This window comes from Ralstonia sp. Ralssp135, from assembly GCF_047304345.1.
GTDB lineage: Bacteria > Pseudomonadota > Gammaproteobacteria > Burkholderiales > Burkholderiaceae > Ralstonia > Ralstonia chuxiongensis.
In genome coordinates, this window is the sequence record NZ_JBGLYZ010000018.1 from 1 (window position 1) to 102,844 (window position 102,844).

Consider the following 102,844-nt stretch of genomic DNA (forward strand, 5'->3'; position numbering starts at 1 on the left):
GAGGAGGCGGGGGGCATCGTCATTGAATCGTCATCGTCGACGTGACGAAGACGCACATCCGGCGCGGCTGAACGCCAGTTCCGCCGTCAGTTCAATACGCGTGATTGCGTAACGGAATCTGTTGCATCGCGACATACAATCCTTCGCTCTTAAAAAGAAAAGCATGCGAGGAGATTGTCGATGTCCGTCATCATCGTGCTGGCTGCGCTGGCATTTCTGATGTTCGCCGCGTATCGCGGCTACAGCGTCATCCTGTTTGCACCGTTGGCCGCCTTGGGCGCGGTGTTGCTGACTGATCCATCGGCTGTGGCGCCGGTGTTCTCCGGCATCTTCATGGAGAAGATGGTCGGCTTCGTCAAACTGTATTTCCCGGTGTTTTTGCTCGGTGCGGTGTTCGGCAAGGTCATCGAGCTGTCGGGCTTTTCGCGCTCGATCGTCGCGTCGGTCATCCGCGTGGTGGGGGCCAAGCGGGCGATGCTCTCCATCGTGCTGGTGTGCGCGCTGCTGACCTACGGCGGCGTGTCGCTCTTCGTGGTGGTGTTTGCGGTGTACCCGTTTGCAGCGGAGATGTTCCGCCAGGGCAATATCCCCAAGCGCCTGATTCCGGGCACGATCGCGCTGGGCGCGTTCTCGTTCACGATGGATTCGTTGCCGGGCACGCCGCAGATCCAGAACATCATTCCGACCACGTTCTTCCACACCACCTCGTGGGCTGCGCCGTGGCTTGGCACAATCGGCGCGCTGTTCATCATCGTGGTCGGCATGTCGTATCTGGAATGGCGCCGCCGCGCGGCCGTGCGCAATGGCCATGGCTACGACCACGGGCTTACCAAGCTGGTGAACGAGCCCGAGACCGCCGACACCGGCACGCTCGCGCATCCGCTCGTTGCGTTGTCGCCGCTGGTGCTGGTGGGCGTGATGAACCTGCTGTTCACGCGCTGGATTCCGACGTGGTACGGCAAGATCGTCACCGTTGCGTTGCCGGGCCTGCCCAAGCCGCTGACGGTTGAAGCCGACAAGCTGACCGCGATCTGGGCTGTGGAAGCGGCGCTGTTGATCGGCATCATCGTGGTGCTGGTGTTCGGCTTCCGCGCCGTGAAGGGCCGCTTTGCCGAAGGCAGCAAGGCGGCGGTGTCGGGCGCGCTGCTGGCCGCGATGAACACTGCTTCGGAATACGGTTTCGGTGGCGTGATTGCCGCGCTGCCGGGTTTCCTGGTGCTGGCCGATGGTCTGCGCGCGATTCCGAATCCGCTGGTCAATGAAGCGGTGACGGTGAGCACGCTTGCGGGCATCACCGGTTCCGCGTCGGGCGGCATGAGCATCGCGCTGGCGGCGATGGCCGATCAGTTTGTGCAGGCCGCGCAGGCGACGGGCATTCCGATGGAAGTTTTGCACCGTGTGGCAGCGATGGCGTCGGGCGGTATGGACACGCTGCCGCACAATGGCGCCGTCATCACGCTGCTCGCCGTGACGGGCCTCACGCACCGCGAGGCGTATCGCGATGTGTTCTGCGTGACGATCATCAAGACGCTGGCCGTGTTCTTCGTGATTGCCGTGTTCTACGCCACCGGCATCGTCTGACGCAGTTATCGCCGCAATGAAAAAGCCGACGCATAAACGTCGGCTTTTTTCATGGGAAGAGACGGTTATTGCATGCTGCCGGCAGCTTCAGACCGGCGTTCACGGCAGACGCGCTGGGCTTCACCCACCAGCGAATCGCACTGATTGGCGCGATGTGACCAGAATGCGCGGTCTGAGGACGATTCGGCGGTTGTCTTGCCCTTGCCATGGCGGTGCGTGACGTGCTTGTCGACCCACTTGTCGGTCTTCACATGCGCACGATGGACTTTCTGCTTGAGCGTGCCAGGCGTGGCTTCGGGTTGCGCGCCAGTGGCATTGTTGTGATAGCCGGGGTTGGCAGCGGCATCAGCGTTGCGCTGAACCTGGGTGCGTGGGCCCTCCATTTGGCTGTCGACGCCCGTCACTGCGCTGTGATCCTTCTGCTGGGCCTGCGCGGGCGCCGCGCCGATCCACGCGCAGGCGGCCACCGTGATCGCCGCGGCCAGACTCGACATCTTGCGTGCTTGCATGCTCGTTCTCCTTGTTGTGAAACGGGGCGGACTCCATGACACGCATGCGGCGTGCCATCTTGCGCGTCCCGAACGTCACAATAGGAACGCGGCAACCCGGCAGACAGTAGACATTCACTGAACCGTCTGTCGGACAAACGCTGTCAAGCCAACCTCAAATGCGGCACTCAGGCGCGCATGAACAGCCAAACCGTCAGGATGATCCCGACGATGACGACGAAGCCGCGCAGCACTTTTTCCGGCAACCGGTGCAGCAGCCACGCGCCCGCAAATCCGCCTGCGATGCCACCAATGCCCAGCGCCACCACGGCTGCCCAGTTGACCTGCGGCGAGAAAGCAAACACCGCCACGGCGGATGCATTCATCGTCATGGCGAGCACGTTCTTGGTCGCGCCCGCCATGCGCACCTGTTGGCCGGCCACAGTCAGCGCCGCGAGCATCAGGAAGCCGATCCCGCCGCCGAAGTAGCCGCCGTAAATGGCAATTGCAAACTGTGCGGTCGCCAGCGCGGTGGTCGACATGCCGGAGGCTGCGTGCAGCGGCTTGCGGCGGAAGCTGCCCCACGCAAACACGCTCGTTGCAAACAGCACGAGATACGGCACGAGCCTGGCAAAGAACGATGGCGGCGTTGCCAGCAGCAACAGCGCGCCAAGCACGCCGCCCACCAGGCTGATGACAATGAGCTGCTTGAGCGAGAGGTGATGTTCGCCAGCATCGACGCCGCCGGCCAGTTTGCGCCCGGCAATCGATGAGGTGATCTGGCTGGGGAACAGCGCGATCGTCGACGTCATGTTGGCGCCCAGCGGGTTGAGCCCCGCCAGCAGCAAGGCCGGAAACGTGATGAACGACCCGCCGCCCGCGAGGGCATTCTGGGCGCCGGCATAAACGCCGGCCGCGGCGACGAGCAGGGCAGTGGAAAACGGAAGCGTTGTCATAAGCGGGGCGTGCAAGGCGGCTGGAATGACCGCGATGGTAATGGAAGGCCCACGCGCGCGCTCGTCAGCGGAGCGGGGTGCTGCTGCCGCGTCGGCGCAGCCACCATTCAACCACCTCGAATGCGCCCTGCACGAGCAGCGCCAGCACCGCAGCGGGGATGGCGCCCGCGAGCAGCGTTGCGCTGTCGTTGAGTGCGAGGCCGGTGGCGATGCGCTCGCCATAGCCGCCGGCACCGATGAACGCCGCGATGGTCGCCGTGCCCACGCTGATGACCGCGGCGGTTTTGACGCCGGCCAGGATGACCGGCAGCGCCAGTGGCAGATCCACCACGTGCGTGCGCTGCGACGGCGTGAACCCCAGCGCCAATGCCGCATCGCGCAAGCCGTCGGGCACCTGCTCCAGCCCGACGATGGTGTTGCGCACAATGGGCAACAGCGCGTAGACCGCCAGCGCAATCAGCGCCGGCACCACGCCAATCGACCCGACGATGGGGATGAGCATCGCGAGCAAGGCCAGTGATGGAATCGTCTGCAGCACGCCCACGACGGCAAGGATCGGTTGCTTGATTCGGCGACGTGCGGCCACGAGACCCAGCGGCACGCCCAGCAGCACGGCAACGCCAGTGGAAATACCCACCAGCATGAGATGCCGTTGCGTGAGCCGCCCAAGGCCGTCCGTCAGCCGGGTGAAGAATGCATGAGCCGGCGTCGCGGCCGGCGTGCTGCCATGCCCAGTGAGAAACCGCCGCGCGGCTTGCGAGAACGACTGGCCTTCGAGTTCAACCGCCGCGTTCATCGCCACCATGTCGTCGCGCTGGATGCGCCCAGCGAGTGCGCTGATGGCCTGCCATTGGGCCGGGTGCCGTTGCGCAACGTCGGCGCGGTAGAGCAGCACGGCGTCGTAGCGCGGAAAGACGTGTGCGGGGTCTTCGAGCACACGCAGGTGTTCGCGGCGGATCTTGGCATCGGTGGAATAGATGTCGATCACGTCGACCTGGCTGGCGCGCAGCGCGTCGTAGGCGACGCCATGGTCGAGGCCGGTCGGGTGTTGCGGCAGCTTGTAATGCCGAGCAATGGCCGGCCAGCCGTCGGCGCGGCCGAGAAATTCGTGCGACAGGCCAAGCCGTAGCGCTGGGTGCGTCGCCAGATCAGCGAGCGTGCGGATGTGTTCGCGTTCGGCATCGGCGTTGCGCATGGCAAGCGCGTAGGTGTCTTCAAAGCCGAGTGGCACGCCTGCCGCCAGGCCCATCGGGGCGAGGCCACGGTTCACCTCGGCCAGCAGCGCGGCCTGATCGGGGTTGGCAGCCTGGTCCGCGGGCAGGTGCAGGATTTCAGCGGCGATGGTGCCGAGGTAGTCCGGGTAGACGTCGATGCTGCCGTTCTTGAGCGCGGCGAAGACGATGGCGGTGTTGCCCAGGCCCGGTACGTGTTCGGCGGGGCCGCGCGGGCTCGCGGTCTGCGTGAGGATTTCGCCCAGCACGTACGACTCGGTGAAGCGTTTGGAGCCGATCCGCAGTGATGGTTCAGCGAAGGCCGATGCGCTGCACGTCAGCCAACCCAGCGCAAGCCATGCCAGCAAGCGCCACAGAAAGGGACTACGGATCAGTCGCCGTGTATCCAAAGTTCGTTGAGGTCGGTCAGGCCCCAGTCGCGGGGTTCTTCTCGCGAGACGATCTGGTCGCCGGTCTGCGCCAGATCGATGAGTTCGGGCGCAATCCGCGTGCCCGACGATATCGAGAAGAATACCTTGACCGTGGGCGTGAGCAACGCACCCGGCACGTGATGCATGACCACCGCCAGCCGGCCCGAACGCAGCCGGACCAGCGAGCCCACCGGATAGATGCCCACGCTTTTGACGAAGGCGTTGAACACCATCGGGTCGAAATGGTTGCCGCGCCATTCGACCATGCGCTGCACAGCGTAGGCGGCTTCCCACGCTTTCTTGTACGGGCGGTCGGACGTGACCGCGTCGTACACGTCGCAGATGGCGCCCATGCGCGCAAATAGCGAGATGCCTTCGCCAGCCAGCTTGTGCGGATAGCCGGTGCCGTCCATGCGCTCGTGATGGTGCAGGCAGACGTCGAGCGCGATGTCGCGCATGCTGCTGTCGCCGGCGAGGATGTCGTGGCCCGCCTGCGGGTGGACGATCACGTGGCGGAATTCAGCATCGGTCAGGGCGCCGGGCTTGTTCAACACCTCGGGCGGAATCGCGATCTTGCCGATGTCATGCAGCAGGCCGGCCAGGCCGGCGTCGCGGACTTCGTCATCGGACAGTCCCAACTGGCGGCCCAGCGACACCATGAGCGCGCACACGGCCACGGAGTGCAGGAAGGTGTAGCGGTCTTTAGCTTTCAGGCGCACGAGGCTCGTTAGTGCGCTCGGGTGTCGGTCGACCGAGCCGGAAATGGCCTCCACCAACGGCAGTGCGTCGCGCGCTTCGATCGTGCGGCCCATGCGCGCGTCGGCAAACATGGCCTGCACGGCCACCTCGGCCTTGCTGATGAGACGGGCGGCGCGGCGCATTTCTTCCGCATATGTGATGGGGCGTGGCGCGATGTTGGCGTCGGCCGGGCAGGCGGGCGGTGCCGGGACTTCAGGCGCCGGAGGTGCCGCATTGACGGCGGCCACGTCGGTGCCCCGCGTGGTGTCGATCCACACCTCACGTACGCCGCTGGCACGCAGGCGCTGCAATTGGGCGGCGTCTTCCACGCGAAAGCGGGCCCGCCAGAACGGGTGCTCCAGCCACGAGCCGACAAATTCGTCGAGGTACATGCCCACCCGCAGGTGTTCGATGGCGATGCGCTTGCGCATGTTGATATTCAGAGATCAGTCCGTGGCGAGGCACGTTTTGCGCAACGGGTTCAAGGAAAGGCGGCCCGCCAATGGATGCATTCTCTTTTATCGGACGCGCGCCCGGAGCCTTGAGGGAGGAAAAATCCGTGCTCGCCATGTGAACTCTGCGGGTGTAGGCGAAAAAAAAGCGGCCACAAAGGCCGCTTCAGTAAGCCGGTGCCGGCGCCAACTGGGGCACCCGGCATCGGGGAGGGAGAGTGATACGGGTGATGCGCACAGCGGATGGACGACTTATTGGCCGTCGCTGAACGGGTCAGCCTTGCCGACCAGGGCGCCGTCGGTGTACGGATCGGCCTTGCGCAGAGCGCCATCGGTGTACGGGTCAGCCTTGCGCACGGCGCCGTCGGTGTAGACGTCAGCCTTGCGGGCACCATCGGTGTAAGGATCGGACTTCGTCACGGCTTGGCCGTTGGTGTACGGGTCTTGGCGTTGCACGCCGGCAGCAAAGGCGGGAACAGCGGCAACAGCGATCAGGGAGGCGAGAATCAGGTTCTTGGTTTTCATGGTGAACTCCACAACAGGGGGGTGAGCATTGCCGCAAGGCAGTTTCGCTGCGGTGCGGTAACGCGATGGCATAAGCTTAGTCGTTGCTCGGAGGGTAAAAAAGCAGTTCTATTAAACTCTTTGTTCAAAAAAGAAGAACAATTGTGGCCCTTCAAACACCGCAATCTGCACATAAGTCATTGAATTGACATGGAAATGTGAGATGCGGGATAACCCTTAATGCGAAGGTGTGACGGTTGGCGCGGCAAAAAATTCCTGCCTCGCAGTCCTCTGATTGTTGCGTCGCATTACAGGCATGGGGATTCCCCTCCCCTCAGCCCCCCATGTGGCGGCTAAACATTCGGCGTGGATGGTCGTTGATGCAGGTACGGGCGGCGTTTTCCGCCCCTTGCAGCAGGAAGGTCATCATGTCCATCACCACCGCTTCCATCGCCCGTTTCGAGATTGACGGCGTCGCTTATCAGGCGAGGCTGTTTGCCATGCCGTTCCACGTGCCGGAAAACGGTCGCGTGCGAGCGCATGCGATCGGGCGTCCGGACATGCCGTTCAGCGGTGTGCACGTCCTGGCCAACTGGCTGAAAGAGCGCGTGCTGCCTGAAGGTGTGGGTTTGGTGATGGCCGATCGCCTGTTCTCGCATGGCGCGGTAGACCAGTGGTCGGGCGCAGATGGTGCGCGTGCGGCCAAGGTGCTGTCGCAAGTGGCGCTTGGCAGCAAGAGCAGCCACCGCCTGTGGCGCAACACCGTGGCGGGTGGTTTCCGCGACGAGACCGCCTTTTTCCTGGGCGCCGCTTTCGTTCAGACGGACGCCGCGGTCGACGACATTCGCCTGCTCGGTGATCTGATTCCTGCAGCCGAATGGTCCGGCGTGGCCGATGCCGCCTCGACCATGATGGGCCTGCACCTGTATCGCCCTGACGAGCCCGAAACGCTGGTGAATTGCGCGCTGCTGGCGCCGTCCTGGACGGAAACCGCCGTGGAACGCGCTGACGGCTACCGCGCACTCACGCTGCTGCATTCCTTTACCGAAGACGACGAGGTCATCCACGTCGACATCGAACTGCTGCCGCCGGGACAGGTGGTGTTGCAGGTGGAGTCCTGCTCGACGCGTTTCTCCGCGCGCTTTGACCCGGCGCTCCTGGGTCGCGACATGACCGACGCACTGCTGCGTGACGCGCTGGCCCTGCAACACGGCGATCCGGCCAGCCTCCACTAAGCTTGCTGGCGGCTTTCGCCTGAGCACCGCGCGACGCTGCAAGCGCGCACTTCCACGGCATCATCTCGGCTTTCTGTTTTTCGAAGCGCCGCCGCCTGACGGTCTCGCGGCGCATTTCGGCTGGGACACGCGCGCCGCCGGCTTGTCATTGGCGGCTTATGGGCTGATGCATGCGCTGGCGCAGGCATTTCTGACAGGGCCGATTTCACGCGCGCTGGGCGAGCGCCGCGCCGTTGTGCTGAGCGTGATGATGGATGTGGCCGGCTTTGCGGCGATGGCCTGGATCAGCGCCGGCTGGATGGTCTACCCGACCATGGTGGTGCTGTGCATGGCCGAGATCGGCATGCCGGCGCTGCAGGCAATGCTCTCGCGGCAGGTCGGTGACCATGAGCAGGGGGAGTTGCAGGGCGCGCTGGCCAGCCTCGCCAGCGTGGCCGCCATGATCGGCCCGCTGGCGGCCACGGCGGTGTATGCGATGACCGCGCCGGTATGGTCCGGCACGGTCTGGCTGCTTGGCGCGCTGCTTAACGGCGTGTGCCTCGTGCTGCTAATGGGCGGCGCTGCCAGGCGCGCCGCACGGGCATAGCACCTTACTTAGCCGCCGTATTCCACGGATACGCCAGCCACGCATCAAAGCGCTTGGCGAATTCACCGCTCTCGGCGGTCTGCCGCAGCCACTGGTCGACGAAGTTCTTGAACACCACGTCGCGTGGCAGCAAGTAGGCCTTCTCAGAGAAATCGAACGGCGCTTCGGGGTGCACGGCGCACAGCTCCGGGTGCAGCTTCTGCTGCAGCTTGGTTTCCACCGCGTCGGTCATCATCAGGTCTGCACGGCCGGCGACGATCTCGTTGAAGATCGTGACGTTGTCCGGATACACGCGAATCTGCGCCTGCTTCAGATGCTCGCGCGCGAATTTCTCGTTGGTGCCGCCCGGGTTGACCACCGCGCGCACATTCGGCTGGTCGATCTGCGCAAGCGTCTGATATTTCGACTGGTTCTCGCAACGCGTGATCGGCGTCTTGCCATCGCGCTGATACGGGATCGAATAGAACGCCTTCTTTTGCCGCTCCAGCGTGACCGACACCCCGCTCATGGCGATGTCGTAGCGGTCAGCCGCAAAGTCCTGCATCAGCGTCGACCACGTGGTCGGCACGATTTCCAGCTTCACGCCGAGTGCCTTGGCCAGCCGCTCGCCCATCTCGACGTCCAGGCCGATAAAGTGGCCATCGGCGGGGTTCTTGTAGGTGAAGGGCTTGTAGTCGCCGGTGGTGCCGACGCGCAGCGTGCCGCGCGCGATGATCTCGTCGAGACGGTTGGTGGCCGGGTTGGCGGGCGTGGTTTGCGCCAGGGCGGGTGCCGCGGCGCAGGCGCACAGCAGCAGGGCGCTGGTGCGGATGAAACGGTTCAACATGGAATCCCCTCCGGAAAAATCAAAAGCGCGGCCGCTTCGGCAGCCAAGACGGGCCGCGCCCCCTATCAACGCCGGCTTACTGGCCCGACGCCTTGTTCCATTGCAGCGCATTGAGCACCGCCAGCGACATTGCCGTCACGCCCGTCTTGATGGACGGTTCCGGCACGGGCGCGAACAGCGGTGAATGATTGGTCGGCAGCGGCTTGGCGCCCGGCTTGAGCGAGGCAAAGAACGTCTGCGGATCGTTCACGCCGATGAAGAAGAACATTGACGGGATGCCCGCGTCAACAAACGCCGAGAAATCTTCGCTAGCCGTGATGGGCGGCACGCGCAGAACGCGGTCGTTGCCAAAGGCGGTCTTGAACATCGCCTCGGTGCGGGCGACCACCGTCGGGTCGTTGTTGACGGCCTTGCCGCCCTCGGTGATCTTGATGTCGGCGTCCGGCGCACCCGACATCTCGGTGACGGCCTTGGCCGTGCGGCGGATGCCGTCGAGCATCTTCTGGCGCACCGCCGGCTTGTATGAACGGATCGTGCCGCGCAGCAGCACGCTGTCCGGGATGATGTTCTCGGCGCTGCCACCCTGGATGGCGCCGATGCTCACCACGCCAAATTCCTGCGGATCTTTCTCTCGGCTGATCACGCTTTGCAGATCGACCACGAAGCGCGCCGCCATCATCACCGGGTCGATGGTCTTGTCGGGTGCAGAGCCATGGCCGCCGCGGCCTTTGAACGTAATCTCCAGCCCGTCGGAGTTGGACGTGATCGGACCGCTGTTGAAGACGATCGAACCGTACGGCCCCGGGCCCGTGTGCAGCGCAAACGCATAGTCGGGCTTGGGAAAGCGCTTGAAGAAGCCGTCGTCGATCATGCTTTGCGCGCCCGTCACGGTTTCCTCGGCAGGTTGCGCGACGAACACCAACGTGCCGTGCCAGCGGTCCTTGAGTGACACCAGCGTCTTGGCCGTGCCGACCCACGACGCCATGTGCACGTCGTGCCCGCAGCTATGCGCCACGCCCACGTCTTCGCCGCGCCATTTCGTGTGGACGTGGCTGGCGTAGGGCAGGCCGGTTTTCTCTTCCATCGGCAGCGCGTCGAGTTCGGTGCGCACCAGGATCGTCGGGCCTGCGCCATTGCGATAGACCGCGACCACGCCCGTCTTGCCCACGTGCTCGGTCACGTCAAAGCCGATCTTGCGCATCTGCTCGGCCAGCGTGGCTGCAGTGCGCGTTTCCTGAAACGCCAGTTCCGGATGCGCATGAATGTCTTTGTAGAGCAAGTCGAGCTGACCGTATTCAGCATTCACCGCCGCGTCCACCGCCGGCTTGATCTGCGCCACGTCGATCCCGCCGACCGTGGCCACCCCGGCTTGCGCAGCCGTGGATGACGCGCCGCCAGAGCTGAACGGAATCTGCGCGAACGTCGGCAAGGCTGCACTGGCCAGAAGCCAGGCGAGCGCAGTACGTTTCAGCCGGATGGGGGGCGTGATCATTGGATGTCTCCTGTCGTTATGGGGGCGCCAACAAAGTCGTTGCTTCGTCAATCGATTCGATTATGCAACGCGATTCACGGCATGTGCACCCGGGGGCATCCCGAGGTCGATCATTCGCGGTGGGTGGAACACGCTCAGGGGCGAGCGCCACGCTTGGCACTCGGTAGGCGCTTTCCTAGACTGGGTCAGGTGTGCTGTTCCAGTGAACCGAACATCGAAACGCGGATGAATCCGACGACGTCTTGTCTACAGCTAGCGTTTTGCGATGCCCCGCCCGGGGAGACGGCGATTCGTGCGGCGCTTGAGGCCGCGCAGCGCGTGCTTGAACGCAGTGGTGTGTCACCGCGCGAAGCGTTCGCGGCCTATCAGGCCTTCGTCAGCGGGGCAGGAAGCCCCGATACGCTCGCGCTGACATTTGCCCGCGCAGAAGCCGAGGCCATGGATACGCTGGCCGCGCACGGCTATGCGCGCTATGGCACGGTCAGCTTGGCCGCGCTCTAAGTTTGCTGGCGGCCCAAGCCTCGCGCTTGAGTTTCAGACTTCGGCGGTCTTGCCGCCCAGTCGCCGTGCTGTCTCTGACACATGCCGGTGAATGCGCGCGAGGAAATCGATCTCCGCCGCGCGTGTCGGCGAATGCCCGAGCGCCTGTGACAGATGCGTCGCCACGAATGAAGACTGCGGCGCCAGCATGCTGATCAGCCGCAGCAATTCGCGGCGCGCCTGGCTGGCGTCGTAGCCAAGATGATCGGCCAGGGCGAGAAGGGCGTCCTGGTCGATGGCCTCATAGCGTGCTTGCGCATCTGGCGACAGTTCATCGGCATTCCATTCGTTGGCGTAAACCGCCGCGCAGAAGAGGTGGTCGTGCGCCGCAAGGCGGACGCCGTCCGCACCGATGTGGAAGTGCAGTGTGCCGGCCGATGCATTGCGCCCGCCGATCAGCAGGCAGAACACCATCCAGCGGAACAGCGCGGCCGTGGCGGAAGCTGGGTCCGCGCACAGGCTCGCGCATTGCGCGACCTGCTCGACTGTAATCGGCAGGAAGCGGTGCTTGGGTGAAAGCCCCAGCAGTTGCACCGCCGAGACGACATAGCGTGCCTGCACCAGCGCCGTATCGTCGCTCTTGCAGCGCAGGGTGCGATCAAGGCGCTGCACAACGGCGGCCGTTTCGGGAAACTGGCGCAGACCGATGAACGGCGTGTCCAGCCCGATGCTGCGGCCCAATAGCGTCGCCCAGCAGTGGTTGATGGTGGCGTACGGCAAGTGCGCGCCTTCGCCCAGATCCAGCCGAACGAAGTGGCTCGATTGCGCGGCATTGGCCGGCGCGGAAAACCGCCCGAGCCACATCGACACCGGCAGGCCATTTGAGGCCAGGAAGGGCAGGCTGATTTCTTCGGACGTCGCAGCAGCGTCGGGGCCGTAGCGCGCGCGAGGTTCGGCCACATGCAGTGGTGTGCTGCGGGGCGGGCGTCCGATGGTTTGCTGGAACTGCAGCACGAGATCGCGTTCGGACAGCCCGTCGGCGCGCCCGCTGCATGGTTTAAGGCCGGCGGGCACCAGGGCCAGCGGGCCATCCAGATGCGGCGCCGCTTGCGCGAGATGCTCCAGCGCCGCGGCAGCAGCCTTGGGCGTGTTGCGTGCCGGTTCGGGCAGCAGGTATTCAAAGAAGTAGCGCACCGGCTGGGCTTTTGCCGTGTCGGCGATATTGCCGGCGGTGCGCGGCAGGTGCGGGCTCAGATCAAAGCCCTGCGACGAGGCCTGCCAGCGAGAATCGTATTCGAACGCCCAACCGCTGCGGCCGCACGATAGCTGACCGATCAGATGCTTATTCAGGTAGACGTCCAGCATGCGTGTATCCAACGTATTTGATGGAGCGTGCTTAGTCGGCTGTGCAGCGGAGAACCCGCCGGCAATTGGGAATTCGGCTGCTTTGCAGCAAATATGCCGTTCCCTTGCACGCCCCTCATCGACCGATGGCGAGCATAACAAAGAAAATCTGCGCAACGCGCACGGAAATCCGATTTCGATGATGCAAGTTTCTCAATTCGGATTATCGGATCGTTAAGATCGAGTGCGCGCTGGTCGATGTTTCAGCTGTCTACTTCAGTTTTGCAGATTTTTTAAATCGAGCTACAGAGCCAATGCTGGCGCCATTGAATAAATTGCATGGGCGTCAAAGCGGCAGGGTATTCATTACAAATCGGCTATTTATCGGGGCGACGCCAACGTTTTCTCGCGCTGCAAGAATCAGCGGAAAAATCCTTCGCAATGTGGGGCGAAGATGACATAACCAGCATTGCTCGCGGATTCAACTGCAGATTTAAGCGTCGACTTCAAGCGGGTTTTGACCGGCGCAGTGTGGTGCCCCAACCCTGCGGGGCACGATCAACGCGGCCATTCAGCGGCCGGAACGCAAAAGCGAATCCTTATCCTTTGCAGCGGTTGCCGCATTTGCAGGGGCCTTTTTGCGTGGTGCGAACACGCCGGTCGACAGCGACGTGCCGAGCAGGATCACCGCGCAGCCGATCACCATGTTGAGCGTCAGCTGCTCGCCCAGGAACAGGATGCCCCACAGCACGCCAAACACCGGGATCAGGAAGGTGACCGATACCGCGCGCGTCGGCCCCACGTGTGCGACAAGGCGGAAGAAAAGGATGTAGGCGACGCCCGTGCATGCGATACCCAAGGCGATGACATGCAGCCACACGCTGCCGGTGGGCGTGTGCGCGGGCCACAGCCAATAGGCCAGTGGTGCGAGCACGATGGCGGCGGCCAATTGGCTGCCGGTCGCCACGGCCAGGGGCGGCACGCCGGTCAGGAAGCGCTTGGTGTAGCTGCTGGCCACGCCGTACAGCACGGTGGCCGACAGCGCCGCGGCTACCGCCACGCCGCCTTGTTTTGCGTCGATGACAGACGACCCGCCCACCAGCACGATGACGCCCATGAAGCCGATCGCCAATCCGAGCACGCGCAGCGACGACATTCGCTCGCCCAGCCATGTGAACGCGACGATGGCCGCAAACAACGGGGCCGCCGCATTCAGCACCGAAGTGAAGCCTGCCGTGAGGGTGAGTTCGGCATAGGCGAACAGGCAGAACGGGATGGCCGAGTTCAGCACGCCCACGGCCAGCAGATGCGGCCAGTGCGTGCGCAGGGCGCCCATGCCGCCGCGCAAGGTCAGTATCGGGACGAGGAAGCACGAGGCAATCGCCACGCGCAGGGCAATGAGCGCAACGGGCCCGAACGACGGCGCTGCTACGCGCATGAACAGGAAGGAGCCGCCCCATAGGGCAGCCAGGGTGAGAAGTTCAAGCACATCGGAGCGGCGCATGAAGGGGCTCGTTATCGTTATGGGGCGGTGTGCGCGCATTGTCCGCGCGATTTGGGTTTTATGCAGACAGAAGTGCCAGCGTGCCTTGTCGGTCGTCGTCGGCCATGGGCAGGCGTTCGCCAACCCGCGCGGGGTGTCCTTCGAGCCGCAGTAGCGCGGCCTTGCGTGGCAAGCCGCCGGCATAGCCCGTGAGCGCGCCATCCGCGCCGACCACACGGTGGCACGGGATGGCGATCGAGATCGGGTTGCGGCCCACGGCCGTGCCCACCGCGCGCGCATGTTCGCGCGTGAGACCCAGGCGCGCGGTGATCTGGCCGTAGGTGGTTCGGCCGCCGAACGCGATGTCGCACAGCAGGCGCCAGACGTCTTGCTGAAACGGTGTGCCCTCAGGCGCCATCGGCAGATCAAAGTCGTGCAACTTCCCGGCAAAGTAGGCGGTGAACTGCGCCTGCGCCTCGCGGATGACTGGCACCTCCGCGCCCGGCGACATGCGCGCGGCGTTTGCGGGAATCGTCTTCTGGCCGGGAAAGAACGCGCCGGTCAGGTGGGTGTCGGTGGCGGTCAACAACAGATCGCCGAGTGGGCAGGCAAAGGTGTGGCGGTACATGGCGGTCGATTCGTCAGTTCGTCAACTCGATGCAGGCGGGGTGAGCGCATCCTCGCGGTGCCAGAGATGCATGGCGGCATACGCGCGCCAGGGCGCCCACGGTTCGGCGCGCTCGACCATGGCACGGCGGGTGGGAAGCGCGCCTTCGCCATCGGCGAGCCGTTTGCGCAGGACGTAATCGCCCAGCGGAAATGCGTTCGGCCAGCCCAATGCGCGCATGGCGACGTATTGCGCTGTCCATTCGCCGACACCGGGCAGCGCTTGCAAGGCAGCCAGCGTGGGGGCGAGCGGCACCAGCGGTTCGAGCCGTAGGCTCCCGCTATCGATGGCGCGGGCGAGTTCGACGACGGCGGCGGCGCGGCTGGCTTGCAGACCGGTCTGCGCGGACAGCGCTTGCGCATCAATTTTTGCCAGTGCGGCAGCGCCTGGAAACGCCATCGACAGCCCTTCGCGCGATTGCGGCAACGGCACGCCATATGCGGCAGTCATGCGCCCGAGAATGCGCCGCGCCTGCACCAGCGAAATGACCTGCCCGGTGATGGCACGCACGGCAATCTCGAAGCCGTCGACAGCGCCCGGCACCCGCAGGCCAGGCGTTTCGGCAGCAAGCGTGCCGAGGTGAGCGTCCACCAGATCGGGCCGGCAATCGAGGTCGAACAGCCGCCGCGCGCGGGCCAGCACGGGCGGCATGGCGTGCAGCAGGCTGGGCGACAGCGTGAGCGCCACCGCATGGCGTTGCGGCACATTGCGCGCGTGAAGCCAGCCGATGTGCCGCGCGCCGGCGTAGTCGACGGTGATCGTGCGTGCGTAGCTGTCGGCGTCGACCACTTCGACGCTATCGACCGCACGTGCCCGCAGAAACTCGAGCAACGCCTGCCACGCAAACGGTGGGCGATAGCCCAGCATGAGCGTGGGGCCGTCTTCGGCGCGCGGTGCCGTCGTGCGCGAGCGCAGGCGCGTGGGCGCAAAGCCGTAGTGCTCGGTAAAGCCGCTGTTCAGCCGGCGCACGCTCCCGAAGCCGGCCGCAAAGGCGACATCGCCGACGGGCATGGCGGTATCGGTCAGCAGCTGTTTGGCTAGCAGCAGGCGCTGCGTTTGCGCGTACTCGATCGGCGAGACGTCGAACTCGGCGCGGAAGATGCGGCGCAAGTGGCGGTCGGTCACGCCCACGGCTGCAGCCAGCGCGGCCAAGTCGTGCTCTTGCAGAAAGCCTTCGTCGATCATGCGGGCGGCGGCGCGCGCGAGGCTCGACGACATCTCGGCCAGGCTGTGCCCCGGCGCCAGTTCCGGCCGGCAGCGCAGGCACGGCCGAAAGCCCGCGCGCTCCGCTGCGGCTGCCGTGGTGAAGAAGCGGCAGTTCTTCTCCAGCGGCGTGCGGACGGCGCAAACGGGGCGGCAATATACGCCGGTGGATGTCACACCGACGAAGAACCAGCCGTCAAAGCGACGGTCGCGTGATTGCACGGCGTGGTAGCAGGCGTTGTGGTCGAGATGCATGGTGGTGATCGGGGAACCTGGCGGCTAGTCTAGCCCTGTCGGGTCGCATGGGTTCGCCGGATTCGGACACATCCCTCGATGCCAAAAACTCGGCATCTCGGCACAATTGCGAACACAACAACACATCGGGAGATCGGCATGTCCAAGACCATCGTCATTACCGGCGGGAGCCGGGGTATCGGTCGCGCCACGGCGGTGCTGTGTGCGCAACGCGGCTGGTCTGTCGCGCTGCAATATCGCGGCAACCGGCAGGCGGCGGAAGAGACGGTGGGGCTCATCGAACAGGCCGGCGGCCACGCGCTGGCGGTGCAGGGTGATGTGTCGAACGATGAAGATGTGATTGCGCTATTCGAGGCTGCGACGGGGCGCTTCGGCGCGCTGCATGGCGTGGTCAACAACGCCGGCATCGTGGCGGAGGCTCAGGACGTGGCCGACATGACCACGCACCGGCTGCGCACGATGTTCGAGACGAATGTGCTGGGTGCCTTTCTGGTAGCGCGCGAGGCGTCGCGGCGGCTGTCGACGTCGCGCGGTGGCGTGGGCGGTTCGGTGGTGAATGTGTCGTCGGCGGCGTCGCGCCTGGGGTCGCCGCACGAATATGTCGACTACGCCGCCTCAAAGGGTGCCGTCGACACCATGACGCTGGGGCTGGCGCGTGAACTCGGGCGCGATGGCGTGCGCGTCAATGCCGTGCGCCCCGGCTTGATCGAGACCGATATCCACGCCTCAGGCGGCCAGCCCGATCGCGCGCAGCGCCTGGGCAGCGCCACGCCGATCGGCCGGCCCGGCACGCCGCAGGAAGTGGCCGAGACCATCGTCTGGCTGCTCTCCGATGCGGCGTCTTACGTGACGGGCGCGCTGCTGGATTGCGCGGGTGGGCGCTGATCTGCGATCAGGCATTCGCTCCGGAGCGGAAGGTATCGCACTGGCGAAGGTCGCCGCCATCGAAGCCCTGGCGGAACCAGTGCATGCGCTGCTCTGACGTGCCGTGCGTGAAGGCGTCGGGCGTGACGCTGCGGCCGGCGTTGCGCTGCAGCGTGTCGTCGCCGATGGCATGCGCGGCGGTCAGCGCCTGCTCCAGGTCGCCGCGCTCAAGCAGGCCGCGTTGCTGCGCAAAGTGGCCCCACACGCCGGCAAGGCAATCGGCCTGCAGCTCCAGCTTGACCGACAGCGCATTCGCCCCAGCCTGCGATTTGCCGGCCTGGGCGCGACTGACCTTCTCCGACACGCCCAGCAGGTTTTGCACGTGGTGCCCAACCTCGTGCGCGACGACGTACGCGGCGGCAAAGTCGCCCGGGGCGCCGAATTTGCGGCGCAATTCATCGAAGAAGCCGAGGTCAAGGTAGACCTTGGTGTCGGCCGGGCAATAGAACGGGCCAACGGCCGAAGTGGCGTCGCCGCAGCCTGAGCGGATGCCCTGGCGGAACAGCACGAGCTTGGGCGGCTGGTATGCGCGGCCGGCTTGCTTGAACAGTTGCGTCCAGGTGTCTTCGGTGTCGCCCAGCACGTGCGAAACCAATTGCTTGCTGCGGTCGTTGTCGGTTTCTCCGCTGGGCCGGGCGGGGCTGTGTTGCGCGGATTGCGTTGGCGCGTTCTGCGACACCTGCATCACCATACTGAGGATTTCCAGCGGGTTCTTGCCCATCAGCAAGCCCACGACGGCCACGATCGCGATGCCGCCGATGCCCAGCCGCATGCCGCCGCCACCGAAGCCGCCGCCCGAAGACGCGCGCTCATCCTCGACGTTATTGCTTTCGCGCATGTCATCCCAACGCACGGTGTTCTCCTTGAGAGGCCTGTAAGGCTAGTAGGGCAGGGTCAGTCCGGGCGTCACACCCGGTAAACTTTGCAAAGTCTACCTGCTGTGCGTATGTACGGGCATGCCGCCGTGCTGCCGAATCGTCGGTGCGAAAAGCCGGGGCTAGGATTGACAAGGCTTGGCGGCAATTTGTGGCACCGCACCATCCCCGGCAGGAAACTTGCTAACCATGGCTGCTCATCCTCCGTCCGGCTGTCACACAGGTGACATGGGGCGGTTCCCGAATAACGTTCGGCAGAAGACGACGCTGCCGATCCATGATCTCGAGTTCTCACCATGCGCTTGCCCGCTTCGATCACTGCTCAACCGCCAGACGCGACGGAGCCGTCGCATCTGGCTGCCACCCATGTTGACCCGACCGAGGTGTCGGACGTGGAGCAGGCCGCTGCCGAGCGCAAGCCGTGGTGGGGGCGCGTGTCGAGTGCCGTAGTCGGCGGCGCATTCAGCAGCGTTGCAGCCGCGTTGATTGCTGTGACGGGGGCGATTTACGTTGGGATGTACCACGCGCCCTGGGTGAAGAGCCTCGCCAGCCGCACGCCTACGGCCGCGCAGGCCGGCGACGCGATGAGCGTTGCCATGGCCGCCGGGCCTGCCAACGCAGCGACACCGTCGCCGACCGCCGCATCTGCACCCACGGAAGCGGCTACGCAACCCGCATCGCCCGACCGCGTTGCGGCAGCGCGTGACCGGATGGAGCAGCGCGTGTACTCGCAAGTGCAGCCGCCGCGCGCCCGCACCGTGGCCGAACGCGAGACGCTGGAAGACAACGACGCGCCGGCACCCGCCAACGCACGTCGTCATCATCGCGGCGCGCGTTACATGCGCCATGGCGCGCCGTTCAACGCGGCTTGGTACAAGGGCGCCTGAACGGCCCTCTCGGTATCTAGGCCAGTCGCAGCGGGCAATCTGCATCGACGTTTTCCAGCGTGTGCATCGCTGTCATCAGGCGCCGGTGCAGCGATTCTGACACCGGCAGAATCGGCGCGCGCGTATCTGCGCCAATGCTTCCCTGCGCGGACAACAACGCTTTGACCGGCGCCGGGTTTGGCTCCGCAAACAGCAGCGCCGCCAACGGCGCGAGGGCGTCGGCCAACCGCCGGGCTTCGTCGATGCGACCCGCGCGATGGTGCGCAACAAGTGCCACGAATAGCTCAGGCCGCAGATGCGCACCGGCCAGGATGCCGCCCGTGCCGCCATGTGCCAGGCAATCGAGCAGCGCGCTGTCATCTCCGCTCAACACATCCAGCGGCCCGCCTTGCAACGCGCCGAAATGCTCGGCCACACATTCCTTGATGGCGACGATGTTGGGCTGCTCTGCCAGCACCAGCGCGGTCTGCGGCGCGATCGAGACGCCCGTGCGTTTGGGCACGTTGTAGAGCACCACCGGGCGGGCCGTGCTGGCGGCCACTTGCGCGTAATGCCAGCGCAATCCCGCCTGCGACGGGCAGACGTAGTAAGGCGGTGGCACCAGGTAGCCCGCGCTGTTCCAATGCTCGTAGTGTCGGATTTGCGCGCAGACCTCGCGCGTGTCGGCCGCGCCCACGCCTATCAGGAAGGGCGTGCGATCGCCGCAAGCGTCGGCGATGGCCTCCAGCACGGTATAGCGTTCGATTTGCGAGAGCAGCGCGGCTTCCCCCGTCGTGCCCAGTGCAACGAAACCCGACACACCCGCGCTTTGGTAATGGCGCACCAATCGGCGCAGCGCAGCGGTGTCGACGTGATCGCGGTGAAACGGTGTGACCAACGGAATCCAGATTCCCGAGAACATGGCGCGCCTCAGTGCAGCGACGCGAGCGCGCGTTTGTGCGACATGCACAGCGGCGTGATGCGGCCCAGCGTGGCACTGGGCAGGCCACGCAGCAGCGCGCCGATTACCGCATCCACGTCTGCATGGGCCAGTTCCAGATCCACCGTGATGGCCTTGCGGCGAGCGTCATGCCGGACGATGTACAGCCCAAGCGTGTCGCCGAGCACCGCGTGCAACTGCCGGCGAATCGCGTGCGGCGCATCGCCGGGCACCGTCACGCGCAGGCAGACGTATTGGCGTGCCGGCATGGAAACCGCGTGAGGCATCGTCGCCGGAGAGGGTGGCAGCAACTGCGGAACCAGCGAAGACAGGAGCATCGATCGCGCCATGATGAGGTGGCGACGGCCTGCGTCGCCATGTCGTTGAACATGACGACACCGTATCGATTCGCTCGTAAAAAGCGTGAAAAAGGGGCATGACGCGGCGTAAAGAAAGCGTAAATGCTCAGCCAGCGTGCGCTTGCCTGCGACGACGCAGCGCGATGACCGTCAGCGAGATGCCGCTCACCACGGCCGCCGTCAGCACGTAGTAGCTCGGTGCCAGCGTATCGCCCGTGGTGTGGATCAGCCACGTGACGATGAACGGCGCGAACCCACCGAACAGCGTCACGCCCAGGCTGTAGCCGAGCGACAGGCCGGTCGAGCGCACGCGCGTGGGAAAGATCTCCGACATCAGTGCCGGCATCGGGCCCGAATACGCCGCTTTGAAGATACCCGACACGGCTTGCAAGGCCAGCAGCGCGCCGATGGTCGGATACACGCGCAACAGCGCAAACATCGGATAAATCAGCAGCATCATCAGCACTGACGTGGTGAGCATGATGCGGATACGGCCAATGCGATCCGACAGCGCGCCCATCACCGGCGAGAGCAAGAACTGCAGCCCGCCGTTGAGCACGACCACCGCGAACGACTGAGCCGCCGGCAGGTGCAACTGCTTGACGGCGTACGTAGGCATGTAGAGCTGCAACACGTACACCGACACAGTCGATTGCGCCACCACGCCCACCGCAAGCAGCAGGTTGATCCACTGCGCTTTGAAGGAAGCTTGCGGGTCGATCGTCGTCTTCTTTTGCTCGGCGACGAACTCGGGCGTCTCATCCAGATGGCGGCGGATGTAGAAACCTACCGGGCCGACCAGCAGACCGAAGATGAACGGCAACCGCCAGCCCCAGCCCTCCAGATCCGCCGGCGTGAGCGATGCCGTGAGCAGCGCCCCCAGCCCTGCCGCAAGAATGGTGGCAATGCCCTGGCTGGCGAATTGCCAGCTTGCGTAGTACCCGCGCCCGCGCGTGCTGTGCTCCACCATGAAGGCCGTTGCGCTGCCGAATTCCCCACCCACCGCAAAGCCTTGGACCAGGCGTGCAAGCAGGATGGTGACGGGCGCCACGATGCCGATCTGCTGGTAGCTCGGCATCACGGCAATCACCAGCGTGCCGACAATCATCAGCAGGATCGACAGCGTGAGAGCTGCCTTGCGCCCCTTCTTGTCGGCATACATGCCAAGCACGATCGCGCCCACCGGCCGCGTGATGAACGACACGCCAAAGCTGCCCACCGCAAACAGCAGCGACACCCATTCGTCATCGGCCGGAAAGAACAGCTTGCCGATGATGGATGCGAAGAAGCCATAGACGAGAAAGTCGTACCACTCCAGCGCATTGCCAATCGACGACGAAATGACGATGCGGCGTGCATGTGCTGCACTCGTTGTTGCGGGCCGAGCGGGTGCAGCAGTGCCTGCCGCAGAGGGGGCGGTCATGATGAGGGTTCCTTTGGTGCCGGCCCGGGGTCGTTTTTATGGGAACTGCAGCGCGTTGCCCGCCCGGTCCGACGGGTCAGCGCGCTGGTGCGGGGGCTTTCTTTAGAAGCCCACCGCGTGGCCGTCTCGGCGGCTGTCGCTGGCGGCCACGTAACCGTGGTCGGCGTCGTCCGACAGGCGCCAGATGAACTGGCCGGAGCCGAAATCCATGTACGGATCGGCCACCGATTCAAGCTTGTGCCCGCGCGCTTCCAGGGCAGCGACGGTCTTGGCGTTCATCGTGCCTTCCACGTCGAGCGTGAAATCACGGTTGACCTTCCAGCGCGGTGCATCGCATGCGGCCTGCGGCTGCTGCTTGTAATCGAGCATGCGCACAAGCGTCTGCAGATGGCCTTGCGGCTGCATGTCGCCGCCCATCACGCCAAAGCTCATCTGCGGCTGGCCGTCCTTGGTCAGGAACGCCGGGATGATGGTGTGGAACGGCCGCTTGCCGCCTTCCACCACGTTGGCCGAACGCGCGTCCATCGAAAAACCGAAGCCGCGGTTCTGCAGGCTGATGCCGGTGCCGGGCACCACCACTCCCGAGCCGAAGCCCATGTAGTTGGACTGGATGAACGAGACCATCATGCCGTTCTCATCGGCGGCGGTCAGGTACACCGTGCCACCGGCGCGCGGCATGCCGAAGGTCGGCATCTGCGCGCGGCCCATGTCGATGAGCTTGGCGCGTGCATCGAGGTACGCGTCGTCGAGCATCTGCTCGGGCGTGACTTCCATCGAGCGCGGGTCGGCCACGTATTTGTACAGATCGGCAAACGCCAGCTTCATCGCTTCAATCTGCAGATGCTGCGAATCCGCCGAGTCGACGGGCAGGGCGCCGAGGTCGAAGCGGTCGAGAATGCCCAGCGCGATGAGCGCGGCGATGCCCTGGCCGTTCGGCGGAATCTCGTGCAGGTCGTAGCCGCGATAGCGCTTGGTGATGGGCTTGACCCACTCGGGGCGATAGTCGCGCAGGTCTTGCGCGGTCATGCCGCCGCCGCATTCGCGCGAGTACGCGGCAATGCGTTCAGCGAGTTCGCCTTCGTAGAAATCACGGCCGTTGGTCTGGCCAAGGCGGCGCAGCGTGGCAGCGGCATCGGGCAGCTTGAACTTCTCGCCTACTTCCGGCGCGCGGCCGTGCGGCATGAAGGCCTGCGCGTAGCCGGGCTGGTTGTGCAGCTCGGGAATGGCCGCTGCCCACTTGTGCGCAACGATGGGCGCGATGGTGTGGCCGCGCTCGGCAATCTCGGCGGCGGGTTCCAACACATCGGCAAACGGCAGCTTGCCGAAGCGCCCGTGCAATGCGGCCCAGGCGGAGATGGCGCCGGGCACGGTCACCGCATCCCAGCCGCGCATGGGGCGCTTGGGGTTGCCGTTGGCGTCTTCGCCGTACTTGTTGCGGAAGTAGTCGAGGTTCCAGGCCTGCGGCGCGGTACCGGAGGCGTTCAAGCCGTGCAGCGCCTTGCCGTCCCACAAGATGGCGAATGCATCGCTGCCGAGGCCGCACGAGACGGGCTCGACCACGGTCAGCATGGCCGCCGCCGCGATGGCCGCATCCACGGCACTGCCGCCCGCAAGCAGCATGCGCAGTCCGGCTTGCGCGGCCAGCGGGTGAGACGTGGAGACAACGTTGCGCGCAAACAGCGGAATGCGAACGGTGGGATACGGGTTTTGCCAATCGAAGCGGTGGGAGGACATGGGGCTTAAGCGCAAATAAGTGGGAATGTTTGACGAATGATTATTTGCGGTGCGCTGGATTTAATAAAGTTAAAATTCATTGGATACAGCTTAAGAAAAACTTGAGAATACGCCGCGCCTTGCCGTGAGTACCGTCCGCTTCCTTCGCACCTTTGTTGCTGTGGCACGCCATGGCTCGTTTGCCGCCGCCGCCGAGCGCGTTGCGCTGACGCAAGCCGCGGTGAGCCTGCAGATGCGTGCGCTGGAAACCGAACTGCGCCGCGATCTGTTCGACCGGTCGGGGCGCACGGTCACCCTGAACGCCCATGGCCGAGCGCTGCTGCCCCAAGCCGAACACCTGCTGGGCCTGTACGACGCCATGCGCATCGGCGACGAACCGCAGACGGAGTTGTCCGGCGCCGTGGCGATTGGCGCAGTGGTGTCGGTGATGGGATCGTTGGCACATGCGGTGGCGGGGCTCAAGCAGGTGCACAAGGGGCTGGACGTCAAGCTGATCACCGGCAAATCGGGTGAACTGGCGGAGCAGGTGGAAGCGGGCGAGCTGGATGGCGCGCTGGTGGTCGAACACCTGGAGCGCCTGCCTGCCAATCTTGCTTGGCATCCGCTCTATACCGAGCCGCTGGTGGTGGTGGCGGGCCGCCATACGCGCGGCCGCGCAGAGGAAGTCCTGCGCACCCATCCGTTTCTGCGCTTCGACCGCGCGGTGCGCACCGGCGCGCTGATTGACCGTGCCCTGCGCAAGACGCACATGGCGGTCAACGAGTTCATCGAGGTCAATTCAATCGAGGCGATTGTCGAGCTGGTGCGCCAGCAGGTGGGGGTGACGCTGGTGCCGCGCCTGCGCCGCGCGAGCTGGGAGAGCGATCCGGCCCTCCGCGTGCTGCCCATGCCGCCGCAGACGCCCGTGCGCGCCGTCGGCATGATCGAGCGGAAAGAGCATGTGCGGCACGGTGTGATTCAGGCGGTACTCGATGCGCTCGAGACCACACTTGGCAATTCCAGCGCCTAGACTGGAACCACCATAACTGGCTCCGGAGGCTGCGGTGGACGCATTCATTCAACGCTGGCGCGACGAACTGATCCTGCTCGCCCGCATCCTGATGATGGTGCTGTTCGTGATGTCCGGTTGGGGCAAGCTGACCGGCTTCCAGGGCACGGTCGGCTACATGACGAGCACGGGCGCGCCCATGCCGATGGTGGCCGCCGCAGTTGCCGTCATCATGGAGTTTGGGGTGGGCATCGCCTTGCTCATCGGCCTGTGGACGCGGCCGCTGGCCCTTCTGATGGCGCTGTTCGTGCTCGGCACGTCGTTCATCGCCCATTCCTACTGGGATATGCAAGGCGCCATGGAGGCCGCCAACAAAATCCAGTTCTACAAGAACCTGAGCATCATGGGCGGGCTGTTTCTGTTGGCTGCTGTAGGGCCGGGGAGGTACGCGGTGCAGAAGTCGTAGTGCGCGCTCAACGCAACGACCGCTGCACCAACACCAGCACGGCAAACACGCCGCACGCCACCGCAAACCAGCTGAAGAGCTGCGTGCCTGCCAGCAGCGTGGCTTGCCGATCAATTTCGGCGGACAAACTCGCCAGGCGCTCGGGCGTGAGCGGGTTGGCGGCCTGCAGGTCTGCCGTGAAGCGCGTGACGTGCGCCACGATCAGCGAGCGCGATTCCGCCTGTTGCGTCTGCAGCGACACGGCCGCCAGCCCCGTGCCCACCGCAGTCGCAAACTGGCGCGCGATGTTCTTCATCTGATAGCCGTGCGCGAAGTCTTCACGGTCAAGATCGAGGTAGGTCATCATCGCGATCTGGATCATCACCGCGCCCGGCGTGATGCCTTCCATGACCGATACGGGGAAGAACGCATAGTCCGGCGCGCCCGGCATCAGGCTTGTCGCCAGCAGCAGCGCCGCTGCCGCATACACGGCAAAGCCGATGGCAATGAAGCGGCGCTTGCGGAAGAAGAACGGCAACCAAATCGTCATGACGACGGCCACCACCGTTGACACTGCCCCGCTGATCATCAGGAAGAGCGTGGTCGTGCGGAATGTAAAGCCCAGGCCGCCCTGCGATACCGCCGGAAACAGGTACGACCAGTACCCGCTCATCAAGTAATAGATGCCGTAGAAGCCGATGCCCCACAGGTAGCGGCGACCGTTCAGGCGCGAGAGATCGAGCCATGGGTCGGGGTGCGTGCGCAGGCGGTGGATGGCCAGCAGCAGCGAAGCGGCACCGCCCAGCAACAACAGCGGAATCAAAGGCGAGGCCGTCAGCCGGCTGTAGCGCAGCTCCGACAGCCCCATCAGAACCGACAGCGCGCCGATGGCCATGGCACCCACGCCAACCCAATCCCACTGGCTGTCTTCTGGCGGCGCTTCATCGGGGCGGCGTGCGGCGCGTGTGCGCGGCTGATGGTGTTCGGGCGGGAGGAGGAACATCGCCACCCATGCCACGCCGGCCAGCGCCAGTTCGATCCAGAAAATCACGCGCCATTCGCTGTACTCCAGCACCTCGGCGCAGATCCACGGCGCAATGGTGGTCAGTCCGAACAGGCCGACGCTGAACATCAGCATTGGAGGAATGCGCTCATCGGGTTCGGTCGTGAGCTGCACCAGAATGCGCGACGCCGAAAACAAGCCGCCCGCGCCCAGGCCCTGGATGGTCCGCCCGATGACCAGTTCGCCGATGTTGTTGGATTGGGTGCACACCACGCAGCCGATGGCGAACAGCACGATGCCCACCAGCGAATACATCCGATAGCCCACGTGCGCTGCAATGCGGCCGATGGCGAGGTTGGCGACCACGGCCGCCCCGGCATACGCTGTGACGGCGTACAGATATGCCTCGGGGCTCGCATGCACACCGCCCTGGATGTGCTGGCCCGCCACGGCGAACATCTGCGAAGAGACAAAATCGAGGCCCGTGGAGAGGCCCAGCGCCAGCCCAAAAGCGTGGACGCGCGCCGAAGAAAAGTGGGGAAACGCCCGCAGAGACGCGGGTTTGAGGATTTGCAGCGACATGTGCCCGAGCATAAACTTGCCCGCCAGCCGGATAAACGGCCAACTCTAGGAACACTGTCCAGTCATGCGAACAATGGAGTGGAACGACTGGGAAACCTTCTGCCGCGTGGTGGAGGCCGGCAGCTTCACCGCCGCCGCCGAGGCGCTGGGCATCCCCAAATCGACCGCCAGCGCCGCCGTATCACGGCTGGAGGCCGGGCTGGGCGTGCGGCTCATGACGCGTACCACTCGCCAGTTGCGGCTGACCGAAGCGGGCTCGCAGTTCTACGACGACATCGCGCCGTTGTTCGAGCGCCTGCGCGAAGTGCACGCCGACACCACCGCAGCCAGCGAAACCGTGGCCGGCACGCTGCGCATCGCCGCGCCGTACGAAGTCGGTGCGCAGCACCTGACCGAACCCGTATGCCGCACGCTTGAGAAATACCCGCATCTGCAAATCCAGGTGCACATCTCGTGGGAGCAACCCGACCTGCTGGCCAGCGGCTACGACATCGTCTTCGTGATGGTCGACCAGATGCTGCCGGATTCGTCACTCGTTGCGCGCCGCGTGGTGCTGATCCCGCGCGGTTTGTATGCGTCGCCGGCTTTGCTGGCGGAACGTCCGCCGCTCAAGACGCCCGCTGACCTTGCCGGCTGGCCCTGCTTGTCCGGCCCCGACGATGCAAGCTGGGCCTTCCGCCCCGTCGGCGAGCCCGCGGTCGAGCCCATCGAAGTCCCGATCCAGCCGCGTCTGCAGACCTTGAATGCCGAAATGCGCGCCCGGGCCGCCGTGCGTGGCCTGGGTGTGGCGCGCATGGCCCGCTCGGTGGGCGATACGGAAGTCGCGGCCGGCCGGCTCGTGCGCGTGCTGCCGGATTTCGAGCTGACCGCGCTGCGCGTCTACGCGCTGATGCCCGCCCGCAAGCTGGTGCCGCGCAAGGTGCGCGTGTTTCTGGATGTGCTGGAAGCGGAGGGCGTTTCCGCCACACCCGCCCCCGCCTAGCCGAAGACCGGCGCTGGATGTCACAATCGGCGCTTCCCTATTCGGATTGTGAGGACCGGTGGCCATGCGTCTGCGCCAGATTGAAGTCTTCCGCGCCATGATGCTGGTCGGGACCGTCAGCGAGGCCGCGCGCATGCTGAACGTGTCGCAACCCGTGGTGACGCGCGTGCTTCAGCACACCGAGCTGCAACTCGGCTTCCGCCTGTTTGACCGCACCAAAGGGCGCCTGCAGCCCACCGCCGAGGCGTTCGAACTGTTCAGCGAAGTCGAGCGGCTTTATCAGGAGGTCGAGCGCGTGCGGCGCGTGTCGGCCAATTTGCGCCATAAGGGGGCGGGGCGCTTGCGCGTGGCCGCTACGCCCAGCCTGGCGCCCAGTATCCTGGCCCCCGCGGTGCGGCGTTTCTCGCAGCGGCATCCCGATACGCTGGTACGCGTGTTCACGCATCACACGGCTGAAATCGTCCAGGGCTTGCTCTCGCAGGACATCGACGTCGGGTTTGCCTTTGCACCGCCCGTGCATCCGGCCATCAGCACCACGCCGGTCGCGCAGGGCCGCATCCTGCTGGCCGCGCCGCGCGCCTGGGTGGGCGGCAAGACGGATGGCCGCGCGCTGCACAAGCTCGTTGCCGAAAAGCCCTTCATCGGATTGGAAGACCAGATATCGCTTGGCTCGCTGGTCGGACAGACGCTGGCGCGCGGCGGGCTGGCGCCGCAGTCGACGCTGGAAGTGCAGACGTATTCGTTGGCGCGTTCGTTGGTGGAGGAGTCGCTCGGCGTGACGATGCTCGATCAGTTCACGGCTGCCACCGGCAGCATGGAGCGTATCGCGCTGTTCGCGCTGGAGCCGGCGCAGACGTTTGACGTGCGCGCCATGCGTGCCGAGCATCACGCGCCGTCATCGCTGGCGGACAGCCTCGTGCAGTGCTTTGCCGAGGCCGCGCGTGCGCTGTCCGATGAGCTGCCACAGCGTGTCGAGCCGACTGCATTTGTGCTCAAGCCCACAGAACCTGACAGCGACGCGGCAGACTAACCGGCTTGCGCTGACCATTCCCAGGAGACGGATCCATGCGTCGATTTGCAACTGCACTGATGTTTGGGCTGGCGCTGGGCGCTGGCGTATTTAGCGGTATTGCCACCGCGCAGCAGTCGCCGGTGCCGGGCATGTCGTCCGACGATCTGAACACCGCGCTCGACTTTGCCAAGGCCGGTCTCAACAAGGCGATCGATCAGGCGCGTGCGTATTCTGCATTGCCGATCAAGGATCCGCACGACGTGCGCTACACGTGCGAAGGCGGCAAGACGCTCCTCGTGAAATACATGACGGTGGGGGATACGCCGCTGGCCGCCATGAAACTCAACGGCAAGACGCTCGTGTTTGCCAACGTGATGGCCGCTTCGGGTGCGCGCTATGCGTCGGGCCAGTATGTGTGGTGGACGAAAGGCCCCACCGGCTTCCTCGCCGACGAGACCCTGCCCGGCAGCCGCAATCAGCTCTACCGCGATTGCAGCGAAGCGACCAGCGGCCGCCCTTAAATTTCCTGCAGATCGTGCCCGACGATGATCTCGCCCTTGAAGTGCGGGCGCACGGCATCCAGCCAGACTGAATCTTCAAGGAACGGATAGCCGCCGGGCACGAAGTGCGACAGCACCAGCGTCTTCACTTTGGCCTCGGTGGCAATGCGGCCGACTTCTTCGGTGGATGTGTGGCTCGCCAGCAGATGCTCGCGCAGCGTCTTGGCATTGGGCTCGGTGGACAGCAGCTTGTCCAGCGACGGCAGGTGCATCACCTCATGGACGAGCACATCGGCGCCGTAAGCGAGCCGCACGAGGTTCTCACTCGGCGCCGTATCGCCGGAGATGACGATGGAGCGGTCTGCCGAATCGAAGCGAAACGCAAATGCCGGCGACACCGGCGGGTGCTTGACCAGCGCGCTCGTCACCTTCACGTTGGCGTCCTGCATGACCAGCCCGCCTTCGCTGATTTCGTGTGGATGGATCATCGGCGCAAGCGGCGGGCGGCCTTCGTCGGCAATGCGCGTGCGGATGTCGTAGTCGTACAGCTCAAGGAACTTGGTCGTCATCGCGGCCAGCGGGGGCGGGCCCCAGGCGTCGACGGGGCCGGTCAGGTCGGTGGCCCAGGCGAGCAGCATCAGCGTGCCGTAATCGGCGTTGTGATCGGAATGCTGATGCGTGATGAAGACGTGGCGGATGTCCTTGAGCTTGAGGCCCGCCGTCACGTATTGGCGTGCGACACCGTTGCCGCAATCGACCACGTACGACACGCCGTTGATGACGATCACCTGCGCCGGCGCCGAGCGATTCTTCTTCGGCGTCGGCCCGCCCGCCGTGCCCAGCAGGATCAACCGCGTGCCCTTCTTGGGTGCATCCGCGGCCAAAGCGCTCAACGGCAAACTTGCAGACGCCGCGCTCGCACCCACGGCCAGCGCGCCGGCCTGCCGCATCCAGCGGCGACGGTTGTTGTCGAAAGCGTGCATGCGGCGGTCTCCTCTCTGTTGTTGTATGCGTGCGTGCTTTAGCGGGGCAGTCCGCCCACCTTCATGCCAGGCTTGATGCCCTTGCGTGCGAACCAGCCTTTATTCATTTCCAGCGCGTAGCTGCCGGCCCGGGTGGGGCAGTGATTGTCTTCGGTCTGCGGCTTCATCTCGGCAATGTCGGAGATGGTGCCGTCGTCGGTGATGAAGGCGATGGACAGCGGCAGGTCGGTGTTCTTCATCCAGAAGCAGTGGCCGGCGGATTCATCAAACACGAAGAGCATGCCGGCGGTGTCGGGCATGGTCTTGCGGAACATCAGGCCGGTCTCGCGCGTTTGCGGGGTGGCCGCCACTTCGGCTTTGACCTTGTACATGCCGATGGTCAGGTCGGCCACGGGCAGGCCGGTATTGGGCGCGGTGGGTGTCTGGGCGAGCGCCCCGGTGGCGGCAACGGCCAGCGACAGAGCAGCAAAGATGCGGGACAGGATGGTCATGGCGCGAACGGGTCGGAAAAGAAACGCTCCATGATCGGCACTCGGCCAGCCGGCGTCAATGAGACGGCGGCCGGCCGGGCGACGAAGTTGTTACCGCGTGTTGGGGCTGGGGGCGGCTTGGTGCTCGACGGCAACCGTTTTGGCGGCTGTCTTGGGCGCATGCGCAGAGCGCGCCTTGTCCGCCGCCGGATCGGGCATCAGCGCTACATAGCGCGCATCGGTGAGCGTGCGCAGGAACGCAACGATGTCGTCGATCTCGTCTTCCGTCAGCGCAGGCGTGGTGCCGGGGCGGCGGTTCATCGGCACGGCATTTACGTTGATGTTGCCCTGGTATTTAGCTGGCACATCGTTGAAACGCTTGCCGCCGGGGTACCACTGCGCGGGATCGGTCGAGCGCGTGGCATAAAACGCCACCGTGTCGCGCAGCGTGCGGAACACGCCGTTGTGCATGAACGTCTGGCGCACCGCAACGTTGCGCAGGCCAGCCGTGCGGAAGTAGCCGCACCACTGATCGGGCTCCGGCCACTTGAGCTTGTGGGCGGTCTGGCACAGCCCAACGTCAAAGTGGCGCGGGTCCTTGTTGGCGGGCAGCAGCGGATTGCGGGGCACGGCGATGGCGTCGTAGCCGAAATCCGTGAACAGTGAGCGCTCCGGACGCGACGACGATTCCACCATCAGATGGCACGACGCGCAGTTGCCTTTGTCCGGATTGCGAAACAAGGCGAGGCCGCGCATCTCGGCGGCGGAAAGCGGCGTGCGCTTGCGCAGGAAATCGTCGAAGCGCGAGGTGAACGGCGCCAGCTCGTCGCTCTGGAAATAGGCTTCCAGTGCCTTTCCCAACACGCCGACAAGGCGTTCCGGTTCACGCACCGCATCGGCGCCGAACTGCTTCGCCAACGCTTGGCCCAGATCGGTGCCGGCCACCTTGCGCTGCAGGTCGCGCGTTGAACGGTTGCCCATTTCGTCCGGATTGAACAGCGGGCCGCGAATCTGTTCCGGGATGGAGTCTGCCCGGCCATCGGCAAAGAAGCCGCCGAACGGCGACGGGAAGCTCGCGTCGTCGTCCTGGAAGAAGTAGCGATGCGGGATGTAGCGCAGATACAGCAGCGACGGCGCATTGCGTGCCGCCACATGCCCGGGGCGGCTGCCGGCGGGCACGCCGATGCGCAGCGCCTCGCCCTTGAGCGTGGGCGCGAAGGCACGGCCCGGGTCATGGCACGCCGCGCACGAAGTGCCTTGCGGCTCCGACAGGCGCGGGTCGAAAAACGCCCGCTTGCCGAGCGCGACGAGGTTCGGGTCTGGCTTGAACGCGGTCGACTCGGCAGGCGGCGGCACGGCGTCCAACCTGGGCGTCATGCCGATCGATTCGGCCACCGCCGCACCCGAGAAGAGTGCGGCGGAAACCCACAGCGCGGTGCTCAGGCGCTTCAAGGTGCAACGAAGCCCGTCTTGTCGCACACCAGGCTCGTGCCGTTCTGCGTGCAGGTTGTCAGCAGCTTGCCGGCCACGGTGTAGGCCTTGAACAGCCAGCCCTTGGCGGGTGCGGCCTGGCGGTCCATCACCATGAAGCCGAACGAGTTGTTGTGCGAGATGCTGCCAACCGTCACACCCGAGGCCGGGCTGACGGCAGGGAACGGATCGGGCAGGGCCACGTCGAGCGAATCGCCCGCGTTGCCTGCAACGATGGTCGCGGGGTGGTTGCTGGTGAAGTTGATGGCCTGGAAGTCATGCACGTGGCCGTGCAGCGCGACCTGCACGCCCGGCGGGTAATAGGCCGTGGCGTTCAGGCTGTTCATGACCGACAGCAGCGCGGCATTGCCGCCCAGCGGCGTGCTGCCCGCGATGGGCACGAAGCCCAGGATTGGGTGGTGATTGGTGAAGATCGACATCACGCCCGGCTTGGCGGCCAGCGTGCCCACCGTGCTGAACTGCTTCTGGTAGGTCTGGAACCACGGGTCGGTCGTCGCCAATGCCGTCGTGCCCGCCTTGGCCGAGTCGAACACGATGACCTGCGTATCGCTGCCAAGGGCCACGGCGTACGGGTCTGAGGCGTTGGCAGCCGTGTCGTTGGCCGGGTTGTCGCACGAGCGGTCGGCCGAGTACGGGCGCGGATCCAGGAAGCGGTACCAGCCCTGGCCGGCGCGTGCGCATTCCTCGTGGTTGCCGCGCACCAGCACCCACGGGGCCGCGGCCATCAGGGGGGCGGCGGGCTGGAAGAGGTCAGCCTGCCACGTATCCCAGCCGTAGCCCCAGGGGCTGCCCTGGCAGCCAGCCACGTCGGGCGGGCAGGCGTTTTCGCGGTAGTGGTAGTCGCCCACGTGCAGGACGAGGTCCGGGTTCATCTTGGCGGCCGTGGCGGCAGCGCTCGCAAACGGCCACGACAGCGGGTCGTTACACGACTGGAACGTGTTGCTCGACTTCTTCATGCGGCAGCCGGTGTCCGCCAGGATCACCACGCGCTGCGGGTTCGCCTTGGGCAGGGGCAGCACGCGCGCGCCGATCGACGCGGCCTTGGCGGTGGATGCCACGGTGGCCTCGCAGGCGTTCACAGGGAAGGACGAGGCTTTCGAATCGCTGGCGGCGCTGGCCGTGGTGCGCTGTGCGGGGGTGCCGGCGGCCACACGCAGCGTCATGCGCGTGGAGGTGCCGTCCACCGTCAGGAGCGGGCAGACCGAACTGTCGACGGGCGAGGCGCTGTTCGTATAGCTGGTGACGGCGCGCACGACAGCCTGGTTGCTGTCGCCGATCTCAACCCACGCGGCCTGGATGTTGGCGTCGGCCGTGGCTGCGTCCGACGGCGCGGCCGTGGACACCGGCGTCGAATCGGACGACGACCCACCGCAGCCGGCAATCACGGCGGCAGCGGCCAGCGCGGCAAGAGAGAGCATCGTGAACACGGTGCGTTTTCGTCGCACCGGAGCGAACATCGATCGGAATTCCATTGCGCCATCCCTGTTTCTTGTTGTGAGGAACGGGCAAGGTACTCAAGCTTGATGGCGCTATTTTGACAGCCCTGCATGTGTGCCCGGGATTTCCGTTGGGCAGGCGAGGGCGAAAAAAAAAGCAGATGCATAAGCACCTGCTTTTTCTGTATCGGCCGAGCCGCGTGGGCCCGGCAGAAACACAAGCTTATTGCTTGGCGGCGTCAGCAGCCGGAGCCGAAGCGTCAGCAGCCTTCTTGGCAGCCTTCTTGTGGTGGTGCTTCTTGGCCTTCTTGGCCTTCGGAGCAGCCTTTTCGGCAGCAGCCGGAGCAGCAGCTGCGTCAGCAGCCGGAGCGGAGGCTTGAGCGAACACACCGGTGGCGAACAGGCCGGCGATCAGGGCAGCGATCAGCTTCTTCATGGTGAATCCTTTTATAGATCAGTGAGTTAACCAACGACCCGCTAAATGAGTCATCTGCAATAACGCAGGCCGTTACAGGCGCGTTGACACGTTGCACTGAATTTTTTGTTGGGGGCAGACAGAAGCATCCGTACTTCCTGATCCGCGATGTGGCGCATGTTGCGCTGCGCAAGAAAGATGCCTGCGGCCAAGCGTGCGGCGCCTGCGTTTCGGATCGATCTGATTGGATGGCAGCGCCCGCACCTAGAGAATGCGAGCCGATTTTGCTCAAGGCTTGCCGTGTCTCTCCCGCCGTCGTCTTCCCGCCCCACCAAGCCCGCCTCTCCCATTCCGCCGGCCCGGCTCCAGCGCCGCGATTTCGCCCTGGGTTGTGGCACGTTGATTGTGCTGGGCGCCTTACCCGGGTTCTGGCCCCCTTCCCACGGCGCTTCCGCCCTTGATGATTTCATGCTCGTGTCACAGACGATTTCCGGCGCGCCGCTGGATCGTCAGCTGGGGCTGTCTTGTTTCAGCCATCTGCACCGGGCTGACGATCGCTTTATCGAACACATCCAGGCGCTTGCGTGGTTGGTCCGCCGGAATCCGGGCGTGGATGCTGCCGGCCTGGTCCGCTTGCTTGATGCCGACAACGCGCGCGATCTGCGTGCCGCCTTGGTCCGGCTGGTGGATGTCTGGAGCGCCCGGCGGGACGCGGATCCTGCTCTGATCGATGTCCGCGGCCTGATTGCCTGCGCCTTTGACGCCGACCTGATTGGCCGTTGACAGCGCCCGGAATCAGGGGCCGAAATATGGCGGATGGTGAAATTTTCCGGCATAATGCGAAATTCACTCTTGTGTCTTATATAAGAGTTGCGGCTTGCGCCAAATGCGAGATTTTGTGCGGTGCATCGTGAGCGCGTCATCGTAGGCCGTTAGAATCGCCAGTTCATTGCAGCGCGCCACGCCGGCCAACCCGTGAGCGGCGCGCTGTGCTGTCAACCCCCACCGTCCACCCGCTACCTGCGGTCTGCACTGGAGTCGTCCATGTATCAACACATCAAGGTCCCGGCCGGCGAGAAGATCACTGTCAATCAAGACTTCTCCCTGAACGTTCCGAACAACCCGATCATTCCTTACATCGAAGGTGACGGCACCGGCTTCGACATCACCCCGGTGATGATCAAGGTGGTGGACGCAGCGGTTGAGAAGGCTTACAAGGGCGAGCGCAAGATTTCGTGGATGGAAATCTACGCCGGCGAGAAGTCGACCAAGGTGTATGGCCCGGACGTGTGGCTGCCGGAAGAAACCCTGCAAGTCCTGAAGGACTACGTGGTGTCGATCAAGGGCCCGCTGACGACGCCGGTGGGCGGCGGCATCCGTTCGCTGAACGTGGCGCTGCGCCAAGAACTGGACCTGTACGTCTGCCTGCGCCCGGTGCGCTACTTCAAGGGCGTGCCCTCGCCGGTCAAAGAGCCGGAGAAGACCGACATGGTCATCTTCCGCGAGAACTCGGAAGACATCTACGCCGGTATCGAATTCGAAGCCCAGAGCGACAAGGCCAAGAAGCTGATCAAGATTCTGCAGGACGAGTTCGGCGTCAAGAAGATCCGCTTCCCGGAAACCTCGGGTATCGGCGTCAAGCCGGTCTCGAAGGAAGGCACGGAGCGCCTGGTGCGCAAGGCCATCCAGTACGCGATCGACAACGACAAGCCGTCGGTCACGATCGTGCACAAGGGCAACATCATGAAGTTCACGGAAGGTGGTTTCCGTGACTGGGCCTACGCGCTGGCACAGAAGGAATTCGGCGCCGAACTGATCGACGGCGGCCCGTGGTGCAAGTTCAAGAACCCGAAGACGGGCAAGGAAATCGTCGTCAAGGACGCAATTGCCGACGCCTTCCTGCAGCAGATCCTGCTGCGTCCGGCCGAGTATTCGGTGGTGGCAACGCTGAACCTGAACGGCGACTACATCTCCGACGCCCTGGCTGCGCAAGTTGGCGGTATCGGTATCGCCCCGGGTGCCAACCTGTCGGATTCGGTGGCGATGTTCGAAGCCACCCACGGCACGGCTCCGAAGTACGCAGGCAAGGATTACGTGAACCCGGGTTCGGAAATCCTGTCGGCCGAAATGATGCTGCGTCACATGGGCTGGACGGAAGCTGCTGACCTGATCATCTCGTCGATCGAGAAGTCGATCCTGTCGAAGAAGGTCACGTATGACTTCGCCCGTCTGCTGGAAGGCGCGACCCAAGTGTCGTGCTCGGGCTTCGGTCAAGTGATGATTGACAATATGTAAGATCGTTTCGCCTGATTTCACGGCGAACCAGAAACCCCGGTAGATCAACGATCTCCGGGGTTTTTCTTTTCAGGTCGTACCAGGCGGCATCATGGCAAGCGTCACTTGGTGGGGACCATTCAGAGGGGTAAGGAGGAGCTTGAAAAACCCTCCTTAATCTCACTTCCGAGCGAGAATCCGGCACTGCGGCCGCGCGGCCTGCAACTTGTAGCGTCCTGTGTGTACGCGAACGGCCCTGGCGGCATGGGCGCTGTGACCGCTGGCAGAAGGGATGTCCGGGCCAAAATTTGCCTTGTGCGAATCGCCCACCACGTCATCACATCCCCTGTTTGCTACCTTTATTCACTCGTCCCAGTCTCCAGTCCGAGCTTTGCCAGCAACTCGTATGTAAGTCGGATGTGCACTTCAACCGCCAATGCCGCACGAGCTTCCTGCCGTGCCATGGCCGCTTCGAATATGGCCGTATGTTCCTCATGCACGTTGCGGCTGCTGGGTTGCGCGGTGCCCCGCCGAATAGCTACGCGCCGATAACGTTCGCCATGGCGGTAGAGCAGGTCCAGCAGGTACTTGCTCCATGGTGAACGGTGCGCGGCGATGAGTGCTTCATGAAACTGCCGGTTGGCACGTTCCCAGTGTTCGGGATTGGCCGATGGACCCAGCGATTCCGCGTCGCTCAGGGCGTCAAAGGTGGCGCGCAGGTGTGCTTCCCATTGCGCATCGCCGTGGCGGATGGACAGCCGCACAGCCTCCGTCTCCAGCATCACTCGCGTGTCGGTGAGGTCCTGCAGGTCGGCCAACGAAATTCCCGTCACGCGATAACCGCGCTGGCCCTCCACCGTGACGAGCGCGTCCGAGACGAGGAGCGCCAGCGCTTCGCGCAGCGTACCGGCCCCCACGTTATATCGATCCTTGAGGTGTTCAACGCGCAGGCGCTCGCCCGGAGCCAGACGGCCCTGAATGATGTCTTGCCGCAGATCGAGGTAAGCGCGCTCGCATAGGGTACGGGGCACTTCGGGTTCTGCATGCGCAACCGTGGTTGTGCTGGCCGCTTCTGCGCCAGACACGCCGGCTTGTATGGCGCGTTTCATTCTTCGCTACCTCTGTCTAGATGCCGCTTGAGGCGATAGGCCAATTGGGGGCGGGTGAGGCCCAGCTGGCGTGCGGCGCCGGAAAGATTGCCCTTGGCGCGTTCGACCGCAAGGTCAAGCAGCTGCGTTTCCAATGCTTCGAGACTCAGGCCGCTGTCCAGAATGCGCGCGCACAGGGTCTGTTCGCTTTCGAGCCGAACGGGTGCCAGGCGACCTTGGGGGCTCAGCTGCGATTGCATGCCTGAGGGCTGGTTCGGAAAGAGGTGTTCGATCTCGATGCTTTCGCCCTGTGGTGCGAGGATGACGCCGCGCTCCACGAGGTTCTCCAGTTCTCGGACGTTGCCGGGCCAGTCGTGATGCATGAGCGCTTGCATCGCGCGTTCCCCAAAACCAGCGAGGCGCTTCTGGTGCAAGGCTGTGAAACGGGCCAACAGGTGATTGGCCAGCGGCTCGATATCGGTCATGCGTTCGCGCAGCGGCGGGATGCAGATCGGATAGACGTTCAGCCGATACAGCAGATCGCGACGAAAGCGCCCCTGGGCCACCGCGGCTTCAAGATCGACGTTGGTGGCTGCCACGAGACGCACGTTCACCTTGCGTGTGCTTTCGGCGCCCAGTCGCTCGATTTCGCCTTCTTGCAGAACGCGAAGGAGCTTGGCTTGGGCTGGCAGCGGTAAGTCGCCCACTTCATCCAGGAACAACGTGCCGCCATCCGCCCGTTCGAAGCGGCCGGTGCGCGCCGCGTGGGCACCGGTATAGGCGCCGCGCTCCACGCCAAACAGCTCGGCCTCGATCAGATCGGCCGGCAGGGCGGCGCAATTGACGGCGACGAAGGGGCCCGTTGCTCGGGGCGAGCCTTCGTGAAGCGCCCGCGCAAAACGCTCCTTGCCCACACCAGTCTCGCCTGTGAGCAGCACCGTCACGTGGGTGGCAGCTGCACGGTTCAGCAGTTCGTGGGCGCGCTGGAACGCGGGCGAGCGGCCTACCAGCATGCCCGCTGCCACGAGCGGCTCACGTGTCGACTCGATCGTGGTTTTGAGGGCTTGCACTTGTTCGCTAAGCGCCGCAATCGTGTCGAGCAATGACTCGTCTTCAAAGTACTGGCGCTGCTCATCCCCGTCGGGCCATTCATCAATCGGTTTGCCCACGATCTCACAGTGATCGGCGCCACATGCGGCACAGGTGCTTTCCTTGAAGAGGATGAGGCGGCCCATGAACGCGCTGGTGTAGCCGCTGGCATAGCCGAGCTGGATCCAGCACGCCGGTTCGTCCACCACGCCGTAGGCTTGGCGGTGGGCGTGCGCCTCCCAGGAGTTGTCCCAGCGGAACTCGCCAAAGAACCGCCCGCTCGCGGGGTCGAAGTCGAGCTGGACCGGTGTGACGCGCACCGCCCCTTCGAGCATGTGCAACTGCGGGCCGACCATGAAGGCGGCATCGAGTGACAGCGCTCCACGCGTCTTGCGAGCAAATTCGGCATCGCGACGCCCGGAGGCATACCCCATGCGGGTCAACAGGCGGCGCGCATGAACTGGCCCTACCGAATTGATCAGGTCTTGCCGCAAACCGCTCAGCGCGGCGGTGTGCAGCAACAGCATGCGCCGCTCGCCCAGCCAGATGGTGCCGCTCTCGGGTTCGAAATGCAGCAGGCGCCGCAGGTCGGCGTCTGAGGGGTAATTGAACTTGGCTTGCACAGCGCGCGGCCTCCTGGGTGAGGGCGGAATTGGCCGGAATCTCGATATTCTCCTGGATAAGCAGGAAGACAGCAAGCACCGGAAACAGCGGGGTTTCCGGCAGGAGCGAGGGCTTTGATCAATTGATCAAGCGCCGATGCTGACCAATCCCACCAAATCGTCAAAAAGGAGAAGGAGGTGTCCGTGCCGGGAGCAGGCGACCCTACTTGGGGCCCGGAAGACGCGCGGGAAATCGAGCCGAAACGTCATGGTTTTCCCTTGAAATATCGAGATTATTTGGCGAGGCGGTCGCAACTGGCATGCCTTCTGCAAACCGACTCCCGCGACCGCGCAGCAGCGCTTTGCCGGTCGCGATTCCGGCGGTGTGTCCGCGGCGCATGTTCGTCGCGATCGGGCAGGGCCGCCGTCTTGTTATCTCGCATCAATCAATAGACAAGGAGACACCCGTGAAAGGCAACTACGTTCGCGCGGCCACGGCCATCTGTGTTGCGGTCTGTGGGACCCACGCCAGGGCGACAGACGTGTTCAATCTGGAGGGTTTTGGTCCGATCTCGCGCGCAATGGGCGGAACGGGCGCGGCCTTCGATATCGGGGCCGCCGCCATGATGGAAAATCCCGCGACGCTTAGCCTGATGGGCGAGGGCCGCCATTTCAGCCTGGGGCTCGATGTCGTGTCGACCGACATCAAGGCCACGAATACCGCAACCGGCGAGACAGCGAGTTCGGGCAACCACGGCAATAACAACGGCCCGTATTTTGCGCCGCAGACCGCGTTCGTTTATCGGCAGGGCAGGTACGCGTTTGGGGCGGGCATTTTCGCGGAGGGTGGCCTCGGGACGCAATACGGTGGCAGCAGCTTCCTTTCGCGCACCTCCAACGGAGTGGACACCGGGCTGGACCAGTTCTCACGTCTGCTGGTGTTGCGTGTGCCGTTTTCGGCGGCATACCAAGTCACCGACAAGCTGACCGTGGGCGCATCGCTGGATGCGGTCTGGACGTCGCTGAATCTCGGGACACTGTTGGATGTCTCCCAGATCGGCACGCTGGCCGGCCAGGGGCGCGTCTCGGGCACGCTTGTTCCCACCTTGATGGGCGTGCCAGGGCTTTCCGGCGGCTACATCAACTTCGCACGCAATGCCCCGGTCGGGGGCGGCGCTCAGGCCTGGGGCATTGGCGGGCGGCTGGGTCTGACCTATCAGGTCACGCCGGATACCCGCATCGGTGCCGCGTATAACGCGAAGACGCATGTTGGCGACCTCACGGGCCAAGCAACGCTTGCCGCCGTCAGTTCGGTCGCAGGCAACATCCCGCTCAAGGGCGACGTGACGGTTCGAAACTTCCAGATGCCCGCGCAACTGACCGTAGGCATCAGTCATCGGTTCAACGATCAGCTGCTGGTGTCAGCGGACTACCAGCGTGTGTTCTGGTCAAGCGTGATGAAGGACATGAACGTCGGGTTCGTGCAGTCAGGCACGGGTGCCAATCTGGATCTGTCGCTGCCGCAGAACTACCGCGATATCAGCGTGTTCGGGATCGGCGCCGAGTACCGTTACAACGCAAAGTGGACGTTCCGTGGCGGGTTCCATTACGCGCAGGAGGCCATTCCGGGCAACATGCTTTTGGCCGTGGTGCCCGCCACGCCCACGACGAGCCTGACCGGTGGCGTTTCCTATGCAATCGGCAAGAACGATGTGATCGACTTTGCGCTGTCGGTAGCGCTTCGCAAGACGCTGGCCAATTCGAGCCAGCCCAATACGGCGGTGCCGATCAGCGTGACGCACTCGCAAGTCAACGCCGTGATTGCGTATCAGAAGCGCTTCTAGGGCGCACGTGCCTGGGCGACGAAACCTTGTCGCCCAGGCTTGCACGGATCAGCTTCCGTCGACCGGAATGTGATACTTGCGAAGCCGGTAAGCCAGCGTCGGGCGACTGATGCCGAGCACCCGTGCCGCGCGCGACAGGTTGCCGTTGGCCTCGACCACGGCGGCGCGCAACATCGCCACCTCGGTTTCCTCCAGGCCTGGCCGGGGAATGGCGGTGCTGGACGGCGCGACGTCTTCAGCCGTCTCGCTGCTCTGCCCGATATTGCCGCTGCGTTTGAGGATGAACGAGGCGGTGTCGATCTCCTCACCGCTGGTGAAAAGATGGCACAAGTCCAGTGACCCGCCATCTTCGGCCAGGATCACGGCGCGTTCGATCATGTTCTCCAGCTCGCGGACATTGCCGGGCCAGTCGTAGGCGAACAGCGCATCGACGGCCCGTTCGCGAAAGCCCGTGATCTGCTTGTCGTGCTTCTTGGCCAAGCGCTGGAGGAACCAGTTCATCATCAGCGGGATGTCGTCCCGCCGTTCGCGCAGTGGCGGCACCTGGATCGGGAAAACGTTCAGCCGAAAGAACAGGTCTTCGCGAAACTGGCCCGCCTTGGCGGCTTCGCGCAGGTTCACGTTCGTGGCGGCAATCACCCGCACGTTGACCTTGCGTGTGCGCGTATCGCCCACGCGCTCGATTTCCCCCTGCTGCAACGCGCGCAACAGTTTGCCTTGTGCGGTCAGGCTGAGCATGCCGATTTCATCGAGGAAGAGCGTGCCGCCGTCGGCGCGTTCAAAGCGCCCCGGCCGCGATGTGGTCGCGCCCGTGAATCCGCCACGCTCCACGCCAAACAATTCCGATTCCATCAGATGCTCGGGGATCGACGCACAATTGACGGCGACGAATGGCCCGTCGGCGCGTTTGCTCAGGCGATGCAGATTGTTGGCGAAGACTTCCTTGCCGACACCGCTTTCGCCCAGGAACAGCACGGTGGCTTCGGTAGGGGCCACCTTGTTCACCATATGGCAGACGGTGTTGAAACCGGCCGAGATTCCAACCACGCCGAAGCTGTTTGCCGGTGCGGCGGCCAGACGCGCTGCAATGCGGCTTGTGGCGGGCAATGGCGCCTCGTGTTGGGGCGCCCACTTGACGAAATCGCCAATCTGCAGGAAACGCAGGTCGTCTTCGGCGTCTTCCCACTCTTCAACGGGTTTGCCAACCACGCGGCATTTCGCATGCCCCATGCCGCGACACTCGATCTCGCGCCAGAGGATGGGGCGGCCCATGAATGCGCTGGTGTATCCGCACGCATAGCCGATCAACATCCAGCACACCGGTTCGTTGCCGATGCCGTAGCTGGCGACGTGGGCCTCGGCCTCGGAGCTGTCGATCAGGTAGAAGTCGCCGAAATAGTGGCCACGCTGTACATCGATATCGAGTGCGACCGGCTCGCAATGCACCATGCCTTCCAGCGACACCAGTTGCGGGCCTGCCAGGAAGTCGTCGTAGCTGTTGAAGCCTGCGCGAACCTTGCGCGCCATGGCGGCATCGTGCGTACCGGCCTGATAGCCGATGCGGGTGATCAGCCCGCGCGCCGTTTCTTTGCCCAGGCTTTCGATGAGCTCTTGCCTCAGCGCGCCGAGCGAGCTGATGTGCATGAGCATCATGCGTTGGTCGTCCAACCAGATCCGGCCTTGCTGCGGAGCGAAGCGCAAGCGTTTGGCGAGGTCGTGGATGGCCGGCACGCGGATCTCGGTGGCGACCGGGTGTTTCGGGTCGCAATCGGGTCGCGCCGGTGCCGTTGCGTCGGATTTGGATTGTCGCGGATGCCGTTTTGCCATGGTCTCCTCGATCGCGGCCAGATGGGTTGCCGTCGCGACGGCGAGCGGCTGGCGCTCACGCGGTACCGTCCGGCTGTTGTTGTCGGACGGTCCGCGGACGTCATACAAGGTTCGATCGAATGAGCTTAACCTCAGCTTCCAGATATGGGGATTGGTGAAAATACGCGACATGGCCGATCTGCGAAATTGATCGTCAATGCTGTGCTGTGTTCGTCGCGTTGCTGGGCTCGCGATTCTTGATGGGTTGCAGGCTTAGACGAAGCGGTCGAAGTGCATCTGTTCGAACGGCACGTGATGCGCGTGCATCAGCAATGTTTGCACGGCTTCGATCATGGGCGGAGGGCCGGCGAAGTAGAACTCGAAATGGTCCAGCGGTGTTGCCAACACCCGCTCGACCTCGGCGTGTACGAAGCCGGTCGGCCCTTGCCACCCAAGCTCGGGCGCAGGCGCAGACAGCACGACCGAGAGTGCGAAGCGGCTGTCTGCCACGAGGTCTTCAAGTGCCGCCATGGCGCCGAGGTCGGGCTGTGAGCGCCCGCCGTAGAAGAAGTGCACGCGTCTCGCGCTGTTCTCGGAAAGCGCTCCACGGGCGACCGACAGCATGGGCGCAAGCCCCGAGCCTCCGGCAATGCACACAATGTCGCGTGCGTTGTCGTCACGCAGGTGGGCGTGGCCATAGGGGCCATCGAGCATGATGCTTTGCCCGATCTCAACGTGATCGAACAAAGCGTTGCTGCCAGCACCGCCGGGGACGCGCCGGATCACGAATTTCCAGATGCCGTCCCCGTTGGGGAGGTTCGACATGGAATAGGCGCGCGCACCCGGCGTGTGCGGCGGATACAGCAGCGCGTACTGGCCCGGACGGAACTCTGCCGGGGCCTGTATCTGAAATGTGAACTCGCTCATGTCGGGCGTCAGCTCGCGCCGGGCCAGCAGCACGGCCGGCCAGCGGCCCGGTGACACGACCGGGCGATATGCTTCGTCGCAGCGCACGCGGATCGTGCAATCGCCCAGCAGGCGCGACTGGCAGGCGAGATGTTTGCCGCGCTTGCGGTCGCGTTCGGACAGCCCGGGTGCTTCCGGCCAGATGGATTCCACGAGACCCGAGAGCAGGTCAAAGCGGCATGCACCGCAGCCCCCGACGCTGCACTCGTGGGGCAGGGCAATGCCGGCGCGTAACGCGCCCCGCAGCAAGGTGTCTTCTTCTGCAGCGACGGAAAAAGCGGCGCCGCCTTCGATGGTGATCTGGTGTGTCATCGCCAGTTCCGATGTGTCGTTGGCCATGGTTTGGATGGAGTGATGTCGCCCGGGCTGTCTGGTCTCACAGGCCGATGCTGTGCCGGAACTCGCGCACGGCAGCGGTTGCGCGCGCCTGCGCCGCTGGCGCGTCGGGCAGGGCTGCGCAGTAGGCCACGATCGCCTCATCCGCCAGGGGCTCCCATTTGGCGAGCCAGCCGGTGATGACCTCGCGGTTTCCGGGCTGTTCCAGGGCCATGCGCACAAGTGCGCCGGCCCAGCGGCGATGGCGTTGCGCATCGGCAAGTTGCGCGTCGGTCAGCAGCCCAAGCAGGGTGTCGCCGTTATGCCGGGCCGCTTCGCCGAGACTGCGCAATACGGCTTCCTCCACCGCCGGCCGTACCACCAGGCTCAGGGCAACGAAGCACTCGGCCCAGTCCCACGCCACCAGCGCGTGTTCGACCAGCTTGCGCCAGCCTTGCCATGCCGGGTCCTGCTCCCAGTAGCGGCGTTCATCGGTGCCGAAGCCGAGGTCGCTGAAGGTCTGCGACAGCTCCTTGGTGCGGTACGCGGTGTGTGTCAGCCAGCGCAGCGAATCGGCCGTCTGATACGCCGCGCAGTTCGAAATGGTCGAGGCGGGCGCCAGTTGCGTCAGATAGGCCGAGCCCATCTGCAGCGTGTGGAACAGGTAGCGCGCGGGCGTGTACAGGCGTGCCAGCGTGCCTGCCCAGGTGCGTTCGAGCATGGCGTCGTGCCCGCGCTCGGAAAATTGGTCGAGCAGCCCGAACACATAGGTCTCCTGCCCGTCCTGCAGCATGTTGTACGTGCGGTAGACCAGTTCATCCGGATCGCGGAACGCGTTCCAGTCGGGGTGGGTCAAGGGGGATGCGTTGCGGTTGCGCTTGAACCACTGCGCCATCTCGAAATTCGGGTCGAGTTCGAACGGCGCATCGGGGTTGTCGGTGGTGTAGTGCAGGTTGGTCGAGACGATTTCGTACTCGCTGGGCTTGCGTCGCCGCGCGGCCAGATGGCTCCAGGTCTTGAGCGGCTTGAGGACTTCAGCTTGCGTTGTCATGTGTGTCTCCGATTACAGCGTTTTTTCGTAGTAGAACCGGACGTAGTCATCCGTCGTTTCGATGCGACCGGCGAACGAGCTGAGGTTGACTTCGAGCTCGGACATCTTGAACGGTCGCCCCAGTGCCTCTTCGAGCGTGGCGCGGCGCAGGATCAGTTCGCCGTCGGTGTCGATGCGCACATAGGCGAGCTTGTCGTCGATGCGGATGCTCTTGCCCGGGTTGTCTTCCTGTGCGGCTTCGATGACGCCGGCAGTGATGCTGCTCGCGCGCAGTACGGGGCCGACGCGATTGTTGCGGTAGGCCTCGGCGGTGTTGGCGATACTCATGGTGGGTTCCTGGGCGATGTCAGCAATTGGCGAAGAGAGGCTCAACGCCCTCGACTGCGACGAAGATGTCGTCGCCTTCGACTTTCAAGGCGTACTCGGCAAGCCGGCAGCCGCCGGGGTTGATGCCTTTGCCGGTGTTGGCATCGAAGGTCCACTGATGTGCGCGGCACATCAGCACCCGACCGTCGAACTTGCCCTCGGCCAGCGGGATGTCCTGGTGCGGGCAGATTCCCTGGAACGCACGCGGTTCACCCCCTTCGGGGCGCACCAGCACGATCACATGGCCGGCGACTTCGACCTCGGTCATGTCGCCTTCCCAAAGCTCGTCGAGCGAGCACACTTTCTGGAAGTTCATCGCGGCCTCATGCATCGCAAAAAATGAATTCGAGCGCTTCCATCGGCTTGATGTCGGTGTCGGCCAGCTTGGCGTTGCGCGGATAGAACTGCTCGCCGCCCTGGCGCCGGACCCTGACGATCTTGCCGGGCTGCGGTGCCACGCGGCGCCCCACCGAGTGGTGTGCCGCTGCTGCGGCCACCTCGTCGATCGTGTTCTCGGTATCCACCGCGACGAGCTGCAGCACGAAGTCGTACTGAAAATTCGAAATCACAGGAAAAAGTGCCATGTCGTCCTCCGTTTGCGTGCCGCCTCACGCGGCTTTCTTCTGGTAGCGCTGATTGCGATACGCCTCGACCCACGCGTAGTGATGGGCGTCGTCACCGCACTCGCCAGGCGCCAGGTTCATGTACTGAAGTGCGCCCATCAGGTTGGGCGGCTGAATCTGCCCCGCGAGGAATCGGTCGACCAGCGTCAGGTGGTCGCGATAGCGCAGCGGGTCTTGCTGGAAGACCCAGCGGTCGATCTCGGAATTGAAGTGGTACGTGCGGCCCTTGTAGTCGAGCGGATAGTCCTTCACGTTCCAGCCGTTGCCCGGAATTGCGCAGATCGGCAACTGGCTCATGTTGCATACGATCGGCAGCGTCTCGGGCACGGTCAGCTCGGGCTTGCCGGCCAAGAGGTTGTCGATGATGACGTCCCAGGCTTTACCGAATGTGTCGTTCCAGCCGGGGTATTTTTCTTCGAGCCAGTCGCGGCAATCAGGTGTTATGCCGGCCGCGGGATTCCACCAGATCGTCGGGCGCCAGAACCAGATACCCATTTGGTAGGCGTGGTGCTGGTAGTCGAACTCGTTGATCATCTGATCCCAGTACCAGGGCAGGTCCAGGCCCAGGTCGATCAAGGTGCGTTCAAACTGCCCGACGATCCACTCCGTCATGAATTCCTTGAACGACTCCTTGCGATGGTGCAGCGGCGTTGCGTAATCCATCGAGGTGCCGGTGAGCAGCGAGAACAGCCGCCAGGCGCGCGCAATGGCAATGTCGACGAGTTTCTGCGCCTGCTCCTTGCGGCCGTTCGCGATCAGGATCTGCAGTGCCGGACCACCGATTTGCGCGTGCCGCGACTCATCGGTCTGGATGCTTGAGATGAGGCTGGCGAAGGTGAAATCACCCGCTTCTGCAGCGTCGGCGGCGAGGCCGAGGAACTGCATGTTCGTGAAGCCAGTTTCGAATGCGAACGTCAGCATGATCGCAATGTCGATCGCGCTGCGCGACATGAACAGATCATCGAACGTGCTGCGTGCCGCGATCGCACCCCATTCGTTGGTGTGATAAGCCTTATGGGCCCAATCGAACTGACGGTCCTTGGCGCAATAGTCGTGCGGGAAATACAACTGCAGCTGGCCGTGCCGATTCTCGTCGAGCATGCCGAAGGTGGCCATGTTGCGCATGCCCGGTGCGCGGCCGAAGCGGGCCATGCGTGCCTCCGCGCTCATCGCGGCGTATTCGCCGAGCGCGATGGCGCCGTAGTGCGCCTTCAGAATCGACAGCCAGCCCGGGTCGGCGTCTTCGAACATGCGGCTGCGTTCGAGCGCAGCCTTGACCGAGTACGCACCGGCATCTTTCTCACGCTGGATGCGGACGTATTCGGGATACGACGTCTTGTATGGCTCGTCGTAGGTTTCCCATGTCTGCATCGGTACGCCCTGCGCGCCGGTCATGATGTCGGGAAACAGCTCGGACTCGGTGACGTAGCTCGGGGTCCAGTTGGTCGTGCGTGCGATGTCGTACCACGCGGCGCGTTCCAGTAACGCCATGGTGATGTCTCCTTGGTGGGTCTGTAGTGCTTTTGCTTGGTGGTCTCAGCGCGGTCGCATTTGCGCTGGGCGGTCCTCCATTGCAAGGGCGGTGCCAACCGCAGCGCCTGCCGTGGGTTGGTGCAGCGCAAAAATCCCTGACGCCTGTATCGACGCGTGCCGTCGACGCGCCTGTGCGCCGGCTGTGTGCAGTGCAGAAGCGTCCCTCCCCATCGCGATTTCAGTTTTTGATCAGATTCGGTCGCCGTTGCCTCGCCGTCTGATTTGATCAATTGATAAGAATCTCGAGAATCTGGATTCTGCTTGGAGGTAGAGCACCCCGGACACCGGATATACGCCTATCCGTCGCCTGAGTGTTTTCTCGAAGTTGGAGCGCGCGGCTCGCAATGACCGTGTCGTTCGCCAGCTTTCCGGTTATTCCAAGCCTGTCAGGCTACGGCTGGGCTCGACGATTTGATGAAAGCCGCCCCGAGTGGCTCGATCAAATGATCAATTCGCCTGCCTGATCAAGCGAAATTCGCAGCCATTGCCCCCTGTTTTGCGTGCATGACACCGCATAAAGGCTGCCTCGTTGTTGGGGTTTTCCCTCGAAATATCGAGATTTTTGAAGAAAATCCGCCCGGCTGGCACAGCTTCTGCAAAAGAGGAGCCGTCACCGGCGACAGCTCAGCGTCGGTGGCAATCCCGACCTCAACAGCGGATATGCCCATGACCACGCAAATCAACCTGTCATCCGACGAGATGCCCATCGTCGATCTCACGCGCAAATACGTGAGTCGTATTGAGCGACGCGACGATGGGCTGGTGAGCTTCGAGTTCGCCATCGGCTGGCCCGAGCTGAGTGTCGACTTGCTGCTGCCGGAGCCGGCCTTCACCGCGTTCTGTCAGCGCCACCAGGTGACGAGGCTGGATTCCTGAGACGGCGTAGACCGTCCACCGCCACACCCCATAAAACACCCAGGAGACAACCCGCATGAACATCGACTTGCAGGCCCGCGAAATCACGCCGCTGCGGCAGACGTTCGCCCACGTTGCCCGCCTCATCGGCGAAGGCAAGGCAGCCACGCGCTACCAGGAAGCGACTTACGGCGCGCAGTCCATGGCGAACTTTCACTACCGTCCGACGTGGGACCCAGCGCACGAGTTGTACGACCCGAGCCGCAGCCGCATTCACTTGGCTGACTGGCAGGCGCTCAAAGATCCGCGCCAGTTCTATTACGCCACCTGGACCATGACCCGCGCGCGTCAACAGGAAGCGGTGGAAGCGAACTTCCAGTTTGTCGAATCGCGCGGGCTGGCATCTGCGATGGGTGATGCGCTGCGCGACCGCGCGCTGCAGGTGCTGCTGCCGCTGCGCCACGTGGCGTGGGGCGCCAACATGAATAACGCGTCGATCTGCGCGTATGGCTACGGCACGGCCTTCACCGCGCCCGCGATGTTCCACGCCATGGACGATCTCGGGATTGCACAGCTGATTACCCGTCTGGCCCTGGCACTGGACGAGCCTGCCGTGCTCGATGCCGGCAAGCGGGCCTGGCTGGAAGACCCCCGTTGGCAAGGCTTGCGCCGCTACGTGGAAGACAGCTTCGTGGTGCAGGACCCGGTCGAGCTGTTCATGGCCCAGAACCTTGCACTGGACGGCCTGTTGTATCCGCTCATCTATGGGCACTTTGTCGATGACCACCTCGCGCTGCAAGGCGGTACGGCCGTGGCCATCCTGACCAGCTTCATGCCCGAGTGGCACGACGAAACCGCGCGCTGGATCGACGCGGTCATCAAGACCATGGCGAGCGCACCGGAGCCCGAAGCCGCTGGCAACCGCGCTTTGCTCTCGCAATGGTTCGCGCAGTGGGCCGACCGTGCTCAGGCCGCTCTGGCACCCGTGGCCGAGATGGCGTTGGGAGAGCACGGCGCTGCGGCACTGGGCGAAGTGCGTGCCGCGCTTGACGCTCGTGCGGCCAAGCTTGGCCTGTCGCTCTGAACTCCACGTCTTCCGATTGCTTGCAGAGGAAACCCATGTCTCAAGTCTTTATTGCTTTCCAGGCCAACGAGGAGTCGCGCCCTGTGATCGAGGCCATCGTGACCGACAACCCGGAGGCCGTCGTCACCTACCCGACTGGCCTGGTCAAGATCGACGCCCCAGGGCGCCTGACCATCCGCCGCGAAACCATCGAAGAGCAGACAGGCCGGCCCTTCGACCTTCAGCAACTGCACGTCAACCTCGTCACGCTCTCGGGCCACATCGACGAAGACGACGATCAGTTGACGCTGAGCTGGCAGCACTGAACACGCAAGACCTCGCACACCTACACATACGAGAGGAGACACCCGATGGACACCCGTGTTGCCAAGAAGAAGCTTGGCCTGAAAGAGCGTTACGCCGCCATGACGCGCGGCCTCGGTTGGGAAACCACCTATCAGCCGATGGACAAGGTCTTTCCGTACGACACCTACGAAGGGATCAAGATCCACGACTGGGACAAGTGGCAAGACCCGTTCCGCCTGACCATGGATGCGTACTGGAAGTATCAGGGCGAGAAGGAGAAGAAGCTCTACGCCGTGATTGAGGCTTTTGCGCAGAACAACGGTCAGCTCGGCATCAGCGATGCGCGCTACGTCAATGCGCTCAAGCTGTTCATCCAGGGCGTCACGCCACTGGAATACAACGCGCACCGTGGGTTTGCCCACGTGGGCCGTCAGTTCACGGGCGAAGGTGCGCGCGTGGCTGCGCAGATGCAGTCCATCGACGAACTGCGCCACTACCAGACCGAGACGCATGCGATCTCGCACTACAACAAGTACTTCAACGGCATGCACAGCCCGAACCACTGGTTCGACCGTGTCTGGTACCTGTCGGTGCCGAAGTCGTTCTTCGAAGACGCATGCACGGCCGGTCCGTTCGAGTTCCTGACAGCGGTCAGCTTCTCATTCGAATACGTGCTGACCAACCTGTTGTTCGTGCCGTTCATGTCCGGCGCCGCGCACAACGGCGACATGAGCACCGTCACCTTCGGCTTCTCTGCGCAGTCCGATGAGTCGCGCCACATGACGCTGGGCATCGAATGCATCAAGTTCATGCTGGAGCAGGATCCCGACAACGTGCCCATCGTTCAGCGCTGGATCGACAAGTGGTTCTGGCGCGGCTACCGGCTGCTGACCATCGTCGCGATGATGCAGGACTACATGCTGCCCAAGCGCGTGATGAGCTGGAAGGAGGCCTGGGAGATGTACGCCGAGGGCAACGGCGGCGCGCTCTTCAAGGACCTGGCGCGCTATGGCATCCGCGAGCCGGCGGGCTGGAAGGACGCGTGCGAAGGCAAGGACCACATCAGCCACCAGGCGTGGGCCACGTTCTACAACTACGGCGCGGCCGCACCGTTCCACACGTGGATTCCGAACGAGGACGAGATGCAGTGGCTCGCGCAGAAGTATCCGGACTCCTTCGACAAGCTCTATCGCCCGCGCTTTGAATTCTGGCGCGAGCGGGCCGAGGAAGGACGGCGCTTCTACAACAAGACGCTGCCGATGCTGTGCACGACCTGCCAGGTGCCGATGTTCTTCACCGAGCCGGGCGACGCCACCAAGATCGCCTATCGCGAGAGCGACTACTTCGGCAACAAGTATCACTTCTGCTCGGACCACTGCAAACACATCTTCGACGACGAACCCGAGAAGTATGTGCAGAGCTGGCTGCCTGTGCACCAGGTCTACCAGGGTCATTGCTTCCCCGAGGGCACGGACCCGACCGCCGAAGGGTTCGACCCGTTGATGGCGGTGCTCAAGTACTACGAGATGAACGTCGGACGTGACAACTTCGACTTCGAAGGCTCGGAAGACCAGAAGAACTTCGCCGCCTGGACGGGAGAAACAGCATGAGCGTCGTGACCAATCCGAAAGCCGCGCCCTACAAGTTTCCGATGAAGGACGTGCGCGAGAACTTTCCTGCGCCGCTGCTCTACATCGGGTGGGAAGACCACCTGATGTTCAGCGCGCCGCTCTGCCTGCCGCTGCCGCCCGACATGCCGTTCGGTGCGCTGATGAGCCAGGTGCTGCCAGGCATCTACGCCGAGCATCCGGACTTTGCGCGCATCGACTGGAGCGCAGCCCAGTGGTTCAAGTCCGGCCAGCCCTGGACGCCCGATGCGGCCAAGTCGTTGGCCGAGAACGGTCTGGGCCACAAGGACGTGATCCGTTTTCGTACGCCGGGCCTCACCGGCATCAACGGTTCCTGCAGTTAAGCCATGTGTAATCAACTCACCATCGAGCCCATTGGCGCCACGCTGGACGTGGCCGAGGGCCAGACCCTGCTCGACGCCGCGTTGCGCTCGGGGGTGTACATCCCGCATGCGTGCGGCCACGGACTGTGCGGTACGTGCAAGGTGCAGGTCACGCACGGCGAGGTGGACCACGGCCCAGCCAATCCCTTCGCGCTCATGGACATCGAGCGTGAAGAAGGGAAGACGCTGGCGTGTTGCGCCACCGCGCTGAGCGACGTCTGCATCGAAGCCGATGTAGACGACGAGCCGGACGCGCGTGTCATTCCCGTGCGGGATTTTGTTGCGACGGTCACGCGCGTTGAAGCCCTCACGCCCACCATCAAGGGGCTGCGCCTGAAGCTCGACCAGCCGATCGACTTCCAGGCTGGCCAGTACGTGATGGTGGAGATTCCAGGGCTCGGTCAACGGCGTGCCTTCTCGATCGCCAATTCGCCCAGCAATGTGGCAAGCACGGGCGAGATCGAGTTGCAGGTGCGCCGCGTCCCAGGCGGCGCCGGAACCGGCGTGCTGCACGAGCAAGTTGGTGCGGGCGACACGCTGCACGTGACGGGCCCGTACGGCCGGTTCTTCGTGCGGCAGTCAGCGGCCAAGCCGATGCTGTTCGTCGCAGGTGGTTCGGGTCTGTCCAGCCCGCGGTCGATGATCCTTGATCTGCTGGAACAGGGCTGCACGTTGCCCATCACGCTGGTCAATGGACAACGCAGTCGTGAAGAGCTGTACGGCCACGAGGAGTTTGTTGCCCTGGCCAATCGCCACCCGAACTTCCACTACGTGCCGGTGCTGTCGAACGAAGCCGAGGGGAGCGCCTGGGACGGTGCGCGCGGCTTTGCCCACGACGCTGCCAAAGTGCATTTCAGCGGGCAGTTCTCGGGGCACAAGGCGTATCTGTGCGGGCCGCCGCCGATGGTGGAGGCTGCCATCGGCGCGCTCATGCAGGGCCGGCTTTTCGAGGATGACATCTACACCGAGAAGTTCCTCTCGGCTGCCGATGCCAACGCGCAGCGCAGCCCGCTGTTCAAGCGGGTTTGAAAGGAGGGCCACGCAATGCTGGATACCCGACCCAAGGTGGATGTGTGCGTGGAACAGACCCAGGAGCACTACCCATGCGCCACCACCGAGAGCTTGCTGACGGGCATGTTGCGCCTCGGGCGCAAGGGCATTCCCGTGGGCTGTGTCAATGGCGGCTGCGGGGTGTGCAAGGTGCGCGTGCTTGAAGGCAGCACCGTGCGCCTGGGGCCGCTCAGCCGTGCCCACGTCAGCGCAGACGAAGAAGCGCAGGGCGTGACGTTGGCGTGCCGTGAAGCACCGCTGACCGCCGTCCGGCTGGCTGTACTGGGCAGATTTGAAAAACCGTTTTCCAGAGGCTTCGCCGCATCTGCGGGGGCGCAGTCCGACAAAAAACCGCAGTGAGTTTGATCAACCAGGAGACAAGCATGGGTGTTCTACGAATCGGGCATGCCAGCCTAAAGGTGATGGACATGGCCGCCGCCGTTCGGCACTACGAAAACGTGCTCGGCCTGAAGGTGACGATGCAGGACAACGCCGGCAACGTCTACTTCAAGTGCTGGGACGAGTGGGACAAATACTCGCTCATCCTCACGCCGTCGGACCAGGCAGGCCTCAACCATCTCGCCTACAAGGTAGAGAAGGACGCCGACCTCGACGAACTGCAGGCGAAGATTGAAGCGTGGGGCCTCAAGACGGTGATGCTGCCAGAGGGCTCGCTGCCGGCCACCGGCCGCATGCTGCAGTTCAATCTGCCGAGCGGCCACGAGATGCGGCTCTATGCGATGAAGGAGGTGGTCGGCACCGAGGTGGGCAGTCTCAACCCCGACCCGTGGCCCGACAACCTCAAGGGCGCGGGCGTGCACTGGCTGGATCATGCCCTGCTGATGTGCGAGCTGAATCCGGAAGCTGGCATCAACACGGTTGCCGAAAACACGCGGTTTATGCAGGAGGTGCTGGGCTTCTTCCTGACGGAGCAGGTCGTCGTCGGCCCGGGCGGCGCCGTACAGGCTGCCGCATGGCTGGCCCGCAGCACCACGCCGCACGACATCGCGTTCGTCGGTGGTCCGCGCTGTGGCCTGCACCACATCGCCTTCTTCCTGGATTCATGGCACGACGTGCTCAAGGCTGCAGACGTCATGGCCAAGAACCAGACCAAGATCGACGTGGCACCTACGCGTCATGGCATCACGCGCGGGGAGACGATCTATTTCTTCGACCCCAGCGGCAACCGCAACGAGACGTTCGCTGGACTGGGCTACCTCGCGCAGCCAGACCGTCCCGTCACCACGTGGAGCGAAGACAAGCTGTGGACCGGCATCTTCTACCACACGGGTGAAGCGGTGCCGTCGTTCACCGATGTCTACACCTGATCTGTCCGAGCCTGTTTGCCGAGCCGCCTGAACCGCCATTTCCACGTCCCGTCTTGCCATGTCCACACGTACTGCACACGACGCCACCTTCCTCAGCGAGGTACGCAGCCAGATCACGCTCCCCGCGGCCCAGGCTGCCGTTGCGGCGGCGGTGGAGTCGGCGCAGGCGCAGGGCCTGCGCATCAACGTGGCCGTGGTCGATGGCGGCGGCACGCTCGTGGCTTTTGCGCGCATGTCGGGCGCGTTTCTGCACTCGATCGACATTGCCATCGACAAGGCCTATACGGCGGCCAGCTTTGGTTTTCCCACCGCGCAGTGGGGTGACTTGCTGGCCGGCGATGAAATGCTGCGCCTGGGGCTGGCCGAGCGCCCGCGCCTTGTGATCTTTGGCGGTGGCCTGCCGATCATCGAGGCGGGCGAGCGCATCGGTGGCATTGGCGTGTCTGGCGGCTCGGCTGAGCAGGATGAGGCGTGTGCCCGCGCAGGGCTGCACGCGATCGGCCTGTCATGAAGAGCTCTCCTCAACCAAAAGAAGAACCGTTTGTTTCGGGAATCCAACCGTGAAGCAATTCCTCAATTTCATCAATGGCGAATTTGTCGCCACCAGCAAGACGTTCGAGAACCGTGCGCCGGTGGACAACCGTGTGATCGGTCTGGTTCACGAGGCGGGGCAGGCCGAGGTGGATGCCGCCGTGGCCGCCGCACAGGCTGCCCTGCATGGCGACTGGGGCCGCATGACCGTGGTCAAGCGCGTCGAGTTGCTGCACGCGGTGGCGGACGAGATCAACCGGCGTTTCGACGATTTTCTTGAAGCCGAGCTGGCCGATACCGGCAAGCCACGCAGCCTGGCGGCACACATCGACATCCCGCGCGGCGCGGCCAACTTCAAGGTGTTTGCCGACATCGTGAAGAACGTGCCTACAGAGAGTTTCGAGATGGCCACGCCCGATGGCGGTACTGCCGTCAGCTACGCGCTGCGCTCGCCGCTGGGCGTCGTGGCGGTGGTGTGCCCGTGGAACCTGCCGTTGCTGCTGATGACGTGGAAGGTCGGCCCGGCGCTGGCCTGCGGCAACACCGTCATCGTCAAACCGTCGGAAGAGACACCGGCCACAGCCACGCTGCTGGGCGAGGTGATGTCGCATGTGGGCATTCCCAAGGGTGTCTACAACGTCGTGCATGGCTTCGGGCCGGGCTCTGCGGGCGAGTTCCTCACGCGACATCCCGGCGTCAACGGTATCACCTTCACAGGTGAGACGCGCACGGGCGAGGCCATCATGGCGGCAGCCGCCAAGGGAGTGCGGCCGGTGAGTTTCGAGCTGGGCGGCAAAAACGCGGGCATCGTGTTTGCCGATGCCGACTTCGACAAGGCCGTCGCTGGCATTACGCGCAGTGCGTTCGAGAACTGCGGGCAGGTCTGCCTGGGCACCGAGCGCGTCTATGTGCAACGGCCGATCTTCGACAAGTTTGTGCAAGCACTCAAGGAGAAGGCTGAGGCGTTGAAGATCGGGCCATCGGGAGAGCCGGGGGTGGGTCTGGGCCCGTTGATCTCTGCCGAGCACAAGGCAAAGGTCATGTCCTACTACGAGCTGGCCCGGGCCGAGGGCGCCACGGTGGTCACCGGCGGCGGTGCCCCCGACATGCCTGCCGCGCTGGCCGAGGGCCATTGGGTGCAGCCGACCATCTGGACCGGCTTGCCCGAGAGCGCCCGCGTCATTCGCGAAGAAATCTTCGGCCCCTGCTGCCACATTGCCCCGTTCGACACCGAGGAAGAAGCCATCGCGCTTGCGAACGCCACGGACTACGGCCTGGCCACCACGGTGTGGACGCAAAACCTGGGCACGGCGCACCGCATGGCGCGCGCCGTTGAGGTGGGGCTGTGCTGGATCAACAGCTGGTTCCTGCGCGACCTGCGCACGGCATTCGGCGGCGCGAAGGCATCCGGCATCGGCCGCGAAGGCGGCGTGCATTCGCTGGAGTTCTATACCGAGCTGCGCAACGTGATGGTGAAACTATGAGCACGATCAACCTTGAAGGCGCGGATGCCCGCTATGTCCTCACCGGTGCGGTACAGACCTACGTTCACGATGTCGGGCAGGGCGCACCGGTGCTGCTCATACACGGGTCAGGCCCGGGTGTGAGCGCATGGGTCAACTGGCGGCCGGTCATGCCTGCGCTGGCCCGGCAGCGCCGCGTGATTGCGCCCGACATGCTGGGCTTCGGCCTGAGCGACCGGCCCGCGGGGCAGGTCTACAACATGGACGTTTGGGTTCAGCAAGCCATCGACCTGCTGGATGCCCTTGGCTTGCCGCAGGTCGATCTGGTCGGCAATTCCTTTGGCGGCGGGCTGTCACTGGCGCTGGCGATCCGGGCGCCCGAGCGGGTGCGGCGGCTGGTGCTGATGGGCGCGGTCGGCGTGCCGTTTGCCATCACGCCGGCGCTGGATGCGGTGTGGGGCTACACACCGTCGCTGGCGGCCATGCGCGGTCTGCTCGACGTGTTTGCCTACGACCGCGGCCGTGTGACCGACGAACTGGCGCAACTGCGCTACGAGGCCACCATCGTGCCGGGTGTGCAGGAGTCCTATGCCGCCATGTTCCCCGCACCCAGGCAGCGCTGGGTGGATGCCATGGCGAGCGCCGAAGCCGACATCCGCGCGCTGCCGCACGAAACACTGGTGTTGCACGGGCGGGAGGATCAGGTGATCCCGGTATCGAACTCGCTCATGCTGGCTGACTGGATTCCCAATAGCCAGCTGCACGTCTTCGGCCACTGCGGGCATTGGACACAGATCGAACACAGCGCCCGTTTTGCCCAGCTCGTGAACAACTTCCTGGCCGAAGCCGATGCCGGCGCAGTCGCCTGAACCACTCTCTTACGCAGACCTTCATATGGACGCCCTCAAGATCCAACACTACGGCGACGCGCTCTACGAATCGCTGCGCTCGCGCACACCGGTGGAGCCGCTGACCGACCGCGAATCCGGCATCACCATCGACGACGCCTACCAGATCCAGCTGCGCATGATCAGCCGCCGCATCGAAGCCGGCGAAACCGTGATCGGCAAGAAGATCGGCGTAACAAGCCAGATCGTGATGGACATGCTTGGCGTGAACCAGCCCGACTTCGGCCATCTGCTCTCGGGCATGGTTTTCAACGAGGGCGAGCCGGTCGACACCGGCAAGATGATCGCGCCGAAGGCCGAGGCCGAAGTGGCCTTCGTGCTCTCGCGCGACCTGTGCGGCCCCGGCGTGACGGCGGCCGACGTGCTGCGCGCAACCGACTGCGTGATGCCATGTTTCGAGATTGTCGATTCGCGCATCCGCGACTGGAAGATCAAGATCCAGGACACCGTGGCCGACAACGCCTCGTGCGGTGTCTTCACGCTAGGCGGCACACGCCGCAGCCCGCGCGATCTTGATCTGGCGCTGGCCGGCATGGTGCTGGAGAAGAACGGCGAGATCGTAAGCACCTCGTGCGGCGCCTCTGTCCAGGGCTCGCCGGTGAACGCTGTGGCGTGGCTGGCGAATACGCTGGGGCGGCTTGGCATCGCGCTCAAGGCCGGCGATGTGATCCTGTCGGGTTCGCAATCGCCGCTCGTGCCGGTCAAGCCGGGTGACAGCCTTCACTGCAGCGTCGGCGGCCTCGGTAGCACCTCGGTGCGCTTCATCTGACACCCAACAGAGCATCGAGGAGAAACACACCATGGCATTGAATCGCCAAACCATTGAAGCGCTGGCTGCGCATGTGGAATCCGCGCAGCTGCACGTACGCGACATCACCAAGATCACCGACGAATACCCCGACATGGACTGGGCCGATGCCTACGACATCCAGGACGAGATCCGTCGGCGCAAGGAAGCGCGCGGGCTGAAGATCGTCGGCTTGAAGGCGGGGCTGACCTCCTTCGCGAAGATGAAGCAAATGGGCGTTGAAACGCCGGTCTTCGGCTTCGTGAGCGAGGACATGGCCCGTGCGGAGGGCAGTGAAATTCGCATGTCGGAGCTGATCCACCCCAAGGTGGAAGCCGAGATCTGCATCGTCACCAAGGCTGCGCTGCGTGGTCCGGGCTGCCATGTCGGCAATGTGCTGGCGGCCATTGATTTCGTGATCCCGGCGGTCGAGATCATTGACAGCCGCTACCGCGATTTCAAGTTCGACCTCAAGAGCGTGATTGCCGATAACACGTCGGCCGCGCGCTTCGTGGTCGGTGGCCGTTCCCGCAATCTGGAGGAGCTGGACCTGCGCACACTGGGCGTGGTGCTGGAAAAGAATGGCCGCGCTGTCGCTATGGCGGCGGGCGCTGCCGTGCTTGGCCACCCGGCGGCGGCCGTGGCCATGATGGCCAACCACCTCGGCGCACGAGGCCAGGAGATCCCGGCTGGCACCTTCATCATGACCGGCGGCGTGACCGAGGCGATTGCGGTGGCAGCAGGCGACAGCGTATGCGTGCGTTTCCAGGATCTGGGCAACGTGTCGATGCGCTTCGTGAATTGAATGCCAAGTTGAACATTGCGTATTGGAGACCGCGACCATGACTCAAAAGATCAAATGCGCCCTGATCGGCCCCGGCAACATCGGCACCGATCTGCTGGCCAAACTGCAACGCAGCCCCGTGCTGGAACCGGTGTGGATGGTGGGCATCGACCCGGAATCCGACGGGCTCAAGCGTGCCCGCGAGATGGGCATCAAGACCACGGCAGACGGTGTCGACGGCCTGCTTCCGCACGTGCTGGCCGACGGCGTGCAGATTGCCTTCGACGCCACCAGCGCCTATGTGCATGCGGAGAACTCCCGCAAGCTCAATGCGCTGGGCGTGTTGATGATTGACCTCACACCTGCGGCCATCGGCCCGTATTGCGTGCCGCCGGTCAACCTGAAAGAGCACCTCGGCCGCGCCGAGATGAACGTCAACATGGTGACCTGCGGCGGGCAGGCCACCATCCCGATGGTGGCGGCAGTCAGCCGCGTGCAACCCGTGGCGTATGGCGAGATCGTTGCCACGGTGTCGAGCCGGTCGGTGGGGCCGGGCACCCGCAAGAACATCGACGAATTCACGCGCACCACGGCCGGTGCGGTCGAGCGTGTGGGTGGAGCGAAGAAGGGCAAGGCCATCATCGTCATCAACCCCGCCGAGCCACCGCTGATCATGCGCGATACCGTGCATTGCCTGACGGAAACTGAGCCGGATCAGGCGGCCATCACCGCGTCGATCCACGCGATGATCAAAGAGGTGCAGAAGTACGTGCCCGGCTACAAGCTCGTCAACGGCCCGGTGTTCGACGGCAACCGCGTGAGCGTGTTCCTGGAGGTCGAGGGCCTGGGCGATTACCTGCCCAAGTACGCCGGCAACCTCGACATCATGACCGCCGCCGCCGCGCGCACTGCCGAGATGTTCGCCGAGGAAATCCTCAAGGGTGAACTGACCCTGCGCGCCACCTCGGCCGCCCCCGCCACTGAAACCGCCTGACGAGGAGCCTCACATGACTACGCTGCAAGGCAAGAGCATTACCGTTCACGACATGACGTTGCGCGACGGCATGCACCCCAAGCGCCACCTGATGACGCTTGAGCAGATGCGCTCCATTGCGCAGGGGCTGGACGCCGCCGGCGTTCCACTGATTGAAGTCACCCATGGCGACGGCCTGGGCGGCTCATCGCTCAACTACGGTTTTCCCGCGCACAGCGACGAGGAATACCTCGGTGCCGTCATCCCGCTCATGAAGCAAGCCAAGGTGTCGGCACTGCTGCTGCCCGGTATTGGCACGGTTGACCATCTCAAGATGGCGCGTGAGCTTGGCGTGCATACGATTCGCGTGGCCACGCACTGCACCGAGGCCGATGTCTCGGAGCAGCACATCAGCTACGCGCGCAAGCTCGACATGGACACCGTCGGTTTTCTGATGATGGCGCATATGAACAGCCCCGAAGGCTTGGTCAAGCAAGCCAAGCTGATGGAGAGCTACGGCGCCAACTGCATCTACATCACCGACTCAGCGGGCTACATGCTGCCCGATGACGTGAAGGCGCGCCTTGCTGCCGTGCGCGACGCGCTCAAGCCTGAGACCGAACTGGGTTTTCATGGCCACCACAACCTGGCCATGGGCATCGCCAACTCCATTACCGCGATCGAATGTGGTGCCACGCGCATCGATGCGGCTGCAGCGGGGCTGGGAGCCGGTGCGGGCAATACGCCAATGGAGGTGCTGGTGGCGGTGTGCGACCGCATGGGCATCAAGACCGGCGTGGATGTTTGGAAGATTCAGGACGTGGCTGAAGACCTTGTGGTGCCCATCATGGATTTCCCCATCCGCATCGACCGCGACGCGCTCACGCTGGGCTATGCCGGTGTGTACGGCAGCTTCCTGCTGTTCGCCAAACGTGCAGAAAAGAAGTACGGCGTACCGGCCCGTGATCTGCTGGTCGAACTGGGCCGGCGCGGCATGGTGGGCGGTCAGGAAGACATGATCGAGGACACGGCACTCACCATGGCTCGTCAGCGCGGCATCCTGGCAGCGCAGGCGGCCTGAGTATCGCCGGCCATTGCAAATACCAAGGAGGAAAGCTATGCCTTTTGCGCAGATCTACATGATCGAAGGTCGCACGACCGAACAGAAGCGCGCCGTGATCGACAAGGTCACGGCCGCCCTTGTCGAGGCGACCGGTGCTCCGAAGGAGAACGTCCGCGTATGGATTCACGATGTGCCAAAGGAGAACTGGGGCATTGCGGGCGTGTCGGCGAAGGATCTTGGGCGGTAGCTCAGCTGTCCTTGGCCCCCGGGATTGGGCAGCCGCATCAAAAAGAGCACGTCACGACGACTACGAGAACCGGAACTGATCTTTCTACCGTGACCATCGAGAGCCGAGTGAAGGTGATTGTGAGAGCGATTTCACTGGCGAAATTCTCGATGGTAGACAGGGCGGAGGTTGACGGGTGATTTAGCGAGAATGCCCCCCCCGCATGTCGCTCGCGGCTCCGGCCGCGATGGATATGAAAAACCCCCGGCAGCTTCGGCTGACCGGGGTTTTTTTTATTTCAAGCCGCAACCGGCCGTCTGCAGATGCTCGCAGACTTGACCGGTCCGTACTCTCAAAAGGGCGGGCGAGCCCCAACAAGCCCCAACGCCGATGCTGCAACAAGGGCGTCGCGGCCCATGCGCTGGGCCTCGCCCATCGATCAGCTGGGTTGTTCGGGATGTTCTGAGGAGTCGGTCGTGCTCGTTGCGGCATGTTTGATGCCTGCGGCGCGCGCGGACAGGGCACGCAAAAAATCACGCGCAGCGCCAACACCTTTCTGATATTCGGTGAGCGAATCGCCCGCCGGGGAATCGGCGGATTGGGAGATCGAGCGGGTCACGGCATTCCTCTTCATCTGATGAACGGAACCGCGCCCAACCCGTGGAGGAGGGGTGGGCGAGCACAGGCAAGGTGGAAAACCGAGGTATAGCGATCGGCACGGCCGAAGCCGTTCAAGCCTGGCTCGCCCCAGGAGGGAGACGAAGCCAAGCCATAGTGTTTGAGGACAAGCACCTATGCTCGGCGCTTGCCCGCTATACCCAAGGTTTCCACACCTCGATCGCTTTCTCCATGGCACTGAAAGCGACGGCGCAGAGTGTACTGATGGCCGCTTCGTCTGAGCAGGGGCGAAACTATAAATCAGAATTTGCTGACGACTGGCACCAAACCTTGTGGTGAGGCGGCTGCGCGGGGGTCCAGCCGAGCCGGGTCCACGAATCTTTACGGTTTTGGCTTGCCGGCGGCGCTTGATGACCGTCAAGAAACAACAGCAACGGTTTGTCACTTCTTCCATCCATGACTAGACTGGATCACATGTGACTTTCTTTGCCACTGGCGGAACCCCGCCGATGGCATCGACGCGCGCCAAGTCTCGTCCGCCCGTGAACCCCAACGACCGCCGACTCCTCCGCCATCTGCTCATCGTCGTCGCCATCAAGCTGGTGGCGCTGAGCGCGCTGTGGTGGGTGTTTGTGCGAGACCACCGGGTGCCGGTCGATGCCGAGCGGGCCGCTGATCGCCTGATCGTGACACCGTCAGCAGTGCAGGGAGGACAACCGTGATTTCCGAACATCTCGTCGATCTGTCCCGGCTGCAGTTCGCAGCCACGGCGATGTACCACTTCCTGTTCGTGCCGCTCACGCTGGGCATGGTCTGGCTGCTGGTCATCATGGAGAGCGTCTACGTGATGACCAACAAGGTCATCTGGAAAGACATGACGCGCTTCTGGGGCAAGCTGTTCGGCATCAACTTTGCGCTGGGCGTGACGACGGGCATCACGCTCGAGTTCCAGTTCGGCACCAACTGGGCGTACTACTCGCACTACGTGGGCGATGTCTTTGGCGCACCGCTGGCTATTGAAGGGCTGATGGCGTTCTTTCTGGAATCCACCTTTATCGGCCTGTTCTTCTTTGGGTGGGATCGCCTTTCCAAGACGCAGCACTTGTTGGTAACGACGCTGATGGCGATCGGCACCAATCTTTCCGCGCTCTGGATTCTCATCGCCAACGGCTGGATGCAGAACCCGGTCGGCGCCGAATTCAACTGGCAGACCATGCGCATGGAGATGCACGACTTCTGGGCCGTGGTCTTCAACCCCATCGCGCAGGCCAAGTTCGTGCATACCGTGTCGGCGGGTTACGTAACGGGCGCGATGTTCGTGCTGTCGATTTCGAGCTGGTACTTGCTGCGCGGCCGCGATGTGGAATTCGCGCGGCGCAGCTTTCGCGTGGCGGCTGCGTTCGGCCTGGCCAGCGTGTGCTCCGTGATCGTGCTGGGCGACGAGTCCGGCTACACCGTAGGCGAAGCGCAGCAAACCAAGATGGCCGCCATCGAGGCCATGTGGGAGACCGAGCCCGCGCCGGCCAGCTTCAACGTGATTGCGTCGATCAACCAGCGCGAGCAGAAGAACGACTGGGCGGTCGAGATTCCGTGGGTGATGGGGCTGATCGGCACGCGCTCGGTGTCCAAGCAGATTCCGGGCATCCATGAGATCAAGGCGCGCAATCGCGGCCGAATCATGAGCGGTATCGAGGCTGTGGCCGCGCTGGAAACGGTGCGCCAGCACCCCGGCGATGCGGCGGCGCTCCAGACCCTGCAGATCCATCAGCAAGACCTGGGTTTTGGCCTGCTGCTCAAGAAGTACGTGACCGACGTGCGGCAAGCCACGCCCGAGATGATCGACAAGGCTGTCGACGATACCGTGCCGCGCGTGTGGCCGATGTTCTGGGGTTTTCGCGTGATGGTCGGGCTGGGCTTCCTGATGTTGGCGCTGTTTGGCCTGTCGTTCTGGAGCACGTTGCGGCCGCAGCGCAAGGCACCGGCATGGCTGCTGCGCTGTGCGCTGTGGATGCTGCCCGCACCTTGGATCGCCATCGAGCTGGGTTGGGTGGTGGCGGAGTACGGCCGTCAGCCGTGGACCATCTATGGCGTGCTGCCGACGCATCTGAGTGTGTCGACGTTGGGTGAGGCCAGCCTGTATGGGTCGCTGGCGGGCTTCATCGGTTTCTACACGCTGCTGCTGATCGTTGAGATGTACCTGATGATCCGCTTCGCGCGTCAGGGGCCGGGCAGCCTCGGCACTGGCCGCTACGATTTCGAAGCCGCCCACGCTTGAGGAGAACGCCATGTTCGACTACCCAACCCTCAAGGTCATCTGGTGGCTGCTCATCGGCGTATTGCTGATCGGCTTTGCCATCATGGACGGACACGATATGGGCGTCGGCACGCTGCTGCCCTTTGTCGGCAAGACCGACGACGAGCGCCGCGTGATGATCAATACCATCGGCCCGCACTGGGACGGCAATCAGGTCTGGTTCATCACAGGCGGCGGCGCCATCTTTGCCGCGTGGCCGCTGGTGTATGCCACCGCGTTCAGCGGGTTCTACTGGGCGATGCTGGCCGTGCTGTGGGCGCTGTTTTTCCGGCCGGTCGGGTTTGACTACCGGAGCAAGATCCAGAACGCCACGTGGCGCAACGTGTGGGACGTGGGCCTCTTCATCGGGGGCGCGGTGCCGCCGCTCATCTTTGGCGTGGCGTTCGGCAACCTGCTGCAGGGCGTGCCGTTCCACTTCGACAACTTCATGGTGGTGACGTACACCGGCACGTTCTGGCAACTGCTGAATCCGTTTGCCATCCTGACGGGCGTGGTATCGAGCGCGATGATCACCATGCATGGCGGCATCTACCTAGCCCACCGGACGGAGGGCGCTGTCCAGGAGCGCGCCACCAATGCTGCCACTGGCGCGGCCATCGTCGCGGTGGTGGCGTTTATTGCGGCCGGTGTGTGGTTGCATGCGGGCAGCATCGAAGGCTACGTCATCACATCGGCCATCGACCCCGCCGGACTTGCCAACCCAATGGCCAAGTCCGTGGCACGTACGGCGGATGCATGGTGGCGCAATTATCAGGCGCAGCCGTTGCTGTGGGCGCTGCCGGCAATTGGCGTGATTGGCCCGCTACTGGCCGTGGTGCTGTCGCGGGCGGGGCGCACGCTTACCGCGTTCGTGCTGTCGTCGCTGGGGCTGGCGGGCATCATCACGACGGCCGGGGCTTCGATGTTCCCGTTCGTGCTGCCTTCGTCCAGCATGCCCGGCGCCAGCCTCACGGTGTGGGACAGCGTTTCCAGCCACTTCACGCTTGGCCTGATGTTCTGGGCGGCGATCATCTTCACGCCCATCATCATCGCCTACACAAGCTGGTGCTACCGCGTGATGCGCGGCAAGGTGACGGTCGAGCACATCCGCGCCAACGAACACTCGACTTACTAACCACGGCACAGGAGAGCAAATCCATGTGGTACTTCAGTTGGGTCCTGGGTGTCGGCTTTGCTGTGCTGCTGGCGGTGCTCAACGCAATGTGGGGTGAGGTGAGCGACGACCGCGCCGCCAACGCGAACAGTCCGAACCCAGAGCGCGAATGAGCACAGCAAACGTGAACGCCACCGACAAGCCGCGCATCCACGCCGCCAGCCTGGCAGCCGGGTTGCTCGTGATGGCGGTGGGCACGGTGTATCCGTACATCCTCGCCAATCGTGACGGGCATGCCGACCATGGTCTGGCCGTGCTGCTGTTCTGGGCGATGAGCGCGGGGCTGGTGAGGGGTGTGGGGTTTGTTCCGCGCAACAAGGTCTGGCGCGTGCTGTTTTCCGGGTGGGCCTGCGCGCTGGCCCTGACGCTGTTTGGGCTGCTGCGCGCCTTTGGGTAGCGCCTTAGCGCGGCAGCCGGGTGGTACCGGCCGGCGGCGGTTCAGACGAACGCCCGCGCAGGGCATTCCGCAGGCGCCGCACGCCGCGCCACAGCTTGGGCAGTAGCCACACCGATACCAACAGCAGCAGCCCCAGCACCACCAAGAACGCAACCGGCAGGAAAAATGCCATCAGCAAACCACCGCTGGCGGCCAAGTCTTCACTGAACGACGCCACCCAGTTCGAGAACGGTTCCGGCGACGTATTGATCAGCGCGCGCGTGCCGGCCTTGGTGGCATGTGCCGTGCCGGCCAGCGTCCCGCCAATCAGTCCTGCAGCCACCATCCATTGCGGATCGAGCTGCCCGAATGCGGCCGCAGCCAGAATCGCGCCCGCAGGCACGCGGATGAAGGTCTGGATGCCATCCCACACGGAATCGAAACCGGGAATCTTGTCGGCGAGGAATTCCGCAACGGCCAGCACGCCGGCCAAGCCGATTACCCACCACGATTCCAGCATCTGCAGGCCGGGCGGCAAATGCAGCCAACCCGTGCGACCGAGCACGCCGGCAGCAAATACGGCCAGGTAGAGGCGGAATCCGCTGGTCCAGGACAGCCCGGCGGCCAGCGCGGCGGTTTCCAGCATGAGGCTCCCTCGGGGCGTGGAAGACAGGCAAACGGTCAGTCGATATTGCAGTGTAGTGCGCGCTTGCCTGCGCCGCGGCTCAAAGCAGGGATTTGCCCTGCGATAGGATCTTGTCGCACGCCTGCCGGGTGATTTGCGACTTGATGCTGCTCAGGTCGAACTTGTTGCCATCCGAATTCGTCAGGATGCCCTTTGTGCCGTCGGTGTAACCCGGGGTGGACGCTGGCGCCCCGCCCAGCTTGCCGAGCAGCTTGTCTTTGACCGAGGCCGCGTCGGTGGCGCCGCCAAGGTAGTTGTTCTTTATGCAGAATTCCAGCACGCCAGCCACATTGCCGGTGCTGCCCGACGTCAACGACCCGAGCGACGGCACGCCGCCCAGGCCGCCGATGCTGCCAAGGCCGCCAGTGGCGCCCTGGCTGTTGCCCTGCGTGGCCCCCTTGATGAGGTCTCCGATCTGGGCGTGGGCGGCAGCCGGAAATAGCACGGCAATCAGCAGCGTGGCCGTGGCGGCGGTGCGAATCAGATGGGGTTTCATGCGCAGGGCTCCTTGAAATGGCACGGGGATCATCCTTACCGTAGTGCACAACGTACTGAAATGACGTGTTGCGCGAGGTGAGGTATCTCCGCCATTGTCTGGTGCCGCGGCAACAAAAAACCCGGCATGTCGCCGGGTTTTTTGCATTTGGACACCGTCGCCATCAGGCGTGGTGCCGCGCAACGCCAATCAGGCAGCCTGGATGTTGGTGGCCTGCTTGCCCTTCGGGCCTTGCGTCACTTCGAACGAGACGCGCTGATTTTCCTTGAGCGTCTTGAAGCCAGCCATTTGGATGGCCGAGAAATGCGCAAACAGCTCTTCGCCGCCTTCGTCAGGCGAGATGAAACCGAAACCCTTGGCGTCGTTAAACCATTTGACCGTACCGAGTGCCATGAAAACCCCTCCGTTAAAACACAAGTCCGAGCCGGGAGGTATGCCTGTCGGGGCAGTGCAGAGCGGTACCGCGCAGTCATCGCCAGGCCGCCGGCCTGCACGGCACGACGAATGGCGCGGGTGGAACCGCGCCGCAAGCGATCGGTCTTCTTGTGGCAAACGCCACAGCCTGAAGCGGTTGTCGATCTGTAGTCGACTGGTGTGAGGCCTCCCGGGCTCACCATTCATGCGGCTCGCTGCCAACGGTTTGCGGGGCAGTAGGGCGCACATGCTGAATTCGATTGTTCGAGGATTGTAAGAGACTGTCAAGGCCACAAAGGGTGGGTTTGTGGCGAAAAACGGTCAGTTTCTGAAGAGGTTTTGCTCGAAATCCAGCCGATCGCCTCCAAGTACGGAAAACGATTGGCATCTCAGGCGCGGAGCTTGCGCCGGTTCCAGCCAACGCAGGGGCGGTAAAACGCCTCGCGCCCGAGGGCTGACGGACGCACGCGGCACGGGCCAAACCGTTTGTAGACCTTGAAGTCGGTGTTATTTCCCCAAATTGCGAACTCGAAAGGAGTGGTTAGAATAAGACCATGGCAATCCGGCAAGCGACCACTCCACAACACGATGCAGGCACCGTCCTCGAGCGGAAAGAGCAAGCGCTCAAACCGCCCGCGATGTACAAGGTGCTGCTGCTCAACGACGACTACACCCCGATGGAATTCGTCGTGATGATTCTTCAGCAGTATTTCAGCAAAGACCGGGAGACCGCCACACAGATCATGCTGACTGTGCATCGGGAAGGTAGGGGCGTGTGCGGTATCTACACACGGGATATCGCCGCGACGAAAGTGGAATTAGTGTCAACCCATGCACGGCAAGCGGGGCATCCGCTGCAGTGCGTGATGGAGGAAGCATGATCGCGCAAGAACTGGAAGTCAGCCTGCACATGGCGTTTGTCGAAGCCCGGCAGGCTCGCCACGAATTCATTACGGTGGAGCATCTGCTGCTTGCGCTGCTGGACAATCCGACGGCCGCGGAGGTGCTGCGCGCCTGCGCCGCCAACATCGAAGACCTTCGCACGCATCTGAAGAACTTCATCGCCGACAACACGCCTGTGGTGCCCGGCACGGACGAGGTGGACACGCAACCCACGCTGGGTTTCCAGCGCGTGATCCAGCGCGCCATCATGCACGTGCAATCCACATCCAACGGTAAGAAGGAAGTGACGGGCGCGAACGTGCTGGTCGCCATCTTCGGCGAGAAGGATTCGCACGCGGTGTACTACCTCCAGCAACAGGGCGTGACCCGGCTGGACGTCGTGAACTTCATCAGCCACGGCATCCGCAAGGACCAGGCTGAGCCCGCCAAGCAGGGCGAAGGCAACCCCGAAGGCGAAGGCGGCGACGGCAAGGAAAGCCCGCTGGAGCAGTTCACCCAGAACCTGAACGCGCTGGCCAAGGCCGGCAAGATCGATCCGCTGATCGGTCGCGAGCAGGAAGTCGAACGCGTGGTGCAGGTGCTGTGCCGTCGGCGCAAGAACAACCCGTTGCTGGTGGGCGAGGCCGGTGTCGGCAAGACAGCCATCGCCGAAGGCCTGGCATGGCGCATCACCAAGGGCGAAGTGCCGGACATCCTCGCGAAGTCCGTCGTCTACTCGCTCGACATGGGCGCGCTGCTGGCCGGCACCAAATACCGCGGTGACTTTGAGCAACGCCTGAAGGGCGTGCTGAAGTCGCTCAAGGACAATCCGAACGCGATCCTGTTCATCGACGAAATCCATACGCTGATCGGCGCAGGCGCGGCTTCGGGCGGCACGCTGGACGCAAGCAACCTGCTCAAGCCGGCGCTGTCCTCAGGCGCACTCAAGTGCATCGGTGCGACGACGTTCACGGAATATCGCGGCATCTTTGAGAAAGACGCAGCGCTGTCGCGCCGCTTCCAGAAGATCGACGTGGTGGAGCCGACGGTTGATCAGACCGTGCAGATTTTGCGTGGCCTGAAGTCGCGCTTTGAAGAACACCATGGCGTGAAGTACGCATCGTCGGCATTGACTGCGGCGGCTGAGCTGTCGGCGCGCTTCATCACCGACCGCCACCTGCCGGACAAGGCAATCGACGTGATCGATGAAGCCGGTGCGGCGCAACGCATCCTGCCGAAGTCGAAGCAGAAGAAGACCATCGGCAAGGGCGAGATCGAAGACATCGTCTCGCGCATCGCCCGCGTCCCGCCGCAAAGCGTGTCGCAGGACGATCGTAGCAAGCTGCAGACGCTGGAGCGCGACCTGAAGTCGGTCGTGTTCGGACAAGACCCGGCGATCGACGCGCTGGCTTCGGCCATCAAAATGTCGCGCGCGGGGCTGGGCAAGACGGACAAGCCGATTGGCTCGTTCCTGTTCAGCGGCCCGACGGGCGTGGGCAAGACGGAAGTTGCCAAGCAGCTCGCATTCATCCTGGGCATCGAGCTGATCCGCTTTGACATGTCGGAGTACATGGAGCGCCATGCGGTGAGCCGCTTGATCGGCGCGCCTCCGGGCTACGTGGGCTTCGATCAGGGCGGTCTGCTGACGGAAGCCGTGACGAAGAAGCCGCACTGCGTGCTGCTGCTGGACGAGATCGAGAAGGCGCACCCGGACATCTTCAACATCCTGTTGCAGGTGATGGACCACGGCGCGCTGACGGACAACAACGGCCGCAAGGCGGATTTCCGCAACGTGATCATCATCATGACGACCAATGCGGGCGCCGAGACGATGAACAAGGCAACGATCGGTTTCACCACGACGCGCGAACAGGGCGACGAGATGGCCGACATCAAGCGCATGTTCACGCCGGAGTTCCGCAACCGTCTGGATGCGACCATCAGCTTCCGCTCGCTCGATGAGGAAATCATCATGCGCGTGGTCGACAAGTTCCTCATGCAGCTGGAAGAGCAACTGCACGAGAAGAAGGTGGATGCCATCTTCACCGAGAAGCTGCGTCGCTTCCTGGCCAAGAAGGGCTTCGACCCGCTGATGGGTGCACGTCCGATGCAACGGTTGATTCAAGACCTGATCCGCAAGGCGCTGGCCGACGAACTGCTGTTCGGCAAGTTGACCAATGGGGGCAAGGTGATCGTGGACCTGGACGATGCGGATGCGGTGAAGCTGGAATTCTCCGAGAACGAAGCGCCGCCGGCACCTGCCCAGGAAGAAGCGGAAGCTTGACGAGTTTGTCGCACCAAAGAAAAGGCCCGGAATCTCCGGGCCTTTTTGTTATGCGTGGGCGATGTTGTCAGTGGCGCCCGGTGCTGCCGAAACCACCCGCGCCACGCTCGCTCTCGGCAAAATCGTCGACGATGTTCAGCTCGGCTTGCACCACCGGCACGATCACGAGTTGCGCAAGGCGCTCCATCGGATTGAGCACGAATGCCGTGCTGCCGCGGTTCCACGTGCTGACCATGAGCTGGCCCTGGTAGTCCGAATCGATCAGGCCGACCAGGTTGCCGAGCACGATGCCGTGCTTGTGGCCCATGCCGGAACGCGGCAGGATCAGCGCGGCATAACCCGGGTCGGCCAGGTGGATGGCCATGCCGGTCGGGACCAGATGCGTGGTGCCGGGCTCGATGGTGAGCGGAGCGTCGATGCAGGCGCGCAGGTCTAGCCCGGCGCTGCCGGTGGTGGCGTACTGCGGGAGCTGTTCGTGCAGGCGGGCGTCGAGGATCTTGACGTCGAGTTTCATGCGGGGCGGGCCGAAGAGGTTGCAGAAGCCGGAGATGGTAGCGCAAACGCCTCGGCCAGCAGCTCGTATGAGCGCAGTCGCGCCTTGTAGCTGGGTGCGACGGTCAGCACGATCAGTTCGTCGGCGACAAAGCGTTCCTTGAGCGCATGCATTTGCTCGGCCACGGATTCCGGTGTGCCGATGATGCTGCGTGGCCGCTCGCGCATGACGATGGCCTGGTCGCGCTCGGTGTAGACGTGGGCCTCGCCTTGCTCGACGGTTGGGATCGGGCCGTTCACGCCCAGCGCCATCTGCACGCGGCGCAGGTCGACGGCGGCTTCATAGCGGCGCGCTTCGGCTTCAGTGTCGGCGGCGATCACGAAGACGGCGGTGGCGCTATACGGGCGCGCGTCGTAGCCGGGCTCGAAATCCGTGCGGTACTGCTGGGTGACGATATGCCCGACGTGCGGGTTGATGAAATGCGCGAACGCGAAACGGATGCCCAGACGCGCGGCCAGCGCGCCGCCAAAATCGCTCGAGCCGAGCATCCACAACTCGGGCTTGGTATCGATCTCGGGTTGCAGCAGAACGCCGGCCGCTGGGTGATCGGACGGCAGCGTGCCCGTCAGGTGCCAGATCAGTTCCTGCACCTGCTGCGGGAAGATGTCGCCGCGGTTGTAGTCGCCCATGGCCACAGCCTGCGCGGTGCGCATGTCGCCGCCGGGTGCTCGGCCGACACCCAGGTCGATGCGGTTGGGGAACAGCGCTTCCAGCAGGCGGAACTGCTCGGCCAGCTTGAAGGGGCTGTAGTACGGCAGCATCACGCCGCCGGAGCCCACGCGCAGGTGTTTCGTGGCGCTGGCTACGCGGGCAATCATCACTTCCGGCGCGGGGTTGCTCACGCCGCGCAGACCGTGGTGCTCGGCGCACCAGTAGCGCGTGTAGCCGAGCGAATCCGCGAGTTGCGCCAGGTCGACCGTCGCGGCGATGGCATCGCGTGCGCTGTGGCCGTAGATGACCGGACTTTGGTCCAGAACCGACAGGCGGATTGGCGCGGCACTCATGATCGTGCCCCATGCACGCGGTCGGCGATGGCGGCGACGATCTGGCGCGCGAGCGTCAGCTTGTCGGCGCGCGGCAGGCGCGTGATGCCCTTTGCATCGAAGAGTGCGACTTCGTTGTCGTCGCGGCCGAAGGTCTGCTGGCCAAGATTGCCGACCAGCAGCGGAATGCCCTTTTTCTTGCGCTTGGCCTCGCCGAACTCTTCCAACCGTTCGGTTTCGGCCGCAAAGCCGACGCAGAAAGGCGCATTCGCCCGGCGCGCCACACCGGCGAGGATGTCCGGGTTCTGTATGAACGTAAGTGCGGGTACGTCGGAGTCGTTCTGCTTCTTGAGTTTCTGTTCCGCTGCTTGTGCCACGCGCCAGTCGGCCACCGCCGCAACCGCGATGAAGATGTCGTTCTTGGCAACATCCAGCTCGTGCATGACGGCGTCGTGCATCTGCTGGGCGGTTTGCACATCGATGCGCTGTACGCCTGCCGGTGTGTCCTGATGGCACGGCCCGGCAACCAGCGTGACTTCTGCACCGGCCTGCGACGCGGCACGTGCCAGCGCAAAACCCATCTTGCCGCTGGACAGGTTCGTGATGCCGCGCACCGGGTCGATCGGCTCGAAGGTCGGGCCGGCCGTCAGCAGCACGCGGTGACCGCGCAGCAGCTTGGGCTGGAAGAAGCCGATGAGCTGCTCGACGATGTCTTCCGGCTCCAGCATGCGGCCGTCACCGACTTCGCCGCAGGCCTGGTCGCCGGCATCGGGGCCGAGCAGGGTGACGTCATCCGCGCGCAACTGCGCGGCGTTACGCTGCGTGGCGGGCGCGGCCCACATCTGGCGGTTCATCGCGGGCGCCACGAGCAGCGGGCAATCGCGCGCGATGCACAGCGTGGAGAGCAGATCGTCGGCCATGCCGTGTGCGAGCTTGGCCAAGAAGTCGGTGGACGCCGGCGCGATGACGATGGCATCCGCCTCGCGCGAGAGGTCGATATGCGGCATGTTGTTGCCGATGCGGCCGTCCCACTGTGACGTGAAGACCGGACGACCGGAAAGCGCTTGCATCGTCACCGGTGTGATGAAGTGCGTGGCGGCCTCGGTCATCACCACCTGCACGGTCGCGCCAGCCTTGGTCAACAGCCGTACCAGCTCGGCGGACTTGTAGCACGCGATGCCGCCCGTCAGGCCGAGGACGAAATGTTTGCCTTGCAGTTCCATAACAACCCGCTTGGGAATCCGATTGACGCAATATGCGCGGGCAGGATACAACCCGGTGCCCGGGCTTCCTGCTGAACAGTGGCGATGATACCGGCTTGCCCCGCGGCGCGTCTGGCGCCCCGGTTTTTCCTCAAATGCGCATTCCCCATATGGTTTTCGGTCGCTCAGCAGTTCGCAATGTCCTCGCCTTGATTGGCGGTTGCGCCATCGCTGCGGTGGTGGCCGCTGCCGTGCTCGTCTGCGGGGCGAAGGCATGGCTGCGCAAGGAGCCGAGGCTCGCGCACGCAGACGTGATCGTTGTGCTGGGCGGAGAGTCGGGCCAGCGCGTGATCGGCGCTGCCGAGCTGTACCACGCGGGTGTAGCGCCTCGCGTGTTCATCAGCGGCCAGGGCGATTGCCTGCTGATCGAGCGCCGCCTTGTGATGGCCGGCGTGCCGGCGGAGCGCATCGGCCACGAATGTGTGTCCGGCAGCACGATGGAAAATGCGCGGATGACGCGCGAGACGCTGGCGGGCCAGCAGGTGCAGAGCGCAATCCTGGTCACGAGCTGGTATCACACCGGCCGGGCGCTGGCGGTGTTCCGCAAGGTGTGGCCGGAAGTCACTTGGGGTGCGCAAGGCGTGTTCCCGGGCGACACGCTCGCCAAGTCGGTGCCTGTGTACGAAGCCGGGTCGATTCTTGCGGAGTACGTCAAGCGCGCGTGGTATGCCGTGCGCTACTGGGGCTGAGCCCTTATTCGGCAGGCATGGGCCGCGCATCGGCGGCCAGATCGTCGAGCGACGGCACGAAGCGGATCGTGTCGCGCTGGTTCGATTCACGGACCCAGTCGCGTAACGCACCGCTGGTGCGCAGGTGCGCAGAGATGTCGCCCACCACGGCGAGTTTCAGGCGGTAGTTGGTGATCTTTTGTGCGATGCCGCCAGCCAGGCCCGTGCGCAGCGCAAAGAACGCGGCATCGAGGCGGCTGACCGGCACGGCAACCATCGTTGCGCCATGCCCTAGCGCCTCGCCGATCAGATGGTCCAGTGCGTCCTGTTCGGTGGCGATGGGCGGGCCGGCCTCGTCGAGGCACAGCACCGCTTCACCATTCCACTGCTGGAGTTCTGGCACCGCAGGGTCAGCGCCGCACGCGCCGCAGTTCGTCGACGATCAGCAGCACTGCGCCGATGGTGATGCCGCAGTCCGCCACGTTGAACGCCGGCCAGTGGTAGTTGTGCAGGTAGAAGTCGAGGAAATCCACCACGTGACCGTAGATGACACGGTCGATCACGTTGCCCAGCGCGCCGCCCAGAATGAGCGCCAGGGCAAAGCAGAACAGCTTTTGCCCGCTGTGCCGCTTGAGCAGCCACACGATGAACAGCGCCGCTGCCACGCCCAGGCCCGTGAAGAACCAGCGCTGCCAGCCGCCCGCTGCGGCCAGGAACGAAAACGCCGCCCCCTTGTTATAGGCCAGCACGAGGTTGAAGAACCCGGTGACCGGGCGCGACTCGCCGTAGGTGAAGGTCTTGAGGATGGCGACCTTGGTCAACTGGTCCAGCAGGATCCAGATGACGGCCAGGCCGAGCCAAGGGCCCACGCCATGACCGCCGGCGCTCTTCTTCAATCCGATCGATTTGCTCTTACCGCCGTTACGGGCCGCCCGAGTTGTCGCCATTACGCAGCGCTCCGTTGTTCACCAGCGCCGAACAGGTTGTCGGTGCAGCGCTTGCAGAGGGTCGGATGGGTCGCGTCGTGGCCGACGTCGGCGCGGTAGTGCCAGCAGCGCTCGCACTTGGCGTGCGTGGACGGCACCACGGTGATGAGCAGATCGCCGCCTTCCGGCGCGCGCTCCAGCTTGGCCGCGGACGTGATCAGGACGAAGCGCAGGTCGTCGCCGAGGCTGGCCAGCGCGTCATGCACCGATTCACCCGCCGACACCGTCACTTCCGCCTGCAGCGACGATCCGATCTTGCCGTCGATGCGCAGCGCTTCCAGTTGCTTGGTCACTTCGCCGCGCACGTTGCGGATGGCGGCCCACTTCTCGAGCAGCGCGCTGGCGCCTTGGGGCACCGGAGCGTTGTAGTAGGTGCTGGTGAAGATGGTGTCGGTGTGTTCCGTGCCGTGCGCAAACACCTGCCAGGCCTCTTCGGCTGTGAACGACAGGAACGGCGCCATCCAGTGCAGCATGGCCTGGGTGATGTGATACAGCGCATTCTGTGCGGAGCGGCGCGCCACGGAATCGGGCGCAGTCGTGTACAGGCGATCCTTCAGCACGTCGAGGTAGAAGCCCCCCAGGTCTTCCGAGCAGAACGTCTGCAGCTTGGCGACCACCGGGTGGAATTCGTACACGTCGTAGTGCGACAGCACTTCTTTCTGCAGCGCATCCGTCAGCGCCACGGCGTAGCGGTCGATTTCGAGCCATTGCTCGGTCGGCAGCGCGTGTTTGGCGTGGTCGTAGTCCGTCAGGTTGGCGAGCAGGAAGCGCAGCGTGTTGCGGATGCGGCGATAACCTTCCACCACGCGCTTCAGGATTTCATCCGAGATGGCCAGTTCGCCCGAGTAGTCGGTCGAGGCCACCCACAGGCGGATGATCTCGGCGCCCATCTTGTTGGCGATTTCCTGCGGCGCGATCGTGTTGCCGATCGACTTGGACATCTTGCGGCCTTCGCCGTCCACCGTGAAGCCGTGTGTGAGCAGGCCCTTGTACGGCGGCTTGCCGTACAGCATCGAAGCCGTCAGCAGCGACGAGTGGAACCAGCCGCGGTGCTGGTCCGAACCTTCCAGATACAGATCAGCCAGGCGACCGTCCGGCAGGTCGGCCGAAGCGTCGTACAGATCCGCCGCGTGCGAGCCGCGGATGACGTGCCAGTGCGTCGTGCCCGAGTCGAACCACACGTCGAGCGTGTCGCGGTTCTTCTCATACATGTCGGCTTCATCGCCGAGCAGCTCGCGCGGGTCGAGCGTCTGCCAGGCTTCGATGCCGCTCTTTTCGATGCGCTGGGCGACCTGCTCCAGCAGCTCAGGCGTGCGCGGGTGCAGCGCGCCGGTTTCCTTGTGCACGAAGAAGGCCATCGGCACACCCCATTGGCGCTGGCGCGAGAGCGTCCAGTCCGGGCGGTTGGCGATCATGTTGTGCAGGCGCTGCTTGCCCCACGACGGGTAGAACGCCGTCGCGTCGATGCCCGCGAGCGCGGTCTCGCGCAGCGTGGCGTTGCCGTCGTTGGGCTGCACGTCCATCCCCGCGAACCACTGCGACGTGGCGCGGTAGATGATCGGCGTCTTGTGGCGCCAGCAGTGCATGTAGCTGTGCGGGTGCTTGTGCGCGTCGAACAGGTTGCCGGACTCGCGCAGCACTTCGACGATTTTCGGATTGGCATCCCAGATCATCTGGCCGCCAAACAGCGGCAGCGTTGATGCGTACACGCCGTTGCCCCTCACCGGGTTGATGATTTCCGAGTCGGGCATGCCGTGTGACTTGCAGGACTGGAAGTCTTCCACGCCATAGGCAGGCGCGGAGTGGACGATGCCGGTGCCGGTATCGATCGTCACGTAATCGCCCAGGTAGACCGGCGAAGTGCGGTCGTAACCGGCGTCCATCTTGGCGAGCGGGTGGTGGAAGCGCACGCCCGAGAGTGCGGCGCCTTCGCACGTGGCCAGCACCGTGCCTTCAAGCTTCCAGCTTTGGAGGCAAGCCTCGACGCGCTCCTTGGCAACGATCAGCAGGCCGCGCGACGTGTCGACCAGCGCGTATTCGATTTCCGGGTGCAGGTTCAGCGCCTGGTTGGAAGGGATCGTCCACGGCGTGGTGGTCCAGATCACGATCCAGCCTTGCTTGGCCTTGAGCACGTCAGCACCCACGTGGAAGGCGCTGGCCAGTGCGTCGATATCGGCAAATGGGAAGCCGACATCGATCGACAGATCGGTACGGTCCGCGTATTCCACTTCGGCTTCCGCCAGCGCCGAGCCGCAGTCGAAGCACCAGTTGACCGGCTTCAGGCCGCGAAAGACGTAGCCCTTCTCCAGGATCTTGCCCAGCGCACGCACCTCGTCCGCTTCGTTGCGGAAGTTCATGGTCAGGTACGGATCGGCCCAGTCGCCCAGCACGCCCAGGCGCTCGAAGTCTGCCTTCTGGCGCGCAATCTGGCCGGTGGCGTACGCACGCGCCTTCTCTTGCACTTCCTGGACGGGCAGGCCCTTGCCGAACTGCTTTTCGATCTGGATCTCGATCGGCATGCCGTGGCAATCCCAGCCCGGCACATAGACAGCGTCCAGGCCGGTGAGGCCGCGCGCCTTGATCACCATGTCCTTGAGGATCTTGTTGACCGCGTGGCCGATGTGCAGATCACCGTTGGCATACGGCGGGCCGTCATGCAGGATGAACTTCTTCGCGCCCTTGCGCGCAGCGCGGATCTTCTTGTAGAGCTGCTTGTCCTGCCATTGCTTTACCCATTGCGGCTCGCGCTTGGGCAGGTCGCCGCGCATGGGGAACGGGGTGTCCAGCAGGTTGACCGGGTACTTGCTCTTCTCCGGCGTGGGCTTCTTGGCGTCAGACATGATGTGATGTGGGGCAGATTCGGGCAGATCGGATCGGTGCAAGCGCGGCTGACAGTGCAGGGCGCGCGTGCGCAGTGTGTGGCTTCTGGGCGGCGAACGTGTCGGCCGCCTACTGAATTCGGTCGGTGGCGGAGGTGGCGAAGTCGCGCCGAAGCGTGGGCGACTCGCCGGCTGGCGGAATGGGCAGGCCGAAGAACTGCCGTGCATGAACGCAGTCCTGCGCGATCGCCTCCTTGAGGGCATCGAGCGAATCGTAACGAGCCTCGTCGCGCAGCTTCTTCATGAACTCCACGCGCACCAGCTTGCCGTAGACGCTGGCGTGGTAATCAAAGATATGCACTTCCAGCAGCACGCGGCCGGAGTCGTCCACCGTCGGTCGCACGCCAATGCTGGCGACGGCCGGCAGCGGTTTTTCGGCCAGCCCGTGCACCTGCACGACAAAGATGCCGGCCACTGCCGGCTTGCGATGCGAGATGCGCAAATTCAGCGTCGGAAAGCCCAGCGAGCGGCCGAGCTTTTGCCCGTGCACCACGTGTCCGCTGATGGCATAACTGTGCCCGAGCAGGCGGCGGGCGTGTTCCAGGTCACCGGCGGCCAGCGCCTCGCGCACGGCCGAGCTGGAAATGCGCACGCCGGACTCCGACACCGAGCCCATCTGCTCGACTTCGAAGCCAAACTGGGCACCGGCGGCCTGCAGATAGTTGAAATCGCCCGCCCGCTTGGCGCCAAAGCGGAAATCATCGCCCACCAGCAGCCAGCGCGTGTGCAGGCCATCGACCAGAACATTGCGCACGAACTCGTCCGGCGTCTGCCCAGCGAAATGCGCGTTGAAATGCTCCACGACCACGCGGTCGACGCCCTGGCGACGCAGGCTTTCCAGCTTGTCGCGCAGCAGCGCAATGCGGGTGGGCGCGCGGTCCGGCATGAAGAATTCGCGCGGATGCGGCTCGAACGTCATCACCGTAAGCGGCAATCCGCGTGCGTCGGCCGCCGCGCGTGCGCGGGCCAGCAAAGACTGGTGCCCGCGGTGCACGCCGTCGAAGTTGCCGATGGTCAACGCGCAGGGCGCGCGACTTTCGGCGTTGGGCAAGCCGCGAAAGACTTTCACGAGAAGCGTCGGTGGTCGAGGAAAGGAGAAGTGCGATTTCGTGCCGGATTGGCCTGACAGCCGCCAAAATCCAGCAAAACGCACATTATATAAGGGATTGCCCCATCCCCGGCGCGCACGCGGCTGGGTGTCGGGGTGTTGCACAATCGTCCGAACGGTGCGCCCGCGCGGCGCATGCTTGCGGCACAATCCGATATCCAGTTCCTACCCGATATCTCCTTGAACGCCTCGCTGCGCCTTTTCTTCGCCAAGTTCGGGCTTGCCAGCCGCGCGCCGCTCGAACTGGACGCCCGCGCCAAGCTGCTCGCCGCCGTGCATCGCGGGGCGCCCATGGGGATTGCTGCCTCGGTCGTGCTGCCCGCCTTGACGGTCGCCGCGTTCTGGGACGCCTCCAACCGCCCGGGGCTGCTGGGCTGGTGCCTGATCATGCTGTGCCTGACGGCGTCAGGTCTGCGCTTCTATTTTGGCTATCGCTACGACCTGACCCGCATGACGCTGGCCGCGCACACCCGCAAGTGGTGGACGGGCATGCACGTCATGTCGGCCGTGGGTGGGGTGGCGTGGGGCTGTTCGGCGGGGCTGTATCTGATGTCGCCGTCGCTCGAGTTCAGCAGCCTGCTGATGATCGTGATCATCGGCGTGGCGGCAGCAGCGGTGTTGTCGCAGGCGCCCGTGCCGTCCAGCCTGCTGATCCTCGGGACGGGCATCCTGGCGCCGCACTTTGTGCTGGCCGACCAGGCATTTCCGGGACACGGGCTGTATTTGCGCGGCGTGCTGCTGTTCTTTGCGGCCCTGCTGACCCGGCATGCCGTCAACATCCACAACACGCTAGTGCGCGAAATCCAGCTGGAGAACGAGAGCCGACAGCTTGCGCGCCGCTATCAGGACGAGAAGCAGCGCGCGTTGTCGGCATCGGAAGAAAAATCGCGCTTCCTGGCTGCCGCCAGCCACGACTTGCGTCAGCCGGTGCATGCGATCGTGCTCTTGGTGGAAGCGCTGCGGGCCCGCAACCAGTCGGAATCCTTGGCGCCGCTGGTGGAGCAATTGGCCTCGGGCGCCGCGACCATCGATCTGCTGTTCCGCTCGCTGCTGGACCTGTCCAAGCTGGAGAGCCGCAAGACCTCGCCGACGCTGGAGCCGGTGGATCTGGGCGAGGTCATCACCGAAGTGGTCCAGCAGTTCATGCCGGATGCGCGCGCCAAGGGTCTGGCGCTCACGGCGCGCATTCCTCCGCTGCCGGTGTTCGGGATGGCCGAGCCGGTGCTGCTGCGCCGGGCGCTGTTCAATCTGCTGCAGAACGCGCTGCGCTACACCGAGCGCGGCGGCGTGATGGTGGCGCTGCGCGTGCGCCAGAAGCATCTGCGGATCGAGGTCTGGGATACAGGCATCGGCATCGCGCCAGAGCACCAGAAAGACATCTTCTCGACGTACTACCAAGTCGAAAACCCCGAGCGCGATCCGAGCCAAGGTTTGGGTTTGGGCCTGTCGATCTACAAGGAATGTGTGCGTCTGCTGCGCGGGACGTTTGGCGTGCGCTCAGTGCCGGGGCGCGGCTCGATGTTCTGGATGGCGCTTCGACCGGTGCCCGCCGAGATCAAGGCACCGCTGGCCACGCAGCCACGCGCCGAGCAGAAGCGTGCAGTGCTCGATCAGCCGCGATTCTCGGGCGTGGTGCTGGTCGTGGACGACGACCAGCAAATCCGCAAGGCGTGGCACGCGCTGCTCGAAGCGTGGGGTGTGGAAGTCCACAGCGCCGCCGATGGCCGCTCCGCCGAGCAACTGCTGGCGCGCGGCATCCGCCCGCAGATCATCTTCTGCGACTTGCGCCTGCCCGGCGAGGAGGATGGCCTGCAGCTGCTCGAGCGCTGGCAAGTCAGCCATCCCGATGCCCACGCCGTGCTGCTGACCGGCGATCGCAACTCCGCCGCCCTCGCGCGCGCCGAAGAAGCCGGCTACCTGCTACTGGCCAAACCGATGGACCCGAACATGCTGCGCGTGCTGCTCAAGCGCTGGCTGCGCGGCCGCTCAGCCGAGCCGCAGGTCGCTTATTGACGGTAATGTGAAACGGCGCCGTGAAGGGCGCCGTCAGAATGCTCAGATGGGGCGGCTGGATCAGGCAGCGCCGGTCAGGCGAAAGCGTTCCATGCGCGAGATGATCTGGATGCGCGTGCGTACGCCCAGCCGCTGCAGAATCGCCGAGACGTGTTCTTTGACGGTGTTTTCCGTCAGGCCCAACTGGCGCGCGATCGACTTGTTGGGCAGGCCTTCGAGCAGCAGCGCCAGTACCGATCCCTGGCGCGGCGTCAGCCCCAGTTCTGCCGGCGTGATGGGAATGCCGTGCGAGGCACCGCCCTTGCCGTTGATGCCGCCCATATCGTCTTCGGACGGGAACGACGCATCGCCGCCGAAAATGCCGGCCACCGCCTTGGAGAAAGCATGGGCATCGGCGTGCTTGCCGATGAAGCCGATGGCGCCTAGCGCTTGAGCCTTGGCGACGATTTCCGGCGTGTTTTCCGCCGACATGAAGGCAAAGCGTGCTTCTGGCAGTTTGCCGCGCAGTTCGCGCATGGCGTCGAAGCCCGTGCAATCGGACAGCCACACGTCCAGCAGCACGACGTCCGGTCGGACGCCTTCCTCCACCAGCGCAAGCGCCTGGCGCCGGCCAATAGCCGCGTGCACCTGAACTTCAGGCAAGGCGTGTGCAAGAAACGTGGTCGTGCCAGATAAGGCGAGAGGGTGGTCGTCGACCACCAGCAGGCTACGCAGCGAGCTCGTCATTCTTATTCCCCGGTGAGGGCAATGCCCTCTTGTTGTTGTACGCGTGTCGACCCGGCGCGGGCGATGGTCGACGGGCCGGGTGTCTCACCCTGTGCCGATCGACTGTCACGGTATTGCCCGCACGATGTTGCAGCGCAGGATGAACAGGCGTTTGATACGCGTCGGATCATCGCTGGCAGCCCACCCGACCCCTCGGGAGCGCGGACAATTATGGCGCTGAGATTATCAGAGCGCGCCAAAGCGCGCCAACGGTTGCCCCTTCCTTTTGCTGGCATGACAGAGTTTTTGCCGGCATGCGTCGGCAAAATGCCACGGTGGCTGCAAAAGCGCCCGCGGCATGGCTGCGAAGGCGTCACACCGGATTTTCTCGGGGAACTCCGGCGCACTTGATAAAATGCCGCGATGAAAAACATCGTCATTCTCATTTCCGGACGCGGTTCCAATATGGAAGCCATTGTCCGCGCCTGTCAGGCCGAAGGTTGGTCGGGACGCATTGCCGCCATCATTTCTAATCGGCCCGATGCGGCAGGACTTAAATTTGCCGCGTCGCACGACATCGCCACCGCGGTGGTCGATCACAAGGCGTTCCCCGATCGCGACAGCTTTGACGCCGCCCTGGCGCAGGTGATCGACGGCTTTTCGCCTGATCTGGTGGTGCTGGCCGGCTTTATGCGCATCCTTACGCCGGGCTTTGTCAAGCGCTACGCCGGGCGCATGCTGAACATTCATCCGTCGCTGCTGCCGTGCTTCCCTGGCTTGCATACGCACGAGGCCGCGTTGGCCATGGGCGTGAAGGTGCATGGCGCGACGGTGCATTTCGTCACCGCTGACCTGGACCACGGCCCGATCGTGCTGCAGGCCATCATCGACGTGCGCCAAGACGACACGCCTGACTCGCTGGCCGGGCGGCTGCTGGCGCAGGAACACACGATTTATCCGCGTGCCGTACGCTGGTTCGTGGAAGGGCGGTTGTCGATCGAAGACGGTGTTGTGCGCGTCTCTCCGGATGAATCGCAGCTTGTTATTGGCGTCAACGCCCGGGAGGCAGCATGAGTCAGGATCGTCAGCGTTCGCGCGGCAATGGAAACGGCGGATCGGGCAACAAGCGCGCGGGTTCCGGTGGCGGTGGCTGGTATCGGGCACCGCAGGGCAAGCCCGCGCCGCGCAGCGCCCCGCGCCCGCGCACGGGCGTGCATGGCAGCCATCTGGAGCACCTGGATAAGGTGCTTGCGCGTCTGCTGCACTTTGCGGCGCCGGCCGACATGGTGGTCAGCCAGTACTTCCGTGAGCACCACGAACTTGGCCACCGCGAGCGCGGCATCATCGCCGAAGCGGCCTTTGCCGTGCTGCGCCGCAAGGTTGAATTCGGTCAGTTTGCCGAGAGCGGCACTGGCCCGGCGCGTCGTCGCCTAGTGCTGCTCGGCTTGCTGCAGACGGCCGGGCGTGAGGCTATCGCCCCGTTCCTGAACCCGGCGGAGGCCGAATGGCTGGATCGCTGGGAAAACCGCGACCGCGCCGCGCTGGCGGCCCGCGTGCGCGCCAATCTGCCCGACTGGCTCTTCGATGCGCTGGTTGCACAGCACGGTGCGGACTTCACCGAAGCACTGGCGCAAGCGTGGCTCACGCCCGCGCCGCTGGACTTGCGTGTGAATACGCTCAAGGGCGAGCGCGAAGCCGTGCTCGCAACACTGGCCGAAGCCGGTATCGAGGGGGCTGCAGCACCGCTGTCGCCGGTGGGCATTCGCCTAGCGGGCAAGCCGGCGTTGAACAAGCTCGATATCTTCACCAACGGCACGGTCGAGGTGCAGGACGAGGGCAGCCAACTGCTCTGCCAATTGCTGGCACCCAAGCGCGGCGAGATGGTGGTCGATTTCTGTGCCGGCGCTGGTGGCAAGACCCTGGCGATTGGCGCGGCGATGCGCTCGACGGGGCGCCTGTATGCCTTCGACGTATCGGAAAAACGCTTGTCGAACCTGGGCCCGCGCCTGGCGCGCAGCGGCCTGTCGAACGTGCATCCGGGCCGCATTGACAGCGAGCACGATGCCAAGGTCAAGCGGCTGGCGGGCAAGATCGATCGCGTGCTGGTCGACGCGCCTTGCAGCGGTTTGGGCACGTTGCGCCGCAATCCGGACCTAAAGTGGCGCCAATCTGCGCAGGCCGTGGAAGAAATGTCGGCCAAGCAGCTGTCGATCCTGACATCGGCGGCGCGGCTGCTGAAGCCGGGCGGCCGCCTCGTCTACGCGACCTGCAGCGTGCTGGCGCGCGAGAACCAGCAGGTGGTCGAGCAGTTCCTGGCCGCCCATGAAGACTTCGTGCTCGTGCCCGCCGGTGAGGTGCTCGCCGCGCAGAAGATCGCCCTGGAAATGGGGCCCTACCTGGAGCTGTATCCGCACACGCACCAGACCGACGGCTTCTTCGCGGCTGTGCTGGAGCGCCGCGCATGATGCTGCGCCGCTTGGGTTGGCTGCTGGCTGCGTGGCTGGTGTTTGCTGCAGGCGGCGTGGCGCTGGCCCGCAGCACACCGCCGGTGCAGCCGGCCAAGGGCACGGTGCAGGCTGCGTTCACGCCCGACGATGACATCGAAGGGTTGTTGGCAGACGCCATCGACCAGGCGCGCGAGCAGGTGCTGGTGCAGGCGTATCTGCTGTCGAACAAGGCGATTACGCGTGCGTTGCTGGCGGCGCATCAGCGCGGCGTGGATGTGCGGGTGCTGGCCGATCGCGAGCAGATGACGCGTTCTGGCGGCAGCCGCGTGCCCGAGGTCGCCAATGCGGGCATTCCCGTCTGGCTAGAGGTGCGCTACAAGAATGCGCACAACAAGGTCATCGTGATCGACCCGCGCGGCGCGCATCCAGTGCTGGTTACCGGCAGCTTCAACTTTACGCAGACCGCGCAGCGCGGCAATGCCGAAAACGTCCTGATCGTGCGCGGCGACGCCGATCTCGCCCAGCGCTATGCCGCCAATTGGCAGAAGCATGTGGGCGATGCGTTGCCCTATCGGACCCAATAAGGGTTTGTAATAACCGGTCACGCCAATGAACGGATTGCCGCTGAATCTCAACCATATCGCGCTGGGTCACATGATCGACGACATCGTCTCCGATCTGGGTGGGCCTCGCTTTATCTGGCAACTGGGCGTGCTGGTGCTGGTGCTCGCTGCCGCGTGGCTGATCGCGCGGCCGATTTCGCGGCGCTTGCATACGGCGCATGCGAACGACACGTTCGCCCTGCGTTTTGCCTGGTCGAGCCTGGAGCGGGCGATGTTCCCGTTGATTGGCTGGCTGCTGGTGCTTGGTGCGCGCTATGCCCTGATCGGCACCATGCCGATCAGCGTGTTCCGCCTGGCTGCGGTGCCGCTGTTTGGCTTGGCGATTCTTTATCTCGGCTTCTACGTGCTGCGCCGCGTGTTGTCGGCCAATGGCGAGCTGCACGGCATGCTTGTCGTCGCCGAGCGTGTGCTGACCACGCTGATGTGGATAGGCATGGTGCTCTACGTGCTGGGCGTGCTAGGCGATGTGGTGGATTATCTCGACGGCATTCGCTTTGCGCTTGGCGGCAAGCAGAAGGTGAGCCTCGCCGCCATGCTGATGGGCGTGGTGTGGATTCTCGTCACCGTGCTCGTGGCGATGTGGTTCGGCTCGTGGCTGGACAGCCGTATTACGCGTGCTTCAGCCATTGATGCCAACCTGAAGGTGGTGCTGTCGCGCGTGACCAAGGCAGCGCTGCTGCTGGTGTCGCTGCTGCTGAGCCTGTCGCTCGTGGGCATCGACCTGACGGTGCTGTCGGTGTTTGGCGGGGCGCTCGGCGTGGGCCTGGGCTTTGGCTTGCAGAAGATCGCCAGCAATTACGTCTCGGGCTTCATCATCCTGCTCGAGCGCTCGCTCAAGCTCGGCGATCAGATCACGGTCAGCACGTACACCGGCATCGTCACGCAGATCCGCACGCGCTACACCGTGGTGCGCAACGGCGATGGCGATACGCTGGTGCCGAACGAACTGATGGTCGCGCAGGCTGTGCAGAACCACAACGAGCGCGGCACCGTGCGCGTGGCAGTGCGCGTGCAGGCATCGTATGCCGCCGACCCGGAAGCGGTGCTGGCGCTGTTGCTGCAATGCGCCGAGGGCATTCCGCGCATTCTGCCCGAGCCCGCACCCGCCGCCTTCATGGCCCTGTTTGCCGACAGCAGCATCGAGTACGAACTTGGCGTGTGGATCGCGGATCCGCACAACGGCAAGCTGGGCGTGCAGTCTGACCTGAACCGCGCTATCTATCGCCGCTTCAAAGCGGCCGGCATCGACATTCCGTATCCGCAACGGGAAGTGCGCGTGCTCGGGCCGTTGGCGCTGCAGCAGGGCGCTTCGAGCACTTCGGGTGATGCGGCAGCCTCATCCGGTGCCACGCTGCAGGCCTAACACACCTGCGAGCGGAACGGTGCCCACTTGTCAGAGGTCAAATCAGCGGTTTTCCCCCATGGAATAGAGGGGGTATTCGGTTAAAATACTGAGTGCTCCCACAAAGGATCAGACGGGCCGTCGCAAAGGGCATAGCACTTGCGACAAAGCACCGCAAACACCTTGTATTGCGCTGGGGCGGAGGTCATATGGGTAGCAGCCACAAGCTCGCCGATGTGATGCGCAAGCCAGGTGCCAACACCTGAATCACCGCCAACACGACCCCATTGTCGTAACGCTGCGACAGCGGATGGCCTTAAGAGGCAGCCCGTCCGGATTGATTTGTCGGACCAAAGGCTGCTTTGATCACCCGAGTTGACCACGGAGAACACTTTGATCGACTCCCTTCTGACTTTCCTCGCCAACGGCACCCTGAATTGGGCCTGGTGGCAGATTCTGATTTTCACGCTGGTGATGACGCACATCACGATCGCCTGCGTCACGATTTTTCTGCACCGTTGCCAAGCACACCGTGCGCTGGACGTGCATCCTATCGCCGGACACTTTTTCCGTTTCTGGCTGTGGCTGACCACCGGCATGGTCACCAAGGAATGGACCGCCATCCACCGCAAGCATCACGCCAAGTGTGAAACCGAAGAGGATCCGCACAGCCCGCAGACCCGTGGCATCCGCAAGGTGCTGATGGAAGGTGCTGAGCTCTATCGCGCCGAGGCCAAGAACAAGGAAACGATCCAGAAATTCGGCCACGGTACGCCGGACGATTGGATCGAGAAGAACCTGTATTCGAAGTTCACATGGCAGGGCGTCGGTTTGATGCTGATCCTGGACGTGCTGATGTTCGGCGCGCTGGGCCTGACGGTGTGGGCGGTGCAGATGCTGTGGATCCCGATCCATGCTGCCGGCATCATCAACGGTCTGGGCCACTTCTGGGGTTACCGCAACTTCGACTGTGAAGACGCTTCGACCAACGTATCGCCGTGGGGCATCATCATCGGCGGCGAAGAGCTGCACAACAATCACCACACGTACGCCACGTCGGCCAAGTTTTCGGTCAAGTGGTACGAGTTCGATATCGGCTGGGGCTACATCCGCGCGCTGGAAATCGTGGGTTTGGCAAAGGTCAAGAAAGTGGCGCCCAAGGCTCGTTTTGGCGACGTGAAGCCGGTCGACCAGAACACGCTCGAAGCCATCATCGCCAACCGCTACGACGTGATGGCACGCTACGCCAAGACTGTTAAGACGGCTTACCGCCAAGAGCTGGCCAAGCTGAAGGACTCGCGCGCTGTTGAGTACCGTGCGCTGAAGCCGGCCCGCAAGTGGTTCCACCGCGACGAGACCAAGCTGGGCGCGCCCCAGCGTGAGCAGCTCTCGCAAATCGTGTCGGACCATTCGGCGTTGCACACCTTCGTTGAGATGCGCCGCGAGCTGGGTGCGCTGTGGGGCCGTTCGAACGCCACGCGCGAGCAGCTGCTGCATCAACTGCAAGAGTGGTGCAAGCGCGCTGAGGAAAGCGGCATCCACGCGCTGCAGGAGTTTGCCGTTCGCCTGCGCCGTTACGCCTGACTTTCTTGTTTCATAGGTGAAGCCCCGCTCCGCAGCGGGGCTTTTCTTTTGGGTAAACTGCCCCCAACTCACATTTTTAACGGGCCGCGACAATGTATCGCGGTGCCAGTCCTCCTCACACGCCGTCCGTTTCATTGCCGCGCCAGCTTCTCGGCGCCTTAACAGCGCGAATGGACGCGGAGACCACCATGGAAACCCACATCAAGACGGTTGAATTCGAGCGCCCGGATATGCTTTCCGAAGCGCAATCCGGCGCCAGTTGCGTGGCCCACGCCTGGGCCAAGGTGCCGCCGGTGCTGTCGCGCGAGGAACGCGACGAACTGAAGGCTCGCATCAAGCGTCTGCTCAAGGAACGTGAAGCCGTGCTGGTCGCGCACTACTACGTTGACGCTGACCTGCAGGACCTAGCCGAGGAGACCGGTGGCTGCGTGTCCGATTCGCTGGAGATGGCGCGCTTCGGCCGCGACCATTCGGCCAAGACACTGATCGTGGCGGGCGTGCGCTTCATGGGCGAGACTGCCAAGATCCTGAGCCCCGAAAAGACCGTGCTGATGCCGGATCTTGACGCGACCTGCTCGCTGGATCTGGGTTGCCCGCCGGATGAGTTCGCCGCCTTCTGCGATGCGCATCCGGATCGCACCGTGGTCGTCTATGCCAATACCAGCGCCGCCGTGAAGGCGCGTGCCGACTGGATGGTGACCTCATCGATCGGCCTGAAGATCGTGCAGCACTTGCATGCGCAGGGAAAGAAGATCCTGTGGGCCCCCGATCGTCATCTCGGCAGCTACATTCAGAAGCAGACCGGCGCCGACATGCTGATGTGGCAGGGCTCGTGCCTGGTGCACGACGAGTTCAAGGGCGTAGAGCTCGACCTTCTGCGCGCGGAGCACCCGAACGCCAAGATCCTTGTGCACCCGGAATCGCCTGAATCGGTGGTAGCGCAGGCCGATGTGGTCGGGTCGACTTCGCAGCTGATTGCAGCAGCGCAGTCGTTGCCGGCGCAGGAGTTCATCGTCGCGACCGACAACGGCATCCTGCACAAGATGCGCATGGCTGCCCCGGGCAAGCGCTTCATCGAGGCGCCGACCGCCGGCAACGCCGCCACCTGCAAGAGCTGCGCGCATTGCCCATGGATGGCGATGAATGCGCTGACCAATCTGGCCGAAGTGCTGGAAACCGGTCGCAACGAGATCCACGTCGATCCGGCCGTCGGCAAGCAGGCCGTGGTCTGCATCGATCGCATGCTGGATTTTGCCGCGCGGGAGAAAGCCATGGTTCGCCCGCAGGGGGAGCTGGCCGCCAACGCGCAACTCTTTCAAGGAATCGGCCCGGCATGACGGCAACCCATATGAACATGACGAGCTTTGCCACACCGGCTCAGGCAATTTTCGATAGCTTTGGCCCGGCACTGCGCGAGGCGCTGTCCGCCAACGTGTCTGCTGCCATTGCCGAGGACGTCGGCACGGGTGACCGCACCGGTTTGCTGATCCCCGCCGATCGCCATGCGCGCGCGCGGGTGATTGTGCGCGAGACCGCCGTGCTGTGCGGCACGCCTTGGTTCGATGCGTGCATGCGCGCCGTTGATCCGACGTTGCGCGTTACTTGGCGCCAGCACGAAGGCGACCGCATGGCGCCCGATTCGGTGGTGTGCGAGATCGAAGGCCCGGCGCGATCGCTGCTGACGGCCGAACGGCCATCATTGAACTTCCTGCAATTGCTTTCCGGCGTCGCGACGTCGACCTCGCGTTACGCCGCAGCCATCGACGGCACGCGCGCCCGCGTGCTCGATACGCGCAAGACGCTGCCGGGCCTGCGCCTGGCGCAGAAGTACGCCGTGCGTATCGGTGGTGGCGAGAACCAACGCCTGGCGTTGTATGACGGCATCCTGATCAAGGAAAACCACATCGCTGCGGCGGGTGGCGTGACGGAAGCCCTGCGTGCGGCGCAGGCACTGAACACCGGCGTGACGATCCAGATTGAGGTGGAAACGCTGACGCAGCTTGAAGAAGCGCTGGCGGCGGGTGCTACCTCCGTGCTGCTCGACAACTTTGAGCCGCCCGCGATGCGCGAGGCTGTGCGCATGACGGCGGGCAGGGCGCTACTGGAGGTGTCCGGCGGCGTGAACATCGAGACGATCCGCGCGTTTGCCGAAACGGGTGTGGATCGTATCTCCGTCGGCGCGCTGACGAAGGACGTGCGCGCGACCGACTTCTCTTTGCGGATCGTCGAATAAGCCTTAGCGTTTCCGGGCGATTTGCCGATGGGTCGGCTGCATGACCGTCGGCAGCGCCTTGGGCAGCGTCTCGGGGTAGTCGCGCGAGAAATGCAGGCCACGGCTCTCATGCCGTGACAGCGCACTGTCGACGATCAGCGAGGCGGCCTCGACGAGGTTGCGCAGCTCCAGCAGATCGTGGCTCACGCGGAAGTTGGCGTAGTACTCCGTAATTTCTTCGCGCAACAGGGCGATGCGGTGCTGCGCGCGTTCCAGCCGCTTGTTCGTGCGCACGATGCCGACGTAGTTCCACATCATGCGGCGCAGCTCATCCCAGTTGTGCGAGACGACGACTTCTTCATCGGCGTCGGTCACGCGGCTCTCATCCCACGCGGGAATCTGCACCGACGTTGGGTTCGAGGGTGGTTGCGCGAGGATGTCTTCCGCCGCGCCGCGCCCGATCACCATGCATTCCAGCAGCGAATTGCTTGCCAGCCGGTTGGCGCCGTGCAGGCCGGTGTAGGCTGTCTCGCCCACGGCGTAAAGGCCGGCGATATCCGTGCGCCCGAGGTGATCCGTCACCACGCCGCCGCACGTGTAGTGCGCCGCCGGCACCACCGGAATCGGTTGGCGCGTGATGTCGATGCCCAGCTCCAGGCAGCGCGCCATGATGGTCGGGAAATGTTCCTTGAGGAACTCCGGGCTCTGGTGGCTGATGTCCAGATAGACGCAGTCCAGGCCACGCTTCTTCATCTCGAAGTCGATGGCGCGGGCGACGATATCGCGCGGAGCCAACTCAGCGCGCTCATCATGCGCCGGCATGAAGCGTGTGCCGTCGGGCAGGATCAGCTTGCCGCCTTCACCGCGCACGGCTTCGGTAATCAGGAACGACTTTGCGAACGGGTGGTAGAGACACGTTGGGTGGAACTGGATGAACTCCATGTTCGCTACGCGGCAGCCTGCGCGCCAAGCCATGGCAATACCGTCGCCGCTGGCGGTGTCCGGATTCGTCGTATAGAGATAGACCTTGCCTGCGCCGCCCGTGGCCATCACGGTTTGGCTCGCGGTAATCGTCTTGACGTGGCCCGATGCGATGTCGAGCGCATATAGGCCATGGCAGCGCATACCCGGCTGGCCCAGCTTCGCGTCGGTAATCAGGTCGATTGCGAAATGATCTTCCAGCAGCGTGATGTTCGGGTGATTGCGCACCTTCTCAACCAGCGTCGTGACCACGGCATGGCCCGTGGCATCGGCGGCGTGGATGATGCGTCGATGGCGATGGCCGCCCTCGCGTGTCAGGTGGAAGCCGAGTTCGGCCTGCTCGTCGCGCGTGAAAGGTACGCCATGGCCGATCAGCCATTCAATGGCCGAGCGCCCGTTTTCTACGATGTAGCGAGTGGCGGCTTCATCGCATAGTCCTGCCCCGGCGATGAGTGTGTCGTCGACGTGCTCGTCATGGCTGTCGCCTGAGTCGAGCACTGCGGCAATGCCGCCCTGCGCCCAATCGCTGGCGCCTTCCGGCAGGCTGCGTTTGCTGATGACAACCACGCGACGGTGATCGGCTAGGTGCAGGGCGACGGTCAGACCCGCCAAGCCGCTGCCAACAACGGCAACATCGAAATTCATGGAAGACGCGGGACGCGGAGCAGGCGCGGCTGGTGAGTAACACAGTCGCGTGTCAATCGGAAAGAAGAGCAGTGTACACCCCAGCATGGGCCAAACAGCAGGCAACAAAAAACCCGCCTGAGAGCGGGTTTTTGCTGTCGGTCATGCCGACGGAAACAAGATGCGCAATCCGCGAGGATTACTTGATCTTGGTTTCCTTGTAAGCGACGTGCTTGCGGGCGACGGGATCGAACTTCATGATCTCCATCTTTTCCGGCTTGGTGCGCTTGTTCTTGGTGGTCGTGTAGAAATGACCCGTACCTGCGGTCGATTCCAGCTTGATCTTGTCGCGTCCGCCTTTGCTGGCCATGTTTAACTCCTAATTAGACTTCGCCGCGTGCGCGCAGATCCACGAGCACTTCGTCGATGCCTTTTTTATCGATCAGGCGCAGACCAGCGTTCGAGACGCGCAGGCTGACCCAGCGGTTTTCGGATTCGACCCAGAAGCGGCGATTCTGCAGGTTCGGCAGAAAACGGCGCTTGGTCTTGTTGTTTGCGTGGGAAACGTTATTGCCGACCATCGGCGCTTTCCCGGTCACTTGACAGACGCGTGCCATGGAGCACTCCTAACTAAATTCGTTGGCTACAGTTTGCGACCGGGCGCTGGGACCAATCCAAGCGCAGCGCCACTGTAGAGGTGGGACTTCAGCGAAACGCGGATTATACACACAAAAGCGCTGACAAATCAACGAGATCGACGGATTGCTGTTGGGCACCGTGCGATGCGGCATCGGCACTACATTTTGCCGTGTTCTAGGAAGCCGTAGACGTGGCTGCAACCAACGATCATGTGATCCAGGACGATCACGTCGAGCATGGCTAGCGCGCGGCACAACTCGCGGGTCAGGGTGATGTCGGATTCGCTGGGCTCCGTGTTGCCGGTGGGGTGGTTGTGGGCCAGGATTACCGCGGCCGCATTGTGATGTAGCGCGCGCTTGGCAATCTCGCGCGGATAGACGCGGGCTTCCGTTAGTGTGCCGCGGAAGAGTTCTTCCCAGGCAATGAGCCGGTGTCGCACATCTAGAAAGAAGCAGGCAAACACCTCATGCGGGCGGTGCCCCAATGTCAGGCGCAAGAAATCTTTCACGCTTTGTGGAGAGTCAAAGGTCCTGCCCTGGGTGAAGTCCTCTTTTAGTGCACGCCGCGCGACTTCCAGCAGCGCGTGCAGTTGTGCGTATTTTGCGGGGCCCATTCCGTTGATCGACGAGAACTCTTGTTGTGACGCATGGCACAGCCGTGCGAGCGATCCGAAGTGCGTGAGCAGTTCGCGGGCGAGGTCGACAGCGCTTTTGCCTGGCATGCCCACGCGCAGGAAGATGGCTAGCAATTCCGCGTCGGAGAGCGCGGCGGGGCCGTGAGCGAGCAGTTTTTCACGCGGCCGCTCGTGGGCGGGCCAGTCGACGATTGCCATAGGGTAGGGATGAGCAGAGGAAAGGCCCTGCCAGCGAGAGTGCGGTGGGCTTCGCGCCTGCGGCCGCGGGGAGGGCTGACGTACAATAACGGGTTACTTTTTGGTCAAGCAGGTTGAGCGTGCAAAATTTGGTGAACGAGGCGTCCGCGGCGACGCCAAGCAACGCAGGCAAGGTGGTTGGCCCGGATTCCTTTCTGACGCTGCACTACCGCATCGCGCTGGAAAACGACACGGACATCGTCACGACCTTCGATGACAAGCCGGCCACGCTGCTGCTGGGCCAAGGCCAGATGGCGCCGACGCTGGAGCAGGCGCTGCTCGGTATGCGCGAGGGCGAGCGCACGACGTTCCGCCTGGCGCCCGAGCAGGCGTTCGGTCCGCGTAATCCGGAGCTGCTGCAGCGCGTGTCGCTGGCCACGCTGCGCGAAAACTCTTCGTTTGAAGAGGATTACCAGCCGGGCGACCTGGTTGAGTTCAATGCGCCGAGCGGCGGTAAATATGCCGGTGTGCTCAAGGAAGTCGGCGAGACCTCCGCGCTGTTCGACTTCAACCACCCGCTGGCTGGCCAGACGATCGTGTTTGAAGTCCAGTTGATCGGCATTCTCTGATTGATATGAGCAACGCTGTGAACGCCCCGCTCGATTCCATTGATCCTGTCACCCAGGCCGACGCCGAGGTCTTGCTGGCGCAGCCGCGCGGCTTCTGCGCTGGCGTGGATCGCGCTATCGAGATCGTCGAGCGCGCGCTGGAGCTGTTTGGCGCGCCTATCTACGTGCGTCACGAGATCGTGCACAACGCCTATGTCGTTGGCGATCTGCGCAACAAGGGCGCGGTGTTCGTGCAGGAACTCGACGACGTGCCCGTGGGCGGCACGGTCATCTTCAGCGCGCATGGTGTGTCGCGTGCGGTGCGCGAGGCGGCGGAGGCGCGCGGCCTGCGCGTGTTCGACGCGACCTGCCCGCTGGTGACCAAGGTGCACGTGGAAGTCTCGAAGATGCGGGCGCAGGGTTTCGAGATCATCATGATTGGGCACAAGGGCCATCCCGAGGTGGAAGGCACCATGGGCCAGGCCAACGACGGCATGCTGCTGGTCGAGTCCGTCGACGATGTTGCGCATCTCGCGGTGAAAGACCCGACGCGCCTAGCTTACGTGACGCAGACCACGTTGTCGGTGGACGAGACCCAGGAGATCGTGGCCGCCATCAAGGCACGCTTTCCGGCTGTGCACGAGCCGAAGAAGCAGGACATCTGCTACGCGACGCAGAATCGCCAGGACGCCGTGAAGTTCATGGCGCCGCAAGTGGAGGTGGTGATCGTGGTCGGTAGCCCGAACAGCTCGAACTCGAATCGTCTGCGTGAGCTGGCTGAGAAGCTGGGCGTGCCTGCCTATATGGTGGATACGCCGGAACAGGTGCGGCCCGAATGGGTGGCCGGCAAGCGCCGCGTGGGGCTGACAGCGGGTGCTTCGGCGCCCGAAGAGCTGGCGCAGTCGATCGTCGACCGCCTCAAGGCACTGGGCGCGCGCACAGTGCGTCCGCTCGACGGTATCCAGGAAAACATGTCTTTCCCCCTTCCGAGGGGTCTTCAAATCAATTGAATGCCTTTATGTAAATACACACTTAAAAGCGCACAAAAACTGTGCGCCCTAATGCGGTGCATAAAGCGCTTTTGAGGAATCAGCGGCCACTTCTTCCCGGAGTGGCCGTTTTGTTTTGTGCGTTGCAAAACCTCTTCAATACCGGCGAAGCCTTGATTTACCGTGGCAATCGTCCGCCAAGCCGCATGAATACGGGGTTTCCCCTAGTCTGGCACGCTTCTTGATATGGCTATCCGCCGTTCGCGAATGCCTGCGCGAAATGACGCCTGTTTGGGCATTGGGGAAAGCCCGTAAAGCGGCGTAGTTACTGCAAAAATCGTTGTTGCGACGCGTATTGCATCCGCAATAAAAGGGGATACAATTCGCGCGTTTCAAATTGAAACAATCGGCGCAGGGGGAGCGGCCGGGAGGCAGGACGCTCTTCTTGCTCTTGCGAGATCTAGGAGATCACTCATGCAAATTAAGTTTGCCAAAGTTCTGCCGCTTGCGGCTGCCGTGGCACTCGTAGCAGCTTGCGGTAAGAACGAGGAAAAGCCCGCAGACCAAGCTGCTGCACCTGCAGCAACGTCGGCTCCGGCGGCGGCTGCCGGCGGCGAGACCGTTGTCAAGATCGGTCACGCGGCTCCGCTCACGGGCGGTATTGCTCACCTTGGCAAAGACAACGAAAACGGTGCACGCCTGGCCGTTGAAGAAGCCAACAAGGAAGGCCTGACCATCGACGGCAAGAAGATCAAGCTGGAGCTGGTCGGTGAAGACGATGCAGGCGACCCGAAGACCGGTACCGCCGTGGCGCAGAAGCTGGTTGACGAGCACGTTGTTGCTGTCGTCGGCCACCTGAACTCGGGCGTGTCGATCCCGGCCTCGAAGATCTACAGCGATGCAGGCATCGTGCAGATCTCGCCGTCGTCGACGAACCCCGACTACACGAAGCAGGGCTTCAAGACGACCTACCGCGTGGTTGCAACCGACGCGCAACAAGGTCCGGCACTGGCGAACTACGCCGCCAAGACCCTGGGCGCCAAGACCGTGGCAATTGTTGACGATGCCACCGCCTACGGTAAGGGCCTGGCCGACGAGTTCGAGAAGACCGCAAAGGCTGACGGCGTGAACGTCGTGGCGCGTGAGGCGACCAACGACAAGGCGACCGACTTCAAGGCCATTCTGACCAAGATCAAGGGCAAGAAGCCGGACGTGATCATGTACGGCGGTATGGACGCCACCGGCGGCCCGTTCGCCAAGCAAGCCAAGGAACTGGGCATCACGGCCAAGATCGTTGGCGGCGACGGTGTGTGTACCGACAAGGTGGCCGAACTGGCTGGCGACGCAATCGACAACATCGTCTGCTCGGAAGCAGGCCTGGCGCTGTCGAAGATGGAGAAGGGCGCGGACTTCGACAAGAAGTACCAAGACCGTTTCCATACGCCGGTGCAGATCTACGCTCCGTTCACGTATGACGCTGTCAACGTGATCATCGACGCGATGAAGCGTGCCAACTCGACCGATCCGGCCAAGATCCTGGCTGCCATGCCGGCAACCAACTACAACGGCGTGATCGGCAACATCTCGTTCGATGACAAGGGTGACCTGAAGCAAGGTTCCATCACCCTGTACAACTACAAGGACAAGAAGAAGACTGTTCTTGACGTTGTGAAGATGTAATCGAAGGGTTATCCGCCCTAAAAACGGCACCGCGACTACCCCTGCGGTGCCGTTTTTCATAGCCTCGCCAATGAAACAAGGCCCTCACCATGGGCGTGTCGGCAGGCCGCTTACCAGCAACCTCACCTTACCCATCCGATTGATCGCATACCTTGCGGGCACGTCATCCCGTCGCCTACAACAAAGCAAGGCATAGCAGGAGCTGTTCTCATGGATATCTTTATCCAGCAGATCGTGAACGGTCTGGTGCTCGGCAGCATTTACGCGCTGATCGCACTTGGCTACACCATGGTCTACGGTATTCTCGGCATCATCAACTTCGCCCACGGCGATGTTCTGATGGTCGGTGCAATGTCTGCCCTGACCGCCATCAACTTCCTCCAAAAATACTTCCCCAATCTGCCTAACTGGCTCACGCTGGTGTTTGCGTTGCTGTTTGCAATGCCGGTCTGCGCCATCGTGGCCTACACCATCGAACGTGTCGCTTACCGGCCGCTGCGCAATGCGCCGCGCCTGGCGCCGCTGATCACCGCCATCGGCGTGTCGATCGTGCTGCAGACACTCGCGATGATGATCTGGTCGCGCAACCCGCTGAGCTTCCCTGAGCTTTTGCCTTCGAGTCCGATCGACATCGGCTCGACCGGCGCGACCATCACTGGCAAGGAAATCGCGATCATCGCGGTGTCCATCCTGATGATGATTGGTCTGATCCTGCTGGTGAACCGCACGAAGCTGGGGCGCGCCATGCGTGCGACGGCAGAGAACCAGCGTGTGGCGGGCTTGATGGGCGTTAACCCCAATTTCGTGATCTCGGCCACCTTCATGATCGGCGCTGCCATGGCTGCGGTCGCCGGCGTGATGATGGCGACCAACTACGGCAATGCTCACTTCTACATGGGCTTCATCCCCGGCCTGAAGGCATTTACCGCCGCAGTGCTGGGCGGCATCGGCAACCTGGCAGGCGCCATGGTTGGCGGCATGCTGCTGGGCCTGATCGAAGCACTGGGTGCTGGTTATATCGGTGATCTGACTGGCGGTGTGTTCGGTTCGAACTACCAGGATGTGTTCGCATTCATCGTGCTGATTGGCGTGCTGCTGTTCCGCCCGTCCGGCATCATGGGCGAACGCGTTGCGGACCGCGCATAAGAAGGGGAGCGCCATGACAGAAAATTTCAAAGCGCCAATGAAGACGCGCGCCGCGCTGTACGGCTTCCTGATCCTTGCGATCTTCGCGCCGTTCATCGTAGGTGCCGCAGGTGGCAATTATTGGGTGCGCGTGCTGGACTTCGCGCTGCTGTACATCATGCTGGCCCTGGGCCTGAACATCGTGGTGGGCTTTGCCGGCCTGCTTGATCTGGGCTACATCGCGTTCTACGCGGTGGGCGCCTACATGATGGCCTTGCTGGGTTCGCCGCACCTGTCCAACCAATTCGAGTGGATTCACAACCTGTTCCCCAACGGGCTGCACCTTGTTGTCTGGTGGGTGATTCCGCTGGGTGCCGGGTTGGCGGCGTTGTTCGGCATTCTGCTGGGCACGCCGGTGCTGAAGCTGCGCGGTGACTACCTTGCCATCGTGACGCTGGGCTTTGGTGAAATCATCCGGATCTTCATGAACAACCTCGACCGCCCGGTGAACATCACCAACGGTCCGAAGGGCATCAACCTGATCGAGCCGGTCAAGATCTTTGGGTTCGACTTCTCGAAGCGCCATGATTTCTTCGGCATTCGCTTCGACTCGGTCTACATGTACTACTACCTGTTCGTGTTCCTGGCCGCGATCATCATCATCGTGTGCCTGCGGCTGCAGAACTCGCGTATTGGTCGTGCATGGGTGGCGCTGCGTGAAGATGAAATCGCTGCCAAGGCGATGGGCATCAACACCCGCAACATCAAGCTACTGGCCTTTGCGATGGGTGCGTCGTTCGGTGGTGTGTCGGGTGCGATGTTCGCGTCGTTCCAGGGCTTTGTGTCGCCGGAATCGTTCGTGCTGTGGGAGTCGATCTACATCCTGGCGATCGTCGTGCTGGGCGGCATGGGCCATATCCCGGGCGTGATTCTGGGCGGCATTCTGCTGGTGGGCTTCCAGGAACTGCTGCGCGCCCTGGCCGAGCCGGTGCAGAACAAGCTGTTCGGCCACGTGATTGTGGAAGCGGAAGTGCTTCGTCAGTTGCTGTTCGGCCTGGCGATGGTGGGGGTGATGCTGTATCGCCCTGCGGGCCTGTGGCCCTCGCCGCGCAAGGAAGACCGTCCGCAAAAGCAGCGGGCTGGTGGACTGTCCCGTATCTGATGGAGGCACGCACATGAGCAATAACAACGTCCTCCTCTCGATCCGAGGAGTCCAGAAGCGTTTCGGTGGCCTGCAAGCGCTGTCCGACGTGAACCTGGAAATTCGCGAAGGCGAAATCTACGGTTTGATCGGCCCGAACGGCGCCGGCAAGACCACGTTCTTCAACGTCATCACGGGCCTGTACACGCCTGACGCAGGCGAGTTCGTGCTGGCCGGCACGCCTTACCAGCCGACCGCCGTGCACGAAGTGGCCAAGGCTGGCATTGCGCGCACGTTCCAGAACATCCGTCTGTTCGGCGACATGACCGCGGCAGAAAACGTCATGGTCGGCCGCCACGTGCGCACCAAGGCCGGCTTGATCGGCGCGGTGTTCCGCACCAAGGCTGCACGCGAGGAAGAGCAGTCGATCGAAGACTGGGCGCACGACCTGCTGGACTACGTCGGCATCGGCAAGTACGCCAACTACACGGCGCGTAACCTGTCGTACGGCCACCAGCGTCGTCTGGAAATCGCGCGCGCCCTGGCCACGCAGCCCAAGCTGCTGGCCCTGGACGAACCGGCCGCCGGCATGAACGCCACCGAAAAGGTGGAACTTCGCGGTCTGCTCGACAAGATCCGTTCCGACGGCAAGACCATCCTGCTCATCGAGCACGATGTGAAGCTGGTGATGGGCCTGTGCAACCGCCTGACCGTGCTGGATTACGGCAAGGTGATCGCACAAGGCCTGCCGCATGAAGTGCAGAGCAACCCCGCCGTGATCGAGGCCTACCTCGGCGCGTCAGCGCACTGACGCAGAGGAACGGAATATGAAACCAGTAATGTTGAAGATCGACAGCCTGAAGGTCGCGTACGGCGGCATCCAGGCGGTCAAGGGCGTGGATCTGGAGATTCGCGAAGGTGAGCTGGTCACGCTGATCGGTGCCAACGGCGCCGGCAAGACGACCACCATGAAGGCCATCACCGGCCTGCAGGGTTGGGCCGGCGGTGACGTGCAGTATCTGGGCAAGTCCATCAAGGGCGTGCCGAGCTACAACCTGCTCAAGCAGGGCTTGGCGATGGTGCCGGAAGGCCGCGGCGTGTTCGCGCGCATGACCATCGTCGAGAACCTGCAGATGGGGGCCTTCACGCGCAACGACGAGGCCAACATCAAGGCCGATATCGACCGCATGTTCGGCATCTTCCCGCGTCTGAAGGAACGCGCAAACCAGCTGGCCGGCACAATGTCGGGCGGCGAGCAGCAGATGCTGGCCATGGCGCGTGCGCTGATGAGCCAACCGAAGCTGCTGCTGCTGGACGAGCCGTCGATGGGTCTCTCTCCGATCATGGTGGAGAAGATCTTCGAGGTCGTGCGCGACATCTCGGCCCAAGGCGTGACTGTGCTGCTCGTCGAGCAGAACGCGCGTCTGGCGCTGCAGGCAGCGCACCGCGGCTACGTGATGGACTCCGGTCTCATCACCATGAGCGGCGATGCCAAGCAGATGCTGGACGACCCGAAGGTGCGTGCCGCCTACCTGGGCGAGTAAGCACCCTCAAGCACCACGAGAAAGCCCCGCGATTGCGGGGCTTTTTCTTTGTGCGTGACCAACGTTTCAGGCAGATGCCGCCGTATAGATTTTTGGCCGATGCAATTGCATGAAACCGACACCCTCCGGCACATCGGTGAAGCCATGCTTGCGATAAAGCCAGTCGGCGCCCGTTGTCACCAACACTGTGCGGCGCAGCGTCTGCAGGTCAGGGTGCTCGCGCAGGAAATCCATCAACGCGTGCGAGATGCCTTTTCCGCGCCAATCCGGTAGCACGAACACATCGCACAGGTAAGCGAACGTCGCACGATCGGTGATGACGCGCGCAAAACCCACAAGGTCATCATGCGAGCCATCGTCGTCTTGGCGATACGCGCCCAAGCACAGCGAATTTGCGATCGATCGGTCGAACACGTCGCGCGGCAGGCCGCGCGCCCAATACGTTTCCTGCGAGAGGAAGTTGTAGATGTCGTCCAGCGGGAGCCACGCGGAATCATCAGACAACACGATCCCCGTGGCCGGAACTTCTCGCGTCACGGCCATGGCAAACCTCAGAGGGGGAGCAGCGATGGGGCGATGAAGGGCGACGCATTGCGCGCCGCCCCGGGGTCATGCGATGCGCTTTAGGCGTGTGCTTTCAGCAGCGTGCGCAGCATGCCGATCATCGTGTCGATCTCTTCGGTCGTCACGTTCAGCGCAGGCATGAAGCGCAAGATGTTCGGGCGCGGGGCGTTCAGCAGCAGGCCCGTCGGGTTCATCTCGCGTGCAGCTTCCACCAGTTGGCCGCCAATGTCCTTGCCGAGCAGCAGCGCGCGCAGCAGGCCATTACCGCGTTCGCCGGCCAGGCCGAACTCATCGCTCAGCTTGAGCAGTTGCGTGCGCAGATAGGCGCCGCGTTCTTGCACGCCGTCCAGGAAGCCCGGGGCCAGGAGTTGCTCGATCACCGAGCAGCCGACGGCCGTCATCAGCGGGTTGCCGTTGTAAGTGCCGCCTTGGTCGCCGGCCTCGAAGCTGGCAACTTCATCCGTGCACAGCAGAGCCGAGAGCGGCACGCCGCCCCCGATGCCCTTGCCCAGCGTCATGATGTCCGGCTCGATGTTCGAGAGCTGATAGGCGAAGAGGGTGCCGCAGCGGCCGCAACCTGCCTGCACTTCATCAACGATCAACAGGATCTTGTGCTTCTTGGTCAGCGCGCGCAGTTGCTGCATGAACTCGGGCGTGGCCGGCAGCACGCCGCCTTCGCCTTGCACCGGCTCCAGCATCACGCCGACAGTCTCGTCGGTGATGAGCGCTTCCACCGAGGCAATGTCGTTCAGGATGGCTTTCGGGAAGCCCGGCACCTGCGGCGCGAAGATGGTGTCCCAGCCTGCCTTGCCCGATGCGCTCATGGTGGCGAGCGTGCGGCCGTGGAAGCTGTGGTCGAACGTGATGATCTGGAACGCGCCGTTCTTATGCTTCTTGCCCCACTTGCGGGCGAGCTTGATGGCGCCTTCGTTGGCTTCGGCGCCGCTGTTGGCGAAGAACACCTTGTCGAAACAGCTGTGCGCGGTCAGCAGGCCGGCCAGCTTGGCCATCGGCTCGTTGTAGAAAGCCGGGCTCGGGTTGATCAGCTTCTTGGCCTGCGCGTTCAGCGCTTCGATCATGCCGTCGTTGGAGTGCCCGAGGCAGTTGACGGCCCAGCCTTGCACGAAGTCCAGATATCGCTTGCCGTTGTGGTCCGTCAGCCACGAGCCCTTGCCTTCGGTGAAGACGATCTCGGGCCGGTTGGTGATGTACATCAGGGACTGGACGGGGTAGTCAGCAAACGCCATGGCAAAGCTCCAGAAAAAGGCGGCAGGAAGATGAAAAACCGAAAAAACGCGAGTTGGAAAAAGACAAAGGCCACGGGGGTTGCCCCGTGGCCTTGTGATCGTCGAATCCTGTGAACCCGATATGCAATCAGCAGACAGCCGCGCGGCTTCCCGGAGGGAGCAACGTACGGCGGCGTCGGAGGTGCAGGGCTTGGTTCATAAGGCGCAAGAATAAGACGGATGCCAAGTCAAGTCAAAACGAAATTTTGACCTTCTTTGGATTTGTGCAACGTCAGCCGGCCGGGTGGAGATCGGCCTCCGAGGTGAAGGAATCGGCGAAGAACGCGTCCGGGTGCATCCGGCACTGGGCGGCGAAATCTGTGCGGGCCGAGTTGATCACCACCGGCGCGCCGCAGGCGTAGACCTCGTGGCCTGACAGGTCTGGGTGATCGGCCATCACAGCTTGGTGAACGAAGCCGGTGCGGCCTGTCCAGGCATCTTCGGGCAAGGCGTTGGAGACGACCGGCACGTAGGTGAAGTTCGGCAGCGTGCGCGCCCATTCTTCGGCCTTGGCGTGCATGTACAGGTCTTGCGGGCGACGGCCGCCCCAGTACAGCGTCATCGGGCGCGTGCTGCCGATGAACTGTGCGTGCTCGATGATCGCCTTGATGGGCGCGAAACCGGTGCCCGAGGCCAGCAGGATGATCGGCTTGTCGGATTCTTCACGCAGGAAGAAGCTGCCCAGCGGGCCCTCGAAGCGCAGGATATCGCGCTCCTTCATGGCCGGGGCGCCTTCCTTGGCGCCGAACACGTAGTCGGTAAATGCGCCGCCCGGCATGTGGCGGATGTGCAGCTCGATCGGGCCTTCGTCGTGCGGCGGGTTGGCGATCGAGTAGCTGCGGCGCTTGCCGTCGCGCAGGAGGAATTCCACGTACTGTCCGGCCAGAAATTGCATACGCTCGGTGGCAGGCAGTTGCAGCTTGACGATGGTGACGTCCGGCGCGGCCTTTTCCAGCGACGCAACGCGGCACGGAATCTTTTTGATGGGGACATCGCCGGCACCATGCACTTCGCGCACTTCAATCGTGACATCCGTGGCGGGCGTGGCGCAGCAGAACAGCGCACGGCCTTCGGTGGCTTCCTGGGCGGACAGCGCGTTGGGCGAGTGGTTGCCCTGGACGATGGAGCCCTCGCGCACGTGGCCCTTGCACGAGCCGCACGCGCCGTTCTTGCAGCCGTATGGCAGGCCGATGCCCTGGCGCAGCGCGGCTGCAAGGATGGTCTCGCCGTCTTCGGCCTGGAATTGGCGGCCGCTGGGCAGCACGTTGATCTGGTAAGCCATACTACAATCCGAATATGTTGAAAAGAGTGTCTGGTCGCCCATCTGGGCATGCAATGGTGGTCAATCCGGCAGCACGTCCGATGGTGAATCAGTCAGCAGCTCGGCCATCCACATCTCCACTGCGCTTGGGCCTTCCCCGCGTGTTGATCGTCGGCTGCGGCGATGTCGGACAACGCTGCCTGGCGATGCTCCGCACGCGTTTTCGCGTCTTTGCCGTCACCTCACGCCTTGAAGGTCGCGCTTCGTTGCGCGAAGCCGGCGCCGTGCCGATTGTCGCCAATCTGGACGATCCCGCGTCGCTGCGCCGCCTGCGAGGTTTAAGCCTCCGCGTGCTGCATCTGGCACCGCCGCCCGCTGTCGGCAACGATGATCCGCGTACCGCCGCGTTACTGCACGCGCTGACGCAGCCGGCCCCGGTTTCCCGAGCTACAAAACGTCGCATTTTACCCGAGCGGGCGCGCAGGTCGGGTGGCCTCACTGGCCGCTTGAAAACTCGCCTCCAAGCGCGTGCGTTCGTGTATGCCAGCACCAGTGGCGTTTACGGCGATGCAGGCGGTGCCTGGGTCGACGAATCCCGCACGGTAAAGCCAACCACGGCGCGTGCCCGGCGCCGCGTCGCCGCCGAGCGCCGGGCTGTCGATGACTGTGAGCATGGGCATGACGGTCTGCCGCCCGGGCGATACAGCGCCAGGTCGGCGCGCTTGAGCATCTCCGACGC

General features: G+C 63.8%; 103 protein-coding genes and 1 pseudogene. 54 read left to right on the forward strand and 50 right to left on the reverse strand.

Translation table 11 applies throughout. The annotated features are described in order from the left end of the window. Positions 1-180: 180 nt before the first annotated feature. Entirely contained in the window at positions 181-1,581 is a 1,401-nt protein-coding gene (locus ACCD03_RS13805) for a GntP family permease (RefSeq protein ID WP_253538746.1), read from the forward strand. A 65-nt stretch (positions 1,582-1,646) separates the two neighbouring features. On the opposite strand, the gene ACCD03_RS13810 is transcribed toward ACCD03_RS13805, so the two are convergent. From ACCD03_RS13810 to ACCD03_RS13830, 5 genes are all read right to left on the reverse strand, one after another. After that, the gene (locus tag ACCD03_RS13810) at positions 1,647-2,090 is read right to left on the reverse strand and encodes a hypothetical protein (RefSeq protein WP_413412014.1); all 444 of its coding nucleotides are present in this window, start codon (positions 2,088-2,090) and stop codon (positions 1,647-1,649) included. A gap of 167 nt (positions 2,091-2,257) precedes the next feature. Next, positions 2,258-3,025: a sulfite exporter TauE/SafE family protein gene (locus ACCD03_RS13815; protein ID WP_092972658.1), complete on the reverse strand. Its 768-nt coding sequence runs from the start codon at positions 3,023-3,025 to the stop codon at positions 2,258-2,260. A 64-nt stretch (positions 3,026-3,089) separates the two neighbouring features. Further along, entirely contained in the window at positions 3,090-4,646 is a 1,557-nt protein-coding gene (locus ACCD03_RS13820; RefSeq protein WP_413412016.1) for a glycine betaine ABC transporter substrate-binding protein, read from the reverse strand. Further along, entirely contained in the window at positions 4,628-5,836 is a 1,209-nt protein-coding gene (locus ACCD03_RS13825; protein ID WP_413412018.1) for an HD-GYP domain-containing protein, read from the reverse strand. Before ACCD03_RS13825 ends, ACCD03_RS13820 begins: the two co-directional genes overlap by 19 nt. A gap of 273 nt (positions 5,837-6,109) precedes the next feature. Further along, positions 6,110-6,382, reverse strand: coding sequence for a hypothetical protein (locus ACCD03_RS13830; protein ID WP_413412020.1), 273 nt, complete (start codon positions 6,380-6,382; stop codon positions 6,110-6,112). A gap of 407 nt (positions 6,383-6,789) precedes the next feature. Here ACCD03_RS13830 and ACCD03_RS13835 point away from each other — a divergent pair, with 407 nt between their 5' ends. Continuing rightward, positions 6,790-7,596 carry a hypothetical protein gene (locus ACCD03_RS13835; RefSeq protein ID WP_316671334.1) on the forward strand — a complete coding sequence of 269 codons (807 nt, stop codon included), beginning with the start codon at positions 6,790-6,792 and terminating at the stop codon, positions 7,594-7,596. Then, positions 7,550-8,182, forward strand: a complete 633-nt coding sequence (locus tag ACCD03_RS13840; RefSeq protein WP_325654201.1) for an MFS transporter — start codon at positions 7,550-7,552, stop codon at positions 8,180-8,182. The genes ACCD03_RS13835 and ACCD03_RS13840 overlap by 47 nt, the downstream gene beginning before the upstream one ends. A 4-nt stretch (positions 8,183-8,186) precedes the next feature. On the opposite strand, the gene ACCD03_RS13845 is transcribed toward ACCD03_RS13840, so the two are convergent. Beyond that, the gene (locus tag ACCD03_RS13845) at positions 8,187-9,008 is read right to left on the reverse strand and encodes a transporter substrate-binding domain-containing protein (protein WP_325654203.1); all 822 of its coding nucleotides are present in this window, start codon (positions 9,006-9,008) and stop codon (positions 8,187-8,189) included. Positions 9,009-9,084: 76 nt separating this feature from the next. Beyond that, positions 9,085-10,500, reverse strand: a complete 1,416-nt coding sequence (locus ACCD03_RS13850; protein WP_325654205.1) for a M20 family metallopeptidase — start codon at positions 10,498-10,500, stop codon at positions 9,085-9,087. A gap of 225 nt (positions 10,501-10,725) precedes the next feature. Here ACCD03_RS13850 and ACCD03_RS13855 point away from each other — a divergent pair, with 225 nt between their 5' ends. Further along, complete coding sequence (locus ACCD03_RS13855; protein ID WP_045202736.1) at positions 10,726-11,001, forward strand: hypothetical protein; 276 nt, start codon at positions 10,726-10,728, stop codon at positions 10,999-11,001. Positions 11,002-11,034: 33 nt separating this feature from the next. Here the strand turns inward: ACCD03_RS13855 and ACCD03_RS13860 are convergent, their stop codons facing one another. The 4 genes from ACCD03_RS13860 to ACCD03_RS13875 form a co-directional block, all read right to left on the reverse strand. Next, on the reverse strand, positions 11,035-12,345 hold the full coding sequence (locus ACCD03_RS13860; RefSeq protein WP_413412022.1) for a HipA N-terminal domain-containing protein: 1,311 nt from the start codon (positions 12,343-12,345) through the stop codon (positions 11,035-11,037). A 550-nt stretch (positions 12,346-12,895) separates the two neighbouring features. After that, complete coding sequence (locus ACCD03_RS13865) at positions 12,896-13,828, reverse strand: DMT family transporter (protein ID WP_045202737.1); 933 nt, start codon at positions 13,826-13,828, stop codon at positions 12,896-12,898. Between the two features lie 58 nt (positions 13,829-13,886). Then, the gene (locus ACCD03_RS13870) at positions 13,887-14,435 is read right to left on the reverse strand and encodes a methylated-DNA--[protein]-cysteine S-methyltransferase (protein WP_325654210.1); all 549 of its coding nucleotides are present in this window, start codon (positions 14,433-14,435) and stop codon (positions 13,887-13,889) included. 21 nt (positions 14,436-14,456) lie between these two features. Beyond that, positions 14,457-15,932: a DNA-3-methyladenine glycosylase 2 family protein gene (locus ACCD03_RS13875; RefSeq protein ID WP_325654212.1), complete on the reverse strand. Its 1,476-nt coding sequence runs from the start codon at positions 15,930-15,932 to the stop codon at positions 14,457-14,459. Between the two features lie 138 nt (positions 15,933-16,070). Between ACCD03_RS13875 and ACCD03_RS13880 the strand changes: the two genes are divergently transcribed. Further along, positions 16,071-16,817: an SDR family oxidoreductase gene (locus ACCD03_RS13880; RefSeq protein ID WP_325654214.1), complete on the forward strand. Its 747-nt coding sequence runs from the start codon at positions 16,071-16,073 to the stop codon at positions 16,815-16,817. 7 nt (positions 16,818-16,824) lie between these two features. Here ACCD03_RS13880 and ACCD03_RS13885 read toward each other — a convergent pair whose 3' ends face one another. After that, complete coding sequence (locus tag ACCD03_RS13885; protein ID WP_316878715.1) at positions 16,825-17,709, reverse strand: neutral zinc metallopeptidase; 885 nt, start codon at positions 17,707-17,709, stop codon at positions 16,825-16,827. A 318-nt stretch (positions 17,710-18,027) separates the two neighbouring features. Between ACCD03_RS13885 and ACCD03_RS13890 the strand changes: the two genes are divergently transcribed. Further along, the gene (locus ACCD03_RS13890) at positions 18,028-18,618 is read left to right on the forward strand and encodes a hypothetical protein (protein WP_413412026.1); all 591 of its coding nucleotides are present in this window, start codon (positions 18,028-18,030) and stop codon (positions 18,616-18,618) included. A 16-nt stretch (positions 18,619-18,634) separates the two neighbouring features. Here ACCD03_RS13890 and dapA read toward each other — a convergent pair whose 3' ends face one another. From dapA to ACCD03_RS13910, 4 genes are all read right to left on the reverse strand, one after another. Beyond that, positions 18,635-19,519 carry a 4-hydroxy-tetrahydrodipicolinate synthase gene (gene dapA / locus ACCD03_RS13895; protein ID WP_413412028.1) on the reverse strand — a complete coding sequence of 295 codons (885 nt, stop codon included), beginning with the start codon at positions 19,517-19,519 and terminating at the stop codon, positions 18,635-18,637. An 8-nt stretch (positions 19,520-19,527) separates the two neighbouring features. Next, positions 19,528-19,806, reverse strand: coding sequence for a hypothetical protein (locus ACCD03_RS13900; RefSeq protein ID WP_413412031.1), 279 nt, complete (start codon positions 19,804-19,806; stop codon positions 19,528-19,530). 196 nt (positions 19,807-20,002) lie between these two features. After that, positions 20,003-21,319, reverse strand: a complete 1,317-nt coding sequence (locus tag ACCD03_RS13905; protein WP_413412033.1) for an MFS transporter — start codon at positions 21,317-21,319, stop codon at positions 20,003-20,005. Positions 21,320-21,421: 102 nt separating this feature from the next. Beyond that, the gene (locus ACCD03_RS13910) at positions 21,422-23,053 is read right to left on the reverse strand and encodes a gamma-glutamyltransferase family protein (RefSeq protein WP_325654224.1); all 1,632 of its coding nucleotides are present in this window, start codon (positions 23,051-23,053) and stop codon (positions 21,422-21,424) included. A 124-nt stretch (positions 23,054-23,177) separates the two neighbouring features. Between ACCD03_RS13910 and ACCD03_RS13915 the strand changes: the two genes are divergently transcribed. Continuing rightward, positions 23,178-24,062, forward strand: coding sequence for a LysR family transcriptional regulator (locus tag ACCD03_RS13915; RefSeq protein WP_045202747.1), 885 nt, complete (start codon positions 23,178-23,180; stop codon positions 24,060-24,062). Between the two features lie 34 nt (positions 24,063-24,096). After that, positions 24,097-24,507, forward strand: coding sequence for a DoxX family protein (locus tag ACCD03_RS13920; protein ID WP_325654226.1), 411 nt, complete (start codon positions 24,097-24,099; stop codon positions 24,505-24,507). A 7-nt stretch (positions 24,508-24,514) separates the two neighbouring features. Here the strand turns inward: ACCD03_RS13920 and ACCD03_RS13925 are convergent, their stop codons facing one another. Further along, positions 24,515-26,071, reverse strand: a complete 1,557-nt coding sequence (locus tag ACCD03_RS13925) for an MFS transporter (protein ID WP_413412036.1) — start codon at positions 26,069-26,071, stop codon at positions 24,515-24,517. A gap of 73 nt (positions 26,072-26,144) precedes the next feature. Between ACCD03_RS13925 and ACCD03_RS13930 the strand changes: the two genes are divergently transcribed. From ACCD03_RS13930 to ACCD03_RS13940, 3 genes are all read left to right on the forward strand, one after another. After that, the gene (locus tag ACCD03_RS13930) at positions 26,145-27,053 is read left to right on the forward strand and encodes a LysR family transcriptional regulator (RefSeq protein ID WP_413412097.1); all 909 of its coding nucleotides are present in this window, start codon (positions 26,145-26,147) and stop codon (positions 27,051-27,053) included. A gap of 64 nt (positions 27,054-27,117) precedes the next feature. Then, a complete protein-coding gene (locus ACCD03_RS13935) occupies positions 27,118-28,083 on the forward strand; it encodes a LysR family transcriptional regulator (RefSeq protein ID WP_413412038.1) in 966 nt (321 codons plus the stop codon). 35 nt (positions 28,084-28,118) lie between these two features. After that, positions 28,119-28,586: an MliC family protein gene (locus ACCD03_RS13940; RefSeq protein ID WP_413412040.1), complete on the forward strand. Its 468-nt coding sequence runs from the start codon at positions 28,119-28,121 to the stop codon at positions 28,584-28,586. Here ACCD03_RS13940 and ACCD03_RS13945 read toward each other — a convergent pair. The 5 genes from ACCD03_RS13945 to ACCD03_RS13965 form a co-directional block, all read right to left on the reverse strand. Beyond that, positions 28,583-29,548 (reverse strand): MBL fold metallo-hydrolase, encoded by a 966-nt coding sequence (locus tag ACCD03_RS13945; RefSeq protein WP_253538677.1) that lies wholly within the window; start codon positions 29,546-29,548, stop codon positions 28,583-28,585. The two genes, ACCD03_RS13940 and ACCD03_RS13945, sit on opposite strands and share 4 nt — an antisense overlap. A 38-nt stretch (positions 29,549-29,586) precedes the next feature. Beyond that, complete coding sequence (locus ACCD03_RS13950) at positions 29,587-30,039, reverse strand: DUF192 domain-containing protein (protein ID WP_253538674.1); 453 nt, start codon at positions 30,037-30,039, stop codon at positions 29,587-29,589. A 90-nt stretch (positions 30,040-30,129) separates the two neighbouring features. After that, positions 30,130-31,470, reverse strand: coding sequence for a cytochrome-c peroxidase (locus tag ACCD03_RS13955; RefSeq protein ID WP_413412042.1), 1,341 nt, complete (start codon positions 31,468-31,470; stop codon positions 30,130-30,132). Beyond that, positions 31,467-32,981, reverse strand: a complete 1,515-nt coding sequence (locus ACCD03_RS13960) for a metallophosphoesterase (protein ID WP_253538668.1) — start codon at positions 32,979-32,981, stop codon at positions 31,467-31,469. Before ACCD03_RS13960 ends, ACCD03_RS13955 begins: the two co-directional genes overlap by 4 nt. A 187-nt stretch (positions 32,982-33,168) precedes the next feature. Next, the gene (locus ACCD03_RS13965; RefSeq protein ID WP_004631913.1) at positions 33,169-33,381 is read right to left on the reverse strand and encodes a hypothetical protein; all 213 of its coding nucleotides are present in this window, start codon (positions 33,379-33,381) and stop codon (positions 33,169-33,171) included. 156 nt (positions 33,382-33,537) lie between these two features. Between ACCD03_RS13965 and ACCD03_RS13970 the strand changes: the two genes are divergently transcribed. After that, positions 33,538-34,143 carry a sugar dehydrogenase complex small subunit gene (locus tag ACCD03_RS13970; protein WP_413412045.1) on the forward strand — a complete coding sequence of 202 codons (606 nt, stop codon included), beginning with the start codon at positions 33,538-33,540 and terminating at the stop codon, positions 34,141-34,143. Between the two features lie 261 nt (positions 34,144-34,404). Beyond that, on the forward strand, positions 34,405-35,655 hold the full coding sequence (gene icd / locus ACCD03_RS13975) for an NADP-dependent isocitrate dehydrogenase (RefSeq protein ID WP_024974950.1): 1,251 nt from the start codon (positions 34,405-34,407) through the stop codon (positions 35,653-35,655). A gap of 338 nt (positions 35,656-35,993) precedes the next feature. On the opposite strand, the gene ACCD03_RS13980 is transcribed toward icd, so the two are convergent. Next, the gene (locus ACCD03_RS13980; protein ID WP_413412048.1) at positions 35,994-36,743 is read right to left on the reverse strand and encodes a GntR family transcriptional regulator; all 750 of its coding nucleotides are present in this window, start codon (positions 36,741-36,743) and stop codon (positions 35,994-35,996) included. Then, positions 36,740-38,434 (reverse strand): sigma 54-interacting transcriptional regulator, encoded by a 1,695-nt coding sequence (locus tag ACCD03_RS13985; protein WP_325654246.1) that lies wholly within the window; start codon positions 38,432-38,434, stop codon positions 36,740-36,742. The genes ACCD03_RS13980 and ACCD03_RS13985 overlap by 4 nt, the downstream gene beginning before the upstream one ends. Before the next feature lie 446 nt (positions 38,435-38,880). Here ACCD03_RS13985 and ACCD03_RS13990 point away from each other — a divergent pair, with 446 nt between their 5' ends. Then, the gene (locus ACCD03_RS13990) at positions 38,881-40,257 is read left to right on the forward strand and encodes an OmpP1/FadL family transporter (RefSeq protein ID WP_316671277.1); all 1,377 of its coding nucleotides are present in this window, start codon (positions 38,881-38,883) and stop codon (positions 40,255-40,257) included. A gap of 48 nt (positions 40,258-40,305) precedes the next feature. Here the strand turns inward: ACCD03_RS13990 and ACCD03_RS13995 are convergent, their stop codons facing one another. The 7 genes from ACCD03_RS13995 to ACCD03_RS14025 all read right to left on the reverse strand — a co-directional run bounded on the left by ACCD03_RS13995 (position 40,306) and on the right by ACCD03_RS14025 (position 46,875). After that, positions 40,306-42,084 (reverse strand): sigma 54-interacting transcriptional regulator, encoded by a 1,779-nt coding sequence (locus ACCD03_RS13995; RefSeq protein ID WP_413412050.1) that lies wholly within the window; start codon positions 42,082-42,084, stop codon positions 40,306-40,308. A gap of 252 nt (positions 42,085-42,336) precedes the next feature. Then, on the reverse strand, positions 42,337-43,368 hold the full coding sequence (locus ACCD03_RS14000) for a 2Fe-2S iron-sulfur cluster-binding protein (RefSeq protein ID WP_413412052.1): 1,032 nt from the start codon (positions 43,366-43,368) through the stop codon (positions 42,337-42,339). Positions 43,369-43,405: 37 nt separating this feature from the next. Continuing rightward, on the reverse strand, positions 43,406-44,395 hold the full coding sequence (locus ACCD03_RS14005) for an aromatic/alkene monooxygenase hydroxylase subunit beta (RefSeq protein ID WP_045202759.1): 990 nt from the start codon (positions 44,393-44,395) through the stop codon (positions 43,406-43,408). Between the two features lie 12 nt (positions 44,396-44,407). After that, positions 44,408-44,722, reverse strand: a complete 315-nt coding sequence (locus ACCD03_RS14010) for an MmoB/DmpM family protein (RefSeq protein WP_045202760.1) — start codon at positions 44,720-44,722, stop codon at positions 44,408-44,410. A 19-nt stretch (positions 44,723-44,741) separates the two neighbouring features. Next, on the reverse strand, positions 44,742-45,077 hold the full coding sequence (locus ACCD03_RS14015) for a Rieske 2Fe-2S domain-containing protein (RefSeq protein ID WP_045202761.1): 336 nt from the start codon (positions 45,075-45,077) through the stop codon (positions 44,742-44,744). A gap of 7 nt (positions 45,078-45,084) precedes the next feature. Then, positions 45,085-45,345, reverse strand: coding sequence for a toluene-4-monooxygenase system B family protein (locus ACCD03_RS14020; protein ID WP_045202762.1), 261 nt, complete (start codon positions 45,343-45,345; stop codon positions 45,085-45,087). Positions 45,346-45,369: 24 nt separating this feature from the next. Beyond that, complete coding sequence (locus ACCD03_RS14025; RefSeq protein WP_253538657.1) at positions 45,370-46,875, reverse strand: toluene monooxygenase; 1,506 nt, start codon at positions 46,873-46,875, stop codon at positions 45,370-45,372. Positions 46,876-47,583: 708 nt separating this feature from the next. Here ACCD03_RS14025 and ACCD03_RS14030 point away from each other — a divergent pair. Genes ACCD03_RS14030 through ACCD03_RS14105 form a run of 16 tightly spaced genes read left to right on the forward strand, consistent with a single transcriptional unit; the run spans position 47,584 to position 60,286 of the window. Beyond that, complete coding sequence (locus ACCD03_RS14030; RefSeq protein ID WP_045202764.1) at positions 47,584-47,793, forward strand: phenol hydroxylase subunit; 210 nt, start codon at positions 47,584-47,586, stop codon at positions 47,791-47,793. 55 nt (positions 47,794-47,848) lie between these two features. Further along, positions 47,849-48,856 (forward strand): aromatic/alkene monooxygenase hydroxylase subunit beta, encoded by a 1,008-nt coding sequence (locus ACCD03_RS14035; RefSeq protein WP_045202765.1) that lies wholly within the window; start codon positions 47,849-47,851, stop codon positions 48,854-48,856. A gap of 35 nt (positions 48,857-48,891) precedes the next feature. Then, positions 48,892-49,161, forward strand: a complete 270-nt coding sequence (locus tag ACCD03_RS14040; RefSeq protein ID WP_012430589.1) for an MmoB/DmpM family protein — start codon at positions 48,892-48,894, stop codon at positions 49,159-49,161. Positions 49,162-49,206: 45 nt separating this feature from the next. Next, a complete protein-coding gene (locus ACCD03_RS14045; protein ID WP_253538655.1) occupies positions 49,207-50,751 on the forward strand; it encodes an aromatic/alkene/methane monooxygenase hydroxylase/oxygenase subunit alpha in 1,545 nt (514 codons plus the stop codon). After that, positions 50,748-51,113, forward strand: coding sequence for a phenol hydroxylase subunit P4 (locus ACCD03_RS14050; protein WP_413412057.1), 366 nt, complete (start codon positions 50,748-50,750; stop codon positions 51,111-51,113). Before ACCD03_RS14045 ends, ACCD03_RS14050 begins: the two co-directional genes overlap by 4 nt. A 3-nt stretch (positions 51,114-51,116) precedes the next feature. Continuing rightward, positions 51,117-52,181, forward strand: a complete 1,065-nt coding sequence (locus ACCD03_RS14055) for an NADH:ubiquinone reductase (Na(+)-transporting) subunit F (RefSeq protein WP_413412059.1) — start codon at positions 51,117-51,119, stop codon at positions 52,179-52,181. A gap of 15 nt (positions 52,182-52,196) precedes the next feature. After that, a complete protein-coding gene (locus ACCD03_RS14060) occupies positions 52,197-52,562 on the forward strand; it encodes a 2Fe-2S iron-sulfur cluster-binding protein (RefSeq protein ID WP_045202769.1) in 366 nt (121 codons plus the stop codon). A 23-nt stretch (positions 52,563-52,585) separates the two neighbouring features. Continuing rightward, positions 52,586-53,530 carry a catechol 2,3-dioxygenase gene (locus ACCD03_RS14065; protein ID WP_413412062.1) on the forward strand — a complete coding sequence of 315 codons (945 nt, stop codon included), beginning with the start codon at positions 52,586-52,588 and terminating at the stop codon, positions 53,528-53,530. A gap of 58 nt (positions 53,531-53,588) precedes the next feature. After that, positions 53,589-54,041, forward strand: a complete 453-nt coding sequence (locus tag ACCD03_RS14070; RefSeq protein WP_413412064.1) for a GlcG/HbpS family heme-binding protein — start codon at positions 53,589-53,591, stop codon at positions 54,039-54,041. Positions 54,042-54,090: 49 nt separating this feature from the next. Continuing rightward, complete coding sequence (locus tag ACCD03_RS14075; protein ID WP_413412066.1) at positions 54,091-55,545, forward strand: 2-hydroxymuconic semialdehyde dehydrogenase; 1,455 nt, start codon at positions 54,091-54,093, stop codon at positions 55,543-55,545. Continuing rightward, positions 55,542-56,393, forward strand: a complete 852-nt coding sequence (locus ACCD03_RS14080; RefSeq protein WP_413412068.1) for an alpha/beta fold hydrolase — start codon at positions 55,542-55,544, stop codon at positions 56,391-56,393. Before ACCD03_RS14075 ends, ACCD03_RS14080 begins: the two co-directional genes overlap by 4 nt. A gap of 25 nt (positions 56,394-56,418) precedes the next feature. Next, positions 56,419-57,201, forward strand: a complete 783-nt coding sequence (gene dmpE, locus ACCD03_RS14085; protein ID WP_325654266.1) for a 2-oxopent-4-enoate hydratase — start codon at positions 56,419-56,421, stop codon at positions 57,199-57,201. Positions 57,202-57,232: 31 nt separating this feature from the next. Beyond that, positions 57,233-58,024, forward strand: coding sequence for a 2-oxo-3-hexenedioate decarboxylase (dmpH, locus tag ACCD03_RS14090; protein WP_252690837.1), 792 nt, complete (start codon positions 57,233-57,235; stop codon positions 58,022-58,024). A gap of 37 nt (positions 58,025-58,061) precedes the next feature. Further along, a complete protein-coding gene (locus ACCD03_RS14095; protein WP_045202776.1) occupies positions 58,062-58,997 on the forward strand; it encodes an acetaldehyde dehydrogenase (acetylating) in 936 nt (311 codons plus the stop codon). A 13-nt stretch (positions 58,998-59,010) separates the two neighbouring features. Next, positions 59,011-60,057 carry a 4-hydroxy-2-oxovalerate aldolase gene (dmpG, locus tag ACCD03_RS14100; protein WP_045202777.1) on the forward strand — a complete coding sequence of 349 codons (1,047 nt, stop codon included), beginning with the start codon at positions 59,011-59,013 and terminating at the stop codon, positions 60,055-60,057. Between the two features lie 19 nt (positions 60,058-60,076). Next, positions 60,077-60,286: a 2-hydroxymuconate tautomerase gene (locus tag ACCD03_RS14105; protein WP_260780134.1), complete on the forward strand. Its 210-nt coding sequence runs from the start codon at positions 60,077-60,079 to the stop codon at positions 60,284-60,286. A 418-nt stretch (positions 60,287-60,704) separates the two neighbouring features. Here ACCD03_RS14105 and ACCD03_RS14110 read toward each other — a convergent pair whose 3' ends face one another. Beyond that, complete coding sequence (locus ACCD03_RS14110) at positions 60,705-60,884, reverse strand: hypothetical protein (RefSeq protein WP_253538642.1); 180 nt, start codon at positions 60,882-60,884, stop codon at positions 60,705-60,707. 508 nt (positions 60,885-61,392) lie between these two features. Here ACCD03_RS14110 and cydP point away from each other — a divergent pair. From cydP to ACCD03_RS14135, 5 genes are read left to right on the forward strand one after another with little or no spacing between them, the layout of a single operon-like run. Beyond that, on the forward strand, positions 61,393-61,605 hold the full coding sequence (gene cydP, locus ACCD03_RS14115) for a cytochrome oxidase putative small subunit CydP (RefSeq protein ID WP_325654272.1): 213 nt from the start codon (positions 61,393-61,395) through the stop codon (positions 61,603-61,605). Beyond that, entirely contained in the window at positions 61,602-63,158 is a 1,557-nt protein-coding gene (locus ACCD03_RS14120) for a cytochrome ubiquinol oxidase subunit I (protein WP_413412072.1), read from the forward strand. The genes cydP and ACCD03_RS14120 overlap by 4 nt, the downstream gene beginning before the upstream one ends. Positions 63,159-63,168: 10 nt before the next feature. Beyond that, positions 63,169-64,311, forward strand: a complete 1,143-nt coding sequence (cydB, locus tag ACCD03_RS14125) for a cytochrome d ubiquinol oxidase subunit II (RefSeq protein WP_253538636.1) — start codon at positions 63,169-63,171, stop codon at positions 64,309-64,311. A 23-nt stretch (positions 64,312-64,334) separates the two neighbouring features. Then, a complete protein-coding gene (gene cydX, locus ACCD03_RS14130; RefSeq protein ID WP_045202782.1) occupies positions 64,335-64,463 on the forward strand; it encodes a cytochrome bd-I oxidase subunit CydX in 129 nt (42 codons plus the stop codon). Continuing rightward, positions 64,460-64,747, forward strand: a complete 288-nt coding sequence (locus ACCD03_RS14135) for a cyd operon YbgE family protein (protein ID WP_413412075.1) — start codon at positions 64,460-64,462, stop codon at positions 64,745-64,747. Before cydX ends, ACCD03_RS14135 begins: the two co-directional genes overlap by 4 nt. A 4-nt stretch (positions 64,748-64,751) precedes the next feature. Here ACCD03_RS14135 and ACCD03_RS14140 read toward each other — a convergent pair whose 3' ends face one another. The 3 genes from ACCD03_RS14140 to ACCD03_RS14150 all read right to left on the reverse strand — a co-directional run bounded on the left by ACCD03_RS14140 (position 64,752) and on the right by ACCD03_RS14150 (position 66,300). Then, the gene (locus ACCD03_RS14140) at positions 64,752-65,372 is read right to left on the reverse strand and encodes a DUF4126 domain-containing protein (protein ID WP_413412077.1); all 621 of its coding nucleotides are present in this window, start codon (positions 65,370-65,372) and stop codon (positions 64,752-64,754) included. 79 nt (positions 65,373-65,451) lie between these two features. Further along, positions 65,452-65,907, reverse strand: a complete 456-nt coding sequence (locus ACCD03_RS14145) for a DUF2501 domain-containing protein (protein ID WP_045202785.1) — start codon at positions 65,905-65,907, stop codon at positions 65,452-65,454. Between the two features lie 189 nt (positions 65,908-66,096). Continuing rightward, the gene (locus ACCD03_RS14150; RefSeq protein WP_004631953.1) at positions 66,097-66,300 is read right to left on the reverse strand and encodes a cold-shock protein; all 204 of its coding nucleotides are present in this window, start codon (positions 66,298-66,300) and stop codon (positions 66,097-66,099) included. 575 nt (positions 66,301-66,875) lie between these two features. Between ACCD03_RS14150 and clpS the strand changes: the two genes are divergently transcribed. After that, positions 66,876-67,202 (forward strand): ATP-dependent Clp protease adapter ClpS, encoded by a 327-nt coding sequence (clpS, locus tag ACCD03_RS14155; protein ID WP_011002382.1) that lies wholly within the window; start codon positions 66,876-66,878, stop codon positions 67,200-67,202. Further along, the gene (gene clpA, locus ACCD03_RS14160) at positions 67,199-69,487 is read left to right on the forward strand and encodes an ATP-dependent Clp protease ATP-binding subunit ClpA (RefSeq protein WP_253538630.1); all 2,289 of its coding nucleotides are present in this window, start codon (positions 67,199-67,201) and stop codon (positions 69,485-69,487) included. Before clpS ends, clpA begins: the two co-directional genes overlap by 4 nt. Positions 69,488-69,554: 67 nt before the next feature. Here the strand turns inward: clpA and dut are convergent, their stop codons facing one another. From dut to coaBC, 3 genes are read right to left on the reverse strand one after another with little or no spacing between them, the layout of a single operon-like run. Further along, entirely contained in the window at positions 69,555-70,001 is a 447-nt protein-coding gene (gene dut / locus ACCD03_RS14165) for a dUTP diphosphatase (protein WP_024974963.1), read from the reverse strand. Next, positions 69,998-71,044 carry an LLM class flavin-dependent oxidoreductase gene (locus tag ACCD03_RS14170; protein ID WP_413412083.1) on the reverse strand — a complete coding sequence of 349 codons (1,047 nt, stop codon included), beginning with the start codon at positions 71,042-71,044 and terminating at the stop codon, positions 69,998-70,000. The genes dut and ACCD03_RS14170 overlap by 4 nt, the downstream gene beginning before the upstream one ends. Then, on the reverse strand, positions 71,041-72,246 hold the full coding sequence (coaBC, locus tag ACCD03_RS14175; protein ID WP_413412085.1) for a bifunctional phosphopantothenoylcysteine decarboxylase/phosphopantothenate--cysteine ligase CoaBC: 1,206 nt from the start codon (positions 72,244-72,246) through the stop codon (positions 71,041-71,043). The genes ACCD03_RS14170 and coaBC overlap by 4 nt, the downstream gene beginning before the upstream one ends. Positions 72,247-72,395: 149 nt before the next feature. Between coaBC and ACCD03_RS14180 the strand changes: the two genes are divergently transcribed. After that, a complete protein-coding gene (locus ACCD03_RS14180) occupies positions 72,396-72,974 on the forward strand; it encodes a YdcF family protein (protein ID WP_325654288.1) in 579 nt (192 codons plus the stop codon). Between the two features lie 4 nt (positions 72,975-72,978). Here the strand turns inward: ACCD03_RS14180 and ACCD03_RS14185 are convergent, their stop codons facing one another. The 4 genes from ACCD03_RS14185 to ACCD03_RS14200 all read right to left on the reverse strand — a co-directional run bounded on the left by ACCD03_RS14185 (position 72,979) and on the right by ACCD03_RS14200 (position 77,887). Beyond that, entirely contained in the window at positions 72,979-73,356 is a 378-nt protein-coding gene (locus ACCD03_RS14185; protein ID WP_413412088.1) for a DUF4180 domain-containing protein, read from the reverse strand. 7 nt (positions 73,357-73,363) lie between these two features. Beyond that, positions 73,364-73,900, reverse strand: coding sequence for a signal peptidase II (gene lspA / locus ACCD03_RS14190; RefSeq protein WP_045202791.1), 537 nt, complete (start codon positions 73,898-73,900; stop codon positions 73,364-73,366). Then, positions 73,900-76,779, reverse strand: a complete 2,880-nt coding sequence (ileS, locus tag ACCD03_RS14195) for an isoleucine--tRNA ligase (RefSeq protein WP_413412090.1) — start codon at positions 76,777-76,779, stop codon at positions 73,900-73,902. Before ileS ends, lspA begins: the two co-directional genes overlap by 1 nt. 109 nt (positions 76,780-76,888) lie before the next feature. After that, positions 76,889-77,887, reverse strand: a complete 999-nt coding sequence (locus ACCD03_RS14200) for a bifunctional riboflavin kinase/FAD synthetase (RefSeq protein ID WP_325654294.1) — start codon at positions 77,885-77,887, stop codon at positions 76,889-76,891. 219 nt (positions 77,888-78,106) lie between these two features. Between ACCD03_RS14200 and ACCD03_RS14205 the strand changes: the two genes are divergently transcribed. Next, the gene (locus ACCD03_RS14205) at positions 78,107-79,939 is read left to right on the forward strand and encodes an ATP-binding protein (protein ID WP_413412098.1); all 1,833 of its coding nucleotides are present in this window, start codon (positions 78,107-78,109) and stop codon (positions 79,937-79,939) included. 60 nt (positions 79,940-79,999) lie between these two features. Here ACCD03_RS14205 and ACCD03_RS14210 read toward each other — a convergent pair whose 3' ends face one another. Continuing rightward, positions 80,000-80,665, reverse strand: coding sequence for a response regulator transcription factor (locus ACCD03_RS14210; protein ID WP_004631976.1), 666 nt, complete (start codon positions 80,663-80,665; stop codon positions 80,000-80,002). Positions 80,666-81,067: 402 nt separating this feature from the next. On the opposite strand from ACCD03_RS14210, the gene purN reads away from it, so the two are divergent. The 7 genes from purN to nadC all read left to right on the forward strand — a co-directional run bounded on the left by purN (position 81,068) and on the right by nadC (position 88,873). Next, positions 81,068-81,718: a phosphoribosylglycinamide formyltransferase gene (gene purN / locus ACCD03_RS14215; RefSeq protein ID WP_325654296.1), complete on the forward strand. Its 651-nt coding sequence runs from the start codon at positions 81,068-81,070 to the stop codon at positions 81,716-81,718. After that, positions 81,715-83,109: an RsmB/NOP family class I SAM-dependent RNA methyltransferase gene (locus ACCD03_RS14220; RefSeq protein ID WP_045202794.1), complete on the forward strand. Its 1,395-nt coding sequence runs from the start codon at positions 81,715-81,717 to the stop codon at positions 83,107-83,109. Before purN ends, ACCD03_RS14220 begins: the two co-directional genes overlap by 4 nt. Further along, positions 83,106-83,675 carry a phospholipase D family protein gene (locus ACCD03_RS14225; protein WP_325654299.1) on the forward strand — a complete coding sequence of 190 codons (570 nt, stop codon included), beginning with the start codon at positions 83,106-83,108 and terminating at the stop codon, positions 83,673-83,675. The genes ACCD03_RS14220 and ACCD03_RS14225 overlap by 4 nt, the downstream gene beginning before the upstream one ends. Positions 83,676-83,700: 25 nt before the next feature. Beyond that, positions 83,701-85,077, forward strand: coding sequence for a mechanosensitive ion channel family protein (locus tag ACCD03_RS14230; protein ID WP_325654301.1), 1,377 nt, complete (start codon positions 83,701-83,703; stop codon positions 85,075-85,077). 372 nt (positions 85,078-85,449) lie between these two features. Then, positions 85,450-86,640, forward strand: a complete 1,191-nt coding sequence (locus ACCD03_RS14235; RefSeq protein ID WP_253538602.1) for an acyl-CoA desaturase — start codon at positions 85,450-85,452, stop codon at positions 86,638-86,640. Positions 86,641-86,828: 188 nt separating this feature from the next. Continuing rightward, positions 86,829-87,977, forward strand: coding sequence for a quinolinate synthase NadA (gene nadA, locus ACCD03_RS14240; protein ID WP_325654303.1), 1,149 nt, complete (start codon positions 86,829-86,831; stop codon positions 87,975-87,977). Continuing rightward, entirely contained in the window at positions 87,974-88,873 is a 900-nt protein-coding gene (nadC, locus tag ACCD03_RS14245) for a carboxylating nicotinate-nucleotide diphosphorylase (protein WP_325654305.1), read from the forward strand. Before nadA ends, nadC begins: the two co-directional genes overlap by 4 nt. 3 nt (positions 88,874-88,876) lie before the next feature. On the opposite strand, the gene nadB is transcribed toward nadC, so the two are convergent. The 4 genes from nadB to radC form a co-directional block, all read right to left on the reverse strand. Next, entirely contained in the window at positions 88,877-90,478 is a 1,602-nt protein-coding gene (gene nadB, locus ACCD03_RS14250; protein WP_024974980.1) for an L-aspartate oxidase, read from the reverse strand. A 178-nt stretch (positions 90,479-90,656) separates the two neighbouring features. Continuing rightward, entirely contained in the window at positions 90,657-90,827 is a 171-nt protein-coding gene (gene rpmG / locus ACCD03_RS14255) for a 50S ribosomal protein L33 (RefSeq protein ID WP_003262397.1), read from the reverse strand. 13 nt (positions 90,828-90,840) lie between these two features. Further along, positions 90,841-91,074, reverse strand: coding sequence for a 50S ribosomal protein L28 (rpmB, locus tag ACCD03_RS14260; protein ID WP_004631999.1), 234 nt, complete (start codon positions 91,072-91,074; stop codon positions 90,841-90,843). 179 nt (positions 91,075-91,253) lie between these two features. Beyond that, positions 91,254-91,928: a RadC family protein gene (gene radC / locus ACCD03_RS14265; RefSeq protein WP_253538580.1), complete on the reverse strand. Its 675-nt coding sequence runs from the start codon at positions 91,926-91,928 to the stop codon at positions 91,254-91,256. Between the two features lie 119 nt (positions 91,929-92,047). Here radC and ACCD03_RS14270 point away from each other — a divergent pair, with 119 nt between their 5' ends. From ACCD03_RS14270 to ACCD03_RS14300, 7 genes are all read left to right on the forward strand, one after another. Beyond that, positions 92,048-92,536, forward strand: a complete 489-nt coding sequence (locus ACCD03_RS14270) for an FKBP-type peptidyl-prolyl cis-trans isomerase (RefSeq protein WP_413412096.1) — start codon at positions 92,048-92,050, stop codon at positions 92,534-92,536. Between the two features lie 5 nt (positions 92,537-92,541). Beyond that, positions 92,542-93,525, forward strand: a complete 984-nt coding sequence (ispH, locus tag ACCD03_RS14275) for a 4-hydroxy-3-methylbut-2-enyl diphosphate reductase (RefSeq protein ID WP_253538575.1) — start codon at positions 92,542-92,544, stop codon at positions 93,523-93,525. 453 nt (positions 93,526-93,978) lie between these two features. Then, entirely contained in the window at positions 93,979-95,184 is a 1,206-nt protein-coding gene (locus ACCD03_RS14280; RefSeq protein WP_045202804.1) for a branched-chain amino acid ABC transporter substrate-binding protein, read from the forward strand. Between the two features lie 210 nt (positions 95,185-95,394). Then, positions 95,395-96,330: a branched-chain amino acid ABC transporter permease gene (locus tag ACCD03_RS14285; protein ID WP_045202805.1), complete on the forward strand. Its 936-nt coding sequence runs from the start codon at positions 95,395-95,397 to the stop codon at positions 96,328-96,330. A gap of 13 nt (positions 96,331-96,343) precedes the next feature. After that, on the forward strand, positions 96,344-97,471 hold the full coding sequence (locus ACCD03_RS14290) for an ABC transporter permease subunit (RefSeq protein ID WP_024974986.1): 1,128 nt from the start codon (positions 96,344-96,346) through the stop codon (positions 97,469-97,471). A 13-nt stretch (positions 97,472-97,484) separates the two neighbouring features. Further along, entirely contained in the window at positions 97,485-98,261 is a 777-nt protein-coding gene (locus ACCD03_RS14295; protein ID WP_024974987.1) for an ABC transporter ATP-binding protein, read from the forward strand. A 16-nt stretch (positions 98,262-98,277) separates the two neighbouring features. Beyond that, positions 98,278-98,994: an ABC transporter ATP-binding protein gene (locus ACCD03_RS14300; protein ID WP_009241298.1), complete on the forward strand. Its 717-nt coding sequence runs from the start codon at positions 98,278-98,280 to the stop codon at positions 98,992-98,994. 66 nt (positions 98,995-99,060) lie between these two features. On the opposite strand, the gene ACCD03_RS14305 is transcribed toward ACCD03_RS14300, so the two are convergent. From ACCD03_RS14305 to ACCD03_RS14315, 3 genes are all read right to left on the reverse strand, one after another. After that, positions 99,061-99,537, reverse strand: coding sequence for a GNAT family N-acetyltransferase (locus ACCD03_RS14305; protein WP_253538572.1), 477 nt, complete (start codon positions 99,535-99,537; stop codon positions 99,061-99,063). Positions 99,538-99,617: 80 nt separating this feature from the next. Continuing rightward, positions 99,618-100,805, reverse strand: a complete 1,188-nt coding sequence (locus tag ACCD03_RS14310) for an acetylornithine transaminase (RefSeq protein WP_325654315.1) — start codon at positions 100,803-100,805, stop codon at positions 99,618-99,620. A gap of 271 nt (positions 100,806-101,076) precedes the next feature. Then, positions 101,077-102,126: a CDP-6-deoxy-delta-3,4-glucoseen reductase gene (locus ACCD03_RS14315; RefSeq protein WP_024974990.1), complete on the reverse strand. Its 1,050-nt coding sequence runs from the start codon at positions 102,124-102,126 to the stop codon at positions 101,077-101,079. 53 nt (positions 102,127-102,179) lie between these two features. Here ACCD03_RS14315 and ACCD03_RS14320 point away from each other — a divergent pair. Beyond that, a pseudogene (locus tag ACCD03_RS14320) lies at positions 102,180-102,844 on the forward strand (hypothetical protein); the annotation flags it as partial.

Coding starts and splice junctions, on each gene's coding strand:
- ACCD03_RS13805 (WP_253538746.1), top strand. CDS start 181: ATGTCCGTCATCATCGTGCTGGCTGCGCTGGCATTTCTGATGTTCGCC.
- ACCD03_RS13810 (WP_413412014.1), bottom strand. CDS start 2,090: ATGCAAGCACGCAAGATGTCGAGTCTGGCCGCGGCGATCACGGTGGCC.
- ACCD03_RS13815 (WP_092972658.1), bottom strand. CDS start 3,025: ATGACAACGCTTCCGTTTTCCACTGCCCTGCTCGTCGCCGCGGCCGGC.
- ACCD03_RS13825 (WP_413412018.1), bottom strand. CDS start 5,836: ATGCGCAAGCGCATCGCCATCGAACACCTGCGGGTGGGCATGTACCTC.
- ACCD03_RS13830 (WP_413412020.1), bottom strand. CDS start 6,382: ATGAAAACCAAGAACCTGATTCTCGCCTCCCTGATCGCTGTTGCCGCT.
- ACCD03_RS13835 (WP_316671334.1), top strand. CDS start 6,790: ATGTCCATCACCACCGCTTCCATCGCCCGTTTCGAGATTGACGGCGTC.
- ACCD03_RS13845 (WP_325654203.1), bottom strand. CDS start 9,008: ATGTTGAACCGTTTCATCCGCACCAGCGCCCTGCTGCTGTGCGCCTGC.
- ACCD03_RS13850 (WP_325654205.1), bottom strand. CDS start 10,500: ATGATCACGCCCCCCATCCGGCTGAAACGTACTGCGCTCGCCTGGCTT.
- ACCD03_RS13855 (WP_045202736.1), top strand. CDS start 10,726: ATGAATCCGACGACGTCTTGTCTACAGCTAGCGTTTTGCGATGCCCCG.
- ACCD03_RS13860 (WP_413412022.1), bottom strand. CDS start 12,345: ATGCTGGACGTCTACCTGAATAAGCATCTGATCGGTCAGCTATCGTGC.
- ACCD03_RS13865 (WP_045202737.1), bottom strand. CDS start 13,828: ATGCGCCGCTCCGATGTGCTTGAACTTCTCACCCTGGCTGCCCTATGG.
- ACCD03_RS13870 (WP_325654210.1), bottom strand. CDS start 14,435: ATGTACCGCCACACCTTTGCCTGCCCACTCGGCGATCTGTTGTTGACC.
- ACCD03_RS13875 (WP_325654212.1), bottom strand. CDS start 15,932: ATGCATCTCGACCACAACGCCTGCTACCACGCCGTGCAATCACGCGAC.
- ACCD03_RS13880 (WP_325654214.1), top strand. CDS start 16,071: ATGTCCAAGACCATCGTCATTACCGGCGGGAGCCGGGGTATCGGTCGC.
- ACCD03_RS13890 (WP_413412026.1), top strand. CDS start 18,028: ATGCGCTTGCCCGCTTCGATCACTGCTCAACCGCCAGACGCGACGGAG.
- dapA (WP_413412028.1), bottom strand. CDS start 19,519: ATGTTCTCGGGAATCTGGATTCCGTTGGTCACACCGTTTCACCGCGAT.
- ACCD03_RS13900 (WP_413412031.1), bottom strand. CDS start 19,806: ATGCCGGCACGCCAATACGTCTGCCTGCGCGTGACGGTGCCCGGCGAT.
- ACCD03_RS13905 (WP_413412033.1), bottom strand. CDS start 21,319: ATGACCGCCCCCTCTGCGGCAGGCACTGCTGCACCCGCTCGGCCCGCA.
- ACCD03_RS13910 (WP_325654224.1), bottom strand. CDS start 23,053: ATGTCCTCCCACCGCTTCGATTGGCAAAACCCGTATCCCACCGTTCGC.
- ACCD03_RS13925 (WP_413412036.1), bottom strand. CDS start 26,071: ATGTCGCTGCAAATCCTCAAACCCGCGTCTCTGCGGGCGTTTCCCCAC.
- ACCD03_RS13930 (WP_413412097.1), top strand. CDS start 26,145: ATGGAGTGGAACGACTGGGAAACCTTCTGCCGCGTGGTGGAGGCCGGC.
- ACCD03_RS13935 (WP_413412038.1), top strand. CDS start 27,118: ATGCGTCTGCGCCAGATTGAAGTCTTCCGCGCCATGATGCTGGTCGGG.
- ACCD03_RS13940 (WP_413412040.1), top strand. CDS start 28,119: ATGCGTCGATTTGCAACTGCACTGATGTTTGGGCTGGCGCTGGGCGCT.
- ACCD03_RS13945 (WP_253538677.1), bottom strand. CDS start 29,548: ATGCACGCTTTCGACAACAACCGTCGCCGCTGGATGCGGCAGGCCGGC.
- ACCD03_RS13950 (WP_253538674.1), bottom strand. CDS start 30,039: ATGACCATCCTGTCCCGCATCTTTGCTGCTCTGTCGCTGGCCGTTGCC.
- ACCD03_RS13960 (WP_253538668.1), bottom strand. CDS start 32,981: ATGGAATTCCGATCGATGTTCGCTCCGGTGCGACGAAAACGCACCGTG.
- ACCD03_RS13965 (WP_004631913.1), bottom strand. CDS start 33,381: ATGAAGAAGCTGATCGCTGCCCTGATCGCCGGCCTGTTCGCCACCGGT.
- ACCD03_RS13970 (WP_413412045.1), top strand. CDS start 33,538: ATGTTGCGCTGCGCAAGAAAGATGCCTGCGGCCAAGCGTGCGGCGCCT.
- icd (WP_024974950.1), top strand. CDS start 34,405: ATGTATCAACACATCAAGGTCCCGGCCGGCGAGAAGATCACTGTCAAT.
- ACCD03_RS13980 (WP_413412048.1), bottom strand. CDS start 36,743: ATGAAACGCGCCATACAAGCCGGCGTGTCTGGCGCAGAAGCGGCCAGC.
- ACCD03_RS13995 (WP_413412050.1), bottom strand. CDS start 42,084: ATGGCAAAACGGCATCCGCGACAATCCAAATCCGACGCAACGGCACCG.
- ACCD03_RS14000 (WP_413412052.1), bottom strand. CDS start 43,368: ATGGCCAACGACACATCGGAACTGGCGATGACACACCAGATCACCATC.
- ACCD03_RS14005 (WP_045202759.1), bottom strand. CDS start 44,395: ATGACAACGCAAGCTGAAGTCCTCAAGCCGCTCAAGACCTGGAGCCAT.
- ACCD03_RS14010 (WP_045202760.1), bottom strand. CDS start 44,722: ATGAGTATCGCCAACACCGCCGAGGCCTACCGCAACAATCGCGTCGGC.
- ACCD03_RS14015 (WP_045202761.1), bottom strand. CDS start 45,077: ATGAACTTCCAGAAAGTGTGCTCGCTCGACGAGCTTTGGGAAGGCGAC.
- ACCD03_RS14020 (WP_045202762.1), bottom strand. CDS start 45,345: ATGGCACTTTTTCCTGTGATTTCGAATTTTCAGTACGACTTCGTGCTG.
- ACCD03_RS14025 (WP_253538657.1), bottom strand. CDS start 46,875: ATGGCGTTACTGGAACGCGCCGCGTGGTACGACATCGCACGCACGACC.
- ACCD03_RS14030 (WP_045202764.1), top strand. CDS start 47,584: ATGACCACGCAAATCAACCTGTCATCCGACGAGATGCCCATCGTCGAT.
- ACCD03_RS14035 (WP_045202765.1), top strand. CDS start 47,849: ATGAACATCGACTTGCAGGCCCGCGAAATCACGCCGCTGCGGCAGACG.
- ACCD03_RS14040 (WP_012430589.1), top strand. CDS start 48,892: ATGTCTCAAGTCTTTATTGCTTTCCAGGCCAACGAGGAGTCGCGCCCT.
- ACCD03_RS14045 (WP_253538655.1), top strand. CDS start 49,207: ATGGACACCCGTGTTGCCAAGAAGAAGCTTGGCCTGAAAGAGCGTTAC.
- ACCD03_RS14050 (WP_413412057.1), top strand. CDS start 50,748: ATGAGCGTCGTGACCAATCCGAAAGCCGCGCCCTACAAGTTTCCGATG.
- ACCD03_RS14055 (WP_413412059.1), top strand. CDS start 51,117: ATGTGTAATCAACTCACCATCGAGCCCATTGGCGCCACGCTGGACGTG.
- ACCD03_RS14060 (WP_045202769.1), top strand. CDS start 52,197: ATGCTGGATACCCGACCCAAGGTGGATGTGTGCGTGGAACAGACCCAG.
- ACCD03_RS14065 (WP_413412062.1), top strand. CDS start 52,586: ATGGGTGTTCTACGAATCGGGCATGCCAGCCTAAAGGTGATGGACATG.
- ACCD03_RS14070 (WP_413412064.1), top strand. CDS start 53,589: ATGTCCACACGTACTGCACACGACGCCACCTTCCTCAGCGAGGTACGC.
- ACCD03_RS14080 (WP_413412068.1), top strand. CDS start 55,542: ATGAGCACGATCAACCTTGAAGGCGCGGATGCCCGCTATGTCCTCACC.
- dmpE (WP_325654266.1), top strand. CDS start 56,419: ATGGACGCCCTCAAGATCCAACACTACGGCGACGCGCTCTACGAATCG.
- dmpH (WP_252690837.1), top strand. CDS start 57,233: ATGGCATTGAATCGCCAAACCATTGAAGCGCTGGCTGCGCATGTGGAA.
- ACCD03_RS14095 (WP_045202776.1), top strand. CDS start 58,062: ATGACTCAAAAGATCAAATGCGCCCTGATCGGCCCCGGCAACATCGGC.
- dmpG (WP_045202777.1), top strand. CDS start 59,011: ATGACTACGCTGCAAGGCAAGAGCATTACCGTTCACGACATGACGTTG.
- cydP (WP_325654272.1), top strand. CDS start 61,393: ATGGCATCGACGCGCGCCAAGTCTCGTCCGCCCGTGAACCCCAACGAC.
- cydB (WP_253538636.1), top strand. CDS start 63,169: ATGTTCGACTACCCAACCCTCAAGGTCATCTGGTGGCTGCTCATCGGC.
- cydX (WP_045202782.1), top strand. CDS start 64,335: ATGTGGTACTTCAGTTGGGTCCTGGGTGTCGGCTTTGCTGTGCTGCTG.
- ACCD03_RS14135 (WP_413412075.1), top strand. CDS start 64,460: ATGAGCACAGCAAACGTGAACGCCACCGACAAGCCGCGCATCCACGCC.
- ACCD03_RS14140 (WP_413412077.1), bottom strand. CDS start 65,372: ATGCTGGAAACCGCCGCGCTGGCCGCCGGGCTGTCCTGGACCAGCGGA.
- ACCD03_RS14145 (WP_045202785.1), bottom strand. CDS start 65,907: ATGAAACCCCATCTGATTCGCACCGCCGCCACGGCCACGCTGCTGATT.
- ACCD03_RS14150 (WP_004631953.1), bottom strand. CDS start 66,300: ATGGCACTCGGTACGGTCAAATGGTTTAACGACGCCAAGGGTTTCGGT.
- clpS (WP_011002382.1), top strand. CDS start 66,876: ATGGCAATCCGGCAAGCGACCACTCCACAACACGATGCAGGCACCGTC.
- clpA (WP_253538630.1), top strand. CDS start 67,199: ATGATCGCGCAAGAACTGGAAGTCAGCCTGCACATGGCGTTTGTCGAA.
- dut (WP_024974963.1), bottom strand. CDS start 70,001: ATGAAACTCGACGTCAAGATCCTCGACGCCCGCCTGCACGAACAGCTC.
- ACCD03_RS14170 (WP_413412083.1), bottom strand. CDS start 71,044: ATGAGTGCCGCGCCAATCCGCCTGTCGGTTCTGGACCAAAGTCCGGTC.
- coaBC (WP_413412085.1), bottom strand. CDS start 72,246: ATGGAACTGCAAGGCAAACATTTCGTCCTCGGCCTGACGGGCGGCATC.
- ACCD03_RS14180 (WP_325654288.1), top strand. CDS start 72,396: ATGGTTTTCGGTCGCTCAGCAGTTCGCAATGTCCTCGCCTTGATTGGC.
- lspA (WP_045202791.1), bottom strand. CDS start 73,900: ATGGCGACAACTCGGGCGGCCCGTAACGGCGGTAAGAGCAAATCGATC.
- ileS (WP_413412090.1), bottom strand. CDS start 76,779: ATGTCTGACGCCAAGAAGCCCACGCCGGAGAAGAGCAAGTACCCGGTC.
- ACCD03_RS14210 (WP_004631976.1), bottom strand. CDS start 80,665: ATGACGAGCTCGCTGCGTAGCCTGCTGGTGGTCGACGACCACCCTCTC.
- purN (WP_325654296.1), top strand. CDS start 81,068: ATGAAAAACATCGTCATTCTCATTTCCGGACGCGGTTCCAATATGGAA.
- ACCD03_RS14220 (WP_045202794.1), top strand. CDS start 81,715: ATGAGTCAGGATCGTCAGCGTTCGCGCGGCAATGGAAACGGCGGATCG.
- ACCD03_RS14225 (WP_325654299.1), top strand. CDS start 83,106: ATGATGCTGCGCCGCTTGGGTTGGCTGCTGGCTGCGTGGCTGGTGTTT.
- ACCD03_RS14230 (WP_325654301.1), top strand. CDS start 83,701: ATGAACGGATTGCCGCTGAATCTCAACCATATCGCGCTGGGTCACATG.
- nadA (WP_325654303.1), top strand. CDS start 86,829: ATGGAAACCCACATCAAGACGGTTGAATTCGAGCGCCCGGATATGCTT.
- nadC (WP_325654305.1), top strand. CDS start 87,974: ATGACGGCAACCCATATGAACATGACGAGCTTTGCCACACCGGCTCAG.
- nadB (WP_024974980.1), bottom strand. CDS start 90,478: ATGAATTTCGATGTTGCCGTTGTTGGCAGCGGCTTGGCGGGTCTGACC.
- rpmG (WP_003262397.1), bottom strand. CDS start 90,827: ATGGCCAGCAAAGGCGGACGCGACAAGATCAAGCTGGAATCGACCGCA.
- rpmB (WP_004631999.1), bottom strand. CDS start 91,074: ATGGCACGCGTCTGTCAAGTGACCGGGAAAGCGCCGATGGTCGGCAAT.
- radC (WP_253538580.1), bottom strand. CDS start 91,928: ATGGCAATCGTCGACTGGCCCGCCCACGAGCGGCCGCGTGAAAAACTG.
- ispH (WP_253538575.1), top strand. CDS start 92,542: ATGAGCAACGCTGTGAACGCCCCGCTCGATTCCATTGATCCTGTCACC.
- ACCD03_RS14280 (WP_045202804.1), top strand. CDS start 93,979: ATGCAAATTAAGTTTGCCAAAGTTCTGCCGCTTGCGGCTGCCGTGGCA.
- ACCD03_RS14285 (WP_045202805.1), top strand. CDS start 95,395: ATGGATATCTTTATCCAGCAGATCGTGAACGGTCTGGTGCTCGGCAGC.
- ACCD03_RS14290 (WP_024974986.1), top strand. CDS start 96,344: ATGACAGAAAATTTCAAAGCGCCAATGAAGACGCGCGCCGCGCTGTAC.
- ACCD03_RS14295 (WP_024974987.1), top strand. CDS start 97,485: ATGAGCAATAACAACGTCCTCCTCTCGATCCGAGGAGTCCAGAAGCGT.
- ACCD03_RS14300 (WP_009241298.1), top strand. CDS start 98,278: ATGAAACCAGTAATGTTGAAGATCGACAGCCTGAAGGTCGCGTACGGC.
- ACCD03_RS14305 (WP_253538572.1), bottom strand. CDS start 99,537: ATGGCCGTGACGCGAGAAGTTCCGGCCACGGGGATCGTGTTGTCTGAT.
- ACCD03_RS14310 (WP_325654315.1), bottom strand. CDS start 100,805: ATGGCGTTTGCTGACTACCCCGTCCAGTCCCTGATGTACATCACCAAC.
- ACCD03_RS14315 (WP_024974990.1), bottom strand. CDS start 102,126: ATGGCTTACCAGATCAACGTGCTGCCCAGCGGCCGCCAATTCCAGGCC.